The organism is Enterobacter sp. 03-F-07-AD-ECC (genome assembly GCF_047530935.1).
Taxonomy (GTDB): Bacteria; Pseudomonadota; Gammaproteobacteria; order Enterobacterales; family Enterobacteriaceae; genus Enterobacter; species Enterobacter cloacae.
On record NZ_JBLKBZ010000003.1, the window covers coordinates 342,684 to 446,382 of the forward strand.

Below are 103,699 nucleotides of genomic sequence, written 5' to 3' on the forward strand. Positions count from 1 at the left end.
TCATCGTGACCACCGCCCAGACCAGCGCCACGCTGGCGGCCTACGGCGTCGATTTCATCGATGAAGATAATGCACGGTGCTGCCTTTTTAGCCTGCTCGAACATGTCACGCACACGAGATGCACCGACACCCACGAACATTTCTACGAAGTCAGAACCTGAAATAGTAAAGAACGGTACCTTCGCTTCACCCGCGATGGCTTTCGCCAGCAGGGTCTTACCGGTACCCGGAGGGCCGACCATCAGGACGCCTTTCGGGATCTTACCGCCCAGCTTCTGGAAACGGCTCGGCTCGCGCAGGTATTCAACCAGTTCACCCACCTCTTCTTTTGCTTCGTCACAACCGGCGACGTCTGCAAACGTGGTTTTGATCTGATCTTCCGTCAACATACGCGCCTTGCTCTTACCGAACGACATGGCACCTTTGCCACCGCCGCCCTGCATCTGGCGCATAAAGAAGATCCAGACGCCGATAAGAAGCAGCATCGGGAACCAGGAGATGAAGATAGAAGCCAGCAGGCTCGGTTCTTCTGGCGGCTCACCTACCACCTTGACGTTTTTAGTCAGAAGGTTATCAAGCAGCTTAGGATCGTTCACCGGGATGTAAGTCGTGTAACGGTTACTATCTTTCTTGGTAACGTTGATCTCACGTCCGTTGATACGCGCTTCGCGAACCTGGTCCTGATTGACCTCCTGCAGGAAGGTAGAATAATCCACCTTGCGGCCATTCGACTCGCTGGGCCCAAAGCTCTGGAATACTGACATCAGCACAACGGCAATGACCAGCCAGAGTATTAGGTTTTTCGCCATGTCACTCAAGGGATTAACCTCATATTACAACTGTGTTAAAAACAGCGTCAGGATACTCTATATCCAGTGTCATTCAAACTTTCGTCTGAAATCTACCGGTTATCATTTTCGCCCGGTCGCTACAATATACACTTCACGGGAACGGGCCCGGGAAGAGTCCGGCTTACGAACTTTAACCTTCGCAAACAGGGAGCGAATTTCCTTAAGATACTCCTCGAAACCTTCGCCCTGAAACACCTTCACAACAAAACTACCACCAGGCGCTAGTACATCACGACACATTTCTAACGCTAGCTCCACCAGATACATGGCGCGGGGGATATCCACCGCCGGTGTTCCACACATATTTGGTGCCATATCCGACATGACAACCTGGACCTTACTGTCACCAACACGATCAAGTAACGCTTTCAGCACTAATTCATCACGAAAGTCGCCCTGAAGGAAGTCGACACCAACGATGGGATCCATTGGTAAAAGATCGCATGCGATGATGCGGCCCGTGCCGCCAATCTGCGTTACCGCATACTGCGACCATCCGCCAGGTGCCGCACCGAGGTCAACCACCGTCATCCCCGGCTTAAAAAGTTTGTCACTTTGCTGTATTTCATCAAGTTTAAACCAGGCACGGGAACGCAACCCCTTTTTCTGTGCCTGTTGAACATATTTATCGCTAAAGTGTTCCTGAAGCCAGCGGCTGGAGCTGGCAGAACGCTTTTTACCTGTCATTTAACATTTCCGTCCTGGTTCATCGTTGCTTGCCTGTGACGTAAATTTCTACGCAGCTATTTGGCGATATAAGGGAGATGGCGGTAGAATGAACCGTTTTCAATCCCAACGTAAGCAAAAATATACGATGAATCTGAGTACTAAACAAAAACAGCACCTTAAAGGTCTGGCACATCCGCTCAAGCCTGTAGTCATGCTTGGCAACAATGGTTTGACCGAAGGGGTGCTTGCCGAGATTGAACAAGCGCTGGAACACCACGAGCTGATCAAGGTGAAAATTGCCTCTGAAGACAGAGACACGAAGAACTTGATCGTGGAAGCCATCGTGCGCGAAACCGGTGCCTGTAACGTGCAGGTCATCGGTAAAACGCTGGTGCTCTATCGCCCAACTAAAGAGCGTAAAATCTCGCTGCCACGCTAAGGATATCCTGAATTAAACACATTTTCTGTGTAAAACGAGGGATTTCTGTCAGCAGGTGAGCAAAATGCCATGCTCCTTGAGTTGATAAAAGGCCGCTATGCGGCCTTTTTCCTTTCTTTACAATGTATCAACATCTTCGTAGAGAGGCGAATTACAGGTACTCAACCTTAATAATTTCGTATTCCACTTCGCCACCCGGGGTACGGATGGTCACGACATCGTCCTGCTCTTTGCCAATCAGGCCGCGAGCAATCGGTGAGTTCACTGAAATCAGGTTCTGTTTGAAGTCTGCTTCATCGTCACCCACGATGCGGTAAGTCTGCTCTTCGTCAGTGTCCAGGTTCAGCACGCTAACGGTTGAACCAAAGATCACACGCCCATTGTTTGGCATTTTGGTGATATCGATAACCTGCGCATTGGACAGCTTAGCTTCGATATCTTTAATACGCCCTTCACAGAAACCCTGCTGCTCACGCGCCGCGTGGTATTCAGCGTTCTCTTTCAGGTCGCCATGCTCACGCGCTTCCGCGATAGCGGCGATGATTTCAGGGCGACGAACAGATTTCAGGAAATCCAGCTCTTCGCGCAGTTTTTCGGCACCACGTAAGGTCATCGGAATAGCTTGCATTTGTTATACCTCTTAAACATTCCTGTTGGGAGCAGTGTTCCCTGCCCCGGCCCTCATGAGCGGGCCAGAAGCAAAAAGAAAACCGACCCGGGAGCAACGCCCCAGGTCAGCAGCAATTTTCAATTTGATACGTATTTTACCGCGAAGTTCACTATGGGTCATCGTTTACTTTGCAGTGCCATGCACCGTAGTATGACGGTTTGTTTTCGGGTTGTTAGCGCGAGATTATGCGATTTTCCAGATTTATCATCGGATTGACTACCAGTATAACGTTCAGCGTTCAGGCCGCGAATGTTGATGAATACATTAATCAGCTCCCTGCCGGGGCCAACCTTGCTCTGATGGTGCAGAAGGTCGGCGCGCAGGCACCTGAGATTGACTACCACAGTCAACAAATGGCGCTGCCTGCCAGTACTCAGAAGGTGATCACTGCGCTCGCTGCCCTGCTTCAGCTTGGTCCTGACTTCCGTTTTACCACGACTCTTGAGACCAAAGGAGAGGTTAAAGACGGTGAGCTGAAAGGCGATCTTATTGCCCGTTTTGGCGGTGATCCCACCTTCAAACGTCAGGATATCCGCAACATGGTGGCGGTGCTGAAAAAATCTGGCGTGCAGAAGATCGATGGTAACGTGTTGATCGACACCTCCATCTTTGCCAGCCACGATAAAGCGCCGGGCTGGCCGTGGAACGACATGACGCAGTGCTTTAGCGCACCGCCATCGGCAGCGATTGTTGATCGTAACTGCTTCTCGATTTCGCTTTACAGCGCGCCAAAACCGGACGATTTAGCGTTTATTCGCGTGGCGTCTTACTACCCGGTCACCATGTTTAGCCAGGTCCGAACGCTGGCAAAAGGCTCCCCGGATGCGCAATATTGCGAACTCGATGTGGTGCCCGGCGACCTTAACCGCTTCACGCTTACCGGTTGCCTGACGCAACGCGCCGATCCCCTCCCGCTGGCCTTCGCCATCCAGGATGGCGCAAGCTACGCGGGCGCAATTCTCAAGGACGAACTGAAACAGGCTGGGATCACCTATACCGGTACCCTGCTCCGCCAGACGCAGGTTAATCAACCCGGCACGGTTATCGCCAGCAAACAGTCTGCACCGTTGCACGATTTGCTAAGGATCATGCTGAAGAAGTCTGACAATATGATTGCCGACACCGTGTTCCGCATGATTGGTCACGCGCGTTTTGGCGTTCCGGGAACCTGGCGTGCGGGTTCCGACGCTGTGCGTCAGATCCTTCGTCAGCAGGCGGGGATCGATCTGGGCAACACCATCGCTGTCGATGGTTCCGGGTTATCACGTCACAATTTGATCTCCCCGGCAACCATGATGCAAGTGCTTCAGTACATTGCACAACATGACACTGAGCTAAACTTTATTTCGATGCTGCCACTTGCCGGGCATGACGGTTCACTTCAGTACCGGGCCGGTCTTCACGCCGCCGGTGTGGACGGTAAGGTATCAGCCAAAACAGGTTCACTGCAGGGTGTTTATAACCTTGCAGGCTTCATCACCACCGCCAGCGGGCAGCGTCTGGCATTCGTGCAGTATCTTTCCGGCTATGCCGTCGAACCGGCCGACCAGCGCAATCGCCGTATCCCGCTGGTGCGCTTCGAAAGCAGGCTTTATAAGGACATCTACCAGAATAACTAGCGATGAAACTACTTATAGTTGAAGACGATCTGTTATTACAGGAAGGGCTGGCGCTGGCGCTGTCCAATGAAGGCTATGCCCTTGACTGCGCCGCCACGGCGGCAGAGGCGGATGCCCTGATCCAGAGCGGTGAATACAGTCTGGTGATCCTCGATCTGGGCCTCCCGGATAAAGACGGGGCCACGTTGTTAAGCCAGTGGCGGCGTCGCGGTGTTGACAACCCGGTGTTGATCCTGACGGCGCGCGATGCCATCGAAGATCGTATCAACGGCCTGGATTCCGGCGCGGATGATTATCTGGTGAAGCCGTTTGCCCTTGCAGAGCTACAGGCGCGCGTGCGGGCGTTAATTCGCCGCTACCAGGGGCACAGTGATAACTTACTGACCGATGGTGATATTACCCTGAATCTGCAAACTCAGCAGGTGCTGTGCCAGTCTCTGCCTGTTGAGGTCACACCGAAAGAGTTCGCCCTGCTTACGCGTCTGATCATGCGTAGCGGGCAGACGGTACACCGTGAAACCCTCCAGCAGGATATCTACTCCTGGCAGGACGATCCGGGATCAAATACCCTTGAAGTCCACATTCACAATTTGCGACGCAAACTTGGCAAAGACCGGATAAAAACCGTTCGTGGCGTGGGTTATCGTCTGGAGAGACAGAAATGAACAGTATGCGTCGGCGATTAATGGTTTTGCTGGCGGTGATCCTGTTATTTTTCCAGTTGATAAGCGTGATTTGGCTGTGGCATGAAAGCCGCGAACAGATTGGCTTTCTGGTCAATGAAACGCTGTCTGCAAAGGCACGTAACAACCATGTCGAAAAAGAGATACGCGAAGCGATTGCCTCGCTGCTGGTCCCTTCCCTGGTGATGGTCGGTTTTACCCTGCTCTTCTCCTTCTGGGCAGTCACCTGGATAACTCGTCCGCTGAATCAGCTGCGGGCCAGTCTGGCGAATCGTTCGGCGGACAACCTCACTCCGCTGCCCATGTATTCAGACATGGAAGAGATTGGCGCCGTCACAACCTCTCTGAACCAATTGCTCGCCAGGCTTGATCACACCATACAACAGGAAAGGCTCTTTACCGCCGATGCCGCGCATGAACTGCGAACCCCACTCGCCGGGATCAGGTTGCATCTGGAACTGATGGCACAGTCAGGTTCGCCACAGGCTTCAGCATTAATCAGCCGTATCGATCAACTTATGCATACCATTGAACAGCTGCTGATGCTGGCGCGGGCCGGGCAGGCAATGGCGAGCGGCCACTACGAGACGGTAAACTGGACAGACAATATCATCACCCCGCTTGGCCTTGAGCATGAAGCCAAAGAACATACGGTGATATGGCCGGCCAAAAGTCCGCTAACGGTGCAGGGGGACGCGGTGCTTCTGCGACTCATGCTGCGTAACCTGCTGGAGAATGCCGGGCGCTATAGCCCCGCAGGGACCACTATCACAGTGACATTGACCGTACAGGACGGTGGTACGCGGGTCAGTGTTATCGATCAGGGTCCCGGTATTGATGAAGCACACCGGCAGTCAATTACCGAGCCGTTCCGTCGTCTCGATCAGCGCTACGGTGGCAGTGGCCTGGGTCTGAGCATTGTGCAACGCATTGTGCAGCTTCACCACGGAAAGCTGACACTGGAGAATGCCGCAGAAGGCGGTCTCATTGCCAGTTGCTGGCTGCCTTCAACGTTAGAATAAAAAAAGCCCCTGTATCAACAGGGGCCTTATCGGGTCATTAGTGCTTGTAGATGAACTCGACGCCTTCTTCGTCGTCTTCATCCCAGTCGTCGTCCCAGTCGTCTTCCTCTTCCGCTTCCAGCTCTTCAAGCTGTTGACGGTGGTAGTCATCCCACATGAATTCGACTTTTTCAGGCTGCTTCGCTTCTTCCGCCTGAACAACCGGGTTCTCGATGATAAAGGTCATCACATCCCAGCAGAGATCTTTCACGCCAACCTGGCTTGCCGCAGAGATCAGGTAGTATTTCTCTTCCCACCCCATCGCTTCAGCAATGGCTTTCGCTTTTGCTTCCGCTTCGGCTTTATCCATCAGGTCAATCTTGTTAAAGACCAGCCAGCGCGGTTTGTTCGCCAGTTTCTCGCTGTATTTCTCCAGCTCGCCGACGATGATACGGGCATTTTCTACCGGATCGGACCCGTCGATCGGATCGATATCGATGATGTGCAGCAGTACACGGCAGCGCTCAAGGTGTTTCAGGAAGCGGATACCCAGACCGGCACCTTCCGCTGCACCTTCAATCAGACCCGGGATATCGGCAACCACAAAGCTCTTCTCGTTATCCATACGGACAACGCCCAGGCTTGGCACCAGCGTGGTAAACGGATAGTCCGCCACTTTTGGCTTAGCGGCAGAGACGGCGCGAATAAACGTGGATTTACCAGCGTTTGGCATTCCCAGCATCCCTACATCGGCCAGCAGCATCAGCTCCAACTGCAGGTCACGCTTATCGCCCGGCGTACCCATTGTTTTCTGACGCGGCGTACGGTTGACGGAAGATTTGAAACGGCTGTTGCCCAGACCGTGCCAACCCCCTTTTGCAACCATCAGACGCTGACCGTGTTTGGTCATGTCGCCCATGGTCTCACCTGTACCCTGATCGATCACACGCGTACCCACCGGTACTTTGATGGTGACGTCTTTACCACGTTTACCGGTACAGTCACGGCTCTGGCCGTTCTGGCCACGCTCAGCGCGGAAAGATTTTTCGAAACGGTAGTCGATCAGCGTGTTGAGGTTCTCATCCGCCTCCAGCCATACGTCACCGCCGTCGCCGCCGTCGCCACCGTCAGGGCCACCACGAGGAATATATTTTTCACGGCGGAAGCTTACGCAACCGTTGCCGCCATCACCTGCCACGACCAGGATCGTCGCTTCATCAACAAACTTCATTTTACTCTCCGTAAATCATTCGCCTGAGCGGGGACCGCTTCATTTTTGCGCCAACGCCCCCAGAGACGATGACCAATGGCGGAATACATCGCGCCCGCAACCACGACAAACGCACCGAGATAGCCCAACAGGTTGAGCATCGGTCTGACGAAGACATCGGGCCAGGCCATTGATAACAAATCTGAAAATAACAGCGTAAACAGCGGAGTGAGCGTAATCAATGCGCTCACCTGTGCTGCCTGCCAGCGCGCCATTGCTTCGGCCAGCGCGCCATAACCGACCAGCGTATTCAGCCCACAAAATATCAGGCACGCCAGTTGCCAGTCGCTAAGCTGAGTGATCACCCCCGGCTTCGCTAACGGCAATAATGCTATTGTACACAAAGTGTACAGCAAAAAGAGGATCTGCTGTGAGGCAAGACGACGCAATAACACCTTTTGCGCGACGCCATAGCTCACCCAAACCGTTGCTGCCCCCACACCGAAGATTACACCCCAGGTGTAATCGGTCAGGCGGGTAAAAATCTCTATCAGGCTGGTATTGAAGAACATTACCAGGCCACATAGCAGCATGCTCGCCCCGACGATCTGCGTACCGCGCATCTTCTCCTTGAGGATAACGACGCTGGCAACCATCATGCCGACCGGTGAAAGTTGGCCAATCACTTGCGACGCCGTCGGGCTGAGATATTGCAGGGAAGAACTGAACAGAATGAAGTTACCAAACAGTCCCCCCGTCGCGATAGCCAGTAATACCAGCCAGCGCGGTTTACGGAAGAGACGCAGGGGCGGAAGCTTGCCTTTAACAGCAAGGATGGCACCCAGGCCGATACTTGCCATCAGAAAGCGATAAAACACCACCGTAGGCGGTTCCATCACTTCCAGTACCTGCTTCATTGCAATTGGCAGCGCACCCCAGCACATTGCGGTTGTGAGCGCCAAAAGAATTCCAATGCCGGCCTGCTGCTTCATGCCCGTTTTCCCTACAGAAAAAATTACCGGGTTTCCAATGTAAAAAGCCCCGCAACAGGTTGCGGGGCTTTAATCCGTTACCGGACCGAGAAAACCTTACTCAGCAACGATGCTGATGTATTTACGGTTGTTCGGGCCTTTAACTTCAAATTTCACTTTACCGTCTGCTTTAGCAAACAGAGTGTGGTCACGACCGCAACCTACGTTGTTGCCAGCGTGGAATTTGGTACCACGTTGACGAACGATGATGCTACCCGCCAGAACGGATTCGCCACCGAAACGCTTAACGCCCAGGCGTTTAGCTTCTGAATCGCGACCGTTACGTGTGGAGCCGCCAGCCTTTTTATGTGCCATTTAAATCTCTCCTCAGGTCTTAGGCGCTGATGCCAGTAATTTTCACATCAGTGAACCACTGACGGTGGCCCTGCTGCTTACGGTAGTGTTTACGACGACGAAACTTAACGATTTTAACTTTCTCGCCACGACCGTGAGCAACAACTTCAGCTTTGATAACGCCGCCATCAACGAAAGGAACGCCGATTTTGACTTCTTCACCGTTTGCGATCATCAGAACTTCTGCGAACTCAACAGATTCGCCAGTTGCGATGTCCAGCTTTTCCAGGCGAACGGTCTGACCTTCGCTTACTCGGTGTTGTTTACCACCACTTTGGAAAACCGCGTACATATAAACTCCGCTTCCGCGCACATCCTCGTATGAATCAGAGTGCGCTATAAATATTCACAATAGGGCGCGAATATTACGCAAAACGCGAGCCTTTGACAAGTGCTACCATCAATACATGAAGAAAAAAAACACAACACGTACGGTAGCGTTTATCTGAGCCGTTTTTTCAGTACAATCAGCAATACTATTGATAAACCGAAACCCTTCGTTACCCCATCAAAGATGGGATAAACAGGATAAAAAGCCCGGCTTTTGCGATGAATTTAGAAAAAATCAACGAGTTAACCGCGCAAGATATGGCGGGTGTGAATGCAGCAATCCTGGAACAACTCAACTCTGATGTTCAGCTAATCAATCAGTTGGGCTATTACATCGTCAGCGGCGGCGGTAAACGTATTCGCCCGATGATTGCCATACTGGCCGCCAGAGCCGTGGGTTATCAGGGAAAGGCTCATGTCACTATCGCAGCACTGATCGAATTTATTCACACTGCGACGCTTCTGCATGATGATGTTGTGGATGAATCAGACATGCGTCGTGGCAAAGCCACGGCAAACGCCGCCTTCGGCAACGCAGCCAGCGTTCTGGTCGGTGATTTTATCTATACCCGTGCCTTCCAGATGATGACCAGCCTCGGCTCTCTGAAAGTGCTGGAAGTGATGTCTGAAGCCGTTAACGTGATCGCGGAAGGCGAAGTGCTGCAGCTGATGAACGTCAACGATCCTGACATCACCGAAGAAAATTACATGCGCGTAATCTACAGCAAAACCGCGCGCCTGTTTGAAGCTGCGGCGCAATGTTCCGGCATTCTGGCTGGCTGTACCGCTGCGCAGGAAAAAGGGCTGCAGGACTATGGCCGTTATCTGGGGACCGCATTCCAGCTCATTGACGATTTGCTGGACTACAGTGCTGATGGCGAAACGCTCGGCAAAAACGTCGGCGATGACCTCAACGAAGGTAAACCGACCCTGCCGCTGCTCCATGCCATGCACAACGGATCCGCTGACCAGGCGAAAATGATCCGTGAAGCGATTGAGCAGGGAAATGGTCGCCATCTACTGGAACCGGTACTGGAAACAATGGCCATCTGCGGCTCGCTGGAATGGACGCGTCAGCGCGCTGAAGAAGAGGCGGATAAAGCCATCGCGGCACTGCAGGTCATTCCAGACAGCCCATGGCGCGATGCATTAATCGGCCTTGCCCACATCGCCGTACAGCGCGATCGTTAACCTCTCGCTTCTCCCCGCGGCCTTCGCGGGGAGATTTCAATAAGTTCTTATAAATTCCATATTCACGTAAAATCATCGGCTTACAGACCGCATGAATAAAGCCATGTCTTATTCTGAATATTCCTTCAAGTAACGCGAACTTTTTAGAGCCTGTGTTCAAAATGAGTATAGTAACCCCGTCGTTTCGGTAGAAATGACGTGGGTGATTACGAACACAAGGACAGCTTTATGGATATGAAATTTATCGACTGGCACTCAGCAGATATTATTGCTGCGCTGCGCAAAAAAGGAACATCGCTCGCCGCTGAATCACGTCGCAATGGATTGAGCTCATCAACGCTGGCAAATGCCCTGACTCGCCCCTGGCCAAAGGGTGAATTGATTATTGCATCGGCGCTGGAGACGCACCCGTGGGTCATTTGGCCCTCGCGTTACCACGATCCCATTACCCATGAGTTTATTGACAGAACACGCATGATTCGCCAGAAAAAAACCAGGAAAGAGCAACCGGCCTGACGCGCTTTTTTTGACAGGAACAGCACCCCCCCGGCCATCTCTGGCAGGGGGCTGCCGGAACGATTACTCGCCCTTCACACGCTCGATATTGGCACCCAGCGCGCGCAGTTTGTCTTCAATACGCTCGTAACCACGATCGATGTGGTAGATACGATCCACAACCGTCGTTCCTTCCGCGATACAACCCGCTAATACCAGGCTCGCAGACGCACGCAGATCGGTTGCCATAACCTGCGCACCGGAGAGCTTCTCAACACCGTGGCAAATCACCGTGTTACTTTCGATCTCTGCATGTGCGCCCATACGGATCAGCTCCGGTACGTGCATGAAGCGGTTCTCGAAGATAGTCTCGGTGATCACACCCGTACCTTCTGCCACTAGGTTCAGCAGCGTGAACTGAGCCTGCATATCGGTCGGGAATGCCGGATGCGGCGCCGTGCGAACGGTTACCGCTTTTGGACGTTTACCGTGCATATCAAGGCTGATCCAGTCTTCACCGGTTTCGATATCCGCACCCGCTTCACGCAGCTTCGCCAGCACAGCATCCAGGGTGTCAGGCTGCGCATTACGGCAAACAATCTTGCCGCCAGAAATGGCCGCAGCCACCAGGAAAGTCCCGGTTTCAATACGGTCTGGCAGAACGCGATACACACCGCCACCCAGACGCTCAACGCCTTCAATGGTGATGCGATCGGTACCCTGGCCAGAGATTTTTGCACCCAGCGCCACGAGGAAGTTGGCGGTATCCACAATTTCCGGCTCGCGCGCGGCGTTTTCGATAATGGTGGTACCTTCTGCCAGCGTTGCCGCGGACATAATGGTGACGGTTGCGCCAACGCTCACTTTATCCATGACAATGTGTGCGCCTTTCAGGCGGCCATTAACGGACGCTTTAACGTAACCTTCTTCCAGTTTGATCTCCGCGCCCAGCTTCTCCAGACCGAAGATATGCAGGTCAACAGGACGCGCGCCAATGGCGCAACCACCAGGCAGTGACACCTGTCCCTGACCAAAACGCGCTACCAGCGGGCCAAGCGCCCAGATGGATGCACGCATGGTTTTCACCAGGTCGTACGGTGCTGAGAAGTTGTTCACGTTGCTGGCATCGATCCAGACGGAGCCATTACGCTCGACTTTCGTCCCCAACTGGGTGAGCAGCTTCATGGTGGTGTCGATATCTTTCAGCTTCGGTACGTTCTGAATTTCTACCGGCTCTTCCGCGAGCAGCGCAGCAAAGAGGATCGGCAGCGCGGCGTTTTTCGCGCCAGAAATTGTGACTTCGCCCTGGAGGCGCGTCGGCCCCTGTACACGAAATTTATCCATGGTGTGCTCTCTTATAAATTCAACCGTGCTGCGGGCGCATCGCCCTCAGCTCAAAAACCGTTTAGTTTGCGATCGCGTGCCCACTCTTGCGGGGTGAACGCTTTAATCGACAGGGCGTGGATGCGGTTATCCGCAATATATTCCATCAGCGGCGCGTACACAGCCTGCTGTTTCTTCACACGGCTCATACCGTCGAACATCTCACCCACAGCAATAACCTGGAAGTGACTGCCATCGCCTGTGACGTGGGCTTCCTGAAGGGAGAGTGCATTCATCAGCACTGTCTGGATTTCATGATTTTCCATGGGTTCTTAATCATCTGATAGTGAAAACAAGCCCAACATCTTAGAGCAAAGTGGCGTCGTCTTAAACAAGCAAAAAGCCCCGACGATGAAACTGTCAGGGCTTTCAGAAGTAACGCACTGAAAATATTAATGCGGCAGTACGTCCTGAGGAAGATTGTAGAGCTGCGCCAGGGTGACGACATTATCGCTGGCCCCGTGAAGCATTACGGTTGCCCCCTGCTTTTTCCCCACGGCAATGAGGTGGGCAAGCAGCGCCACCCCAGCCGTATCTACCCGCGTGACGCCGCTCAAATCGATCAGCGTAACGCCCTGCATGGCGTCATGGCGTTTATCCCATAACGGGTTGAGCAGATCCTGATCGAGTTCACCGGACAGCTTTAATGTTTCGCCCTCACGCGACCAGCTCAGTTGCTGCGACATTACTTCTTCTCATCCAGGGTGATTTTCTGGCGAGAGATAGACTGCAGCTGGGCGGTCAGGCCATCAATGCCTTTAGTACGCAGCAGGTCGCTCCACTCATTCTGTTTAGTCGTGATCATGCTCACCCCTTCGGCGATCATGTCATACGCCTGCCAGTTGCCGGTCTGGCTGTTTTTACGCCACTGGAAATCCAGGCGAACCGGTGGACGACCGTTAGGATCGATGATCGTGACGCGAATAGGCACTATGGTGGCATCACCCAGCGGCTGTTCCGGTGCAATCTGGTAGGTCTGGCCGTGGTACATCGCCAGCGCCTGGCCGTAAGCCTGTTTCAGGTATTCACGGAAAGCAGCAAAGTAGGCTTCACGCTGCGCAGGGGTAGCGTCTTTGTAATAACGCCCCAGCACCAGCGCACCGGCATATTTGATCTGCACATACGGCAGCAGCTCCTGATCGACCACGTCACGCAGATAATCAGGATTAGAACGAATTTTAGGCTGTTCGTTTTTAAGACGATCGAAGGTTTTCTTCGCGGCTTCGTCCATCAGTTTGTACGGGTTGCTCTGATCCGCGGCGTGTGCAGCCGTGAGAGGGGCAATAACCAGCATGGCAACCATTAACAGTCGTTTAAACATGAATGACTTCTCCTGATATTAATTCGTCGTGCCAGGTGTCGGTGCGACGTTGGTATGATCTTCAGTCTGCGCAGGGGCAGCATCGGACTTTTTATCATCTCCCTTACTGTTGTAAAGGAACTGACCAATCATGTCCTCCAGCACCATCGCGGACTTGGTATCCTGGATGACGCTACCGTCTTTAAGGATAGTCGTTCCAAGCTCAGGATCTTCAAAGCCAACGTTCAATGCCAGATATTGTTCGCCCAGCAGGCCGGAGGTGCGGATAGAAAGCGAGCTGGTATCCGGGATATGGTTGTAACGCTCTTCAATATCCATCGCCACGCGCGGCAGATAGGTTTTTTCATCAAGCGTAATGTCAGCCACACGGCCAATAACCACACCGCCAATACGCACAGGAGAGCGCGCCTTCAGCCCTCCGATATTGTCGAAAGTGGCATAGATGCGATAAGTCGGTTCGGTACGCACTGAGGTGATATCCGCCGCTCTCAGGCAGATAAACAGTGCGGCAAGCAGTGCCAGCAACAGGAACACGCCGACCCAAATTTCATTTTTTCTCGTTTGCATGAACTCAATTCCCAAACATCAGTGCGGTGAGCACAAAATCCAGACCCAGTACGGCCAGCGACGAATGTACGACAGTACGTGTAGTTGCACGGCTAATGCCCGCCGACGTCGGGATGGCATCGTAACCATTAAATAACGCAATCCAGGTGACCGTAATGGCAAATACCACGCTTTTAATCAAACAGTTAACCAGATCCATTCGCAAATCGATGGCGTCCTGCATGGCAGACCAGAAGAAACCGGCATCAATCCCTTTCCAGTGAACGCCCACCAACGAACCGCCCCAGATACCGACGGCCACAAACAGGATAGTCAGCAACGGTAAGGAGATAACCCCTGCCCAGAAACGGGGTGAGATAACACGCCGCAACGGATCGACCGCCATCATTTCCATACTGGAAAGCTGCTCGGTGGCACGCATCAGACCAATCTCTGCGGTGAGCGCCGACCCTGCGCGTCCGGCAAACAGCAGTGCCGCCACCACCGGCCCCAGTTCACGCAGCAGCGAAAGCGCCACCAGCATGCCGAGGCTGGTTTCCGCGCTGTAGGTCGTCAGCACAAGGTAGCCCTGCAGCCCCAGCACCATGCCGATAAACAGACCGGACACAATGATGATCAGCATCGACAGCACGCCGACGTTATAGAGTTGCCGTACCAGTAAAGGCGCGTGCTTGCGGAACTCCGGCTTGCCGACCAGCGCGTTGAACAACATCAATCCGGCGCGCCCGAACGTCCTGATGGTTTTTATGCCACGGTGTCCAAGAGCGGCCAACGCATTTAACAGCATGAGTGGCTTAACTCCCTATTCCCAATAAATCGTCACGATAGTCGCCCGCAGGGTAGCGGAACGGCACAGGCCCATCCGCAATACCGTCGAGGAACTGCCGTACTCGCGGATCGCAGTTTTCCTGCAACGCCTGGGCGCTGCCGTGCGCGACGATCCTTTTGTCTGCCACAATGTAGGCATAGTCGGCAATACTCAACACTTCCGGCACATCGTGAGACACCACAATGCAGGTGACGCCGAGCGCGCTGTTCAATTCAGAGATGAGCTTCACCAGCACGCCCATCGTAATTGGATCCTGTCCGACAAACGGTTCGTCGAACATGATTAAATCGGGTTCCAGCGCAATGGCTCTCGCCAGCGCGGCACGGCGCGCCATGCCACCAGACAGCTCTGACGGCATCAGCTTTGCGGCGCCACGCAGCCCTACCGCCTCCAGCTTCATCATTACCGTGCTTTTCAGCAGCTCTGGCGGAAGCTGCGTATGCTCGCGCAGCGGATAGGCGACATTATCAAAGACGTTCATGTCGGTGAACAAGGCCCCCGACTGAAAGAGCATGCTCATCCGCTTGCGCACAGTATACAGGCGCGACCGCGACATCTCCGGTACGTTTTCGCCGTCGAAGAGGATTTCACCGCTATCGGGTGGGATCTGCCCACCGATAAGTCGCAGCAGGGTCGTTTTACCGATCCCGGACGGTCCCATGATGGCTGTGATTTTGCCATGCGGCACGGTCAACGAAATATCATCAAATATCAATCTGTTGCCGCGAGAAAAGCTCACCCCACGGACATCGACTAAATTCGCCATCGTTTGGCTCATTTACGGTTCCTTTCTTACCCTGCTTCATGCGAAGCGTGAAGCTTAAATCAGCCCTAAACCCCACATTTTTACAGAATATTAGCCGTAGAGGTTAGCGAAAGCTGGCATTTGTTTTACTTTTCCGGCGCATAAAGTCAAAATTAGGAATTCGTTACGTCTTAGGCTGTATGCAGCGCTAACAATTCCCGCGCGGTGGACCGGCGAGTATACCTGAAGAAAGGACTTTTGATGCTTTTAGCAACAGCACTGTTAATAATTGGTTTACTTTTGGTGGTCTACAGTGCTGACCGTTTGGTGTTTGCTGCATCGATCCTGTGCCGCCTCACTGGCGTCCCCCCTGTTGTCATCGGGATGACCGTGGTCAGTGTTGGAACCTCCCTGCCTGAAATCATCGTCTCTGTGACGGCATCGCTGCATGGTCAGATAGACCTTGCTGTTGGCACCGCGATTGGCTCTAACATCGTCAATATTCTGCTTATTCTGGGCCTGGCCGCGCTGCTCCATCCATTTCGCGTGCATTCTGATGTTCTGCGCCGGGAATTGCCGCTAATGTTGATCGTAAGCCTGTTGGCAGGATGCGTATTTTACGATGGCGTTCTGAGCTACAGTGACGGCATTTTCTTGCTGGCGCTGGCGGTCATCTGGCTGCTCTATAGTGTTAACATTGCCCGCCTGGCGGAAAAACAGGGTCAGGACAGCCTGACGCGTGAGCAGGTCGCCGAGCTCCCGCGTGAAGGTACGCTGCCTGTGGCACTGCTCTGGCTGGGTGTCGCGTTGATCATTATGCCCATGGCAACACGGATGGTCGTGGATAACGCGACGGTACTGGCGAATTATTTCGCCATGAGCGAACTGACCATTGGCCTGACCGTGATCGCCATCGGCACCAGCCTGCCGGAGCTGGCCACGGCCATTGCCGGGGCACGTAAAGGTGAAGATGACATCGCCATCGGCAATATTATCGGCTCGAACATCTTCAATATTGCCATCGTCATGGGCCTGCCAGCCCTGATAACGCCCGGGCCGTTTAACCCGCTGGCCTTCACACGTGATTACGGGGTGATGTTGCTGGTGAGCGTTATCTTTGCCCTGCTCTGCTGGCGGCGGCAACGACAGATCGGCAAAGGCGCAGGCGCGCTGCTGACGGGTGGATTTATCGTATGGATGGCGATGCTGTACTGGCTTTCGCCTCTTCTCTCTGGGTAAACGGAAACGCATTATGTCGCAAATAGAATTGCAGCCGGGTTTTGACTTTCAGAAAGCAGGCAAAGACGTTCTGGAGATTGAACGTGAAGGTCTGGCGCAGTTAGATCAGTACATTAATCAGGATTTCAGTCTGGCCTGTGAGAAGATGTTCTACTGTGCCGGTAAAGTCGTGGTAATGGGGATGGGCAAGTCCGGCCACATTGGCCGCAAAATGGCCGCCACTTTCGCCAGCACCGGCACCTCCTCCTTCTTTGTACATCCAGGAGAAGCGGCACACGGCGATCTGGGTATGGTGACGCCGCAGGATGTCGTCATTGCGCTGTCAAACTCCGGGGAGTCCAACGAGATCCTGGCGCTGATACCGGTTCTGAAGCGGCTGCAGGTCCCGCTCATTTGCATGACAAGCCGCCCGGAAAGCAGCATGGCACGTGCGGCGGATATTCACCTGTGCGTGAAAGTGCCGAAAGAGGCCTGCCCACTGGGTCTTGCGCCGACATCCAGCACCACCGCGGCGCTGGTGATGGGAGACGCGCTTGCCGTTGCGCTCCTTGAAGCCCGCGGTTTTACCCCTGAAGATTTCGCGCTTTCCCATCCTGGCGGTGCGCTGGGTCGGAAACTGCTGCTGCGGGTTAACGATATTATGCATACTGGCGATGAGATCCCTCACGTCAGTAAAGAGGCCTCTCTGCGTGATGCGCTGCTGGAAATCACCCGTAAAAACCTGGGCATGACGGTGGTGTGTGACGATCTGATGAAGATCGAAGGGATTTTCACCGACGGTGACCTGCGTCGCGTGTTCGACATGGGCGTGGATGTTCGCACGCTGGGTATTGCCGATGTGATGACGCCCGGCGGGATTCGCGTTCGCCCGGGCACGCTGGCGGTGGATGTACTGAACCTGATGCAGTCCCGACATATCACCTCAGTGATGGTTGCCGATGGCGACCAATTGCTGGGTGTGGTACATATGCATGATCTGCTGCGCGCAGGCGTAGTGTAATGAAGGATAAGACAATGAGTAATGCGGGTGCATCCCTTGCAACCTGTTATGGTCCGGTCAGTGCCCACGTGATGGCAAAGGCAGAAAACATTCGCCTGCTGATTCTGGATGTGGACGGCGTACTGTCCGATGGCCTGATTTACATGGGCAATAATGGTGAAGAGCTGAAAGCGTTCAACGTTCGCGATGGCTACGGTATACGTTGTGCGCTCACATCGGGTATCGAGGTTGCCATCATCACCGGGCGAAAAGCTAAACTGGTAGAAGATCGCTGTGAAACGTTGGGCATTAGCCATCTGTATCAGGGACAGTCCGATAAGATGGCTGCTTTCAATGATTTACTGGGTAAACTGTCTATCGCGCCAGAACATGTGGCCTATGTCGGGGACGACCTTATCGACTGGCCGGTAATGGCTGAGATTGGCCTGAGTGTCGCGGTTGCGGATGCGCATCCGCTGCTGATCCCGCGGGCTGATTATGTTACCCACATCAACGGTGGCCGTGGTGCCGTACGTGAAGTCTGCGATCTGCTTCTGCTGGCGCAGGGCAAGCTTGATGAGGCCAAAGGGCAATCGATATGAGTAAAACCAGACGTTGGGTTATCATTCTGCTTTCGCTTGTCGCACTGATACTGATTGGCGTGAACCTTGCCGATCGTGACGATACGCAAACGGAAGTGATCAACAATAACGATCCAACCTATAAAAGCGATCACAGTGATACCGTAGTCTATAGCCCGGAAGGTGCGCTGAACTATCGCCTGATTGCCCAGCACGTTGAATATTTTTCAGATGACGGTATTTCGTGGTTTACCCAGCCGGTCATGACGACGTTTGATAAGGACAAAGTGCCGACGTGGTCGATTAAGTCTGACCGGGCAAAACTGACGAATGACCGTATGCTTTATCTTTATGGCCATGTTGAAGTCAACGCCCTGACCGCTGACTCACAACTGCGCAAAATTACGACAGATAATGCCCAGATCAACCTGGTTACTCAGGATGTGACGTCGCAGGATCTGGTCACTCTGTACGGCACAACATTTAATTCCAGCGGTTTAAGAATGCGCGGGAACTTACGCAGCAAAAACGCCGAGCTGATTGAAAAGGTTAGAACCTCCTATGAAATTCAAAACAAACAAACTCAGCCTTAAAGTAATTATCGCCAGCGCGATGCTGGCGGCCAGTCTTCCCGCGCTTGCTGTTACTGGCGATACCGAACAGCCGATCCATATCGAGTCCGATACGCAGTCTCTTGATATGCAGGGTAATGTCGTTACCTTTACCGGCAACGTGGTTATGACCCAGGGCACCATCAAGATTAACGCCGATAAGGTGGTCGTTACCCGTCCAGGTGGCGAACAGGGCAAAGAGATCATTGATGGCTACGGCAACCCGGCCACGTTCTACCAGATGCAGGACAACGGCAAGCCAGTAAAGGGCCATGCCAGCCACATGCATTATGAACTGGCGAAAGATCTGGTCATCCTTACCGGTAACGCCTATCTGGAACAGCTCGATAGCAATATCACCGGCGATAAGATCACCTATCTGGTGAAAGAGCAAAAAATGCAGGCCTCCAGCGAGAAAGGCAAACGCGTCACCACCGTGTTAGTGCCGTCTCAGCTGCAGGACAAAGGCAAGGGCCAGGCCCCGGCACAGAAGAAGAGTAACTAATTCGTTATGGCAACATTAACTGCAAAAAATCTCGCGAAGGCCTATAAGGGCCGCCGTGTCGTGGAAGATGTCAGTCTGACCGTCAACTCCGGCGAAATTGTTGGCCTGCTTGGTCCAAACGGTGCAGGTAAAACCACGACCTTCTACATGGTTGTGGGTATTGTCCCGCGCGATGCCGGTAATATCATCATTGATGATGAAGACATCAGCCTTCTGCCGCTGCATGCGCGCGCGCGCCGTGGTATTGGCTACCTGCCGCAGGAAGCCTCCATTTTCCGTCGCCTGAGCGTCTTCGATAACCTGATGGCCGTTCTGCAAATTCGTGACGACCTGACCAGCGAACAGCGTCAGGATCGCGCCAACGAGCTGATGGAAGAGTTTCACATTGAGCACCTGCGCGATAGCCTCGGTCAGGCGCTGTCCGGGGGGGAACGCCGCCGTGTTGAAATTGCACGCGCGTTGGCAGCAAACCCGAAGTTCATCCTGCTGGATGAACCATTTGCAGGCGTTGACCCCATCTCCGTTATCGACATTAAACGTATTATTGAGCATCTGCGCGACAGCGGTCTTGGCGTGTTGATTACTGACCACAACGTCCGTGAAACACTGGCCGTATGTGAACGTGCGTATATCGTGAGCCAGGGCAACCTGATCGCCCACGGCACGCCACAGCAGATCCTCGAAGATGATCATGTTAAGCGCGTCTATCTTGGGGAAGACTTCAGACTCTGATAGGGTAGAGGTAAAGTAACGCCGAACCGGAGAAAAATGCTCTGAACATGAAGCAAGGTTTGCAATTAAGGCTCAGCCAACAACTGGCGATGACGCCGCAGTTACAACAGGCGATTCGCCTGTTGCAACTGTCCACATTAGAACTCCAGCAGGAGCTCCAGCAAGCGCTGGACAGCAATCCGCTGCTGGAGCAAGCCGATCTTCATGACGAGGTAGACACTCAGCAATCACAGGACACGGAAGCCCTCGATACCGCCGATGCACTCGAACAAAAAGAGATGCCGGACGAGCTTCCGCTGGATGCCAGCTGGGATGAAATCTACACCGCCGGAACCCCTTCCGGCACGCGTGCAGACTACCAGGACGATGAGCTACCGGTCTATCAGGGTGAAACCACCCAGTCACTACAGGATTACCTGATGTGGCAGGTGGAGCTGACCCCTTTCTCCGATACCGATCGCGCGATTGCTACATCGATTGTCGATGCCGTTGACGACACCGGCTATCTGACCGTCACGCTGGACGATATTCTGGAAAGCATGGGCGATGACGAGATTGAACTTGAAGAGATAGAAGCCGTTCTGAAGCGCATTCAGCGTTTCGACCCGGTGGGCGTAGCAGCGAAAGACCTGCGCGACTGTCTGCTGATCCAGCTTTCGCAGTTCAGCAAAGAGACGCCCTGGATCGATGAAGCCCGCTTAATCATCAGCGATCATCTGGATCTGCTGGCTAACCATGATTTCCGTACCCTGATGCGCGTTACGCGTCTGAAAGAAGAGGTGTTGAAAGAGGCGGTTAACCTGATCCAGTCGCTCGATCCTCGCCCCGGCCAGTCGATCCAGACCAGTGAGCCTGAATACGTCATACCTGACGTGCTGGTCAGAAAACACAACGGCCGCTGGGTCGTTGAACTCAATTCAGACAGCATTCCTCGCCTGCAAATCAATCAGCAATATGCCTCCATGTGCACCAGCGCGCGTAACGACGCCGACAACCAATATATTCGTAGCAATCTGCAGGAAGCGCGTTGGTTAATCAAAAGCCTGGAGAGCCGCAATGATACGCTGTTGCGGGTGAGCCGCTGTATCGTCGAACAACAGCAGGCTTTCTTTGAGCAGGGCGAAGAGTATATGAAACCGATGGTGCTGGCGGATATCGCCCAGGCCGTCGAGATGCATGAATCAACGATTTCCCGCGTGACCACGCAGAAGTATCTGCACAGTCCTCGCGGTATATTTGAGCTTAAGTATTTCTTCTCCAGCCATGTGAATACCGAAGGCGGTGGCGAAGCCTCGTCAACGGCGATTCGTGCACTGGTGAAGAAGTTGATCGCCGCGGAGAACCCCGCGAAGCCACTGAGCGACAGTAAGTTAACCACCATGCTGTCCGACCAGGGTATTATGGTGGCACGTCGTACTGTTGCGAAGTATCGAGAGTCTTTATCCATTCCGCCGTCTAACCAGCGTAAACAGCTGGTCTGACACAACCGATAAGGAAGACACTATGCAGCTCAACATCACTGGACAAAACGTCGAAATTACTGAAGCCTTACGCGACTTTGTGAACACGAAATTCGCAAAACTCGAGCAGTATTTCGAAAGGATCAATCAGGTCTATATTGTGTTGAAAGTGGAGAAAGTGACTCATATCTCGGATGCAACCCTGCATGTCAATGGGGGCGAACTCCACGCCAGTGCGGAAGGGCAAGACATGTACGCTGCTATCGACGGCTTGATTGATAAGCTTGCAAGACAGCTCAATAAACATAAAGATAAACTGAAACAACACTAATTGTCCGGGCAGTTAACGGGTGCAGGAAGGCCTGTTGTGGAGCACAACAGGCCATTTGTACAGTTAGCGCTTAGGTGAAATTATGATGAACAACGATTCCGCTCTTCAATTGAGCAATGTCCTTAACCAGGAATGTACCCGCAGTGGCGTTCACTGCCAGAGCAAAAAACGTGCGCTGGAGATTATCAGTGAACTGGCCGCAAAACAGCTGGGCCTGCCACCGCAGGTCGTATTCGAAGCCATCCTGACCCGTGAAAAAATGGGCAGTACCGGTATCGGCAACGGCATTGCGATCCCGCATGGCAAACTGGAAGAGGACACCCTGCGTGCCGTCGGTGTGTTTGTGCAACTGGAAACGCCTATTGCCTTTGATGCCATCGATAACCAGCCCGTTGATCTCCTCTTCGCGCTGCTGGTTCCTGCCGATCAGACGAAAACCCATCTGCATACGCTTTCACTGGTCGCTAAACGCCTGGCCGATAAAACCATCTGCCGTCGACTGCGCTCAGCGCAAAGTGATGAAGAGCTTTATGAAATTATCACTGAAGCAGAAGGCAGTCAGGATGAGGCATAACCAGGAGATGGCCTTCACATCTGTTGTCCTGAGGAGAAACGGAACATGGTGCTGATGATTGTCAGTGGCCGTTCAGGGTCGGGGAAATCCGTCGCCCTGCGCGCGCTGGAAGACATGGGTTTTTACTGCGTAGATAACCTGCCGGTGGTACTGCTGCCCGAGCTGGCGCGCACCCTTGCAGACAGACAAATCTCTGCCGCCGTCAGCATCGACGTCCGTAACATGCCTGAATCGCCAGAAATCTTTGAACAGGCGATGAGCAACCTGCCGGACACCTTTTCACCTCAGCTGTTGTTCCTTGATGCGGACCGCAACACGCTGATCCGTCGCTACAGCGATACCCGTCGTTTGCACCCGCTTTCCAGCAAGAACCTCTCTCTGGAGAGCGCAATCGACGAAGAGAGCGACCTGCTGGAGCCCCTGCGCTCACGTGCCGATTTGATTGTCGACACCTCCGAAATGTCCGTTCACGAGCTGGCAGAAATGCTGCGTACCCGTTTACTGGGCAAACGCGAGCGTGAACTGACAATGGTGTTTGAGTCATTCGGCTTTAAGCACGGCATTCCTATCGATGCGGATTATGTTTTCGACGTGCGCTTCCTGCCAAACCCGCACTGGGATCCGAAACTGCGTCCAATGACCGGTCTGGATAAACCCGTCGCGGCGTTCCTCGACAGGCACACAGAAGTTCACAATTTTATCTACCAGACGCGAAGCTACCTTGAGCTATGGTTACCTATGCTGGAGACAAACAATCGTAGCTATCTGACGGTGGCGATTGGCTGTACCGGCGGTAAACATCGTTCGGTCTATATCGCCGAACAGCTGGCCGACTATTTCCGTTCACGCGGAAAGAACGTTCAGTCCCGTCATCGCACGCTGGAAAAACGTAAAACATGACCGTAAAACAAACCGTTGAGATCACCAATAAGCTGGGCATGCACGCCCGCCCGGCAATGAAGCTGTTTGAACTGATGCAGGGTTTCGATGCGGAAGTTCTGCTGCGAAATGATGAAGGGACCGAAGCGGAAGCAAACAGCGTCATTGCGCTGCTGATGCTGGACTCCGCCAAAGGTCGCCAGATTGAAGTCGAAGCCACCGGCCCACAGGAAGAGGAAGCGCTGGCGGCGGTGATTGCGCTGTTTAACGCCGGGTTTGACGAGGATTAATTTCAGCCCCGCTGGCGGGTGGCGCTGCGCTTACCCGCCCTACATCAGCTTATTACGCTGCATAAACCCTTCCCCGCCTAACTGACGCATCTGGCGCATGATCCACGCCTGACGGCTTCGCACGTACCCGGACGGGGCATTAGCCTTAAAGCGGATGGGATTAGGCAAGACGGCAGCCAGGAGCGCCGCTTCGGACATACTCAGTCGGCTGGCCGGTTTATTGAAATAGCGCTGCGCGGCGGCCTCAACACCAAACACGCCATCGCCAAACTCAGCAATATTGAGATAGACGGTCAGAATGCGTTTTTTGCTCCAGACCGTTTCCATCCCCAGCGTCAACCCCGCTTCCAGCCCTTTTCGTACCCAGCTGCGACCGTCCCACAGGAACAGATTCTTTGCGGTTTGCTGCGATAATGTCGATGCACCACGGACGCGGTTTTCGTGGCGTTCATTGTGCGCCAGCGCTTTCTCGATTGCCGCCACGTCAAACCCCCAGTGTTCCGGGAATTTCTGATCCTCTGCCGCAATGACCGCCAGCCCCATAAACGGTGAGATCTCATCCATACTCACCCAGTCCGAGTGGGCCACATAGCTGAAATCACCGCTGAGCCATGCCCCAAGCTGACGCTCGACCATCACGGCCGAAAACGGGACCGGCATAATGCTGAATAAGGCGAGTCCGCCGCCCCAGAATACCGCGAGCACGAGAACGATGCGCAACAGGGCGCGTTTCACCCACGCGCCTGCGCCGAATTTACGACTCATTCAGTCAACACCAGTACTCTGGCCACCAGTTTTTCGATGCCTGCAGCGGCCTCGGCAATATTCTGCGCCAGCATCCAGGCAGGCGTGGTAACGACCTTGTTGTCTTCATCCACCACAATGTCATCCACCGGACAAGGTACGTGCTCGCCGCCCATCTCCTCAATGATTTCTGCGGTATCAATATCGGTGCCAATTGTCAGCCGCAGCGGGAAATCAAAAATTTTAGGCAGCATTGCCGGCGCGATACAGATAAAGCCCTGCGGTTTACCTGCCGCGTGCATCGCCTGCGACAGCGCTTTTAAATGGGGATCGATCTGACACGCCGCCCCTTCTGAAGCAAAGGTACTGAGATTTTTGGCCGCCCCAAACCCGCCCGGCACGATTAACGCATCGAGCTCAGCGGCGTCCGCCTGAATAAGGGGGTGGACATCGCCACGCGCAATACGCGCCGCTTCAATCAGTACGTTACGGGTTTCCGCCATGGCCTCTCCGGTCAGATGATTAATCACATCTGCCTGCTTTTTGTCTGGCGCGAAACAGATCGCTTCCGCCCCCTGTCTTGCCAGGGCCAGCAGCGTGATGACGGCTTCATGAATTTCTGAACCATCGTAAACACCGCATCCGCTCAGTACGACACCAACCTTTTTCATCCTGACGTTCCTTCTTTGCAACTTGCTGAAGCACATAATTAATTTTGATTAAAACGCTATGCTTCACACATTTCACTGATTCATGTAACAAACCATTTAAGATTTGCTATCTTATCTGCGTGCGGCCTAAATTTTCAGGCGGCGCCCATGCGAAAACAACACGAAAAATCAGGCGCAGCCACGATTTCCCTGGTGTTGGCGCAGTATTCGCGCACCCCGGTTAAGCCGGGGTCATTTTTTTCTGGCATCCACCCAGGCTTTGAGCACCGCCACATCGTTCTGCCACTCTTGTTTCATCTCCTCGACCCAATCACCCACGTTATCTTCCCATGCCGGTAAATCAGGTGACTGAATCTGTTGTCCCAACTGCTGTAAGTGGCGTAACCCGACAGAGCCTGCAGCACCTTTGATCTTATGTCCTTCTTCCACAATGCCTTTCTGATCGCGTGCGGTCAGGTTGGACTCCAGCACGCTCAGGTAGCCAGGCATCATTTTTTCGAACACGGCCAGACCATCGGTAATCAGTTTTGGGCCAACCAGGTCGATGTACTGCTCCAGCATCGCAGTATCCAGAATCGTTTGGGCCTTCGCGCTATCAACAGACGTCATGGTGCTCTCCTCTTCATCATGGGTATCCCAGAACTTCTTGATCATGGCGGTCAGAGCAGGCACCGCCAGCGGCTTGCTGAGCACATCATCCATACCGGCATCGAGGTACTCTTTTTTATCTTTCAGGACGTTGGCCGTCAGCGCGACCAGCGGCGGCAGTTCATCGGCGGCATACTGCGTTGTCAGCGCACGGGAGATATCCAGCCCGGTCATGTCCGGCAGTTGAATATCCAGCAGGACGAGGTCATATTCGCCCGGTTTAAACATCTCCAGCGCGGCTTTTCCGGTCATCGCCACGTCCACGCTGTTACCCAGTTTTTCCAGCACCGAGCGCGCCACAATCACGTTCAGCTCGATGTCTTCGACCAGCAGAACATGCAGCGCAGGGAGCGGCATATCGTCTTGTTCAAAGGTATCCTCAACCTCTTCTGCCACCGCCGGGGCATGCACCGTCAGCGTAAAGGTAGAGCCTTTGCCCGCCTGGCTGGCCACGGTGATATCACCGCCCATGCTCTTCGCGAGCCGTTTCGATACCGCAAGGCCAATGCCCGTGCCGGTAGCAGGCTTACCACCGTTGCTGTCCTTCACCTGATAATACATGGCAAAGATTTTGTCCTGCTCTTCCTGCGGAATGCCAATGCCTGAGTCTTCCACCTCAAAGTGCAGCATGTCGCCTTCGTCATAGCGGATACGCACCGCCACCTGCCCCTGCTGGGTAAATTTCACCGCGTTGCTGATCAGGTTCCAGAGGATTTGGCGCAGACGCGTGCCGTCCGTGACCACTTTGTGCGGCAGCGGCAGGGTTGGCTCCATGACAAAGCTCAGCCCCTTTTGCTGCGCCTGCAGGCCGGACAGGTTTTCCAGATCGGCAAGGAAGCTGGTGAAATCAACCGGCTGGTTATCAAGCTGGACTTTACGGCGCTCCATCTTATCCATGTCGATAATATCGTTGAAGATATTCCCCAGCGTGACCGCCGAGACATGGATCGTTTTGAGGTATTTTTCCTGCTCCGCCGTCAGGTCGGTGTCCAGCAGAATACGGCTTAAGCCGACGATGCCGTTCAACGGGGTACGCAGTTCATGGCTAATGGTGGAGATGAAAGTCGTCTTATCGCGGCTGGCGCGCTCAAGGGCATCCTGATAACGCTTACGCTCGGTGATATCGCGGCCAAAGCCCATCAGGCCGTGGCGTTTCCCGACGCGGTCGTAGTACGGCACTTTACGGATCTCAAAGCAGGCTTTACGCCCGTCCGGGTAATCCAGCCACTGTTCATAGGTCAGCGAGACATTGTGGCGGAAGACTTTTTCGTCCGTCTCCATGACCTTGGCAGCCGCCTCTTCTGAGTACACATCCTGGGGTTTCAGGTGGATCAGCTGCTTTTCGCTTTTGCCGGTCAGCAGCTCCATCGCCCGGTTACAGCCGGAGAACTCTTTGTCTTCGTTGCGGTAGAAAACCAGATCCGGAGAAGCATCAAGGAATGAACGCAGGAAAGAGGATTGCTGCTCAAGCTGGATCTGCGTCACCTCACGCTCTTTCATTTCGATTTTCAGCTGCTCAAGCGTCGCCTGACGCTCGGCTTCCGCCTTCTCACGATCTGAAATCTCCTGGTTAAGCTGGGCAATGTTGTCTTTCAACTGGACGTTGAGCTTTAAATCGCGCTCGCGCATCTCTTCCAGCTTATCAACCAGTTTTGACAGGCGCTGACGGGACTCCTCCAGCTGTTCAACGACGACGGAAAGAAAATAGACCGCCCAGGGGGTGATCAGCAAACCGAAGAAGATAGAGCGGATGACGTCGATACTCTCGACCTGACCATGCAACACCATGGTCACGGCCATTTGCACGACAATGGCCAGAACAACCAGCGCCAGCGCCAGCAGCATGGAGAAACGCACCAGCCCGAGCTTCATCATCAGGTCGACGTAGTACTGGGCAAGCATTCGAATTTGCTTCATAGAGGATCCCTTCACGACTTTATCGCTCAATAATACTCAAATTCGCGGCGGGACGTTGAAGGTTGTGAGAAAAAGTGCGGGGTGAAACAGGAGATTAGCCTCGCTTCCTGCTAACCGGAAGCGAGGAGAGGAGAATCAGGAGCGTTTCAGCAGCAGCCAGAGGCTGATCAGCAGGAAGCTGGCGCTCGGCAGCAGCGCACCAATAATTGGCGGAATGCCGTAAACCAGCGTCAGCGGGCCAAAGATCTGATCGAGGACGTAGAATACAAAGCCGAAGCTGATCCCGGTGACCACACGAACACCCATCGGTACGCTACGCAGCGGGCCAAAGATAAACGACAGGGCCATCAGCATCATCACCGCCACGGACATCGGCTGGAAGATTTTGCTCCACATATTGAGTTGATAGCGCCCGGCATCCTGCCCGCTCGACTTCAGGTATTTGACGTAGTTGTGCAACCCGCTGATGGAGAGCGCGTCCGGATCCAGCGCCACCACCCCGAGTTTGTCCGGCGTGAGGTTGGTTTTCCACGTCCCGGACACCGTCTGAGAGCCGGTGATCTGTTTTGGGTTCGTCAGGTCAGACTCGTCAACCTGGGATAACCGCCACTGCTTGTGTTCGGGGTCAAACTTCGCTGACGATGCGTGACGTACAGACTGTAAACGACGCTCATCATTGAAGGCGTAAATACTCACGCCGCCCAGCTCATCATCCCCTTTCACGCGTTCGATATAGACGAAGTTCTGGCCATCTTTCGCCCATAACCCTTGCTGTGTAGAGAGCAGTGAACCGCCGTACATCGCCTGGGCACGATAGTTACGCGCCATCTGTTCGCCCTGCGGTGCCACCCACTCGCCAATCGCCATGGTCAACAGCACCAGTGGGATCGCGGTTTTCATGACCGACAGCGCCACCTGCAAACGGGTAAAGCCCGATGCCTGCATCACAACCAGTTCGCTGCGCTGTGCAAGCATCCCCAGCCCCAGCAGCGCGCCCAGCAGGGCCGCCATCGGGAAGAAGATCTGCACATCTTTTGGCACGCTGAGCAGGGTATACATCCCTGCACCCAGCGCGTCGTAGCTCCCTTGCCCGGCTTTTTTCAGCTGATCGACAAATTTAATAATGCCGGAGAGCGACACCAGCATGAACAACGTCATCATGATGGTGGTGAAAATGGTTTTACCGATATAGCGATCAAGAACGCCAAACGCCTGCATTAGATGGCTCCTTTACGCGAAAATCGGGCACGTATGCGGCGCACTGGCACCGTATCCCACAGGTTTAATCCCAGCGCCAGTAAGATGTACAGGCTGTTGACGAACCACGTCCAGAGCATCGGGTCCAGCTTACCCTTCGCGCCGTTAGAACGAATCGAGGTTTGCAGCAGGAAGTAGATCAGGTACAGCAGCATCGCCGGCAGCATTGAGAGCACGCGCCCCTGACGCGGGTTCACCACGCTCAGCGGCACGACAATCAATGCCATCATAAACACGGTGAAGACGAGCGTAATACGCCAGTGGAACTCCGCACGCGCTCTGTCAGTATCAGTGTTCCACAGCGTACGCATATCCATTTGCTCGGTATCCGTTGGATCGAGCGCCACCGCCTGATGACCAATAATGGCCTGATAGTTCTGGAAATCCGTAATACGGAAGTCACGAAGCATCGCGGTGCCTTCAAAGCGGGTGCCTTTATTCAGCGTCACGACCTGGGAACCATCTTTGCGCTGCGCAAGCTGACCGGAGTCTGCTACCACCACCGATGGACGGGCGTTTCCTTTGGTCCGCAGCTGTGCCAGGAAGACGTCGTTGAATTTACTGCCGTCGACGCTCTCAATAAACAGCACTGAGTTTCCGTCGGTCGCCTGCTGGAACTGCCCCTGCGCTAATGCCGCCATACCGGGGTTCGCTTTTGCTTCAGCCAGCACTTCATCCTGATGACGAGAGGACAGTGGGCCCGCCCACATCACATTCACCGCGGCGACGATACCCGTGAACAGCGCCAGTATCATGGCGGCTTTCACCAGAACAGCTTTGCTCAAGCCACAGGCATGCATCACCGTGATTTCACTCTCGGTATAAAGCTTACCGAGCGTCATGAGCAGACCGAGGAAAAGACTTAGCGGCAGAATAAGCTGCGCCATTTCCGGGATCCCTAAACCAAGCAGGGAAAGCACCAGATTCGTTGGAATTTCGCCGTCAACGGCCGCACCGAGGATCTTGACCAGCTTCTGACAGAAAAAAATCAGCAGCAGGATGAAGAGGATCGCCAGTTGGCTTTTGAGCGTCTCCCGCACCAGATATCTTATGATTATCACTTTAAATACGCCCGTAAAAACCCGTCTCTTTGCTGGAAAATCGCTTGTTTCATGGCTTAAACGTCATTTATTCTCTTGAGTCGTCGAAATCATCGCTAAGATTAAAACACCCGGCGGATTCACGCTTCAGGACTTTTTCTGACGTGTCGAAACCGTAATAACGTAAGATTAACACGAAGTCACCACAACAGCGGACTTGAGTTACGAAAGGTTTCAATTCTATCCGTAGCAGCCGCTGTTGTCTTTAAGATTCAGGAGCGTAGTGCATGGAGTTCAGTGTAAAAAGCGGTAGCCCGGAGAAACAGCGGAGTGCCTGCATCGTTGTGGGCGTCTTTGAACCACGCCGACTCTCCCCGATCGCCGAGCAACTCGATAAAATCAGTGACGGCTACATTAGCGCCCTGCTGCGCCGTGGCGAACTGGAAGGCAAACCTGGGCAGACGCTGTTACTGCACCATGTTCCGAACGTGCTGTCCGAACGTATTCTGCTGATTGGCTGCGGTAAAGAGCGCGAGCTGGATGAACGTCAGTATAAGCAGGTGATTCAGAAAACAATTAATACCCTGAATGACACCGGCTCAATGGAAGCCGTTTGCTTCCTGACCGAACTGCACGTCAAAGGTCGTAACACCTACTGGAAAGTGCGCCAGGCTGTCGAAACCGCAAAAGAGAGCCTGTACAGCTTCGATCAGCTCAAGACCAACAAAAGCGAGCCGCGCCGTCCGCTGCGTAAAATGGTCTTTAACGTGCCAACCCGTCGCGAACTCACCAGCGGCGAGCGCGCCATCCAGCACGGTCTGGCGATTGCCGCCGGGATTAAAGCCGCAAAAGATCTGGGCAACATGCCGCCTAATATCTGTAACGCCGCCTATCTGGCTTCTCAGGCGCGCCAGCTGGCTGACTCCTACAGCAAAAATGTCATCACCCGCGTTATCGGCGAACAGCAGATGAAAGAGCTGGGTATGCACTCTTACCTGGCGGTGGGCAACGGCTCGCAGAACGAATCCCTGATGTCGGTTATCGAATACAAGGGCAATCCGTCAGAAGACGCGCGTCCTGTTGTGCTGGTCGGTAAAGGCCTGACCTTCGACTCCGGTGGTATCTCCATCAAGCCTTCTGAAGGCATGGATGAGATGAAGTACGACATGTGTGGTGCAGCGGCGGTGTATGGCGTGATGCGTATGGTGGCTGAACTTCAGTTACCGATTAATGTTATCGGCGTGCTGGCGGGCTGCGAAAACATGCCGGGTGGACGCGCTTATCGTCCGGGTGATGTCCTGACCACCATGTCCGGCCAGACCGTTGAGGTGCTGAACACCGATGCCGAGGGCCGTCTGGTGCTGTGCGACGTATTAACCTACGTTGAACGCTTCGAACCTGACGTGGTGATCGACGTGGCCACCCTGACCGGTGCCTGCGTGATCGCGCTGGGCCACCACATCACCGGCCTGATGTCGAACCACAATCCGCTGGCGCACGAGCTTATCGGCGCGTCCGAACAAGCCGGTGACCGCGCATGGCGTCTGCCACTGGGTGACGAATACCAGGAACAGCTGGAATCTAACTTTGCGGACATGGCGAACATCGGCGGCCGTCCTGGTGGTGCCATCACCGCGGGCTGCTTCCTGGCACGCTTCACCCGCAAGTACAACTGGGCGCACCTGGATATTGCCGGCACCGCATGGCGCTCCGGAAAAGCCAAAGGCGCGACCGGTCGTCCGGTTGCGTTGCTGTCGCAGTTTCTGCTAAACCGCGCCGGATTTAATGGCGACGAGTAAGTCAAAACGGCAGTAAACCGTAGGCCGGGTAAGGCGAAGCCGCCACCCGGCTTAAGTATTTAAAGTGAGCACAAGAAGCCCCATATATGAAGAATGCAACGTTCTACCTTCTGGACAATGACACCCATCAGGATGGCCTCAGCGCCGTAGAACAGCTGGTGTGTGAAATTGCCGCAGAACGTTGGCGCGCAGGTAAGCGGGTTCTGATTGCCTGTGAAGATGAACAGCAGGCGATTCGTCTTGACGAAGCGCTGTGGGCGCGCCCGCCGGAGAGTTTTGTACCGCATAACCTGTCTGGCGAAGGGCCGCGCGGCGGCGCACCGGTCGAGATAGCCTGGCCGCAAAAGCGCAACAGCAGCGCGCGCGATATTCTGATTAGCCTGCGGATAGATTTTGCAGATTTTGCCACCGCTTTCACAGAAGTGGTAGACTTTGTCCCTTACGAAGAATCCTTGAAACAACTGGCGCGCGAACGCTACAAAGCGTACCGCCTGGCTGGTTTTAACCTGAATACGGCAACCTGGAAATAATGGAAAAGACATATAACCCACGCGATATCGAACAGCCGCTTTACGAGCACTGGGAACAGCAGGGCTATTTCAAGCCTAACGGCGATGAAAGCAAAGAGTCCTTCTGCATCATGATCCCGCCGCCGAACGTCACCGGCAGTTTGCATATGGGTCATGCCTTCCAGCAGACCATCATGGATACCATGATCCGCTACCAGCGCATGCAGGGCAAAAACACCCTGTGGCAGGCGGGGACTGACCACGCGGGTATCGCGACCCAGATGGTGGTTGAGCGTAAGATTGCCGCTGAAGAGGGTAAAACCCGTCACGATTACGGTCGCGACGCCTTTATCGATAAAATCTGGCAGTGGAAAGCAGAATCTGGCGGCACCATTACCCGTCAGATGCGCCGTCTCGGTAACTCCGTAGACTGGGAGCGCGAGCGTTTCACCATGGACGAAGGCCTTTCCAACGCCGTAAAAGAAGTGTTCGTCCGTCTGTACAAAGAAGACCTGATTTACCGTGGCAAACGCCTGGTTAACTGGGACCCGAAACTGCGCACCGCGATCTCTGACCTGGAAGTGGAAAACCGCGAGTCTAAAGGCTCCATGTGGCACATCCGCTATCCGCTGGCAGACGGCGCGAAAACCGCAGACGGTAAAGATTACTTAGTGGTGGCGACCACCCGTCCGGAAACCCTGCTGGGCGATACCGGCGTGGCCGTTAACCCGGAAGATCCGCGTTATAAAGATCTGATTGGCAAATTCGTGGTGCTGCCGCTGGTGAACCGCCGCATTCCAATAGTGGGCGACGAACACGCCGACATGGAAAAAGGCACCGGCTGCGTGAAAATCACCCCGGCGCACGACTTCAACGACTACGAAGTGGGTCGTCGTCACGCCCTGCCGATGATCAACATTCTGACCTTCGACGGTGACATCCGTGAAAGCGCAGAAGTGTATGACACCAAAGGCAACGAATCCGACGTTTACTCAAGCGACATTCCGGCAGAGTTCCAGAAGCTGGAACGCTTTGCCGCGCGTAAAGCGATTGTGGCTGCCGTTGACGCACTCGGCCTGCTGGAAGAGATTAAACCTCACGATCTGACCGTGCCGTACGGCGACCGTGGTGGCGTGGTTATCGAGCCAATGCTGACCGACCAGTGGTATGTGCGTGCCGACGTGCTGGCAAAACCGGCTGTTGAAGCGGTTGAAAACGGCAGCATTCAGTTCGTGCCGAAGCAGTACGAAAACATGTACTTCTCCTGGATGCGCGATATTCAGGACTGGTGTATCTCCCGTCAGCTGTGGTGGGGTCACCGTATCCCGGCATGGTACGACAACGAAGGCAACGTATACGTTGGGCGCAGTGAAGATGAAGTGCGTCAGGAAAACAACCTGAGCGCAGACGTTGCCCTGCGTCAGGACGAAGACGTGCTGGATACCTGGTTCTCCTCCGCGCTGTGGACCTTCTCCACCCTCGGCTGGCCAGAGAACACCGACGCGCTGCGTCAGTTCCACCCAACCAGCGTGATGGTGTCTGGCTTCGATATCATCTTCTTCTGGATTGCCCGCATGATCATGATGACCATGCACTTCATTAAAGATGAAAACGGCAAGCCGCAGGTTCCGTTCCATACCGTCTATATGACCGGTCTTATCCGTGACGATGAAGGCCAGAAGATGTCCAAATCCAAGGGCAACGTCATTGACCCGCTGGATATGGTGGACGGGATCTCCCTGGAAGAGCTGCTGGAAAAACGCACCGGTAACATGATGCAGCCACAGCTGGCAGAGAAGATCCGCAAGCGCACCGAGAAGCAGTTCCCGAACGGGATTGAATCTCACGGTACTGACGCCCTGCGTTTCACTCTGGCGGCGCTGGCCTCTACCGGTCGCGACATCAACTGGGACATGAAGCGTCTGGAAGGTTACCGTAACTTCTGTAACAAACTGTGGAACGCCAGCCGCTTCGTGCTGATGAACACCGAAGATCAGGATTGCGGCTTCAACGGCGGCGAGATGATCCTCTCTCTGGCCGACCGCTGGATCCTGGCGGAATTCAACCAGACGGTGAAAGCATTCCGCGAGGCGCTGGACAGCTACCGCTTCGACATCGCGGCGGGCATTCTGTACGAATTCACCTGGAACCAGTTCTGTGACTGGTACCTGGAGCTGGCGAAGCCGGTCATGAACGGCGGAACGGAGGCAGAGCTGCGCGGCACGCGTAACACGCTGATCACTGTGCTGGAAGGCCTGCTGCGTCTGGCGCACCCGATCATTCCATTTATCACCGAAACCATCTGGCAGCGTGTGAAAGCGATCGCGGGCATCAACGCCGACACCATCATGCTGCAGCCGTTCCCGGAATTCGATGCCGCTAAAGTGGATGAAGCTGCCTCAGCGGATACCGAGTGGCTGAAGCAGGCGATCGTCGCTGTACGTAACATCCGTGCAGAAATGAACATCGCCCCGGGCAAACCGCTGGAACTGCTCCTGCGCGGTTGCAGCGACGCGGCTGTTCGTCGTGTCACCGAGAACAATACCTTCCTGAAAACCATGGCGCGTCTGGAAAGCATCACCGTGCTGCCAGCCGATGACAAAGGTCCGGTCTCCGTGACGAAAATCATCGACGGCGCTGAGCTGCTGATCCCAATGGCGGGTCTCGTCGACAAAGACGCTGAGCTGGCACGTCTGGCGAAAGAAGTGGCGAAAGTCGACGTGGAAATTGGCAAAATCGAAAGCAAACTGGCGAACGAAGGCTTTGTCGCCCGCGCGCCGGAAGCGGTCATCGCCAAAGAGCGTGAACGCCTGGTTGCTTTCGCCGATGCGAAGACCAAGCTGATTGAGCAGCAGGCGGTGATTGCGGCCCTGTAATGCTTTTACCCCTTACGCTTCAGGGCGTAAGGGGTATTCTTCCTGAAAACTCCTCGCTTGCACTCCCCTTTCTGCGGTGCTATTAACAGCAATTGTGTGTCAATTTTTGTAATGAGTAATGCTATGAGCGTGATTACCCCCGTCGCGACGACGATGCGTCGGATCGCTGTGCAGGACAACCCGGCTATCGCCGCCGTTATCCGTACGGTTTCTGCCGAATATGGCCTGACGGCTGATAAAGGCTACACGGTTGCTGATCCAAATCTGGACGAGCTGTTCCAGCTTTACAGCCAGCCGGGCCACGCCTACTGGGTTATTGAGCAGAATGGCCAGGTGGTGGGCGGCGGCGGCGTTGCTCCGCTCAGCTGCAGCGAGCCGGATATCTGCGAGCTGCAGAAAATGTATTTCCTGCCATCTGTTCGCGGACAAGGCCTGGCGAAGAGACTGGCGCTGGTCGCACTCGACTATGCCCGCAATCAGGGATTTACACGCTGTTACCTCGAAACAACCGCCTTCCTCAAAGAGGCCATCGGCCTGTATGAACATCTGGGCTTTGAGCATATTGATGCACCGCTGGGCTGCACCGGCCACGTCGATTGCGAAGTCAGGATGCTGAAAACGTTGTAAATACTTTTGCTGCCCTCTTCTGTTAAGCGGTGGTTAACTGAATGCTCTACACTCTCAGTTCACACCATAACGGGGGAAACACGATGTCGAAGATAAAAAGCTACGCCGCACCGCAGGCGGGTGCAGAACTTGAACTGTACGAGTACGATGCGGGCGAACTAAAAGCGGAAGACGTCGAAGTACAGGTTGATTACTGTGGGATCTGCCACTCGGATCTCTCCATGATCGACAACGAATGGGGCTTTTCAAGCTATCCACTGGTCGCCGGACACGAAGTGATTGGCCGCGTCGTGGCGCTCGGCAGCGCTGCGCAGGACAAAGGCCTGAAAGTGGGCCAGCGCGTGGGTATTGGCTGGACGGCACGCAGCTGCGGTCATTGCGACGCCTGTATCAGCGGCAACCAGATCAACTGCCTTGAAGGCGCCGTTCCAACCATCCTCAACAAGGGCGGTTTTGCCGATAAACTGCGCGCCGACTGGCAGTGGGTCATTCCGCTGCCGGACAGCATTGATATCGAATCCGCAGGCCCGCTGCTGTGCGGCGGCATTACCGTCTTTAAACCGCTGCTGATGCACCATATCACCGCCACCAGCCGTGTGGGTGTGATTGGTATCGGGGGGCTCGGTCATATTGCCATCAAACTGCTGCACGCGATGGGCTGCGAAGTGACGGCATTCAGTTCTAACCCGGCGAAAGAACAAGAAGTGCTGGCGATGGGAGCGGATAAAGTGGTGAACAGCCGCGATCCAGACGCGCTGAAAGCACTGGCGGGTCAATTCGATCTGATCATCAACACCGTTAATGTCGATCTCGACTGGCAGCCGTACTTTGAAGCACTGGCCTACGGCGGTAACTTCCATACGGTAGGTGCCGTGCTGAAGCCGCTGCCGGTTCCGGCGTTTACCCTGATCGGCGGGGATCGCAGCGTGTCCGGCTCTGCAACCGGCACGCCGTTCGAGTTGCGCAAACTGATGAAGTTCGCCGGGCGCACGAAAGTATCGCCAACCACCGAACTCTATCCGATGTCGAAAATCAACGAAGCGATCCAGCACGTGCGTGACGGCAAAGCCCGTTACCGTGTGGTGTTGAAAGCAGATTTTTAATGTGACACACCCCTCTCCCACCGGGAGAGGTCGCAAACACTAAAAACGGTAACGGTTGTTACCGTTTTGCTTCTACCATGGCCTTAAACACCTCTGCCACCGCAACCGCTCCCGGATCCATTACCCCATCCAGATTCTCTTTATTCACATACGACGAACGTCCCGCGCCCGCTTTGCCCATTCTGGCCGTTGCCTCTGCGCCCTGCTGTGCCGCCTGCGCCGCCGCCTGAAGATCGTTTTTCTGTAACGTCTCCAGCGCCGGCTGTAGCGCATCGATCAGCGTGCGATCACCGAGATCGGCCCCGCCATACTGCTTCATCTGTGCCAGCCCGCTCAGCAATGCATCCGCAAGCGATTGTCCGTCATGCAGCTTTTGTCCGGCTGCCGTGAAAAAGATCGACATTAATACGCCGCTCGATCCGCCCATCACCGTTGCCAGACGCTCGCCCACCAGCAGAAGTAATGTCGACACGTCGTTAAGAGGAAGGTTATTCTCCTCCAGACGCTGCGCAATCTCCCGCGCCCCTTGCGCAAAGGTGGATCCGGTATCGCCATCCCCCACTTTCGCATCCAGCGCGTTCAGACGGTTTTCCAGCTGAATCAACGTCTTTGTCACCACAGAGACATATTCGCCCACCTGCGGATTTGCGGACGGGGTAAACTCCACGCGGTCATGGATCGCGCTATGCTCCTGGGTACGCAGCGGGGCAAATGCCACCGGCTTCTGCCAGCCCAGCGTCTCAACCTCTTCATGAAGGGCTTTTTCGAACAGATCGTTTAGCTTCAGCAGCGTCAGCGAAAAGCCTTTCATATCCAGGGCGCTCACCAGCGGTGCCGGGCCAATCAGGTACGCCAGGTTATCTTTCAGTGCCGAGTGGGCCAGCTCTTTGGTGAGCAGAGCCATCTCGAGCGCTGATACGCCCCCCAGGTTATTGATCAACACTGCGAAGCGCCCGTCACCCGCCTTCGCCTTGAGCGGCGTCACCAGCGTGTCGATAATCGCTTTACTGTTCTGCGTATCCACGACGGAAGCCCCCGGCTCACCATGAATGCCCAGACCCAGCTCGACATGACCTTGCTTAATGCGTCCTTCTTCCTCGTCGCTTCCCGGCAGGTTACACGTTTGCATCGCAACGCCCAGGCTCCAGAGGTTATCGCAGGCCTGTTGCGCAATATCACGCACTTCACTCAGCGATTTTCCGTGCTCTGCGGCATAACCCGCGATCTTATGAACCAGCGCCGTACCGGCAATGCCGCGCGGCTGTTTGTTGTCCGGCAGCGCAATATCGTCTGCCACAATGACCATCTCCACCTTCAGGCCGTAGCGTTTCGCCTTTTCTGCCGCCAGACCAAAATTCAGGCGGTCACCGGTGTAGTTTTTAACGATCAGCAGGCAACCACGGTCACCCGTCACCGCCACAATGGCATTCAGCACCGCATCCACGCTCGGCGAGGCGAACAGATCGCCGCACACTGCTGCCGTCAACATACCTTTGCCGACAAACCCGGCGTGTGCAGGCTCGTGGCCGGAACCGCCACCGGAGATCACCGCCACGCGGCTCTTGTCCCAGTCGCTGCGGGCCACAATGCGAATGGCAGGATCAACATCAAGCTTGACGAGGTTACCGTGCGGAGCAGAAATCAGAATGCCTTCAATAGCATCGTTGACCAGTTGTTTGCGATTATTAAAAAAGAATCTGGACATACATTCTCAACTTGTTGTGAACCGTATGCAAAAGCATAGTCCGCGCTGGGTAATACGCCGCAAAGTAAGGAATTTTTAACGCCATTTTGCCGTCAGGTTGCCTATACTCCACCCAGGACTAAGAGAGGATGAGTATCATGAGTACACCATTGTTAATTGCCAGGACGCTGGAGAAAGAGCTGTTTTTACTGCCTGCGATGGCGAACCGTCACGGCCTGATCACCGGCGCCACCGGGACGGGGAAAACCGTTACCCTGCAGAAGCTGGCCGAATCGCTCTCTGAGATTGGCGTGCCGGTCTTTATGGCCGATGTAAAAGGCGATTTAACCGGTGTGGCTCAGGAGGGGGCACCCTCAGAAAAACTCCTTGAGCGTCTGAAAAATATCGGCGTCAATGACTGGACGCCGCACAACAACCCGGTAGTTGTCTGGGATATCTTTGGTGAGAAAGGTCATCCGGTACGTGCCACCGTCTCCGATCTTGGCCCGCTGCTGCTGGCCCGTCTTCTGAATCTCAACGATGTCCAGTCCGGGGTGTTGAACATCATCTTCCGTATTGCCGACGATCAGGGGCTGCTGCTGCTCGATTTCAAAGATCTGCGCGCCATTACCCAATACATCGGCGATAACGCTAAATCCTTCCAGAACCAGTACGGCAACATCAGCAGTGCCTCCGTGGGGGCCATTCAGCGCGGGTTACTGACGCTGGAGCAACAGGGTGCAGAGCATTTCTTCGGCGAGCCGATGCTCGATATCAAAGACTGGATGCGCACTGACAGCAACGGCAAAGGCATCATCAACATTCTGAGCTCAGAGAAGCTCTATCAGATGCCGAAACTCTACGCCGCCAGCCTGCTGTGGATGCTCTCTGAACTTTACGAACAGCTGCCGGAGGCGGGCGACCTTGAGAAGCCGAAGCTGGTGTTCTTCTTCGACGAAGCGCACCTGCTGTTCAACGATGCGCCGCAGGTGCTGCTCGACAAGATCGAGCAGGTTATCCGGCTGATCCGCTCCAAAGGCGTCGGCGTGTGGTTTGTTTCGCAAAACCCGTCGGATATCCCCGATAACGTGCTGGGGCAGCTCGGTAATCGCGTCCAGCACGCCCTGCGCGCCTTTACGCCAAAAGATCAGAAAGCCGTCAAAGCTGCCGCACAAACCATGCGCGCGAACCCGGCCTTTGATACCGAAGCGGCGATTCAGGCGCTGGGTACCGGTGAGGCGCTGATCTCCTTCCTGGATGCCAAAGGCAGCCCGTCCATTGTGGAACGCGCCATGGTGATTGCCCCTTGCTCGCGAATGGGGCCGGTAACGGACGATGAGCGCAACGGACTGATTAACCACTCCCCGGTTTACGGGAAATACGAAGATGAAGTGGATCGCGAATCTGCCTTCGAGATGCTGCAAAAAGGGGTACAGGCCACCACCGACTCGCAGGACGCCCCACCCGCCAAGGGGCAGTCAGTCGCGGTGGATGACGGCATTCTGGGTGGGCTGAAAGACATTTTGTTTGGCAGTACCGGGCCGCGCGGCGGCAAGCGCGATGGCGTTGTACAGACGATGGCGAAAAGCGCCGCGCGGCAGGTCACGAATCAGATAGTGCGCGGCATGCTGGGGAGTCTGTTAGGCGGTCGCCGCCGGTAGCGGAGCGACCCACGGCCGTCCCAGCGCCGAGCCCTGCACACCGTGCTCATGCAGATAGCGGTCAATCTCCACCATCCCCGTCCAGCGGTTCTCACACCATAGCGGTGCCAGAAGCGTTGGACGGCGGGCGCTGGCGGAGATACGGTGATAGACAATCTCGGGCGGCGTATGACGGATCATCTCCCCTGCCGTTACCGTATACTCGTCGAGTGCGATGCCGTTTAACCGCCCGGCTTGCCAGGCTTTGGCCATAATGCTGCCCTGCACAATATGCAGCGGGTGCAGCTTGATCCCGTCCACGCCTGTCTCAACGACTTTTTCCAGCGTCTCCAGGCCATGCTGCTGCCCTTCTCCCGGCAGGCCGACAATCAGATGCGTGCAGACTTTCAGGCCACGTTCGCGGGCCAGGCGGGTGGTGCGCTGATAGCAGGCAAAATCATGGCCGCGATTAATACGGTGCAGGGTTTTGTCATGCGCGCTTTGCAGGCCTAGTTCCAGCCAGATCTCATAGCCCTGCTCTTTATACTCGCTGAGTAAATCCAGCACCGCGTCGGGCACGCAGTCCGGACGCGTACCGACACACAGCCCGACAATGTTCGCCTGAGCGACCGCCTGTTGATACATCGAACGCAGCACCTGCACTTCCGCCCATGTGCTGGTGTAGGCCTGGAAATAGGCCAGATACTGCTTTGCCCGGTTCACAAGACGGGCCTGATGCGCGAGCTGTTCCGCGATAGATTTATGCTGCTGCGCCTCGTCCGCAAAGGAGGCCACGTTACAGAAGGTGCAGCCGCCGCGCCCGAGCGTACCATCGCGATTCGGGCAGCTAAAACCGCCATGCAGCGTCAGCTTGTGAACCTTTTGCCCGTAGCGCTGCAAAAGATCCCCACCAAACATATTGACTAATTTCTGTAACTGCATAATCTGATAGACCGTCCCGAAGAAAGGGGACAAGCCTGCCATTTTTAGCCACCATCGGCGATGACCTGGATCAATCGCCCTGGCTGGCCTTTATCTATTTGAATAACTACTCAAGATTACTGCAATTTCATTCACGCCAAATGTGATTACTTTTCCTTATGTTCTGATTGTTTTTTTTATTTATAACGCCAGCACTGAAAAACAGTGACTTTATGCGGGTTTAAACCGCACAGCAGTTTATTATCCTGTAAAAAAACCGGCATTCAGCACGCTGCATCAATAATACCGCTTTCATATAGTGAGTCAGATCACACTCCGCTGCGACTTCGCAGGGCGCTTAGTGGTTGTAAAAATAGTTAAATATCTTTTAAATACAATGCATTATCTTCTCTATAGCACATTTTTGTATAAATAAGATTGCCATTTGACCTGTGTACCAATTCCCGATAAGTTGGAAATCCGCTGGAAGCTTTCTGGATGAGCGGCCTGCTCATCATATTTATGCAGTAATTGAGATTCCCTCTGAAGCAAGTCCTCAAACTTGTTTACCTGCGCGAAAGGATGAAAAGAGGGCGAATGCGAGGTCCGCGTATGAAACGCAAACCCCGTCGCCATGCTCTTTCTGTGCCTGTGCGCCACGGTTCAGTGGGAAGCCCGACGAGCCTGGGGAGGTTCACTGATATGTTGTACGATAAATCCCTTGAGAAGGATAACTGTGGTTTCGGCCTGATCGCCCACATAGAAGGCGAACCTAGCCACAAGGTAGTGCGTACTGCTATTCACGCACTGGCCCGTATGCAGCACCGTGGTGCCATCCTTGCCGATGGTAAAACCGGCGACGGTTGCGGCCTGCTGCTGCAAAAACCGGATCGTTTCTTCCGTATCGTGGCGGAAGAGCGCGGCTGGCGTTTAGCCAAAAACTACGCTGTCGGTATGCTGTTCCTGAATCAGGATCCTGAAAAAGCTGCCGCCTCACGCCGCATCGTTGAAGAAGAACTTCAGCGTGAAACCCTGTCTATTGTCGGCTGGCGCGATGTGCCAACCAACGAAGGGGTGCTCGGTGAAATCGCCCTCTCCTCGCTGCCTCGTATTGAACAGATTTTTGTTAATGCGCCTGCTGGCTGGCGTCCACGTGATATGGAACGCCGTCTGTTTATCGCCCGCCGCCGCATTGAAAAGCGTCTCCAGGACGACAAAGAGTTCTACGTCTGTAGCCTCTCGAACCTGGTGAACATCTATAAAGGTCTGTGTATGCCGGCTGACCTGCCGCGCTTCTACCTGGACCTGGCGGACCTGCGTCTGGAATCGGCCATTTGCCTGTTCCACCAGCGCTTCTCCACCAACACCGTTCCACGCTGGCCGCTGGCACAGCCGTTCCGCTATCTGGCGCACAACGGCGAGATCAACACCATCACCGGTAACCGCCAGTGGGCGCGCGCCCGTACCTATAAGTTCCAGACCCCGCTGATCCCGGACCTGCATGATGCTGCGCCGTTCGTTAACGAAACCGGTTCTGACTCCAGTTCCATGGATAACATGCTGGAGCTGCTGCTGGCAGGCGGCATGGATATCGTGCGTGCCATGCGTCTGCTCGTGCCACCGGCCTGGCAGAACAATCCGGATATGGATCCGGAGCTGCGTGCATTCTTTGACTTTAACTCCATGCACATGGAGCCATGGGATGGCCCGGCGGGCATCGTCATGTCCGACGGTCGTTTTGCCGCCTGTAACCTGGACCGTAACGGTCTGCGTCCGGCGCGCTACGTCATCACCAAAGACAAGCTCATCACCTGCGCCTCAGAAGTCGGTATCTGGGATTACCAGCCTGACGAAGTGGTTGAGAAAGGCCGTGTTGGGCCGGGCGAGCTGATGGTTATCGATACCCGCGGTGGGCGTATTCTGCACTCCGCTGAAACAGACAACGATCTGAAGAGCCGCCATCCCTATAAAGAGTGGATGGAGAAAAACGTGCGCCGTCTGGTGCCGTTCGAAGATCTGCCGGACGAAGAAGTGGGCAGCCGCGAGCTGGACGACGATACGCTGGCAAGCTTCCAGAAGCAGTTTAACTACAGTGCGGAAGAGCTGGATTCCGTCATCCGCGTGCTTGGTGAAAACGGCCAGGAGGCTGTCGGCTCCATGGGTGACGATACCCCGTTTGCCGTGCTCTCCAGTCAGCCACGTGTAATTTATGACTACTTCCGTCAACAGTTTGCACAGGTGACCAACCCGCCAATCGACCCGCTGCGTGAAGCCCACGTCATGTCATTGGCAACAAGCATTGGTCGCGAGATGAACGTCTTCTGCGAGGCAGAAGGCCAGGCTCACCGCCTGACCTTTAAATCGCCGATCCTGCTTTACTCCGATTTCAAACAGCTCACCACGCTGAAAGAGGATCACTACCGCGCTGACACGCTCGATATCACCTTCGACGTGACCGAAGCGACCCTCGAAGAGACGGTGAACGCGCTGTGTGACAAAGCGGAACAGATGGTGCGTAACGGCACCGTTCTACTGGTGCTGTCTGACCGTAACATTGCGAAGAACCGCCTGCCGGTGCCGGCGCCAATGGCGGTGGGGGCTATCCAGACGCGCCTGGTCGATAAGAGCCTGCGCTGCGACGCCAACATCATTGTTGAAACCGCAAGCGCACGCGATCCACACCACTTTGCCGTGCTGTTAGGCTTTGGTGCGACGGCGATCTATCCATACCTGGCCTACGAAACGCTGGCTCGTCTGGTGGACACCCGCGCGATCGACAAAGATTACCGTACCGTGATGCTGAACTACCGTAACGGCATCAACAAAGGCCTTTACAAGATCATGTCCAAAATGGGCATCTCGACCATCGCCTCTTACCGCTGCTCGAAGCTGTTTGAAGCGGTTGGCCTGCATAACGACGTGGCAAACCTCTGCTTCCAGGGCGTGGTCAGCCGCATCGGTGGAGCCGGTTTTGCCGACTTCCAGCAGGATCTGGTGAACCTGTCTAAGCGCGCCTGGCTGGCACGTAAGCCGCTGGAGCAAGGTGGTCTGCTGAAGTACGTTCACGGTGGCGAATATCACGCCTACAACCCGGACGTGGTGCGCACGCTGCAGCAGGCCGTCCAGAGCGGCGAGTACAGCGATTATCAGCAGTATGCTGAGTTGGTGAACAACCGCCCGGCGGCCACGCTGCGCGATCTGCTGGCGCTGAACCCAGGTGATGAAGCGGTCAGCATCGACGACGTAGAGCCTGCGTCTGAGCTGTTCAAACGCTTCGACACCGCTGCGATGTCCATCGGCGCATTAAGCCCGGAAGCCCACGAGGCGCTGGCCGAAGCGATGAACAGCATCGGCGGTAACTCTAACTCCGGTGAAGGCGGTGAAGATCCTGCCCGCTACGGCACCAATAAAGTGTCCCGTATCAAGCAGGTGGCATCCGGTCGCTTTGGCGTAACGCCAGCGTACCTGGTCAACGCCGACGTCATTCAGATTAAAGTCGCTCAGGGGGCAAAACCGGGCGAAGGCGGTCAGTTACCGGGTGATAAAGTCACCCCGTACATCGCCAAACTGCGTTACTCGGTACCGGGCGTGACGCTGATCTCCCCGCCGCCGCACCACGATATCTACTCTATCGAGGATCTGGCGCAGCTGATTTTCGACCTGAAACAGGTCAACCCGAAAGCGATGATCTCCGTGAAGCTGGTTTCCGAACCGGGCGTCGGCACCATCGCGACCGGTGTGGCGAAAGCCTATGCGGATCTCATCACCATCGCCGGCTACGACGGTGGCACCGGTGCAAGCCCGCTCTCTTCCGTGAAATACGCGGGTTGTCCGTGGGAGCTGGGCCTGGTGGAAACCCAACAGGCGCTGGTGGCAAACGGTCTGCGTCATAAGATCCGTCTGCAGGTGGACGGCGGCCTGAAAACCGGCCTCGACATCATCAAAGCGGCGATTCTGGGTGCGGAAAGCTTCGGCTTTGGTACCGGCCCGATGGTTGCGCTGGGCTGTAAATACCTGCGTATTTGCCACCTGAACAACTGTGCGACCGGCGTTGCAACCCAGGACGAGAAGCTGCGTAAGAACCACTATCACGGCCTGCCGTTCAAAGTGACAAACTACTTTGACTTCATCGCCCGTGAAACCCGCGAGCTGATGGCGCAACTGGGTGTAAAACGTCTGGTGGATCTGATTGGCCGTACCGACCTGCTGAAAGAGCTGGACGGTTTCACTGCCAAACAGCAGAAACTGGATCTGGGCAAGCTGCTGGAAACGGCCGAGCCGCATCCAGGTAAGGCGGTCTACTGCACCGAGAACAACCCGCCGTTCGACAATGGCGTGCTGAACGCGCAGCTGCTGCAGCAGGCGAAGCCATATGTGGATGAGAAGCAGAGTAAAACGTTCTGGTTTGATATCCGCAACACCGACCGCTCTGTGGGTGCGTCGCTCTCTGGTTACATCGCGCAAACGCACGGCGATCAGGGGCTGGCAGCGGATCCGATCACCGCGCACTTCAGCGGTACGGCGGGTCAGAGCTTCGGCGTGTGGAATGCCGGCGGCGTTGAGTTGTACCTGACTGGCGATGCTAACGACTACGTCGGTAAAGGCATGGCGGGTGGTCTGCTGGCGGTGCGTCCTCCGGTGGGCTCTGCCTTCCGCAGTCACGAAGCCAGCATCATCGGTAACACCTGTCTTTACGGCGCGACCGGTGGCCGTCTGTTTGCCGCGGGCCGTGCGGGTGAGCGTTTTGCGGTGCGTAACTCCGGTGCTATCACCGTGGTGGAAGGCATTGGCGATAACGGCTGTGAATACATGACGGGCGGGATTGTTTGCGTGCTGGGGAAAACCGGCGTGAACTTTGGCGCAGGCATGACGGGCGGTTTTGCATACGTCCTGGATGAAGATGGTGAGTTCCGCAAACGCGTGAACCCAGAGCTGGTGGAAGTGCTGGACGTTGATACGCTGGCGATCCACGAAGAACACCTGCGCGGTTTGATTACCGAACACGTGCAGCATACCGGTTCTTCGCGCGGCGAAGAGATCCTGGCGAACTGGCCAGCGTTCTCTGCGAAATTCGCGCTGGTTAAACCGAAGTCCAGCGATGTTAAAGCCCTGTTGGGTCACCGTAGTCGTAGCGCAGCAGAGCTGCGTGTGCAGGCGCAGTAAGGAATTCAGATGAGCCAGAACGTATACCAGTTTATCGACCTGCAGCGTGTTGATCCGCCAAAGAAACCGCTGAAGATCCGTAAAATTGAATTTGTAGAAATCTATGAGCCGTTTTCAGAAGGCCAGGCCAAAGCACAGGCAGACCGCTGCCTGTCCTGCGGTAACCCTTACTGTGAGTGGAAATGTCCGGTCCATAACTACATCCCTAACTGGCTGAAGCTGGCCAACGAAGGGCGTATTTTTGAAGCCGCCGAGCTTTCTCACCAGACCAACACCCTGCCAGAAGTGTGCGGCCGCGTGTGTCCGCAGGACCGTCTGTGTGAAGGCTCCTGTACGCTGAATGACGAGTTTGGCGCGGTGACCATCGGTAACATTGAGCGCTACATCAACGATAAAGCGTTTGAGATGGGCTGGCGTCCGGATATGACTGGCGTGAAGCAAACCGACAAGCGCGTGGCGATCATCGGCGCGGGTCCGGCGGGCCTGGCCTGTGCGGATGTCCTGACCCGTAACGGCGTGAAGGCGGTGGTCTTTGACCGTCATCCGGAGATCGGCGGCCTGCTGACCTTCGGTATCCCGGCCTTCAAGCTGGAGAAAGAGGTTATGACCCGTCGCCGTGAAATCTTCACCGGCATGGGCATTGAGTTCAAACTGAATGTAGAAGTGGGCCGCGACGTGCAGCTCGACGATCTGCTGAAGGATTACGACGCCGTGTTCCTGGGCGTGGGTACCTATCAGTCCATGCGTGGCGGGCTCGAGAACGAAGACGCGCCAGGCGTGTACGACGCGCTGCCGTTCCTGATTGCCAACACCAAACAGATCATGGGGTATGGCGAAACGGCTGACGAGCCTTACGTCAGCATGGAAGGCAAACGCGTGGTGGTGCTGGGCGGTGGTGACACCGCGATGGACTGCGTGCGTACCTCCATTCGTCAGAACGCGGCGCACGTAATCTGTGCTTACCGTCGTGACGAAGAGAACATGCCGGGCTCAAAACGCGAAGTGAAAAACGCGCGTGAAGAGGGCGTGGAGTTCCAGTTCAACATCCAGCCTCTGGGTATTGAAGTGAATGCCAACGGTAAAGTGAGCGGCGTGAAGATGGCGCGCACCGAGATGGGTGCCCCGGATGCCAAAGGCCGCCGTCGCGCGGAGATCGTGGCTGGTTCTGAGCACGTGATCCCGGCTGACGCGGTCGTCATGGCGTTCGGTTTCCGTCCTCACAGCATGGAGTGGCTGGCGAAGCACAGCGTTGAGCTGGATTCGCAGGGTCGTATTATCGCGCCAGAAGGCAGCGACAATGCGTTCCAGACCAGCAACCCGAAAATCTTCGCCGGTGGTGATATCGTTCGTGGTTCTGACCTGGTGGTGACGGCAATTGCCGAAGGCCGTAAGGCGGCAGACGGTATACTGAACTATCTGGAAGTGTAAAAAATGGCCCGGCGATTGCCGGGCCAACTTTTATTTTTTAAGCAGTTGCCAGGTTAAATCGGTCTCCAGCGCGGTTTGATCCGAAATATGGTTAAACGCGCTGTCATTGAGCACCGGGAAAATGGTGACGGTAAAGTTCATCTGCTGGCCGCTGGGTACCCTGCCGTTTTCAACCGCCACGACAGCCTCGTTATTGCGGATATAGAGCGATGACCCATTATCAGTATCCGGCGTAAAATTCACCTGATCCGTTGTTTTCCCTACGTTGTAGCTTTTACCATCCAGCGTCAGGTTGCTGACCTTTATCGCCACACCACCGTTCTGACCAAACTGAAAACGCCCCTTCTGACCAGAAGCCCCCTGTAACAGCGTCGCCATCTGCTGTTTTTCCGGGCAATAGACGCTGACATTTATGTCTTTTTCCGGCATTTTGTTCCAGCTCTGCTGGCTGGTGACAATGCTGTCACGCCGCATCTGGTGATAATCCACAACCGGCTGAGAGAGCGTTAGCTGACAATCGTCAGCATAAGAAAGGCACGGCAAAGCAAGCAGCAATAGCGCAGCCAGACGTTGAATGTTCATCGACATACTCCGTTAACTTCTTCGTAAAACGCGTCTTCGTCGTGCTTTTCAGGAAGCGTAAAATCAAGTTTGCACAGACGGTTATTGTCATCATCAACGGCATAAAGCGCGCTAATCTGATCGGCATCGTTCAGGAAGACATGTCCGTCATCAACCACCGTCACCACGTAGTTATTTTTATCATCCACCACCGACAGACCTTTCGTCAGCGGCTTCCCGTCGGCCTGCTTAATACGTAACATCACGCGGCGGCTGTTCAATACTTTAAAGCTCACTTCGCTTACCGAGCCATGTGCAGCAGCAATATATTTGGTCCCGTTCGCCAGGGTCATGCTCTGCGGTAGCTTGTTCGCATCCACTTCGATACGTGAGTTACGCCATTCAGTCAGGCCGGGAATGACAGCCTGGCCCCAGCGGTCGGTCCAGACGGTGCCCTGCGGCGTGGTGATCTCAACGCCCGCTTTCGGTTCGCTGAGTCTGGCGATGGCAAACGTGTCCTTGATGGAATACGGCGAGAAGGTCACACCGTCTTTGTGCATCGCAATGCCGCCAGACAGGGTCGCATTGTAGTTACGCTGATGATCGCCGCTGGTACCGCCCCCGACGCTAAGCTGGGTGTAGTGAAGATTAGTGTTGATGTTGCCGTTGAAGCTGTTTTCCTGTGATTCGTCATCACGATCGGCAGAAATATAGTAGTTGGTGTTCTCCCCCAGCGACCCGCTGTTCGCCAGACCATAGCTGGTGCTGTCGCCCTGCTTACGCATATACGAACTCAGGCTCTGCGAACCGCCTAACGGAATGCTGAGGTTGATATAGAGCAGATCGTCGTCCTGGTCGTCATCCGTGCTGCCCACTGCGCTTTGCCAGTTCACGTTGATTGAAGCGTATTTGAAGGTTTTCCCCCACGACAGAAGCAAGTAGCGGGAATCTTCGCCGTCTCCTGCGGCCTGGTTGTAGCTCAGGCCCGCACTAAATGCCCCGGCCAATTCTGTGGACCAACGTACGTTGGCCGAATAACTGTTGTCATAGCCCTGATAATCATCATCCATGGCATCTGCGAGTTCGCGATAATCACCGCTGTAATGCGCCACGCTGGCAGACAGGCCGACATTCTCAGTCAACGAGTAATCGCTCTGGAGTTCGTTTTTGATACCGTTATCACTGTCGCCAAATTGCGCGTTGCTGGCGGCCATACTGGTGGAGACGTTCCAGCCATCGGTAACCATAAATTCTGTGCGCGCCCCCGCGGCCTGATAATCTTCGGCCACAACGCCGGAGGCAAGCAGGTTCATCCAGGGGAAAATTCGCCAGCCATCGGATACGTTGAACACCAGCGGATCGCTGTAGTCACTGTCTATACCACGCACCTGGCCCGCCGAAACGGTCAGGCCGTTTGGTTTTGAAAGATTTCGGGCTTTTACGGATGCGGCGGGAACAATGTAGCGGTTGGTCGAACCGTCGGACTCCACAACGGTGACGTCAAGATCGACGTTGTTACGGACCATCGGGACGTCATCCAGCGTGAACGGGCCCGCCGGGACTAACGTGTTAAAAATGAGTCTTCCGTTTTGACGCACTTCAACGCGCGCCTGCGAGGTTCGGGCAATACCGGATACGCTCACCCCCGAACTGTCTTTCTGCAGACCGCTGGTCGGCATTAACTGCACACCGGTAATCGGGACGCCGCTTAACACATCTGACATGGCGTTAATTTCCCCCACCTGCATGGTCAGGCGTTGAGGAACAAACACATGCTCTGCGTAGGTATAAATACTCTCTGCGTTTCGGTTGCCGTTGTCATCCGTCAGGATATAGCGGCTGCGTAGCGACCAGTCCATCGCGTTGAAGCCCGCCTCCAGGCTTGCCTGTGAGTAACGGTTACTGCTGCTGTCACTTCCGCTGTATTCGTTTTTGGTGCTGAAGAGCGAGTAGTTAAGCATGCCTGCCGTGCCGCCATGCTGGAAATTTTTGACATCAGCGCTCAGGCTGTTAAGTGCTTCCGCTGGCAGATAAAGCTCGACCGCTTCCTGGTTTGGCAAGGGATTGATCACCGCCTGAGCGTAATCGCTACGCAGATCATGGCAGGTCTCATTCGCCTTTATGGGCACCGGCATGAGACCTGCAAATTCCAGGAAGTCGTTATCAACGCACATCGTTCCGTCTTCACTGAAGCGTACGGCCGCTGTTCCGCGATCGTTACCGTTCACTTTGACAGAAACGGAATGCGTCCCCGGTAAAAAGCGCGGCGCTTGTGCAAAATAGCGGTTTAGATCGGCCCCAAGACCACGTGATTTCAGGATATCAGTATCAAACGTCACCTCCCTCGCGTGGAGGGAGGGAGCATCAAGCAACATCAGAGGTATTGCGCTATAAATCACAGCGCGCACAAAAAGTGCAAGTTGGCTTTTTTTACGCACCGCCATAATCCTTTATTTTTTATTGAGATCCGAGATAAAGCTGGGCACTTCGACCCCATAGCGGCTGGCCGGGAAAAACTTCACTTTCGTGTTTCCACTGACGGATTTGCCCATAGAAACCGTCATGGTTTCACCGGGTAAAATGTAGGTTTTGACAAGCGATCCGCTGATGCCTGAAGGCTGCAGAACCACGTTCTGTGCCAGACGCACAACATATTTGCTTGGGTTTTTTACCGTGACGGACGTGCCTGACGCGGTCCATTCGAGGAATCTCCACGCATCGGTTACCACGGCCAGCTTCGCAGGGCGAATCAGTACGGGCAGGTCCTGACGAATATTGATGCCAATTTTCACTTTATTGTCATCGCTCTTCGGCGGGATCCCTTCAAAGGTCACACGCTTGTAGTGCTCAACGTCCAGCGGTTTGCTGGTTTGCAGGATGAAGCGCAATTGCTGAGTCTGACCGGGCTCGAGACGTACCACGGGCTGAGTGGTGACAAGTTTCAGGCCTTTATCATCCGGCAGATCCACCACGTCGGTGTACAGTAGCGACGGATGGCTATCGGTATTTTTGACGTTGATGGTGCCACTGTGGGTCGCTTCATCAATCACCAGCAGACTGGTTTCTGGCACCATACCGGCTGCATGTACGCCAAACTGTGCAGAGAATAAAGCTGCGGCAGCGAGTGTTTTAAATAAAACCTTTTTAGAGCATGTCATATGTATATTCCTTGAAAGCACTACTTAACATTCCGTGTTGATGGCGCTTATTTTTGAGAGAAAGCGTATTCCCTCTGCATTAAATTTAACTCACTTTAAATTTGAAAGAATTACAGATACTTTAGGCTGATCGTCAACTGACCATCCAGCCGGGTATCATCGGTAATGGCAAGCGTTGTGGTATTCTGAATAGCCAGAGACGTTACCAGCGGAAATGTTGCAGTCTGGAAAGCAAGCGGGTCAATACTTCCCGCTAATGCGACGGTAATATTACGATTATTTTCACCCTGACTTGAACCATCAGTACTCTTAGCCCAGGTCGTTGAGCCATTCTGCTGATATATTGGATCGACAGATTTTCCGTCTGCAGTAACGCTATTCACCTTCATAAACATGGCATAAGAGCCAATATTTACCGTGCCTGCTTTGCCAGCGCCATAGGTCTGGTTAGTCGCACTCTGTGCCCCACCCGTAAATGTACCGGCAGAAACGGTTAATCCTGCGTTAGAGTCGGCGCGATCGTCTATCATATTCCAGGCCACTTTTGTTGCTGCCGTGCAGGTGATGGTGAGATCGATATTCCGTTGCCCTAACTGGTTCACCGCCGTAGAGGACAATTCACCTAAGCGGATATTTCCATAGTCCACCACGCCGCCATTGCTAAATTCAGGAGTACAGGCCGAGGCTGTCAGCGTCCCTTTAATTTTCAATATCGCGGTTTCAGCGGCAAACGTAGAGTTTACGCAAAGGAATAATGCTGTAGCCAATAGAATTTTTTTCACGAGTTAATCCATAACTTATGATTTAAAGAAAATAAAATTCGACTGAGTTCATCCTTGATAGTCGCTATTACCTCCGTTTGCAAAATGCATGGTGCGATAATATAGAAATCATAAATACATGCAACTTAGGTTTATTAACTTTTCTTTTTAGATTTACTCAAACAATAGGCAGGATTTATAAAACAGAGGTTTCCAGTTCTTTTTAGACCATTTATATTCAGAATAATTATTGATTGCGATGATTTATTTTTTCCGGCTTTGTATTCCAAAATTTCTGTCATATAGAATAAAGCATTGCACTGTCTTAATTTTGTACAAATCTATACATAGAAAAAATATTCGTTCAACAGGCGCTTAATCTTTACATCGGCAAAAAAAATCCAGCCGACTGAGGAGGGCTGGATTTTATAATGGATGACGCTTATTTTACCACTCTGAGAGCCGGACGCCCGCCGCGTGGTGGCGGATCGTCATCAGGATCGTTTTCATCCTGGCGGTCAGGTTTGTCGCCGTCAATAACCGACATCACCGTGTCGCTGTCTCGCTCCCCGGTTGCATCGTCTTCATTCAGGCTGGCAACGTCTTCATCGTAAGCCGCTTCCGGCTCGAACATCGTACCCGCGCCGTTTTCCCGCGCGTAGATAGCCAGCACCGCGGCCAGCGGCACGGAAACCTGACGTGGTACGCCGCCGAAACGCGCGTTAAAACGCACTTCGTCGTTCGCCAGTTCAAGATTACCCACCGCACGGGGGGCAATGTTCAAAACGATCTGTCCGTCACGCGCGTATTCCATCGGAACCAGCACGCCCGGCAACGTCACATCCACAACCAGGTGCGGCGTGAGCTGGTTATCCAGCAGCCATTCATAGAAGGCGCGCAGCAGATACGGACGGCGTGGTGAAAGTTGTGACATTTCCACAGTCATTAGCCTCGGCCGAGACGCATTTCACGTTCCGGTTCAGTTAAGGATGCCAGGAAGGAGTCGCGTTCAAAGACGCGGGTCATATAGCCTTTCAGCTCTTTTGCGCCCGGGCCGCTGAATTCAACGCCAAGTGTCGGCAGGCGCCACAGCAGCGGCGCCAGGTAGCAGTCCACCAGGCTGAACTCATCGCTCAGGAAAAACGGTTTCTGGCCGAACACAGGGGCAATCGCCAGCAGCTCTTCACGCAGTTGTTTACGTGCAGCGTCTGCTTCTGAAGCAGAGCCGTTTTCGATCACGTTCATCAGCGTGTACCAGTCTTTCTCGATACGCTGCATGTACAGGCGGCTTTCGCCACGCGCAACAGGGTAAACAGGCATCAGCGGTGGATGCGGGAAACGCTCATCCAGGTATTCCATAATGATACGGGATTCCCACAGGGTCAGCTCGCGATCCACCAGCGTTGGTACACTTTGGCTCGGGTTGAGATCGATCAGATCCTGAGGTGGGTTATCCTTTTCCACATGCTCGATCTCAAAACTGACACCCTTCTCGGCCAGCACGATACGAACCTGATGGCTATAAATGTCAGTAGGACCAGAAAACAGCGTCATTACCGAACGTTTGTTGGCAGCGACAGCCATGAAAACCTCCAGGTATATTCAGAATTTTTACTGCTACCGGCCCGGTGGGGCCAGCCAGATGATGTAGCGCCCATCCCAGAGAAGACACATTGTTCAAGAATCGAACAAAAATCGAGTATTCACCGATATTTGGGCAGAAAATTGGATGATAGTTTACCAGATTTTGATGGCTTTGTGGTGAGGGGATTCTGGAAATGCGGAAAAAGAGGAGATATATGCATTGATAATGTGGATAACCTGAGCATTACCCATAAAAAAACCCGCCGAAGCGGGTTTTTCGCCAATCGTTCTGCGTGAGCAGAAAATGATTAACGTTTGGAGAACTGTGGACGACGACGTGCTTTACGCAGACCCACTTTCTTACGTTCAACCTGACGAGCGTCACGAGTAACGAAGCCAGCTTTACGCAGTTCAGAACGCAGGGATTCGTCGTACTCCATCAGAGCGCGGGTGATACCGTGACGGATCGCACCTGCCTGACCGGAGATACCACCACCTTTAACGGTGATGTACAGATCCAGTTTTTCTACCATATCAACCAGTTCCAGCGGCTGGCGAACTACCATGCGGGCAGTTTCGCGACCGAAGTACTGTTCCAGAGAACGCTGGTTGATTACGATTTTACCGTTGCCCGGTTTGATGAACACGCGAGCTGCGGAACTTTTGCGGCGACCAGTGCCGTAGTATTGATTTTCAGCCATTGCCTATAATCCCGATTAGATGTCAAGAACTTGCGGTTGCTGTGCCGCGTGGTTGTGCTCGTTACCTGCGTAAACTTTCAGTTTACGGAACATAGCACGACCCAGCGGGCCTTTTGGCAGCATGCCTTTAACCGCGATTTCAATCACACGCTCAGGACGGCGAGCAATCATCTCTTCAAAGGTCGCTTCTTTGATACCACCGATGTGGCCAGTGTGGTGGTAGTACATTTTGTCTTCGCGCTTGTTGCCGGTTACAGCAACTTTTTCTGCGTTCAGAACGATGATGTAGTCACCAGTATCAACGTGCGGAGTGTATTCCGCTTTGTGCTTACCGCGCAGGCGACGAGCCAGTTCAGTAGCCAGACGGCCCAGAGTTTTACCGGTCGCGTCAACAACATACCAGTCGCGTTGTACGGTTTCTGGTTTAGCTGTAAAAGTTTTCATTAAAAGCTTACCCAAATAATAAGTTACACGTTGGTGAACACCCAAACGTTTAGTCAGTTGAGGTTCACACGACAAAGTCCGGCAAACCTACCCCTTCGAATAGCTCATGCCGACACATAGAAAGTTTCGGGAAAAAAACCTTCTCGTAACGTGGGGTCGCAAGATTATAGAGAAGTTGAGGTCAAAGATCGACCCTTAAATGTGATTTGGAATGGGTTTTTCGGGGGGCGAGTTTTTGCGGTCCGGTGCCCTCACCCCCAGCCCCTCTCCCACGGGGAGAGGGTAGCATTTAAGGCATATGCTCCAGCTTCAGATACTCCTCGCTCTGCATCTCCTGCAGGCGCGACAGGCAGCGCTGGAACTCAAACTTCAAACGTTCCCCCTGATATACCTCATATAAAGGCACCTCGGCGCTCACCACCAGCTTGACGTGGCGTTCGTAAAACTCGTCCACCAGCGCAATGAAGCGTCGCGCCTCGCTTTCCATCAGCCGTGTCATGACGGGTACATCCAGCAGCATCACCGTGTGGAACAGGCGCGAAAGGGCGATGTAGTCGTGCTGACTGCGGGCGTCCACGCACAGCGTCGCAAAAGAGACCGCCAGCGTTTGGTTTTCAACACCGAGCGTAGGCAACGGACGATGGTTAATCTCCAGCGTCGGGGCGTTTTCGCGCTTTGCCCCCGCCAGCGCCAGCCACAGTTTATCCATCTGGCGGGTGGTCTCGGCATTCAGCGGTGAGAGCCACAGGTGCGCCTGAGTCAGCGTGCGCAAACGGTAATCCACGCCTGCATCAACATTCATAATGTCACAATGCTCTTTGATGGCATCAATGGCAGGCAGAAAACGCGCCCGCTGGAGGCCGTTACGATACAGCTCATCCGGCGGAATATTCGAGGTGGCGACCAGCGTGATGCCGCGGGCAAACAGCGCTTTCATCAGGCCGCCCAACAGCATGGCATCGGTGATATCCGAAACAAAAAACTCATCGAAACAGAGGACGTCCGTTTCGGCCTTAAACCTGTCAGCCACAATCTCCAGCGGATCGCTTTTGCCCTGCAGCGCCGTTAACTCTTCATGCACCCGCAGCATAAAGCGGTGGAAGTGCAGGCGTTGTTTACGCTCACCCGGCAGGCTCTGATAAAACAGATCCATCAACCAGGTTTTCCCGCGACCGACACCGCCCCACATATATAAACCGCGTGCCGGAGCGTTAGCCTGTGGCTCTTTTTTTCCGAGCAGTCGGCTCAATGCCGCCTTCAGCCCACCGCTCTGCCCTGCTTCCGCAGGTTTTGCCGTAAGCTCATGGAAAAGGGTATCCAGACGGTTAACCGCTTCACGTTGAACGTCATCCGGCTGATGTGAGCCCTCGTCCAGGGCCAGTTGATATCGCGATGCGGGGGACAGGTTTTGCATAATCTTGTTGTTATTCCTTCAATTAAACCTCATCAGCAGGCGTGACTGATGAAAAAAAGGCCGTTCTACACTACGCGATGATACGTCAGGATTCCACTTCTGCAGAAATAGCGGTTATAGTGGCAATATCAGGCACAGGCAGGAGCCGAGCCAACACCCTACGGAACAACAAGACAACGGGAGAAGTTCATGACCTGGGAATATGCGCTAATCGGTTTAGTCGTCGGCATCGTGATTGGTGCTGTGGCCATGCGTTTCGGTAATCGCAAATTGCGTCAGCAGCAGTCACTGCAATACGAACTGGAAAAGAACAAAGCCGAGCTGGAAGAGTACCGCGAAGAGCTGGTCAGCCACTTTGCCCGTAGCGCTGAGCTGCTGGACAATATGGCGACCGACTACCGCCAGCTGTATCAGCACATGGCAAAAAGCTCCAGCAGCCTGCTGCCGGAAATGACCGCGGAAACCAACCCGTTCCGCAACCGTCTGGCAGACTCTGAGGCCGGTAACGATCAGGCCCCTGTTCAGATGCCTCGCGACTATTCTGATGGCGCGTCCGGCCTGCTGCGCGGCGGTGTTAAGCGCGATTAATCACACAACCTGAAATTATTTTACGGGCGCAGCGATTGCGCCCGTCCTTTCTTCCTGACCCCAGCTATTATTTAGGTAAACACCTCATTGTTCAGCGGTTTAAAATTCAATAACATCAACGTGTTTTTGGGCCCGTTTTTTCCTTTACTCCAGGTTACGAGAGTCAGCATCGATGAAGAAAAAGAACCAGCTGTTGAGCGCGTTAGCGTTAAGTGTCGGGTTATCTCTCTCGGCGTCCTTCCCTGCCTTTGCCGCCCTTCCCTCGCAGGTGCCGGGCCAGACGGCGATTCCGAGCCTCGCACCCATGCTGGAAAAAGTGTTGCCTGCGGTAGTCAGCGTGCAGGTAGAAGGCACTGCCGTGCAAAGCCAGCGCGTACCTGAAGAACTGAAAAAATATTTTGGCGATGAGTCACCCGACCAGCAGGCTCAGCCTTTTGAAGGGCTGGGCTCAGGCGTCATCATTGATGCGGCCAAAGGCTATATTCTGACCAACAACCACGTTATCAGCCAGGCCGATAAAATCAGCGTGCAGCTGAATGATGGTCGGGAATTTGATGCCAAACTGATCGGCGGCGATGACCAGAGCGACATCGCGCTGTTGCAGGTGCAAAACCCAAGTAATCTGACCCAGATTGCCATCGCGGACTCCGACAAACTGCGCGTCGGCGACTTTGCTGTTGCCGTGGGCAACCCCTTTGGTTTAGGACAAACGGCGACCTCCGGGATCATTTCCGCGCTGGGGCGCAGCGGCCTGAATCTTGAAGGCCTGGAAAACTTTATCCAGACCGATGCCTCCATTAACCGCGGGAACTCCGGCGGGGCGCTGCTGAACCTTAACGGCGAGCTGATTGGTATTAACACAGCAATCCTCGCGCCAGGTGGCGGCAGCATCGGGATCGGGTTTGCCATTCCCAGCAATATGGCCAAAACGCTGGCACAGCAGCTTATCCAGTTTGGTGAAGTCAAACGCGGCCTGCTGGGAATCAAAGGGATGGAGATGAGCGCCGATATCGCAAAAGCGTTCAACATCAACGTGCAGCGCGGTGCGTTCGTCAGTGAAGTGCTGCCCAATTCCGGCTCGGCAAAAGCGGGCATTAAATCAGGTGATGTGATCGTCAGCCTGAATGATAAGCCGCTGAGCAGCTTTGCAGAACTGCGCTCACGTATCGCCACCACCGAACCGGGCGCCAAAGTGAAGCTGGGCCTGATTCGTGACGGCAAACCGCTGAATGTGGAAGTGACGCTGGACAAGAGCACCTCTTCCTCCGCCAGTGCGGAGCTTATCGCCCCGGCACTGCAGGGAGCGACCCTCAGCGACGGGCAGCTTAAAGACGGCACCAAAGGCATAAGCATCGATACCGTAGAGAAGAGCAGCCCTGCCGCACAGGCGGGATTGCATCAGGATGATGTGATCATCGGCGTGAATCGCACCCGCGTGCAGTCTATCGCTGAGCTGCGCAAGGTGCTGGAAAGTAAACCAACGGTCATTGCCCTGCAAATTATGCGCGGCAACGAATCTATCTATATTCTGTTGCGCTAAGCATTTGCTATCCCGGGTATCACCGCCGCGTGTGATGTCCGGGATAACTCATGTTATGCTGCAAACCGTTCCTTTTTTAACGACACGCGCATCATGCTTTTAAAGCTCTTTCGTTCCATTGCCATCGGTTTGATTGTTGCGGGCCTGCTGTTAGCGGCCATGCCGTCTTTACGCCAGTTCAACAAGCTGTCGGCTCCCCAGTTTGACAGCGCGGATGAAACGCCTGCCACCTATAATCAGGCCGTTCGCCGTGCCGCACCCGCAGTGGTGAACGTCTACAACCGTGGTCTTAACAGTTCAGCCCATAACCAGCTGGAGATCCGTACCCTCGGCTCCGGCGTGATTATGGACGATCGCGGATACATCATTACCAACAAGCACGTGATCAACGATGCTGACCAGATCATCGTCGCACTTCAGGATGGCCGCGTGTTTGAGGCCTTACTTGTCGGCTCTGACAGCCTGACCGATCTGGCCGTGCTGAAAATCAACGCCACCGGCGGGCTGCCGGTGATTCCGATCAACCGTAAACGCACTCCGCACATTGGCGATGTGGTTCTGGCTATCGGTAACCCATATAACCTGGGGCAGACCATCACTCAGGGGATCATCAGCGCCACGGGTCGCATCGGTCTGAACCCATCGGGACGGCAGAACTTCCTGCAAACCGATGCCTCCATCAACCACGGGAACTCCGGCGGCGCGCTGGTCAACTCGCTGGGCGAGCTTATGGGTATCAACACCCTCTCCTTCGATAAAAGCAACGATGGCGAGACGCCGGAAGGGATCGGCTTTGCCATTCCGTTCCAGCTGGCAACCAAAATTATGGACAAGCTGATCCGGGACGGTCGCGTGATCCGCGGTTACATCGGGATTGGTGGTCGCGAAATTGCTCCTATGCATACGCAGGGTGGCGGGATCGATCAGATTCAGGGGATTGTGGTTAACGAAGTGGCGCCTGGTGGACCGGCTGCCAATGCGGGCATTCAGGTTAATGATGTCATTCTGTCGGTCAACGGCACACCGGCGGTCTCTGCGCTTGAGACGATGGACCAGGTGGCAGAAATTCGCCCGGGTTCCATCATCCCGGTTGAAGTCATGCGCAACGATAAGAAACTGACGCTGCATGTGACCATTCAGGAATACCCGGCCACCAACTGACGGGCATAAAAAAACGGAGCGTAGCGCTCCGTTTTTTTTACCGGGACAAGATCACTTGTTAACGAACTCTTCGCCCAGCGTGATATCTTTCTTCAGCGTGTCCAGCATGCCTTCCATCGCGTTTTGTTCAAACGCGCTCAGCGTGCCAATTGGCTTACGCTCTTCGATACCATTTTTACCGAGCAGCAGCGGCTGGGAGAAGAAGCGCGCGTGTTCGCCATCGCCTTCAACATAAGCGCATTCAACCACGCCCTTCTCGCCCTGCAGCGCGCGAACCAGTGACAGACCGAAACGTGCAGCCGCCTGGCCCATAGACAGCGTTGCAGAACCGCCACCCGCCTTCGCTTCCACCACTTCGGTGCCTGCGTTCTGGATACGTTTGGTCAGGTCAGCCACTTCCTGCTCGGTGAAGCTCACGCCAGGGATCTGCGAGAGCAGAGGCAGAATTGTCACACCAGAGTGACCACCGATGACCGGCACTTCAACTTCCGTGGGCTGCTTGCCTTTCAGCTCAGCCACGAAGGTGTTAGAACGGATGATATCCAGCGTGGTCACGCCGAACAGTTTGTTCTTGTCGTAAACGCCTGCTTTCTTCAGCACTTCTGCCGCAATAGCGACCGTGGTGTTCACCGGGTTAGTGATGATACCGATGCACGCTTTCGGACACACTTCAGCGATCTGCTGCACCAGGTTTTTCACGATGCCTGCGTTGACGTTGAACAGGTCGGAACGATCCATACCTGGCTTACGCGCCACACCAGCGGAGATCAGCACAACGTCAGCACCCTGCAGCGCAGGACGCGCGTCTTCGCCGGAGAAGCCTTTGATGTTAACAGCGGTCGGGATGTGGCTCAGGTCAACCGCCACACCTGGGGTTACCGGAGCAATGTCGTACAGGGAGAGTTCTGAGCCTGAAGGCAGTTGGGTTTTCAGTAGTAGGGCAAGCGCCTGGCCGATACCACCAGCAGCGCCGAGGACTGCGACTTTCATCCTAAACTCCTTATTATGGTTAACTTAAGTATCTGTAAATCCGTTGCGGCGACCTTAATTCAGCAGGTAATTAATTACAATTTTCGTAGCTAAAGAATTTGAGGTCACGCGACTTTCTCTCTTCCCAGAAGACTCTCTGACAACAGACGGCAACGAATTAAGAGGTGGTTACAATACACCCTGCCACGCCACCAAAACAACATCATTTTGATAACATTTAATTTACTTTTAAGCTTATTTGCGTGGCGTGACCCAGGCATGTTTTCCGATAACGAAATCTGATAATATCACTCCCTTTCATAACATTATTTCAGGCTACTGCCTGGTAGATAATTTGCATAAAAATTCATCCACATGCATAATAATGTTGTTTCTATCGTCATATTCCGGGTGACTTATGCGAAGCTCGTCTAAGCAAGAAGAATTAGTAAAGGCGTTTAAAGCGCTACTCAAAGAAGAGAAATTCAGTTCTCAGGGAGAAATTGTTCAGGCGCTGCAGGAACAAGGCTTCGACAATATCAACCAGTCGAAAGTCTCCCGTATGTTGACCAAATTTGGCGCGGTGCGTACCCGTAACGCCAAAATGGAGATGGTCTATTGCCTGCCAGCTGAACTTGGCGTGCCGACAACCTCCAGCCCGCTGAAGAACCTGGTTCTGGATATCGACCACAACGATGCCGTTGTGGTGATCCACACAAGCCCTGGCGCCGCACAGCTGATTGCCCGCATGCTGGACTCTCTGGGTAAAACGGAAGGGATTCTCGGTACCATCGCCGGTGATGACACCATCTTTACCACGCCAGCCAACGGCTTTTCGGTGAAAGATCTCCACGAGGCGATCCTGGTTCTGTTCGAACAGGAGCTGTAATCCTCTCTCCCCGTAGCGTCGCTACGGGGTTCATTCTGCCCCCGCTGCGTTTTCCCCTGTTTTCTCCTGTCCTCAATTTAACAAATAGTGCTTTTTACCACTCATTAACATTCAGCCAGTGAATGATAAATCAAAGAATCGCACAAAATATCAAAATCATTTATCCATATGATTTACTTAGATATAACACGCCAATGTGAACAGAAAACAACCAACATTATGCCATTAGGTTATAAAAATTACGCTGTTTAACACGTAATTACCCATGAAACAATTAGTCTGGTATTAATTTTTACCGTTATTAGTGTATACTTGATTTTGTGATGAGGGTCACGAAACAAAGACCCCACTAAAAAATTCGACGAGGTAAAAATCATGAAAATCAAAACAACTGTAGCGGCGCTGAGCGTCCTGTCTGTCCTGTCATTCGGTGCTTTCGCAGCAGACTCCATTAATGCCGATCAGGCGCAATCCCGTGAGGCTATCGGTACGGTTTCTGTCGGCGCAATCGGCACGTCTCCAATGGACATGCATGAGATGCTGAACAAAAAAGCGGAAGAACAAGGTGCATCATCCTATCGCATCATTGAAGCGCGTTCCGGTGACCACTGGCACGCTACCGCTGAGCTGTATAAATAAGTTTTAGTAATAACAGAAGACGACTATCTCCACTCAACGGCACCAGGCATAAAAATAGCAGTTCAACCCTTCTCGCCGTTGAGCAAAAACCTCTTCAGGAGCAAAGACTATGAAAACCAAATTAATCATCGCAACCCTCGGTCTGGCATCGGTTCTCTCTTTCGGCGCAAGCGCAGCCGTCCAGCAGGTGAATACCGAGCAGGCGCAAAATCTGCAGTCTATGGGTAGTGTTTCCGTAACGTCCGTCACCGGCTCTCCGATGGATATCCGTCAGGAGCTGGCCGCAAAAGCTGAAAAAGCAGGCGCCAGCAGCTACCGCGTCACCGAACTGAATCAGGGTGACCACTGGCACGCTACGGCAGAACTGTATAAATAAACCCTCGTCGTATCTCATCATACGACTTGCCCCTGGCCTCGCTGGTCAGGGGCTTTTTTTCGCGTAATCAATGGCGCGCGTTGAAACGCAACTGCCCTTCCAGCTCTTCTTCTGCTTCATCAAACAATAAAATCAGCGCCCCAAATCGTCTGCGCAGCTTATCGGGCAGATGAATAAACTCTATTTCCAGCGGTAACGGCAGCTGACTGCCGGTCACCACATCCCACAGCATATCCAGATTCGTGACGCTTTCCCGTTCCAGATCAAACGCCCGGATAAATTCACGATAGAAGTCTTCCTGACTGTCGATCTCGTCAAAATCAAAGGTATAGGTTTTCATTGCCAGCCACCCAGTCCAGGCGAGCGGCAGATGCCGCCCTGTCTATTATAATCCCCCGATATGCAGGGTTTTGACTTCCAGATACTCTTCCAGCCCCAGCACGGACCCTTCTCGACCCAGGCCAGACTCTTTTACCCCACCAAAAGGTCCAAGCTCCGTGGAAACGGCGCACTCATTAATCCCAATCATCCCGCTTTCGATTGCCTGCGAGACGCGGAAAACGCGCGACAGATTCTGAGTATAAAAGTAAGCCGCCAGACCATAAGGCGTGTTGTTGGCGCGCTGGATGACTTCATCTTCAGAAGTGAAACGGAAGCAGGCGGCAACGGGACCAAACGTCTCTTCCTCCGCCAGTTTCATGCCTTCATGACAGTCGCCCAGCACGGTAGGCATCCAGAAATTGCCACCAAGCGGATGTGGTTTACCGCCCGCCAGGACCGTCGCCCCACGGGCCACAGCGTCTTCCACATGCTCGCGCACTTTGTTCACCGCGGAGGGTTCAATCAGCGGGCCTACGACCACACCGTCTTCCAGACCATTTCCCACCTTCAGCGCGTACACCGCATCGGCCAGTTTGTTCACAAACTTGTCGTAGACGGTTTCCTGAATATAGAAGCGGTTAACGCTGACGCAGACCTGTCCGGCATTACGGAATTTGTTGGCGATTGCCCCTTTGACGGCAGCATCGATGTCCGCATCTTCAAACACGATATACGGGGCATTCCCCCCCAGTTCCATCGAAACTTTTTTCATGGTGTCCGCGGCGTTACGCACCAGCGTTTTGCCGACGGAAGTGGAGCCGGTAAACGAGATTTTCCGCACCTCGTGACTCGCCATAATCGCGTCGCTGATCTCATGCGTATTACCGGCCACGGCGTTGAGGACGCCATCCGGCACACCGGCCTGTTTCGCCAGCGTGAGCAGCGCAAACGCGCTGAGCGGGGTGTTGTTTGCCGGTTTGATGACCCCGGTACACCCCGCGGCCAGCGCCGGGCCGAGCTTACGGGTGAGCATCGCCATCGGGAAGTTCCACGGCGTAATTGCCGCCACCACCCCCACAGGCTCACGGGTAGCCAGAATGCGGGAGCCCGGTTTGATCGGCGGAATAATTTCACCGTTAGCGCGCTTGGCCTCTTCGGCAAACCACTGAATAAAACTGGCGGCGTACTCCACCTCGCCTTCAGCTTCTTTCAGGGGTTTGCCCTGTTCGGTGGTCATTAACCGACCAAGCCAGCTTTTATTCTCAATAATCAGTTCATACCAGCGATAGAGAATGGTCGAGCGCTCTTTCGCGGTTTTGGCCCGCCAGGCCGGGAAGGCTTTCGCGGCGGCGGCAATCGCCTCTTCGGTTTCTGCTTTACCGGCTTTCGCCACTTTGGCGATAACATCACCGGTGGCCGGGTTCAACACATCAAACGTCGTGTCCAGCGGTTTCCATATGCCGTTAACCAGATAGCCGGTCTGAAAAAGAATGTGGTCCTGAAGCGCCTGGGTAGTCATGTGTCCTCCCTTTCTGAATGTAAGAGCCTGCAGAAATAAGTATAGCCACAAAAAAACCGATGCTTTTAGCGTCGGTTTTTTACTTCAGTCAGTTATCCGTCAGGACATTCTGGTAGCGGTGCAGCATAAACACCAGCCGCGCTACCGGCTCTGTCACCTGAGGAGGTGCTTCCCAGACCCTGAGCTTCTCCTGGTAGACATCCAACTCTTCCAGCAACTGCTTAAAGTAACGGCGTCGTTTGTCATCACTGGAGGCGGAAAGCACATGGTCCGCGGTACGGCGCAACTGGCGGTGGAATGCCGACAGATCGTCGTTGATGGGCACCGGTGCGTTACGCAGACGCTGATGCGCAATGATCATGGTTAACGCCAGACGAAAGCGGGCAATGTCGCCAGGGAACTTATTCAACAGTAAAAACAGCTGCTGATAGAGCGCAGGCAGATGGTTCTCTTTACGGCGCGCAGTGTTGGTGGTCATGGAGGAGACCGCCGCCGAAACGAACTGGTTCAACAGCACGCGACCTGTTCGCGCCTGCGAATTGTCGCGCACCAGCAGAATCACCATCATCGCCAGGAAACAGCCCACCAGCTGACCCAGGGCGCTGTCGAGGAACTGGCTGAAATGGAACGTCATGGGGTTATCCAGCACAAGAATGTTAATAGTACTGGCGAGGGCACCGAGCGATCCCAGACGGCGCTTCTGCACTTCTATCCCGATAAAGAATGCCATCACCGCGAGACTGATACAGAGCAGCAACATGCTCTGCTGCGTGGACGGGAGGATCACCAGGAAATAGAGCGCGCCAAGCGGTAACGCGGCAATCGTGCCGTACAGGAAATCGATAGCGACCATACGCGGGTTGGGCAGACGCATTGCCAGCGCCGTGACGACAGCAATCATGACCATCGCGCCGCTGCCGGAGGTCCAGCCAGTCCACAACCAGAACAGCGTGCCGAGCATACAGGCAAGCGTGGTACGCCAGAAGTTGACCATCGCGTGGTGGCGCTCAGCCGATTCCGCCTTGATCACCACTTCACCCTGCAGGACTTCCTCTTCCGCCGCGCTGATTTTCGTATTGCCGATCACGCCCCGTTTCAGCAGCAGGTAGCGCGTCGCGGCGCCAACCCACGTATAAATGGTCACCGGTGTGTCGCGCTCTCCGGTCCAGGCAATGACCCGCCGCATGCGTTTGAGCTGCTTATGTACGTCCTGCACCGTTTCCACCGGCTCGGCAAACAGTTCGCGGAAGGTATCGGTAACCGATTCCGGGCGGGTGTTCTGAATAAGGTAGGTTTCGCACGCCTGGGTAATCAGCGTTAAGGAGACGGTATTGATCGCTTTAAGACGACGGTTGGCACGCGCCCAGCGCGAGGACTCCATGTTAAGGTTACTGCGCATCCCTTCCAGCGCCTGCGTGCGGCGAACCAGTCCACTCCAGGCTTTGTCCACCTCTTCGCTGTCACCGTGCTTGATGCAGAGCTGCATCAGCTGATACTGGGAGACGATCAGCGCATCCAGTTCGCGATCCACCTCCTGTTTGATGGATCGAGGGGAGAAAAGCAGGTCAGCAACGATTGCGCAGACGATACCAATCACGATCTCACTGCAGCGTTCCACGGCAAACTGCGGCGCGAGCAGCGGTTCGGTTTGAATGGTGATGACAATAATCAGTGCGGTATAACCCGCCAGCCCCCAGGCGTAAGAGTTTTCGACCTTCACCAGAGAGGAGAGCCAGGTGCAGAAGCCCGCCCAGATACAGCACACCAATACCATCAACAGTGGCGTGCGGATCATCAAAATGATAATGGTGAGCGCGGCGATACAGCCGATAAACGTCCCGATGATACGCAGCATCCCGCGATAGCGGATCGCCCCGGAGTAAGGCTCCCCACCTGCCGCGAATGCCGGGCCAGCCGCGACAATCGCCGCCGTTAACACCGCCCAGCGGGGGGTTTCCAGCTGGAAGTGAAAGCCGACAAACAGCGCCAGCACAATGGCACTCGCCAGCTTCACGGCGAAGCGAATGTGCTGGCTGGCGATAGTAAAGATCCCCATAGCGATTAACCAAACTCGCGCAGACGATGGGCGATTTTACGGAAAATAGAGTCCTGGCTGGCGTCCCGGTCTTTCTCACCGGTGATCACCACCGTCGCGGTTGTGCCCGCAGGCCACAGGTTGCCCTGCTGTTCGTCCAGATGAATACGTACCGGCACACGCTGGGCCAGGCGCACCCATTCCAGGTTGGAATCAACCGTCGCCATCCCTTTCGCATCATTGGAGCTGCTGGAGTTGGTGACGCCAGCCGCAACGCTATCTACGGTACCTTTAAAGACGCGGTTGCTGCCAAGCGGCGTGATCTCTGCGCGGTAGCCCGGACGAACGCCTTCCAGTTTGGTCTCTTCCATATAGGCAAGCACATAGAATGAGTTTTGTTTCACCAGCGCCACGGCGGTTGAACCGCGGGTGATAAACTCACCGGCATAGACATTCAGGTTGGTGACCCAGCCATCGGCAGGTGCGCGGATCACGGTACGCTCCAGATCGAGCTTCGCCAGGTCGCGCGTCGCCTGCGCCTTTGCCAGCTGATGCAGCACGGTTTGCAGCACGTTGTTAGACTGATCGATCTCTTCCCGGGACATCGCCTGAACCCCCAGCTGGTTACGGCGGCCCGCCTCGCGGCGTTTCTCCGCAGCCAGCGCCTGGTAATAGGCGACATCCGCTTCCGCTTCTTCCAGTGCTTTCTGGTAACGCGGCTGGTCAATGGTGAACAGCACCTGGTCTTTCTTCACCAGCTGGTTATCGTGGACGTTAACCGCCGTGATAAGACCGGCCACGTCGGGGGCGATCGCCACGACATCGGCGCTAAAACGCGCGTCACGCGTCCACGGTGATTCGGTGTAATAGACCCAGGCGCGAAAAATAGCGATGAACGCGAGGATAACCAGCGCCATGGTGATGGCGGTGCGGGAGATTTTTCTTGTTAGCGTTTTCACATCAACCTCAGACAAACATGCGCGATATCAGGTAGAACAGGCAGCAATACAGCGCGGTATTGAACAATGCAGGGTGCCAGACGAAATCGTAGATCCCGGTAGGAACCAGCACCTTGCGCACCAGCCAGAAGATCGCCAGTGATAAAAGAAGCTCGAAAAATATCGGTGGGAACGACAGACCGAACACCACGATAACGGGAAACAGACTCATGTTGACCTTGATAAGAGAGAGTGCAGGCTTCAGAATTTTTAGCGCACGCCACCGCGAGAGAGCAAGAAACGCCGGGCGAGAATGGCGCAGCCGTTATGTAATTAATAATATATTAACGTAACTGTTATGCTGTTATCTATAATATGTGATCTAAATCACTTTTAAGCCAGAGTGAACAATGGAACGTTTAAAACGCATGTCGGTCTTCGCCAAAGTGGTTGAACTTGGCTCATTTACTGCTGCTGCCCGGCAGTTGCAGATGAGCGTCTCCTCCATCAGTCAGACGGTGTCAAAACTGGAAGATGAACTGCAGGTGAAGCTGCTCAACCGCAGCACCCGCAGTATTGGTCTGACGGAGGCGGGTAAAATTTACTATCAGGGCTGTCGCCGCATGATGCATGAAGTGCAGGATGTTCACGAGCAGCTCTATGCCTTTAACAACACGCCCATCGGGACACTGCGGATTGGCTGTTCTTCAACTATGGCACAAAATGTTCTCGCCGCCATGACCGCAGAGATGCTGAAAGAATATCCGGGATTAACCGTGAATCTGGTTACCGGTATTCCCGCCCCGGACCTGATCGCAGACGGGCTGGATGTGGTGATCCGCGTTGGCGCGCTGCAGGACTCCAGCCTCTTCTCCCGTCGACTCGGGAGTATGCCGATGGTGGTCTGTGCCTCGAAGAGCTATCTGGCGCAGTACGGCGTGCCGGAGAAACCAGCCGATCTCGCCAACCACTCCTGGCTGGAGTACAGCGTCCGCCCCGATAATGAATTTGAACTGATTGCCCCAGAAGGCATTTCTACCCGACTGCTGCCGGAAGGACGGTTTGTCACCAACGACCCGATGACCATCTCGCGCTGGCTGGTGGCGGGCGCCGGGATCGCTTACGTCCCGTTAATGTGGGTGATCAATGAGATCAACAGCGGAGTGCTGGAGATCCTGTTCCCTCGCTACCAGTCCGATCCGCGTCCGGTGTATGCCCTGTATACCGAAAAAGACAAACTGCCGCTTAAGGTGCAGGTGTGCATTAACTATCTGACCGAGTATTTTGTGGAGGTTGCGGAACTGTTTCAGGGCATGCGGGGAAGAAGGAAAGAGTAGGTATTTCCCCTCTCCCCGTTGGGGAGAGGGTTAGGGTGAGGGGAGAAAATTACGCCGTGCCGCCCACCGTGAGGTTATCGACCTTCAGTGTCGGCTGGCCCACGCCCACTGGCAGGCTCTGGCCCTCTTTACCGCAGACGCCCACGCCGTTGTCCAGCTTGAGATCGTTACCGACCATGGAGATCTGCTGCATGGCTTCGATACCGGAACCAATCAGCGTCGCGCCTTTCACCGCTTTGGTCACTTTGCCTTTTTCGATCAGATACGCTTCTGACGTAGAGAAGACGAATTTACCGGAGGTGATATCCACCTGACCACCGCCAAAGTTTGGGGCGAAGATCCCGTAATCAACAGACTCAATGATCTCCTGCGGTGTGGACTGGCCTGGCAGCATGTAGGTGTTAGTCATACGCGGCATCGGCAGATGCGCATAAGATTCACGACGGCCGTTACCCGTTGGCGCCACGCCCATCAGGCGCGCGTTCAGTTTGTCCTGCATATAGCCTTTCAGCACACCGTTTTCGATCAGCACGTTGTACTGACCCGGCGTACCTTCATCATCGATGGAGATAGAGCCACGGCGATCAACCATGGTACCGTCATCCACCACTGTGCACAGTTCAGAGGAGACAAGCTGCCCTATCTGACCGCTAAATACGGAGGTGCCGCGGCGGTTAAAGTCCCCTTCCAGACCATGCCCCACGGCTTCATGCAGCAGCACGCCCGGCCAGCCAGCGCCCAGTACCACCGGGAATGTCCCCGCAGGTGCCGCCACGGCAGAAAGATTGACCATCGCCATACGCACGGCTTCTTTTGCCCACGCGTCGGCACGGGCTTCACCGTCGACGTCACCCAGGAACCAGTCATAACCAAAACGACCACCGCCGCCGCTTGAGCCACGCTCGCGCTTGCCGTCCTCTTCCACCTGCACGCTGATGGAGAGACGCACCAGCGGACGGACATCCGCCGCCAGGGTGCCGTCCGTCGCCGCGACCAGAATCAGTTCATAGACACCGCTCAGGCTGGCAGACACTTCCTGTACGCGTTTATCAGCAGCACGCGCCACTTTGTCCACGCGGCGCAGGATATCCAGCTTCTCTTCACGGCTCATGCTCTGCAGCGGGTCGATGCTGGTGTAGAGCGCAGAATGCTGCACCTCACCCAGCGTTTTAACACGGCCATCGCCTGCGTCACGCACGATGGTACGTGCCGCCTGCGCGCTCTGCTCCAGCGCAGCCAGGCTTATCTGGTCCGCATAGGCAAAACCGGTTTTCTCGCCGCTGATGGCGCGCACGCCAACGCCCTGGTCAATGTTGTAAGAACCATCTTTGATGATGCTGTCTTCTAAAACCCAGGATTCGTGATAGCTCGACTGGAAATAGAGATCGCCGTAGTCGAGACGGCGTTCGGTCAGTTGACCAAGAATGGAGAACAGGTCCTGATGGCTCAGGCCGTTCGCTGCGAGCAAATGTTCACTTACCAGGTTCAGACTCATCGTATTGCTACTCGTTCGTTGCCGCCTGTGGCGGTATAAAGATCGTATTTATTGAGAGTGAGGCAATTACCTGCCCACGTCAAATCATTGCTGTGCATCTTTGCGCGGCTGGCGCAGCACTTCATTAATCTGCGGTTTATCCACCGGACCGGTGATGCGGTAGCGCAGAATAGAGACTTTGCTCCACAGCGGCCCCAGCACTTTACTGGCAGCAAACACCGCAGCACCAACAATCGGGTTCACCACAAAGGCGGCTGCCACCCCCACGCTCGCGGAGATTTCCGGCGCCACCACGGCTTCCATATCCAGCTCGCGACGTACAAGGTTAACCGAGCCCTTCATGGCGATATCCGCTTCCAGACCGTCCACCAGCGTGTCGTCCGTATGCATAACGCCGTCCTTGATCCACGCCGTACTGCGGATGGAATCGTAGTAGAACCCTTCGCTGAAGGTATCGCTGAAATCAAAACGCAGCTTACGCAGCAGCGCATCAAAGCTCAGAAGACGCAGGATCTGCCCGGCGCGTCCCGTGCTCACATCGGCAATTTCACCTTTTCCGAAGCGGGTTTTCAGTATGCCGTTAAGCGAGGCCTCATCCGGCTTCCACGGCGCGTCACGCCAGTGAAGATCGTAATCGACGTCAAATGACGAGCCGCGCAGCGGCGTGCTGATACCAAAGAAATTGGCTGCTGCATCCAGTTTGTTACCCTTAATGTCGCCTTTCAGCGAGGTGCGCTGTTCGCCTGGGTTATTCACCCACTCGCCCGCGGCCGTCAGACGACCAAAGCCGGTATCCACCAGCCCACCCGTGAGGCTCAGCGTGTTGCCCTGAATCGCGAAGTCACCGTCAATTCGGCCATATTTTTGTCCCCACAGCCAGCACTCAGCACAGCGCAGTTGCAGATCCGGCCAGCCGCTGAAGTCCACGCGGGAAGTGTTACTCAACGGCGATGCCGGAGTCGATTGATCTTTCCCGCCCGCCGTTGCCGGGTTGTAGTAGAGATAGCGGATTGCCGCCTGCCATGGGGCGTTATCGCGCATGGTCAGGGTGGCGTTGATCTCCCTGCCCTGAGCCTCTACTTTCGAGCCGTTAGCCGTGGGCTGAGAGACTATACTCAGGTTGTTCCACTGTTGCCCACCCAGCGTGAGCGACGGTGTGCGCACGGTGACGGTTTGCGGGAACTGCGCCGCCTCATCCACGTTTTGCCCGACACCTTTCTGGAACAGCGCCAGCCACTGCGCGCCATCCATCGGCGGGAGATTCAGCTCAATACCCTGATGATCCGGAAGCGGAGGCGTGGTTCGGCTGTCCGTCGTCCAGATGGCTTTGTCCAGCGTCAGCTTACGGTTGAGCAGCCAGCGGCTGTTGAAATGATTCGTGCCACCCGCGCTGCCGGTTAACTCGAAGCTGTTCAGGTTGCCCACGACGTTAAGCGTCACGGGCAGCGCCTGTCCGGCCTGTTTATCCAGCGGTGCAGGCAACTGGCTGCTGAGATTTTTCAGATCGCCAGTAAGGTCGACCTTATACTTCGTACCGGCGTGGTAGGGCAGTTCAATATCCACCTTCCCCTTCCAGGCGGCTGCACCATCAACCGACTCCTGAATGGGTTTCGGCAGTACATCCATCCGCGAGGGTTGCCAGTTACCGTCCAGATTGACAGCCACCTGGTAGGCCTTCTCCCCCTCGGTGGTCGAGAAGTCGATGTTGACGGGCTGATTGAACCAGTTGGCTGTGAGCGGCTCACTCTTCAGGTTGCCGTTCACAAAGCTGAACTGCCCGCTGAGGTTCTTCAGCGTACTTTCCAGCGGTTTGATATACAGGCTGTTGTTGTTCAGGCGGACATCACCTTTGGCGGTAGTCATTTCGCCGTCCAGCGGGATATCCAGATGTAAGCGAGCATTCACATCGCCATCAAGCTGGAGTTGCTCAAGCGTGGCAGCCAGCGAAGCTTTCAGCGGCGTCTCTTCAAAATAGGGACCGACCGCCTTGCCCGGCCCGTTGATATCGGCATCAATCAGCAGTTTCTCTTTTGAGTAATCGGGGATATTTGCCGTCAGGTTGGTGGCCGTCACGCCGCCCAGCGCGACGCTGTCTGACTTCATCCACAACCCGTCATTGAGAAAATTAAGCTCGATATCGAGGTTTTTCAGTGCAGGCCAGCCCGGCTGGAACGCAAAGGTAGCGTTGTGCAACGGCACCAGCACCTGGAACTGACCTTCGTTATGTTTGTATGGGAAAAGATGCGGATTACCGCCATAGGCCAGGGTGGCGTTATCCGCCTGACCGCCCTGGATCGCCCCGCTCAGGTAGTCCACGAGCGCTTTACCCATCAGGTTTTCCGGGAAGTAACGCCAGGCCTGAGAACCGTCGCTGGTGCTGATCCCCGCCAGAATACCCAGCCACGGCTCTTCACCTTCAGGCTTTAAATAGCGGAAATCCCCGCGGGCATGAACCGCTTTGGCTTTCACATCGATATGGCGGCCATCAAGCTGGAAGCCTTTATCATTGCGCAGCCAGTTAAGCACCGCGTTGCCTTTTTCAATTTCCAGCGGTGCCCTGAAGACCGTTTCATAAGGCATTTTGGCGTCATGCATCTCAACGGTCAGCCTGCCGTTCTCAACGCTGCCCTCCAGCTTGCCACTGAAGTTCTCAGCCCCCGGCAGCAGTTTCCACTGTTTCCAGGCCAGATCTTTCCACGTCGCCTGGAAGCGGGTTTTCTCGGTTGCCTGCAGCGGGATATCCAGCGCGAGGGCATCAATTTCCCCACTTGGCTGCGTCGCCAGCCAAACGTCACCCAAATCCGGAGAGAGCTTCGCTGCCATGGAGCGCAGCCCTTCAATAGCCGCCAAATCGAGATGCGTGGCGCGGATACGCAGCTCATCGCTACGCTTATTATTCGTGCCGCCGACATCCTGCTCAGGCATCCATGCCAGCGTCAGCGCGCCGCGCGGCCAGGGTTTGCCGTCCATGGTGATGCGCGTATCCGGGATGGCAAACTGCCAGCCCCCTTTCTCTTTCGTCACATGTGCGGTGAGGTTATCTACAGAGAGTTGATGCTGCTTGCTTTCGCCTTGCCAGCTTGCACCGCCCTGCTTCAGCCAGATATCGCCGCTGGCGAACACGCCTTTCGTCAGGGTCATCCAGCCTTCCAGGCTAAAACGGGCCGTTTCCAGCTGCATATTTTGCTGCAGCCAGTCGCCGAGCCACGGCTTCACATCCACGTCGTCAGCCTGCAGCCACACCTTGCCGTTGTTGAGCAAGCCGTCGTCGTCACGCAGATCCATACGGACCTGCATGACCCCATGCTGGCCGTTCAGGCTGGAGAGGTTCACCTGCCCCTCGGCACGGTGACGCTCTTTGCCGTTAAGCCAGGTCAGTTGGGGGATCTTCAGTTCGGCGCGCTGGCCGGAAAGGGTAATAAAGCTCACTTCGCTGTCGCGCAGATCGAAATGATCGAACTGACGCAGGAAGAGATCGCTCAGGCGGTTGGCTTCAAGGCTCTGCGTGTTATCCCCGCCAGAGATCGGCGTGTTGGTCAAAAACTGAAGCTGATAAAAGGTGAGATCGCGGAACTGCCAGCGCATGTGCAGCAGGCTTTGCCAGACATCCAGTGCCAGGGTCACGCGTTTGATTTTCAGATAGCCGCCATCTTTCAGGCTGGCACTGATGTCCCGGGCATCCAGCGTCGGGCCAAAGTTTTGCCAACTGGCGCTGACCTGGCTTACGTCAACCGGCACACCGGTGGCGGATTCGATCTTCGCCAGCACCTGCGGACGCCAGCTGTCCAGATGCGGTAAAACGAGGCGCAGCCCACTCACGAGCAGCGCGACAATCACGACAAGCGTTGCCCCTGTAAGCAGTAAAATCCCCGGCAATCGCCTCACGCATCTCTCCTTGTCAGCTTTTTCACGCAGCGAACTGCGTCTTACATCATGACGACGTCAAATTGCTCCTGGTTATAGAGCGGCTCAATTTGTACTTTTACCTGTTTGCCGACAAAGATTTCCACTTCCGCCAGCGCGTGCGACTCTTCACCTTTCAGCGCTTCAGCCACCGCAGGGGAAGCATAGACCAGAAAACGATCGGAGTCGTAGGCATGATGAACGCGGACAATTTCACGCATGATCTCATAGCAGACGGTCTCCACCGTCTTTACGGTGCCGCGTCCGTGGCAGGTTGGACACTCGTTACACAGCACATGTTCCACACTTTCACGGGTCCGTTTACGCGTCATTTCCACCAGCCCCAGCTGTGAGAAGCCGTTAATGCTGGTTTTCACGCGATCTTTACTCAGCGCCTGCTCAAGCGAGTGCAGCACACGACGGCGATGGTCTTCATTGTTCATATCGATAAAGTCGATGATGATAATGCCACCCAGGTTGCGCAGACGAAGCTGGCGCGCAATGGCCTGTGTCGCTTCAATGTTGGTATTGAAGATAGTGTCATCCAGGTTGCGATGACCGACAAACGCACCGGTGTTGATGTCCACGGTGGTCATTGCTTCGGTCTGATCGATGATCAGATAACCGCCGGACTTCAGTTCAACCTTGCGCTCCAGCGCACGCTGGATCTCATTTTCGACATCATAGAGATCGAAGATTGGCTGACGCCCGGTGTAATGTTCCAGCAGGCCAGGCATTTCCGGGATGTACTCAGCGGTAAATTCGAGCAGCGCTTCGTAGGTGAGGCGCGAGTCCACGCGGATTCGGTCGAGCTGAGCATCAGCAAAATCACGCAGCACGCGCTGGGCAAGCGCCAGCTCACCGTACAGCTGATAGCGGGTCTGGTTGCGTTTCTTACGCTCCATCACCTTGGTCCAGACGCGCTTCAGGTAAGCCGCATCGGATGCCAGATCCTCTTCGCTAACCCCTTCGGCGGCGGTACGGATGATAAACCCGCCCTGTTCGTCGCAGTAGGCGCTGACCACTTTCTTAAGGCGCTCGCGCTCGCTTTCACTTTCAATACGCTGGGAAACCCCCACGTGCGACGCGCCGGGCATAAAGACCAAATAACGGGAAGGTAACGTGATGTCGGTTGTCAGACGGGCGCCTTTGGTGCCAAGGGGGTCTTTCACCACCTGCACCATCAGATCCTGCCCCTGACGCACCAGCTCTGAAATGTCGCGTACGGCAAACTGCTTTTGCTCTTCGCCTGCGACACACTCGGTATGCGGCATGATGTCGGAGGCATGTAAAAATGCCGCCTTATCCAGTCCAATATCTACAAAAGCCGCCTGCATACCCGGCAGTACGCGGCTGACACGACCTTTGTAGATATTGCCTACTATTCCGCGTCGCGCTTCACGCTCAATATGAATTTCCTGAAGAATGCCACCATCAATGTAGGCCACACGGGTTTCCGATGGCGTTACGTTTACCAACAATTCAGCCGTCATAATTATCCCTTCCCTCACGCAGTGAGTTAAAATTGCTCAGCAACTCATACGTTTCCACCAGCGGTAAGCCGACTACGGCGTGATAGCTGCCATTTATCTTCCTGACAAAACAGCCACCCAGCCCTTGAATACCGTATGCACCTGCTTTATCCATCGGTTCACCGCTGGCAATATACGCGGCGATCTCGTCGTTGGTCAGTACTCTGAAGGTCACGTCCGTCACCACCAGACAATCCAGCACGTGCTTGCTGTCCGCCAGCGCCACCGCGGTCATCACCTGATGCGTTTGCCCGGACATTTTGTGCAGCATATGTGCTGCATGCTCAGCGTCTCGCGGTTTCTCAAGCACTTCACCGTTAAGGATAACGATGGTATCCGCCCCCAGCACCGGCAGGTCGCGTGGCACGCACGCAACGCCAGCCTGCGCTTTCTCACGCGCCAGGCGAGAAACATACTGCTGAGCACTTTCGCCCTCAGCACGTTTTTCTTCGATGCCGGTAACGATACGTTCAAAAGCGATGCCCAACTGCGTGAGCAACTCCTGACGACGTGGAGAACCGGAGGCAAGATAGATAGACGTCATAGAAACCTTTTACTGCACAGCAAACTGCTGGCGAACCTTACGCATCAGCAGGAACAGCCACGGCCAGAGCACACCGTTGACTACACTACTCCAGAATACTTCGGGTCGGAAAGAGACGTTGATCACTAAAAACTCTGCCCAGAAAACAACGATATCCGCGGCAAGCGACAACAACATCACGACCAGCGCCTGTTGCCAGAGCGCGAGGTTACGAAAGAGCTGGAATTTGAGTGCAACGAGATATGCAATGATGCTCATGGATAACGCACGAACACCCAGCGTTGAGCCACTAATGAGATCCAGTATGGCACCCATTACAAAGCCTGTGCCAACATTTACGCGGTGCGGCAGGGCAAGGATCCAGTAGAGCAAAATGAGCAATACCCAGTTTGGCCGGTAAACAAGAATGTCGTCCGGCCAGGGCATTATCTGCAGCAACAGCGCGATGAGAAACGAGAGCCAGATAACCCAGCGTCCCTGGCTACGATAACTGGCCACTACTGCCCTCCGGATGAGAGTTTAGGCGGTGGCGGCGCATCCGTTATCCCGGTGGCCGGCGCGGGTACTGGCGCAGGTGGTCCCATCGCATCCGGAGCAGGAAGAACCTGCGGCATCATCTGCATCAGGCGCTCATTGGCAACGCGATGCACCTCTTCAGGCGTCATTGGGTTGGCACCGTTACGATCGGCTCCCCACAGCAGCAGCAGGTAGCGAAGACGCTGTAAACCCGCCGTTGGACGCGCCTGAATCACGGTGTAGGCACGCTGCGTATCAAGCTTCACAGAAGAGACAACCGCAACCGGATACCCTTCAGGGAAACGTCCACCCAGACCGGAGGTGACCAGCACGTCGCCCACACGGATATCCGTGTTGGCTGGCAGGTGCTCCAACTGCAGATCGTCCGTGCAGCCGTTACCCGCCGCAATGACGCGAATATCGTTACGCAGAACCTGAATAGGCAGCGCATGGGTGGCATCGCAGATCAGCAGTACACGGCTGGTCAGTTTGGCGACGGCGACCACCTGGCCCACCACACCTTTATCACTGATAACAGGCTGACCTTCATACACACCATTCACGCTACCTTTGTCGATCACCACCTGATCGCTGTAAGGATCGTTTACGGTGGAGATCACCTGCGTCACCATCTTCTGCTCATCCTGACGCAGCGGCGATCCAAGCAGCTCACGCAGACGCGCATTTTCCTGCTTGTATTGCCCTAACATCAGCAGTTCGCTGTTTTTCAACAGCAGTTCCTGGCGCAATGCCCGGTTTTCAAGTTCGAGTTGGTCACGTGAGGACAGCGTTTGAGAAACGGAGTCAAGCAGTTCACGGGGACCATTGGATATAAAGTAGAAAGGACTGACGGCGGTATCCATGTACGTTCTGATCTGGCTGAACGTACCGAGGCGGCTATCGGCAATAATGACACCAAGCGCAACCAGAACCGCCAGGATCAGGCGAAACTGTAGCGAGGGGCCACGGCTAAAAATTGGCTTCATAGGCTATGCGTATTCTCGTGTCAGAGAGAAAGGGTAGCGATTCGCTACCCTTTCACCATGACTACTCTTCGCTGAACAAGTCGCCGCCGTGCATGTCGATCATTTCCAGCGCCTTGCCACCACCACGGGCGACGCAAGTCAGTGGATCTTCTGCAACTACGACAGGAATACCTGTCTCTTCCATTAACAGGCGGTCGAGGTTACGCAGCAGCGCACCACCACCGGTCAGAACCATACCGCGCTCAGAGATATCGGACGCCAGTTCAGGCGGGCACTGTTCCAGCGCAACCATCACCGCGCTCACGATACCGGTCAGCGGCTCTTGCAGCGCTTCCAGAATTTCGTTGGAGTTCAGGGTAAAGCCGCGTGGCACACCTTCCGCCAGGTTACGGCCGCGCACTTCGATTTCGCGAACTTCATCACCCGGATAAGCAGAACCGATCTCGTGCTTGATGCGCTCAGCAGTCGCTTCACCGATCAGGGAGCCGTAGTTACGGCGCACGTAGTTAATGATCGCTTCGTCGAAACGGTCACCACCGATACGCACGGAAGAGGAGTAAACCACGCCGTTCAGGGAAATAACGGCCACTTCAGTGGTACCACCACCGATATCAACCACCATCGAACCGGTGGCTTCAGAAACAGGCAGGCCTGCACCGATAGCCGCAGCCATTGGCTCTTCAATCAGGAACACTTCACGCGCGCCTGCACCCTGAGCAGATTCGCGAATTGCGCGACGTTCCACCTGGGTCGCACCGACCGGCACACAAACCAGCACACGTGGGCTTGGACGCATGAAGCTGTTGCTGTGAACCTGCTTGATGAAGTGCTGAAGCATTTTTTCAGTCACGAAGAAGTCAGCGATAACGCCGTCTTTCATTGGGCGGATCGCGGCGATGTTACCTGGGGTACGACCCAGCATCTGCTTCGCGTCATGACCCACTGCGGCTACGCTTTTCGGCGAGCCGGCACGATCCTGACGAATGGCCACAACAGAAGGCTCATTCAATACGATGCCTTGTCCTTTTACATAAATAAGGGTATTCGCGGTACCCAGGTCAATGGACAGGTCATTGGAAAACATGCCACGAAATTTTTTCAACATACTAAGGGATAATCCTGAAAGCTGGGGCGGAAAACAAAATCCGCTTACTTTACCAACCACACGCAGCAGCGACAAGGCGCAAAAATCACCTGCTGCGGTGAAAATTTGTGCAGTACGTTTCCTTCTGTTACAAATTCATCCCCTGACTCCCTCAGGGCTGAGTACACAGTAGCGTTCCTCACTTTCATTTGTAACCCGCTAAAGGTCGTTCACTGGCTTTTTGCTCGTCATACTCAAAGCTACAGGCGCGATATTCTACGTGAAAACAGCGTAAACGGCAGGTCAAACAGAGTATCTTTGCAAATATTTTTTCACATTGGTGTCAAGCGGCTGAGAGGCGGCAAAAAAATCCCCCTGACCACCCATCACACCACGCTCTGTCAACATCTGCCATTCGCCTCTGGAGCGCACGCCCGTGGCAAATACTTGTGTTCGCGTTCCCTTACACGCTTCCACCAGACTCTGCACCAGCAGCTGGTTTTCCGTGCGCTTTTCAATATTCCTGACCAGCCCCGGATGTAGCTTTAATAATTCCACATCCAGCTCCTTGATCCAGCTGGTACTGACCAGCGTCAGGCCCGCCTGTGTCACCGCCACACGCGCACCCAGCGCATTGATCAAACGTACCACCGGACGTAACCGGCTGATGTGTTGACCAACATCCGCCTCTGCAAGTTCAAAAATAATGTGTTTGCGTTGCGATTTTTCGCATTGCATTAATGTATCGCGCAGCCAGCGTTGAAAACGCGGGCGAATTAACGACTCGACGGTCACCTGTAATGCCAGACTTTCTTCAGGCCAAAAAGATAAAAACGGAATCAGTCGGCTAATTTGCTGACGGTCATACTCTTCGGAGAGTCCAAATTGCAGGACCATCGGCAGATATTCCGCCGAAATAACCTCTTCCGTGCCGTCGAAAATGCGACACATTAATTCACGGTGGTGAACATGGCCGTTTTTCATCACCGCTGGTTTTTGATAAAGGCGGGGGCCACCGCGGCTCAACATTTGTTCAATCAGGGTACGCCAGCGCACATTGCCACGCCCTTTCTCAGGCAGGGAATCGTCATATACCGCCCAACCGTTCGCCCCTTGCAGCACTGCGTTACGGGTTGCCGCTTCCGCATGCTCCATCACCTGTTCAGTTGACTGCCCGCCGCGCCAGGCGCAGATCCCCATATGCACCATATCATCCCGGTCAAGCATTTTGCTCTGCGGCAGCGCATCCACCGCCTTCAGCAACTGGCTGGCGATGCTCTCCGACTCCTTAAGTGTGCGATGGGGTAACAACACCGCAAAGTCGCTGCGGTGATAGCGCGCCAGCAGCGCGCCGGGATAGCGCATAATAAAAGTCGACAGCAAGTTGATGAGCGTAAAGAGGTTCTCTTCCGCCACGCGGCGTCCCCAGGTATCGCGCAGGAGATCGAAATCCGGCAGACGAACCATCATGACGACCCCGTGCGTTCCCACTTTTTCCGGGTCGTCCAGCAGCGTGGCCAGTTGATTATCAAAGAACAGGCGGTTATTCAGACCGGTTTTGTTATCCTGCGCGGCATAGGAACGGATCAGCGTATCCATGCGGCTGCGCTGATCGCTGGCGAACTGAATTTCTGAAAGCAGCGTGTCCAGCGCGCTGCTGGTGCTGGACGGCCACTCATAGACCGACCCCCGCACCTGTGGGCCGCGCTCCCCGTTGAGTATTCGCACGGAGCGGTTTTCCAGCAGCTCCTGACCGGAGAGCTGACGGCGTAGCCAGCGCACCGCAAGAAAAATCAGCAGGACAATAAAGGCGACGGCAACGGTGAGTGGCGCGGTGGTCATCATCGAGCGGAAATAGCTGGCCATGGGATCGAGGTAGACCAGGCGTATCGTCATCCCCGGATTTTTAAGGGAATGGACATTCACTTCCCGATACTGGCTCACGACGCCCGCAGGCCGATAGCTGCCCTGACGCTGATGGCTTAGCACCGGATGCTTTCCCTGGGTGATGTCGACCTGCACAATATCAACCGGTACCATCAATTCATCCAGCTCGCGGGAGAGTTCCGATAGCGGAGTGGTAATCAGACGCGTATCAATAACTGACGCAACAGACTCAACCCGGTTGACCAGCTTATCCTGAATGGCGTTATAAAAGCTCAGGGAGCAGCCAAGGAGCGTGACAAAAATGGTTAACCCCGTCAGCAACGTGATAAAAGCTGAGAACTTCGTCGTTAATCGCATCCTTGAGATTACTCCGTGGGTTGATGGGTAGCGAGTAAGCGCTAACTTGCATTTCAAATGCGCCATACTACCAAACCTGGTGTATCTGGCAATTTATTGCGTTAAATCGGCATAGCGTTTCATTGAGCGAGTATAGTCTTCAGAACGCATTTTCCAATCATCAGAATAGTGAGGATCCTGTATGCAGGCTTTGATCTTAGAACAGCAGGACGGCAATACCGTTGCCTCGGTGCAAGCCCTTGATGAGAGCCGTCTGCCCGAAGGCGACGTCACCGTCGACATCGACTGGTCCAGTCTGAATTACAAGGATGCCCTGGCCATCACCGGCAAAGGTAAAATCATCCGAAATTTCCCGATGGTGCCGGGGATTGATTTTGCAGGCCACGTTCATTCCAGCGAAGATCCGCGGTTTCATGCCGGCCAGCAGGTGCTGCTCACCGGTTGGGGCGTCGGCGAAAATCACTGGGGCGGGCTGGCAACGCAGGCGCGGGTGAAAGGCGAGTGGCTGGTGCCCATGCCTGCTGGGCTGGATGGCCGCAAAGCGATGATTATCGGTACCGCAGGCTTTACCGCCATGCTGTGCGTCATGGCCCTTGAAGATGCCGGTATCCGCCCTGAGTCAGGCGAGATAGTCGTGACCGGGGCCAGCGGTGGCGTTGGCAGCACGGCGGTGGCTTTACTGCACAAACTGGGGTATCAGGTCGCCGCGGTCTCAGGCCGTGAAAGCACCCATGACTACCTGCGTCAGCTTGGTGCCAGCCGCATTCTTGGCCGCGACGAATTTGCCGAAACCCGTCCGCTGGAAAAACAGATCTGGGCCGGGGCAGTGGATACCGTCGGAAATAACGTGCTGGCAAAAGTGCTGGCGCAGATGAACTACGGTGGCTGCGTGGCGGCCTGCGGTCTGGCGGGCGGTTTTGCGCTGCCAACCACCGTTATGCCCTTTATCCTGCGTAACGTGCGCCTGCAGGGTGTGGATTCCGTCATGACTCCGGCGGCCCGTCGTGCAGAAGCCTGGGAGCGTCTGGTACGCGACCTGCCTGAGTCCTTCTTCACGCAGAGTGCAACCGAAATCGCCCTCAGCCAGGCGCCGGAATATGCCGGTAAGATCATGGATAATCAGTTCCATGGCCGCGCGCTGGTGAAAATTGCCTAATCTTCAAATTTTCGTGACATATTCGCGCTAATCCTTCTCCTCCGTCATGCTTAGAAAAACGCATGACGGAGGATGCCATGAAAACCCGAAAACTGACGGAAGCCGACGTAACGTCCGAATCTGTCTTTATGTTACAGCGCCGCCAGATCCTGAAAATGCTTGGCATCAGTGCCACCGCGTTGTCGCTCACACCTGCGGCTCACGCTGATTTGCTCGACTGGTTTAAAGGCAACGATCGGCCAAAAGCCCCTTCCGGTGCCCCGCTCACCTTTACGAAACCTGCCGAGTGGCAAAACAAACTGACGCTCACGCCAGAAGATAAAGTCACCGGTTATAACAACTTCTACGAATTCGGGCTTGATAAAGCCGATCCTGCGGCCAATGCAGGCAGCATGAAAACCGATCCGTGGACGTTGAAAATTGACGGCGAAGTGGCAAAACCCTTAACGCTGGATCATCACGATCTCACCACCCGTTTCCCGTTAGAGGAACGCATCTATCGTATGCGCTGCGTGGAAGCCTGGTCGATGGTGGTACCGTGGGTAGGTTTTCCGCTGCATAAGCTGCTGGCAATGGTTGAACCAACCAGCAATGCGAAATATGTCGCATTCCAGACGCGTTACGCCCCGGACGAGATGCCAGGCCAGAAGGACCGGTTCATCGGCGGTGGGCTTGCATATCCTTATGTAGAAGGATTACGCCTTGACGAAGCCATGCATCCTCTTACCCTTCTGACCGTCGGCGTTTACGGTAAAGCGCTCCCGCCGCAGAACGGCGCCCCCATCCGGCTAACGGTACCGTGGAAATATGGCTTCAAGGGCATTAAATCGATCGTCAGTATTAAGCTCACCCGTGAGCGTCCGCCCACAACATGGAATCTCGCCGCGCCGGACGAATACGGTTTCTTCGCCAACGTGAACCCACATGTCGATCACCCACGCTGGTCGCAGGCGACGGAACGGTTTATCGGTTCTGGCGGTGCGCTGGATGTGAAGCGTCAGCCCACGCTGCTTTTTAACGGCTATGCGGATGAAGTGGCGTCGCTCTACCGTGGCCTCAATTTACGGGAGAACTTCTGAGTGCGTTTAACGGCAAAACAGGTAACCTGGCTGAAAGTGCTGCTGCATTTAGCCGGGTTGCTCCCTTTTATCTGGTTGTTCTGGGCCGCCAGCCAGGGGCTCTTTAGTGCCGATCCGGCCAAAGATATCCAGCACTTTACCGGTCGGATGGCTCTGAAATTTTTACTGGCGACCTTGCTGGTTTCGCCGCTGGCGCGCTACGCTAAACAGCCATTATTGATACGCACACGTCGGCTTTTAGGGCTATGGTGTTTTGCCTGGGCCACGTTGCACCTGACCAGCTACGCGCTGCTGGAACTGGGGATTAACAACCTGGCACTGCTGGGCCGCGAACTGGTCACGCGTCCTTATCTGACGCTGGGCATTGTCAGTTGGCTGGTGTTACTGGCATTAGCGCTGACCTCCACGCAATATGCGCAGCGAAAACTGGGTAAGCGCTGGCAGTTGCTGCACAACTTCGTCTATCTTGTCGCGATCCTCGCACCCATCCATTATTTGTGGTCCGTGAAGATCCTCTCGCCTCAGCCCATCCTCTACGCGCTGCTGGCTTTGGCGCTTTTAGCATGGCGTTACAAGAAGTTCCGCCAGTGGTTGCGATAGTTCGCGAAACTGTGCGTTTTCCCGCAGATTACTTATCAACCGCCATTCTTTTTCGGATAGCGGTTGATAATCTTCCCTGATAAGACCAGTATTTAGCTGCCAAATGCTACGAAATCGTTATAATGTGCGACTTTGGTTTTCCTGAATGCATTTTAGGAAAGTCATCAGGTGACTTTCGCGTTTCAAAGGTATATTTTGGTTTTTACCCGAGATTCGCAGGAGATAGCGACACAATGGCAGAAAAATTCCGAATCTTAGTTTTAAACGGACCGAACCTGAACATGCTCGGCACCCGTGAGCCAGAGAAGTATGGCACGCTGACATTGAGTGAAATTGTTAACCGTTTGGGCACGGAAGCAGCGTCACTGAATGTGGATTTGGATCATTTTCAGTCAAACGCGGAGTACGCACTCATCGACCGTATTCATCAGGCTAAAGACACTGTGGACTATATCCTGATCAATCCGGCCGCGTTTACGCACACCAGTGTTGCTATCCGCGACGCACTGCTGGCGGTGAGTATCCCGTTTATCGAGATCCACCTCAGCAACGTGCACGCCCGAGAGCCGTTCCGCCACCATTCGTATCTGTCGGATATCGCCGCTGGCGTTATCTGCGGACTGGGCGCAGACGGTTATTCATACGCTTTACAGACAGCGGTAAAACGCCTGTCACAATCACACTAAACAAGAGTACGGAACCCACTCATGGATATTCGTAAGATTAAAAAACTGATCGAGCTGGTTGAAGAATCAGGCATCTCCGAACTGGAAATTTCTGAAGGCGAAGAGTCTGTACGTATCAGCCGTGCAGCCCCAGCCGCTAGCTTCCCGGTAATGCAGCAAGCTTATGCTGCGCCAGTGCAGCAGCCTGCGCTCTCTGCAGCCGTTGCACCAGCCGCAACTGAAGCCGCACCTGCCGCTGCAGCAGAAATCAGTGGTCACATCGTACGTTCCCCAATGGTTGGTACTTTCTACCGCACCCCGAGCCCGGACGCGAAGGCGTTCATCGAAGTGGGTCAGAAAGTCAACGTAGGCGATACCCTGTGTATCGTTGAAGCCATGAAAATGATGAACCAGATCGAAGCAGACAAATCAGGTACTGTGAAGGCGATTCTGGTCGAAAGTGGTCAGCCGGTAGAATTTGACGAGCCGCTGGTCGTCATCGAGTAACGAGGCGAACATGCTGGATAAAATTGTTATCGCCAACCGCGGCGAGATCGCACTGCGTATTCTTCGTGCCTGTAAAGAACTGGGCATCAAGACTGTCGCTGTGCACTCAAGCGCGGACCGCGATTTAAAACACGTATTGCTGGCGGATGAGACGGTCTGTATCGGCCCGGCTCCGTCCGTAAAAAGCTATCTGAACATCCCGGCAATCATCAGCGCCGCTGAAATCACTGGCGCGGTGGCAATTCACCCGGGTTATGGCTTCCTCTCCGAGAACGCCAACTTTGCTGAGCAGGTTGAACGCTCTGGCTTTATCTTCATCGGCCCGAAAGCTGACACCATCCGCCTGATGGGTGACAAAGTGTCTGCAATCACCGCGATGAAAAAAGCCGGTGTTCCAACCGTTCCAGGTTCTGACGGCCCGCTGACTGACGACATGGATGCAAACCGTGCTCATGCTAAACGCATTGGCTACCCGGTGATCATCAAGGCGTCCGGCGGCGGCGGCGGTCGCGGTATGCGCGTAGTGCGCAGCGACGCTGAACTGGCACAATCCATCTCCATGACCAAAGCGGAAGCGAAAGCAGCTTTCAGCAATGATATGGTGTACATGGAAAAATACCTGGAAAACCCACGCCACATCGAAATTCAGGTGCTGGCAGACGGTCAGGGTAACGCTATCTATCTGGCAGAACGTGACTGCTCCATGCAGCGTCGTCACCAGAAAGTGGTCGAAGAAGCACCAGCACCGGGCATTACCCCGGAACTGCGTCGCTACATCGGCGAGCGTTGTGCCAAAGCGTGTGTCGACATCGGCTATCGCGGGGCGGGTACCTTCGAATTCTTGTTCGAAAACGGTGAGTTCTACTTCATTGAGATGAACACCCGTATTCAGGTTGAACACCCGGTTACCGAAATGATCACCGGCGTTGACCTGATCAAAGAGCAGCTGCGTATCGCTGCCGGCCAGCCTCTGTCCATCAAACAGGAAGAAGTAGTGGTCAAAGGCCATGCGGTCGAGTGCCGTATCAACGCCGAAGACCCGAATACCTTCCTGCCAAGCCCGGGTAAAATCACGCGTTTCCACGCGCCGGGTGGCTTTGGCGTGCGTTGGGAGTCTCATATTTACGCCGGTTACACCGTACCGCCGTACTATGACTCAATGATCGGTAAGCTTATCTGCTACGGCGAAAACCGTGACGTGGCGATTGCCCGCATGAAGAACGCCCTGCAGGAGCTAATCATCGACGGTATCAAAACCAACGTTGATCTGCAGATGCGCATCATGAGCGACGAGCACTTCCAGAATGGTGGGACGAACATCCACTATCTGGAGAAAAAACTCGGTCTCAACGAGAAGTAAGAAAGCATCTATGCTAAAAGGCCGGTTTAACCGGCCTTTTTTATTTCTGGGGATCGTCAAGGCCCATCATGTACAATCCCCGCTTTCTTCATCCACAAGGGACAAAAAATGGACAAACGTTTTGTTCAGGCCCATAAAGAAGCGCGCTGGGCGCTGTGGCTGACCCTTCTCTATCTTGCCGCATGGTTGGTAACCGCTTACTTACCTGATTCTGCAATTGGCATCACCGGCCTGCCTCACTGGTTTGAAATGGCCTGTCTGCTGGTACCGCTGATTTTTGTCCTGCTGTGCTGGGCAATGGTGAAATTCATTTATCGCGATATCCCGCTGGAGGACGACGATGCAGCTTGAAGTCATTCTGCCGCTTATCGCGTATTTGTTGGTCGTGTTTGGCGTGTCCGTGTATGCCATGCGCAAAAGGGCAACCGGCACCTTCCTGAACGAATATTTCCTCGGCAGCCGTTCAATGGGCGGCATTGTGTTAGCGATGACGCTCACCGCCACCTATATCAGCGCCAGCTCATTTATTGGCGGTCCCGGGGCAGCCTATAAATATGGGTTAGGCTGGGTGCTGCTGGCGATGATACAGCTCCCGGCTATCTGGCTTTCGCTGGGTATACTCGGCAAGAAGTTCGCTATTCTGGCGCGTCGCTATAATGCCGTGACGCTGAACGACATGCTGTTTGCCCGCTACCGCAGCCGTTTACTGGTATGGCTGGCAAGTCTAAGCCTGCTGGTCGCCTTTGTGGGTGCGATGACGGTGCAGTTTATTGGCGGTGCACGTCTGCTTGAAACCGCAGCAGGGATCCCTTACGAGACTGGCCTGCTTATCTTTGGGATCAGTATCGCGCTTTATACGGCGTTTGGTGGATTCCGCGCCAGCGTACTGAACGACACCCTGCAGGGCATGGTGATGCTCATCGGAACCATTGTGCTGCTGGTGGGGATTGTCCATGCGGCAGGCGGCCTGAGCCATGCTGTTGAAACCCTGGAAGCGATTGACCCGAAACTGGTCACTCCAGAGGGCGCAGATGACATTCTTTCACCCACCTTTATGACCTCCTTCTGGGTGCTGGTCTGCTTCGGCGTCATTGGACTGCCGCATACCGCTGTACGGTGTATCTCCTATAAGGACAGTAAAGCGGTCCATCGCGGCATTATTATCGGGACCATTGTGGTGGCGATACTGATGCTGGGAATGCATCTGGCGGGTGCATTAGGTCGTGCGGTGATCCCAGATCTTACCGTGCCCGACCTGGTGATCCCTACCCTGATGGTTAAAGTCCTGCCACCCTTTGCTGCCGGGATTTTCCTTGCCGCACCGATGGCCGCCATTATGTCGACGATCAACGCTCAGTTGCTGCAAAGTTCCGCTACGATTATCAAAGATCTCTATCTGAATTTGCGTCCCGAGCAGTTGAAAAACGAACGACGCTTAAAGCGGATGTCTGCGGTGATCACGTTGTTATTAGGGGCGCTGCTGCTGCTGGCCGCCTGGCGTCCACCGGAGATGATCATCTGGCTGAACCTGCTTGCGTTTGGCGGCCTTGAAGCTGTTTTCCTGTGGCCTCTGGTGCTTGGCCTGTACTGGGAACGCGCGAATGCTGCGGGCGCGCTAAGCGGCATGATTGTTGGCGGTGTCGTGTACGCCGTGCTCGCCACCTTTAAGATCCAGTACCTGGGCTTCCATCCAATTGTGCCTTCGTTACTGTTAAGTTTACTGGCGTTTGTGGTGGGGAACCGTTTCGGTCAACCCGTCCCACAACCCGCTATGATGTCTACTGATAAATAAAGAGTTTTGCCATGCCGTGGATCCAACTAAAACTGAACACAACCGGCGCTAACGCCGAAGAGCTGAGCGATGCGCTGATGGAGGCCGGCTCGGTCTCTATCACCTTCCAGGACACGCATGACACGCCGGTCTTTGAGCCGCTGCCGGGCGAAACGCGCCTGTGGGGCGATACCGACGTGATTGGCCTGTTTGATGCCGAAACAGACATGAAAGAAGTGGTCGCGATTCTGGAACATCATCCTCTGCTGGGCGTGGGTTTTGCGCACAAAATCGAACAACTGGAAGACAAAGACTGGGAACGCGAGTGGATGGATAACTTCCACCCCATGCAGTTTGGCAAGCGTCTGTGGATCTGCCCAAGCTGGCGCGAAGTTCCCGATGAAAACGCGGTCAACGTGATGCTCGACCCGGGTCTGGCATTCGGTACCGGCACCCACCCAACCACCTCACTGTGCCTGCAGTGGCTGGATGGCCTGGATCTGGAAGGGAAAACCGTGATCGACTTCGGCTGTGGATCCGGGATCCTCGCCATTGCCGCACTGAAGCTGGGTGCCGCAAAAGCCATCGGGATCGATATCGATCCGCAGGCTATTCAGGCCAGTCGTGATAACGCCGAGCGTAACGGCGTTTCCGATCGCCTTGAGCTGTATCTGCCGGACGCGCAGCCAGAGGCCATGAAAGCCGATGTGGTGGTCGCTAACATCCTGGCAGGCCCATTACGCGAGCTTGCACCGTTAATCAGCGTGCTGCCCGTTGAGGGCGGTCTGCTGGGGCTTTCCGGGATCCTGGCAAGCCAGGCTGACAGCGTTTGCGAAGCCTACGCCGATCTCTTCAACCTCGATCCGGTGGTGGAAAAAGAAGAGTGGTGCCGCATCACGGGCCGTAAAAAATAAGAACATTTTTCGTACTGAGATGATGTTCTAAAATGCGACGCAGATCGCATAGAAGCGGGAGAATCTGCTGCTAAAAACAGCAGAATATCCCGCTCAACGGATTCATTTTTTGAGAAATGATGAGAAGTTACGGGAAATTGTAAGCGGTCATAAAATCGCCGTTAATACATAACATAATGATTTAAATAAAAAATAATTTTCATCATTGTGACTGGGTGGCGATTCCATGATCTACAACAGTGGATTGTTCAAAGTTTGGCCTTTCATCTCGTGCAAAAAATGCGTAATATACGCCGCCTTGCAGTCACAGTATGGTCATTTCTTAACTCATGCGCATCGGACACCACCAGCTCAGAAATCGCCTGATCGCAGCCCCAATGGCAGGTATTACCGACCGGCCGTTCAGGACGCTGTGTTATGAGATGGGAGCCGGTTTAACCGTTTCCGAGATGATGTCGTCTAACCCGCAGGTCTGGGAAAGCGATAAATCCCGCCTTCGGATGGTGCACATTGATGAACCAGGTATTCGCACCGTGCAAATCGCCGGAAGTGTGCCTGAAGAGATGGCAGATGCCGCGCGGATTAACGTGGAAAGTGGCGCCCAGATTATTGATATCAACATGGGTTGCCCGGCCAAAAAAGTGAATCGCAAGCTTGCAGGTTCAGCCCTTCTGCAATACCCCGACCAGGTGAAGTCAATCCTGACGGCGGTTGTCAGCGCAGTGGACGTTCCTGTTACGTTGAAGATTCGCACGGGTTGGTCGCCGGAACACCGTAACTGTGTAGAGATTGCCCAACTGGCCGAAGACTGTGGCATTCAGGCCCTGACCATTCATGGACGCACTCGCGCCTGTTTGTTCAACGGTGAAGCTGAATACGACAGCATTCGGGCAGTTAAGCAGAAAGTTTCCATTCCGATTATCGCGAATGGCGACATTACTGACCCGCTTAAAGCCAGAGCTGTGCTCGACTATACGGGAGCTGATGCTCTGATGATAGGACGTGCAGCTCAGGGAAGACCCTGGATCTTTCGGGAAATCCAGCATTATCTGGACACTGGGGAGCTGCTTGCCCCGCTGCCTCTGGCAGAGGTTAAGCGCTTGCTTTGTTCGCATGTTCGGGAACTGCATGACCACTACGGCCAGGCAAAAGGGTACCGAATTGCGCGTAAACACGTCTCCTGGTATCTCCAGGAGCACGCTCCAAATGACCAGTTTCGGCGCACATTCAACGCCATAGAGGATGCCAGCGAACAGCTGGAGGCGTTGGAGGCATACTTCGAAAATCTTGCGTAATGAAATAAAGAGCTGACAGAACTATGTTCGAACAACGCGTAAATTCTGACGTACTGACCGTTTCTACCGTTAACTCTCAGGATCAGGTAACTCAAAAACCCCTGCGTGACTCGGTTAAACAGGCACTGAAGAACTATTTTGCTCAACTGAATGGTCAGGATGTTAATGACCTGTATGAGCTGGTACTGGCTGAAGTTGAACAGCCACTGTTGGACATGGTGATGCAATACACCCGCGGTAACCAAACCCGCGCTGCGCTGATGATGGGTATCAACCGTGGTACTCTGCGTAAGAAACTGAAAAAATACGGCATGAACTAATTTCGGTTAGCGAAATGCTTGTTTAAAAAGGCGCTACCTGGCATGGGGATGCGCCTTTTTTATTGCTCCACATTTGCCACCGTCAACGCTTTGTAAACCTTCGCTTTCCCCACTTTTCAACCGCCGCTTTTCGTGTATATTTCCACCACCTTACTGGCTCTCTTCTTCCGGAATGTCATAATGATTCGTAAATACTGGTGGCTGGTTGTCTTTGCTGTCTCCGTTTTTCTCTTTGATGCGCTGCTGATGCAGTGGATTGAACTGATGAGCACCGAAACCGATAAGTGTCGCAATATGGATTCCGTGAACCCGCTTAAACTCGTCAATTGTTCAGAGCTGGACTGAGCCGCCAACGTCGTCAAAAACCCCGAAATCACTTAATTAAAACGGGGATTTAAATCCCTTTGAGTCATTACCTTACGATGATAATGTCTCGCCCTTCACCACCGCCCTTGCGTAACCTCACACTCGAGTTGAACCGATCATGCTGGTTAGCCAATACAACCATATCCTTGTCGTCCTCTCCTTTGTTGTCGCTATCCTTGCTGCCTATACCGCGCTGAATATGGCCGCGCGTGTGGCGGGAAGTCAGGGCGTGGCAGCGCGCATCTGGCTGGCCGGTGGCGGTGTTGCAATGGGTATTGGCGTATGGGCGATGCATTTTATCGGCATGCTGGCGATGGATCTCTCCATGAGCATGAGCTACAACGCCACCCTGACGGGGTTATCGATGGTTATCGCCGTGGGTTCATCCTTGTTTGCGCTGTGGCTTGTCAGCTGCGAGCAGCTGCGTTTGCGCCGTCTGCTGCCCGGTGCACTAGTCATGGGAACCGGTATTGTGGCCATGCATTACACCGGCATGGCGGCCCTGGAGGTTACGCCCGGTATTATCTGGGATAAAACATGGGTGGCGATATCAGTCGCTATTGCGCTTGCTGCGTCGCTCGCCGCACTGTGGCTGACGTTCCGCCTGCGTCATGAGGCCGCTCAGGTCGCGCTGATGCGCATGGGTGCTGCAATCACGATGGGAATTGCGATTGCCGGAATGCATTATGCGGGGATGAAAGCCGCACAGTTTCCAGTGTCGACCATGGCTCACCATGAGGGGATTAACGGCAGCTGGCTGGCCGTGCTGGTGAGCGTTGTCGCACTCGCCATCCTTGGTATCACCCTGCTGGTGTCGATGCTGGATGCGCGCCTGCAGGCACGCACCTCTCTCCTCGCCTCGTCTCTGGCGGAAGCAAACCGGGAGCTGGCCCAGCTGGCGCTACAGGATACGCTGACGCGCCTGCCCAATCGTATCCTGCTGGAAGATCGACTCGATCAGGCCATCAACAAAGCAGATCGTGAAGGCACGCATTTCGCATTGATGTTTATGGATCTCGACGGCTTTAAAACCGTCAATGACGCCTACGGGCATGATATCGGCGATAAACTGCTGGTTGCCGTTACGCAACGCCTGCTGCTCCCTCTGAAAGGCCAGTTCACCCTTGCACGTATTGGCGGTGATGAATTTGTTCTGCTGGCAGAGGTTGGGGGGCCGGACGATGCAGCCTCCCTTGCCAATGCCCTGGTGCGCACTATCGATAGTCCATTCAATGTGGATCCGTATGAACTGGTGGTGACCCTCAGTATTGGCATTGCGCTTTATCCTCACGATGGCAAAACCGATCGCGAGCTGATGTTTAACGCCGATGCGGCGATGTACCACACCAAGCATATGGGCCGTAACGGTTATCACTTTTTCCAGCCCTCCATGAACACGCTGGCGCAAACCCATCTGCAGCTGATGAACGATCTGTGGCTGGCCATCGATCGTAATGAGCTACAGCTGCATTATCAGCCCAAATTCCACGCGCCGGCAGGCCCCGTACTCGGGTTTGAGGCACTCCTGCGCTGGCAACACCCTAAGCTGGGATTGCTTACGCCAGACCTGTTCCTGCCGCTGGCGGAAAAAACGGGACAGATCATTCCCATTGGCAACTGGGTTATCAACGAAGCCTGCCGCCAGTTGCGGGAATGGCACCTTAAAGGGCATCAAAACTGGTCAATGGCGGTGAACCTGTCGACACTTCAGTTTGAACAACCTTCTCTGGTGAGTACGGTGCTTGATTGTCTGACACGTCACCAGGTGCCGCCGGAAATGCTGATCCTTGAAGTGACGGAAACCACTGCGATGAGTAACCCGGATGAGAGCGTGCGGGTGCTGACAGAGCTGACGAATGCGGGTGTGAAAGCCTCTATTGATGACTTTGGTACCGGCTACTCGAGCCTGCTGTATCTTAAACGCTTACCCGCCTGTGAATTGAAAATCGACAGGGCGTTTGTAAAAGAGCTCAGTGGAGAAAGCGAAGATGCGACCATTGTCTCCGCGATTGTCGCCCTGGCGAAAACGCTGAATCTGAAAGTAGTGGCTGAAGGGGTGGAAACCGAAGCACAGCAAGCCTTTTTGACGGAACTGGGCTGTAATACCCTTCAGGGCTATTTGTTAGGGAAACCTGTCAGCGCGCAGACCATTGAAGCGCTTTGCGAGCAGGGAGAGATCTTGCCCGACACCGAGTCGTAAGCCTCTTCATGTGGCGACACGCGCACCACCGGGAGTGTCGCCAGAATGTTATCGACCAGAGCAGGTGCCTGTTGATAGAGGTTGAAGCTGTCGTTATTCATTAACCAGTTTTTAATTATTCCGCTAAAAAATCCGTGAAACACTATCAACGTTAAATCCACATTCACCTGCGAAGAAATGATGTTTCGTGAAATACAGCGCTCCAGTGTCGCACGTAGAAAATCATTGTTGAAACCAATACGTTTCCTGATTTCATACTCGGAAACCATATCACTGGTAAATTCACACTTATGATACAAAATCTGTAACAGCGCGCACTGGCGAGGCTCATGCGCAATATATTGTAACGCAGTGATAAATTGCTCACGAAGCATTAACAAGGGATCATCTTTTTCGGAAAGAGAAAGTCTGTCATGAATGAGATCGCGAAGCGGCAATTGCTGTTCCCAGATAGCATTAAATATCTCTGTTTTACTGGTGAAATGCCAATAGACGGCCCCACGCGTCACCTTTGCCGCATCGGCGATATCCGTCAGCGTTGTGTTGGTTACGCCACGTGTCGCAAACTGCCCGATAGCCGCTTCAATCAACTGTTGACGGGTTTGTTGAGCCTCTGCTTTCTTTTTACGCGCCATGGACGACTACTCGTTACTCACAAGAATTAAGCTGTTTAGTAGGGTTTTGTAATCGGAAGTATTCATGAAAGACAAGGTGAATTCTGCACAAAAAAAGTCAATTCGCTTTATTTATAACTGAGGTAAATGCATACCAATAATTAAATTCACAAAACAGATGAATGCCCTCTATGAAACATCACTCTCCTGATTACTTTTGTTAAAGTATATTGCTGTAAACGCAAAGCCTTCTTCTAATTTTCTTTCCTGCCGCATTTATCCGCACTTATAAATTAAAAAACATTAAATACCCTCATTATTATACGCAGCTACATTTTTTGTTTTTGTCCCCTGCCCTGTCACCGATCCACGGAAATATCGGTTAATGGGTATTTAAAGGAACAGTAATGACGAATCATTTCAGACGCTTGCCCTTAACCGGTTTTATTGTCTGCGCCGCACTGCTTGCCGGATGCGATGGACAGGAAAATCAGCAACATCAACCGCAGCCGCCTCAGGTGAGTGTACACATTGTCAAAAGTGCCCCCCTCACTGTGACAACAGAGCTGCCGGGCAGAACAGATGCGTTTCGCGTTGCGGAAGTGCGTCCTCAGGTTAGCGGCATTATCCTGCGTCGCAATTTCACCGAAGGCAGCGATGTCAAAGCTGGTCAGTCACTTTATCAGATCGATCCCGCCAGCTATCAGGCGGCGTATGACAGCGCAAAAGGAGAGCTGGCGAAAGCCCAGGCGGCAGCCAATATTGCGCACCTGACGGTGAAACGTTATCTCCCGCTGGTGGGCACACAGTATGTCAGTAAGCAGGAGTACGACCAGGCCGTTGCAACGGCTCAGCAGGCGGATGCCAGCGTCGTTGCTGCAAAAGCAGGAGTTGAAAGCGCACGCATCAACCTTGCCTATACCAAAGTCACCTCTCCCGTCGATGGTCGCATTGGTAAATCCAGCGTGACCGAGGGAGCTCTCGTCACCAACGGCCAGGCAAACGCCCTGGCAACGGTACAGCAACTGGATCCGATGTATGTCGATGTCACCCAGTCCAGCAATGATTTTATGCGTCTGAAGCAGACAAGCCTGCAAAAAGGGGAGACCACCAGCACCGTCGAGCTGTTGATGGAGAATGGTCAGCCCTATCCGCTAAAAGGCACGCTGCAGTTTTCTGATGTGACGGTTGATGAGAGCACTGGCTCCATCACTCTGCGGGCGATTTTCCCAAATCCGCAACACCTGCTGTTACCGGGAATGTTTGTACGCGCCCGCATTAATGAGGGTACGCAGCCGAATGCGATTCTGATCCCACAGCAAGGCGTCACCCGCACGCCGCGTGGGGATGCAACTGTCCTGATTGTTAACGACAAAAACCAGGTTGAGTCACGCACCGTCGTTGCCTCTCAGGCCATTGGCGATCGCTGGCTGGTCACAGAGGGGCTGAAAAACGGTGACCGCGTGATTGTCAGTGGGTTACAAAAAGCCAAACCTGGGGCTACCGTCGTCGCCACACCCGATACCTCTACGACTCCAGCCGGTTAAGGAACGACGTCATGGCTAATTTCTTTATCCAGAGGCCGGTTTTCGCCTGGGTACTCGCCATCATTTTGATGATTGCAGGTGGGCTGGCAATCCTCAAACTGCCTGTAGCGCAGTATCCGACTATCGCCCCACCCGCGGTTGCCATAACTGCAACCTACCCTGGCGCAGATGCGCAGACGGTGCAGGATACCGTGACGCAGGTTATCGAACAGAATATGAACGGCATCGATAACCTGATGTATATGTCATCCACCAGCGATTCTGCAGGTAATGTCACCATCACCCTGACCTTTGAGTCTGGTACAGACCCGGATATCGCCCAGGTTCAGGTTCAGAATAAACTTCAGCTCGCCATGCCGCTGCTGCCGCAGGAAGTGCAGCAACAAGGGATCGGCGTTGAGAAGTCCAGCAGCAGCTTCCTGCTGGTGGCTGGCTTTGTTTCAGACAATAAAAGCCTCTCGCAGGATGACATTTCCGACTACGTCGCCTCGAATGTGAAAGATGCCATTAGTCGAACCACAGGGGTGGGTGATGTTCAGCTGTTTGGTGCCCAGTATGCAATGCGCATCTGGCTCGACAGTAACGCGATGAATAAATACCAGCTGACGCCGCTGGACATTATTAATCAACTGAAAACCCAGAATGACCAGATAGCGGCAGGCCAGCTAGGCGGAACGCCGTCCGTGCCGGGCCAACAATTGAACGCCTCGATCATTGCGCAAACCCGCCTGAAATCACCGGAAGAGTTTGGCCGCGTGACGCTGAAGGTGAACCAGGACGGCTCGATGGTGCACCTGAAGGATGTCGCACGCATTGAACTGGGCGGCGAAAACTACAATATGGTGACCAAAATCAACGGCCAGGCCGCAACCGGCCTCGGGATTAAGCTGGCGACCGGTGCAAATGCGCTGGATACGGCGGCGGCCATCAAGAGCAAGCTGGCGCAACTGCAGCAATTCTTCCCACAGGGTCTGAAGGTGGTTTATCCGTACGACACCACGCCGTTTGTGAAGATCTCTATTCACGAAGTGGTGAAAACCCTGTTTGAAGCGATCATTCTCGTCTTCCTGGTGATGTATCTGTTCCTGCAAAACCTGCGCGCGACGCTTATCCCCACTATCGCGGTGCCGGTTGTTTTACTGGGTACCTTCGCGGTGCTGGCGGCGTTCGGGTTCTCCATCAATACCCTGACGATGTTCGGGATGGTGCTGGCAATAGGCTTGCTGGTTGATGATGCCATCGTGGTCGTTGAGAACGTCGAACGCGTGATGGTAGAAGACAAACTGCCGCCGAAAGAGGCGACGCAGAAGTCGATGGAACAGATTCAGGGCGCACTGGTGGGTATAGCCATGGTGCTGTCGGCGGTCTTTATCCCGATGGCATTTTTCGGTGGCTCGACCGGGGCCATCTATCGCCAGTTTTCACTGACCATCGTTTCGGCAATGGCGCTCTCCGTGTTGGTCGCCCTGATCCTGACCCCCGCGCTGTGCGCAACCCTGCTTAAACCGGTCTCCGGCGATCACCACGAAAAGAAAGGCGGTTTCTTTGGCTGGTTTAATGCGCTTTTTGACCGCAGCGTGGAGCACTACAGCAACAGCGTGAGCGGCATTTTACGCAAGACCGGACGCTACCTGGTGGTGTACATCATCATTGTGGGTGGTATGGCGGTGCTGTTCCTGCGCTTGCCCACCTCCTTCCTGCCCGAAGAGGACCAGGGGGTATTTATGACGATGGTGCAACTTCCGGCCGGTGCGACCCAGACGCGTACGCAGCAGGTCCTCGATCAGGTCCAGAACTATTATCTGAAAAACGAGAAGGCCAATGTTGAATCTGTCTTTACCGTTAATGGCTTTAGTTTTAGCGGCCAGGGCCAGAACGCCGGTATTGCCTTCATTAGCCTGAAGCCCTGGGAAGCACGACCGGGGGCGGAAAATAGCGTTGAGGCGATTGTTGGCCGCGCGACAAAAGCCTTCAGTCAGATAAAAGATGGGCTCGTATTTCCATTTAACCTGCCTGCGATTATCGAACTGGGAACCGCAACGGGCTTCGACTTCGAACTGATTGATCAGGCAAACCTGGGGCATACCTCGCTGACGCAGGCGCGGAATGAGCTGCTCGGAATGGTGAAAGCGCACCCTGACATGCTGGTGCGCGTGCGGCCAAATGGTCTGGAAGATACCCCGCAGTTTAAACTGGATGTCGACCAGGAGAAGGCTCAGGCGCTGGGCATCAGTCTTTCTGATGTCAACCAGACCATCTCAACGGCCCTGGGTGGAACTTATGTAAATGACTTTATCGATCATGGCCGCGTGAAAAAGGTCTATGTCCAGGCCGATGCGCGCTTCCGTATGCTGCCTGGTGACATCAGCAACCTGTATGTACGCAGCGCAAATGGTGAGATGGTTCCTTTCTCCGCCTTTAGCACCTCGCACTGGGTGTACGGTTCACCTCGCCTGGAGCGCTATAACGGGATGCCATCCATTGAGATCATCGGTGAGTCCGCACCCGGGAAAAGTACCGGTGAGGCCATGGCGCTGATGGAAAGTCTTGCTGCAAAACTGCCTTCCGGCATCGGGTATGACTGGACAGGAATGTCTTATCAGGAGCGACTTTCCGGAAATCAGGCGCCTGCGTTGTACGCTATTTCACTGATTGTGGTGTTCCTTTGTCTGGCTGCTCTTTACGAAAGCTGGTCCATTCCCTTCTCAGTGATGCTGGTGGTTCCGCTGGGAGTCATTGGGGCGCTGGTTGCAGCAGCGTTACGTGGCTTAAACAATGACGTCTATTTCCAGGTGGGTTTGCTGACAACGATTGGTTTGTCGGCTAAAAACGCCATTCTGATCGTTGAGTTTGCCAAAGATCTGATGGAAAAAGAGGGTAAAGGCATCATTGAAGCCACGCTGGAAGCATCGAGAATGCGCCTTCGACCGATCCTGATGACCTCGCTCGCCTTTATTCTTGGCGTCATGCCGCTGGTAATCAGCCATGGCGCCGGGAGCGGTGCGCAAAACGCGGTCGGGACAGGGGTCATGGGGGGCATGCTTTCCGCAACGCTTCTGGCTATCTTCTTCGTGCCCGTTTTCTTTGTGGTCGTCCGGCGACGCTTTACGCGCCATAAAGAGTAATGAATACCTGAAAGGCACCTCTGGTGCCTTTTTATTTTAAGATAAACAGTGTATTAAGATCGCATTGTTAAAAAGAGTCAGTTTGCATTAAGTAAGAACGCCACGTTGTTACTCCATAATTTCTCCATTAATTCGTTCTGACGAATCGCTTTTCTCCACGATGTTTACAAACAACATAATTTGAGATTATTCCTCGTGTAACGTGGGCTTATCCCGGTGGTAAAATAACCTCCAGTTCGTTAATAGCCCTCCTGGCTTTATAGCGGACGCGAAATAATACTGAGGTAACATCATGAAAAGATTCATTTCCGTTGCACTACTCGCTGCGCTACTGGCTGGATGCGCGCACGACTCTCCATGTGTACCGGTATACGACGATCAGGGCCGACTGGTTCATACCAATACCTGTATGAAAGGTACCACTCAGGATAACTGGGAAACAGCAGGTGCTATCGCTGGTGGTGCTGCCGCGGTGGCGGGGTTGACGCTGGGTATTGTTGCCCTGACCCGATAACATCTGTTCAGAAAGCGCGGCTCTGGCCGCGCTTTTGCTTTGAATGAGTGCAGTAATATCAAATCAGTAAAAATCCCGTATTTATTCACGCCATTAATTTTAGCCAGAAGCCTGTCACCTCTTTTTCACTTCCCCTTTTAAATTTTGTATTCAGTTTTAATGATTTTCACCCATTCATATTATTGAATACCCGGCCAATATTCACTCTGGAAACTATCTCTTCTTTTTCTCTGACCCTCCTTAAAAGTTTTGCTCCGATTTGTGGCACAGGTTGTAATTTCGCACCGTTTCGGGGCGCTCCTTTTATTTAAGCCTGTCTACACTCAGCATTAAGCGTTCACTTATCGCTTATTTCATCGAGCGCGAAACCTGGCATTACGTTTGCTATATAAACGTCGGCCAACGCCACAGATGGGTAAAAGTGTTTAAAACACCTAAATAACGATAAATTTAGCCACACAGGATGCATTATGAAAAAGACGATGATAGCCAGCCTGGCCGCTGCGGGTATGTTGTTTGCTGTTGCGGGTCAGGCCCATGCGGGCACAACGCTGGATGCCGTGAAAAAGAAAGGTTTTGTTCAGTGCGGTATCAGCGACGGTTTGCCTGGCTTCTCTTATGCCGATGCTAACGGCAAATTTACCGGTATCGATGTTGACGTCTGCCGGGGCGTCGCCGCTGCCGTTTTCGGTGATGACAGCAAAGTAAAATATACCCCACTGACGGCCAAAGAACGTTTCACCGCGCTGCAGTCCGGCGAAGTGGACATGCTCTCCCGTAATACCACCTGGACCTCCTCCCGCGATGCAGGCATGGGGATGTCATTCACCGGTGTCACCTATTATGACGGCATCGGTTTCCTGACCCACAATAAAGCGGGTCTGAAAAGCTCCAAAGAGCTGGACGGTGCGACCGTGTGTATTCAGGCCGGTACCGATACCGAGCTTAACGTCGCCGATTATTTCAAAGCGAATAATATGAAGTACACCCCGGTGACATTCGATCGCTCTGATGAATCAGCCAAAGCGCTGGAATCTGGCCGTTGCGATACGCTGGCGTCTGACCAGTCACAGCTCTACGCGCTGCGTATTAAGCTGAGTAACCCGGCAGAGTGGATCGTCCTGCCTGAAGTCATCTCTAAAGAGCCCCTTGGTCCCGTCGTTCGCCGTGGCGACGAAGACTGGTTCTCTATCGTTCGCTGGACCCTGTTCGCCATGTTAAATGCAGAAGAGATGGGCATCAGCTCGAAAAACGTCGATGAGAAAGCTGCCAAACCCTCAACCCCGGATATGGCACACCTGCTGGGCACAGAAGGCGATTTTGGCAAGGATCTGAAGCTGGATAACAAGTGGGCGTACCACATCATTAAACAGGTGGGCAACTACGCTGAGATCTTTGAGCGCAACGTGGGATCGGAAAGCCCGCTGAAGATCAAACGCGGCCAGAACAATCTCTGGAATAACGGCGGTATTCAGTACGCACCGCCAGTACGTTAAGTCTTTGCTGTAACGGGCACTGTGAACGCAGTGCCCACTCCAGAGTCATGGTTACCGAGGTTTCTTTATGTTCCATCGCCGCTCCCCCGTAAAAGGATCGCTATCCTTTTCTCATCCCGCGGTCCGCGCCTGGCTATTCCAGATTATTGCCATTCTTGCGGTTGTTCTTATCGCCATTTATTTAATTCATAACACGGTTACCAACCTGAATAATCGCGGTATTACCTCCGGCTTTGCTTTTCTGGATCGCAGTGCGGGTTTTGGCATTGTTCAGCATCTTATTGACTATCAGGAAGGCGATACCTACGGCCGCGTGTTCCTCGTCGGTTTACTCAATACACTGCTGGTCTCCGCGCTGTGTATTGTTTTCGCCTCCATACTGGGCTTTTTTATTGGCCTCGCTCGCCTGTCAGATAACTGGCTGCTGCGAAAGCTGTCCACCATTTACATTGAGACGTTCCGTAATATCCCGCCGCTGCTGCAGATTTTTTTCTGGTATTTTGCCGTACTGCGTAACCTTCCTGGGCCACGTCAGGCTGTCGATGCCTTCGATCTGTTTTTCCTGAGCAACCGTGGGCTCTATATTCCTTCTCCTGAACTCGCAGAAGGGATGTATGCTTTTATCGCCGCGATTATCATCGCGCTCGCCCTCTCTGCCGGGCTATTTCGCTATAACCGCAAACATCAGATCAAAACCGGGCAGCTTCGCAAGACATGGCCAATTGCGGCGCTTTTGATTATCGGTCTGCCGCTCCTGACACACTGGCTTTTTGGTGCCGCGTTACACTGGGATGTCCCACATTTGCGGGGCTTTAACTTCCAGGGCGGGGTGGTGTTAATTCCTGAACTGGCGGCCCTGACGCTGGCCCTTTCCATTTATACGTCTGCGTTTATCGCCGAAATCATTCGGGCAGGGATCCAGGCAGTCCCGCATGGACAGCACGAGGCAGCACGCTCTCTGGGGTTACCTCATACGGTAACGCTTCGACAGGTCATTATTCCACAGGCGTTACGGGTCATCATTCCGCCCCTGACCAGCCAGTACCTTAATATTGTCAAAAACTCGTCGCTGGCCGCCGCAATTGGCTACCCGGATATGGTGTCACTGTTCGCCGGCACCGTTCTTAACCAGACAGGACAGGCCATTGAAACTATTGCCATCACTATGTCCGTCTATCTCATTATCAGCCTGGCGATCTCGTTGCTGATGAACCTGTATAACCGCCGTATCGCACTGGTCGAGCGCTAAGGAACTATGATGACAAAAGCGATACTGTCGCACTCTTCGCGTCCTGCCAACCCGACAGGTGGACGTTTTATTCTCTGGGCGCGTAAGAATCTGTTCTCCAGCTGGGGTAACAGTCTGCTGACAATAATTTGTCTGTGGCTGATGTGGGAGTTGATCCCGCCACTCATTAACTGGGCTTTCTTGCAGGCTAACTGGGTCGGTTCAACCCGGGCAGATTGTACAAAAGCTGGCGCTTGCTGGGTGTTTATCCACGAGCGTTTTGGTCAGTTCATGTATGGATTGTATCCGCACGAACAACGCTGGCGGATCAATCTGGCGCTGGTTATTGGGCTGCTCTCCATCGCCGTGATGTTCTGGAAAAGACTGCCGCAACGCGGACGGTACATCGCCTGCTGGGCGGTGGTGTATCCGATTGTTGTGTGGGTGCTGTTGTACGGTGGTTTCCTGGGGCTGGAACGCGTGGAAACCCGACAGTGGGGCGGCTTAACGCTGACGCTGATTATTGCTTCTGTTGGGATCGCTGGCGCACTGCCGTGGGGCATTTTACTGGCGCTTGGCCGTCGCTCAAAAATGCCCGTTGTCCGTGTGCTCTCGGTTATTTTCATTGAGTTCTGGCGCGGTGTACCGCTTATTACCGTCCTCTTTATGTCTTCGGTCATGCTGCCATTGTTTATGGCAGAAGGCACGACGATAGACAAACTGATCCGTGCCCTGGTGGGAGTCATTCTGTTCCAGTCAGCCTACGTTGCGGAGGTGGTGCGTGGCGGCCTGCAGGCATTGCCTAAAGGGCAGTATGAGGCTGCGGAATCACTGGCGCTCGGTTACTGGAAAACACAGGGGTTGGTGATACTTCCGCAGGCACTCAAGCTGGTTATCCCCGGGCTGGTGAACACGATCATCGCCCTCTTCAAAGATACCAGCCTCGTGATCATTATCGGATTGTTCGATCTCTTTAGCAGTGTGCAACAGGCAACGGTTGACCCTGTCTGGCTTGGCATGTCCACCGAAGGATATGTCTTTGCTGCTCTGATCTACTGGATCTTTTGTTTTAGCATGTCGCGCTATAGCCAGCATCTGGAAAAGCGCTTTAACACCGGGCGTACACCGCACTGAGGAAATTATGAGCCAAATAACTATGACACCCGCCGACGTGATGATTACGCTGGAAAACGTGAATAAATGGTACGGGCAATTTCACGTCCTGAAAGATATCAACCTTAAGGTCAAGCAGGGCGAACGCATTGTCCTTTGCGGCCCTTCCGGGTCCGGGAAATCGACAACCATTCGCTGCATCAATCACCTTGAGGAGCATCAGCAGGGGCGTATTGTTGTGGATGGTATCGAACTGAATGAAGATATTCGCAACATCGAACGCGTGCGTCAGGAAGTCGGGATGGTGTTTCAGCACTTTAACCTGTTCCCCCATCTGACGGTGCTGCAGAACTGTACGCTTGCGCCGATTTGGGTGCGCAAAATGCCAAAAAAGGAAGCTGAAGCGTTAGCGATGCACTATCTGGAACGTGTACGTATTGCTGAACACGCCAATAAATTTCCAGGCCAGATATCGGGTGGCCAGCAGCAGCGTGTGGCTATCGCCCGTTCACTGTGCATGAAGCCCAAAATTATGCTGTTTGATGAACCAACTTCAGCGCTGGATCCTGAAATGGTGAAAGAAGTCCTGGATACCATGATTGGGCTGGCACAATCCGGAATGACTATGCTGTGCGTGACTCATGAAATGGGGTTCGCCAGGACCGTGGCTGACCGGGTGATCTTTATGGATCGCGGAGAGATTGTTGAACAGGCGCCACCGGATGAGTTCTTTGCGCATCCGAAGTCAGAACGCACGCAAGCATTCCTGTCACAGGTGATTCACTAGTCGTTTGTTATGCCGGGTGGCGGCTTCGCCGTACCCGGCCTACGCTGTGTGCCGTGTAGAAATGCAAAAAGGCCATCCTTTCGGATGGCCTTTTCACTTGTTTGATGTCTGGCAGTTCCCTACTCTCACATGGGGAGACCCCACACTACCATCGGCGCTACGGCGTTTCACTTCTGAGTTCGGCATGGGGTCAGGTGGGACCACCGC

The 103,699-nt window shown here is 54.3% G+C and carries 97 protein-coding genes and 1 rRNA gene (1 of these 98 running past the window's edge); 52 read left to right on the forward strand and 46 right to left on the reverse strand.

All coding sequences use genetic code 11. The annotated features are described in order from the left end of the window. On the reverse strand, positions 1-809 hold the beginning of the coding sequence (gene ftsH, locus ACMWKA_RS06780) for an ATP-dependent zinc metalloprotease FtsH (protein WP_013098921.1). It extends 1,126 nt beyond the left edge of the window; 809 of the gene's 1,935 nt are visible here — the first part of the coding sequence; its start codon is at positions 807-809; the stop codon falls past the left edge of the window. 102 nt (positions 810-911) lie between these two features. Then, a complete protein-coding gene (gene rlmE, locus ACMWKA_RS06785) occupies positions 912-1,538 on the reverse strand; it encodes a 23S rRNA (uridine(2552)-2'-O)-methyltransferase RlmE (protein ID WP_003861812.1) in 627 nt (208 codons plus the stop codon). Between the two features lie 127 nt (positions 1,539-1,665). Between rlmE and yhbY the strand changes: the two genes are divergently transcribed. Continuing rightward, positions 1,666-1,959, forward strand: a complete 294-nt coding sequence (gene yhbY / locus ACMWKA_RS06790) for a ribosome assembly RNA-binding protein YhbY (RefSeq protein ID WP_014833438.1) — start codon at positions 1,666-1,668, stop codon at positions 1,957-1,959. 151 nt (positions 1,960-2,110) lie between these two features. Here the strand turns inward: yhbY and greA are convergent, their stop codons facing one another. After that, positions 2,111-2,587 carry a transcription elongation factor GreA gene (gene greA / locus ACMWKA_RS06795; RefSeq protein WP_013098923.1) on the reverse strand — a complete coding sequence of 159 codons (477 nt, stop codon included), beginning with the start codon at positions 2,585-2,587 and terminating at the stop codon, positions 2,111-2,113. 227 nt (positions 2,588-2,814) lie between these two features. On the opposite strand from greA, the gene dacB reads away from it, so the two are divergent. Genes dacB through pmrB form a run of 3 tightly spaced genes read left to right on the forward strand, consistent with a single transcriptional unit; the run spans position 2,815 to position 5,953 of the window. Then, positions 2,815-4,248: a serine-type D-Ala-D-Ala carboxypeptidase gene (gene dacB, locus ACMWKA_RS06800; RefSeq protein WP_047351805.1), complete on the forward strand. Its 1,434-nt coding sequence runs from the start codon at positions 2,815-2,817 to the stop codon at positions 4,246-4,248. 2 nt (positions 4,249-4,250) lie between these two features. Then, positions 4,251-4,913 carry a two-component system response regulator PmrA gene (gene pmrA / locus ACMWKA_RS06805; RefSeq protein WP_013098925.1) on the forward strand — a complete coding sequence of 221 codons (663 nt, stop codon included), beginning with the start codon at positions 4,251-4,253 and terminating at the stop codon, positions 4,911-4,913. Then, on the forward strand, positions 4,910-5,953 hold the full coding sequence (pmrB, locus tag ACMWKA_RS06810) for a two-component system sensor histidine kinase PmrB (protein WP_414760088.1): 1,044 nt from the start codon (positions 4,910-4,912) through the stop codon (positions 5,951-5,953). Before pmrA ends, pmrB begins: the two co-directional genes overlap by 4 nt. A 37-nt stretch (positions 5,954-5,990) precedes the next feature. Here pmrB and cgtA read toward each other — a convergent pair whose 3' ends face one another. The 4 genes from cgtA to rplU all read right to left on the reverse strand — a co-directional run bounded on the left by cgtA (position 5,991) and on the right by rplU (position 8,819). Further along, positions 5,991-7,163, reverse strand: a complete 1,173-nt coding sequence (gene cgtA / locus ACMWKA_RS06815) for an Obg family GTPase CgtA (protein WP_029883389.1) — start codon at positions 7,161-7,163, stop codon at positions 5,991-5,993. Next, positions 7,160-8,134: a DMT family transporter gene (locus tag ACMWKA_RS06820; RefSeq protein ID WP_013098928.1), complete on the reverse strand. Its 975-nt coding sequence runs from the start codon at positions 8,132-8,134 to the stop codon at positions 7,160-7,162. The genes cgtA and ACMWKA_RS06820 overlap by 4 nt, the downstream gene beginning before the upstream one ends. Before the next feature lie 96 nt (positions 8,135-8,230). Further along, on the reverse strand, positions 8,231-8,488 hold the full coding sequence (rpmA, locus tag ACMWKA_RS06825) for a 50S ribosomal protein L27 (protein WP_004385076.1): 258 nt from the start codon (positions 8,486-8,488) through the stop codon (positions 8,231-8,233). A gap of 19 nt (positions 8,489-8,507) precedes the next feature. Then, positions 8,508-8,819, reverse strand: a complete 312-nt coding sequence (gene rplU / locus ACMWKA_RS06830) for a 50S ribosomal protein L21 (RefSeq protein WP_003025032.1) — start codon at positions 8,817-8,819, stop codon at positions 8,508-8,510. A 257-nt stretch (positions 8,820-9,076) separates the two neighbouring features. Here rplU and ispB point away from each other — a divergent pair, with 257 nt between their 5' ends. Further along, positions 9,077-10,048, forward strand: a complete 972-nt coding sequence (ispB, locus tag ACMWKA_RS06835) for an octaprenyl diphosphate synthase (protein WP_013098929.1) — start codon at positions 9,077-9,079, stop codon at positions 10,046-10,048. Between the two features lie 228 nt (positions 10,049-10,276). Beyond that, a complete protein-coding gene (gene sfsB / locus ACMWKA_RS06840; protein ID WP_013098930.1) occupies positions 10,277-10,564 on the forward strand; it encodes a DNA-binding transcriptional regulator SfsB in 288 nt (95 codons plus the stop codon). A 63-nt stretch (positions 10,565-10,627) separates the two neighbouring features. Here the strand turns inward: sfsB and murA are convergent, their stop codons facing one another. From murA to mlaF, 7 genes are all read right to left on the reverse strand, one after another. Then, the gene (gene murA, locus ACMWKA_RS06845) at positions 10,628-11,887 is read right to left on the reverse strand and encodes a UDP-N-acetylglucosamine 1-carboxyvinyltransferase (protein ID WP_013098931.1); all 1,260 of its coding nucleotides are present in this window, start codon (positions 11,885-11,887) and stop codon (positions 10,628-10,630) included. A 50-nt stretch (positions 11,888-11,937) separates the two neighbouring features. Next, complete coding sequence (gene ibaG, locus ACMWKA_RS06850; RefSeq protein WP_008501458.1) at positions 11,938-12,192, reverse strand: BolA family iron metabolism protein IbaG; 255 nt, start codon at positions 12,190-12,192, stop codon at positions 11,938-11,940. 126 nt (positions 12,193-12,318) lie between these two features. Beyond that, a complete protein-coding gene (gene mlaB, locus ACMWKA_RS06855) occupies positions 12,319-12,612 on the reverse strand; it encodes a lipid asymmetry maintenance protein MlaB (protein WP_023622313.1) in 294 nt (97 codons plus the stop codon). Then, a complete protein-coding gene (gene mlaC, locus ACMWKA_RS06860) occupies positions 12,612-13,247 on the reverse strand; it encodes a phospholipid-binding protein MlaC (protein ID WP_013098933.1) in 636 nt (211 codons plus the stop codon). Before mlaC ends, mlaB begins: the two co-directional genes overlap by 1 nt. A gap of 18 nt (positions 13,248-13,265) precedes the next feature. Then, complete coding sequence (gene mlaD, locus ACMWKA_RS06865; protein WP_013098934.1) at positions 13,266-13,814, reverse strand: outer membrane lipid asymmetry maintenance protein MlaD; 549 nt, start codon at positions 13,812-13,814, stop codon at positions 13,266-13,268. 4 nt (positions 13,815-13,818) lie between these two features. Then, complete coding sequence (mlaE, locus tag ACMWKA_RS06870) at positions 13,819-14,601, reverse strand: lipid asymmetry maintenance ABC transporter permease subunit MlaE (RefSeq protein ID WP_010436044.1); 783 nt, start codon at positions 14,599-14,601, stop codon at positions 13,819-13,821. Between the two features lie 7 nt (positions 14,602-14,608). Then, positions 14,609-15,421: a phospholipid ABC transporter ATP-binding protein MlaF gene (gene mlaF, locus ACMWKA_RS06875; RefSeq protein ID WP_013098935.1), complete on the reverse strand. Its 813-nt coding sequence runs from the start codon at positions 15,419-15,421 to the stop codon at positions 14,609-14,611. A 228-nt stretch (positions 15,422-15,649) separates the two neighbouring features. On the opposite strand from mlaF, the gene ACMWKA_RS06880 reads away from it, so the two are divergent. From ACMWKA_RS06880 to npr, 11 genes are all read left to right on the forward strand, one after another. After that, positions 15,650-16,627, forward strand: coding sequence for a calcium/sodium antiporter (locus ACMWKA_RS06880; RefSeq protein ID WP_100168366.1), 978 nt, complete (start codon positions 15,650-15,652; stop codon positions 16,625-16,627). A gap of 13 nt (positions 16,628-16,640) precedes the next feature. Continuing rightward, positions 16,641-17,627 carry an arabinose-5-phosphate isomerase KdsD gene (gene kdsD, locus ACMWKA_RS06885; protein WP_014833452.1) on the forward strand — a complete coding sequence of 329 codons (987 nt, stop codon included), beginning with the start codon at positions 16,641-16,643 and terminating at the stop codon, positions 17,625-17,627. A 14-nt stretch (positions 17,628-17,641) separates the two neighbouring features. Beyond that, positions 17,642-18,208, forward strand: a complete 567-nt coding sequence (gene kdsC / locus ACMWKA_RS06890) for a 3-deoxy-manno-octulosonate-8-phosphatase KdsC (RefSeq protein WP_023622319.1) — start codon at positions 17,642-17,644, stop codon at positions 18,206-18,208. Next, positions 18,205-18,780, forward strand: coding sequence for an LPS export ABC transporter periplasmic protein LptC (gene lptC / locus ACMWKA_RS06895; RefSeq protein ID WP_013098939.1), 576 nt, complete (start codon positions 18,205-18,207; stop codon positions 18,778-18,780). Before kdsC ends, lptC begins: the two co-directional genes overlap by 4 nt. Next, a complete protein-coding gene (gene lptA, locus ACMWKA_RS06900; protein WP_013098940.1) occupies positions 18,749-19,303 on the forward strand; it encodes a lipopolysaccharide ABC transporter substrate-binding protein LptA in 555 nt (184 codons plus the stop codon). Before lptC ends, lptA begins: the two co-directional genes overlap by 32 nt. A gap of 6 nt (positions 19,304-19,309) precedes the next feature. After that, entirely contained in the window at positions 19,310-20,035 is a 726-nt protein-coding gene (gene lptB / locus ACMWKA_RS06905; RefSeq protein ID WP_013098941.1) for an LPS export ABC transporter ATP-binding protein, read from the forward strand. 47 nt (positions 20,036-20,082) lie between these two features. Beyond that, on the forward strand, positions 20,083-21,516 hold the full coding sequence (gene rpoN / locus ACMWKA_RS06910; RefSeq protein WP_013098942.1) for an RNA polymerase factor sigma-54: 1,434 nt from the start codon (positions 20,083-20,085) through the stop codon (positions 21,514-21,516). Positions 21,517-21,538: 22 nt separating this feature from the next. Then, on the forward strand, positions 21,539-21,826 hold the full coding sequence (gene hpf, locus ACMWKA_RS06915; protein WP_013098943.1) for a ribosome hibernation promoting factor: 288 nt from the start codon (positions 21,539-21,541) through the stop codon (positions 21,824-21,826). An 82-nt stretch (positions 21,827-21,908) separates the two neighbouring features. Continuing rightward, positions 21,909-22,400, forward strand: a complete 492-nt coding sequence (gene ptsN, locus ACMWKA_RS06920; RefSeq protein WP_013098944.1) for a PTS IIA-like nitrogen regulatory protein PtsN — start codon at positions 21,909-21,911, stop codon at positions 22,398-22,400. Positions 22,401-22,445: 45 nt separating this feature from the next. Continuing rightward, positions 22,446-23,300 (forward strand): RNase adapter RapZ, encoded by an 855-nt coding sequence (gene rapZ, locus ACMWKA_RS06925; protein WP_013098945.1) that lies wholly within the window; start codon positions 22,446-22,448, stop codon positions 23,298-23,300. After that, entirely contained in the window at positions 23,297-23,569 is a 273-nt protein-coding gene (npr, locus tag ACMWKA_RS06930; protein WP_003861872.1) for a PTS phosphocarrier protein NPr, read from the forward strand. The genes rapZ and npr overlap by 4 nt, the downstream gene beginning before the upstream one ends. Positions 23,570-23,608: 39 nt before the next feature. On the opposite strand, the gene mtgA is transcribed toward npr, so the two are convergent. The 5 genes from mtgA to lptF all read right to left on the reverse strand — a co-directional run bounded on the left by mtgA (position 23,609) and on the right by lptF (position 29,867). Next, entirely contained in the window at positions 23,609-24,334 is a 726-nt protein-coding gene (gene mtgA, locus ACMWKA_RS06935) for a monofunctional biosynthetic peptidoglycan transglycosylase (RefSeq protein WP_013098946.1), read from the reverse strand. Beyond that, entirely contained in the window at positions 24,331-24,984 is a 654-nt protein-coding gene (gene elbB, locus ACMWKA_RS06940) for an isoprenoid biosynthesis glyoxalase ElbB (protein ID WP_023619937.1), read from the reverse strand. Before elbB ends, mtgA begins: the two co-directional genes overlap by 4 nt. A gap of 231 nt (positions 24,985-25,215) precedes the next feature. Then, a complete protein-coding gene (gene arcB, locus ACMWKA_RS06945; RefSeq protein WP_013098948.1) occupies positions 25,216-27,549 on the reverse strand; it encodes an aerobic respiration two-component sensor histidine kinase ArcB in 2,334 nt (777 codons plus the stop codon). 135 nt (positions 27,550-27,684) lie between these two features. Then, positions 27,685-28,767, reverse strand: coding sequence for an LPS export ABC transporter permease LptG (gene lptG, locus ACMWKA_RS06950; protein ID WP_013098949.1), 1,083 nt, complete (start codon positions 28,765-28,767; stop codon positions 27,685-27,687). Further along, positions 28,767-29,867 (reverse strand): LPS export ABC transporter permease LptF, encoded by a 1,101-nt coding sequence (lptF, locus tag ACMWKA_RS06955; protein WP_100168369.1) that lies wholly within the window; start codon positions 29,865-29,867, stop codon positions 28,767-28,769. Before lptF ends, lptG begins: the two co-directional genes overlap by 1 nt. Before the next feature lie 266 nt (positions 29,868-30,133). On the opposite strand from lptF, the gene pepA reads away from it, so the two are divergent. The 5 genes from pepA to ahr all read left to right on the forward strand — a co-directional run bounded on the left by pepA (position 30,134) and on the right by ahr (position 36,760). Then, a complete protein-coding gene (pepA, locus tag ACMWKA_RS06960; protein WP_013098951.1) occupies positions 30,134-31,645 on the forward strand; it encodes a leucyl aminopeptidase in 1,512 nt (503 codons plus the stop codon). Between the two features lie 86 nt (positions 31,646-31,731). Beyond that, positions 31,732-32,175: a DNA polymerase III subunit chi gene (gene holC / locus ACMWKA_RS06965; protein WP_008502815.1), complete on the forward strand. Its 444-nt coding sequence runs from the start codon at positions 31,732-31,734 to the stop codon at positions 32,173-32,175. After that, positions 32,175-35,030, forward strand: coding sequence for a valine--tRNA ligase (locus ACMWKA_RS06970; RefSeq protein ID WP_013098952.1), 2,856 nt, complete (start codon positions 32,175-32,177; stop codon positions 35,028-35,030). Before holC ends, ACMWKA_RS06970 begins: the two co-directional genes overlap by 1 nt. A 123-nt stretch (positions 35,031-35,153) precedes the next feature. Continuing rightward, on the forward strand, positions 35,154-35,657 hold the full coding sequence (locus ACMWKA_RS06975; protein ID WP_013098953.1) for a GNAT family N-acetyltransferase: 504 nt from the start codon (positions 35,154-35,156) through the stop codon (positions 35,655-35,657). A gap of 83 nt (positions 35,658-35,740) precedes the next feature. After that, positions 35,741-36,760 carry an NADPH-dependent aldehyde reductase Ahr gene (ahr, locus tag ACMWKA_RS06980; protein WP_013098954.1) on the forward strand — a complete coding sequence of 340 codons (1,020 nt, stop codon included), beginning with the start codon at positions 35,741-35,743 and terminating at the stop codon, positions 36,758-36,760. Positions 36,761-36,818: 58 nt separating this feature from the next. On the opposite strand, the gene ACMWKA_RS06985 is transcribed toward ahr, so the two are convergent. Continuing rightward, on the reverse strand, positions 36,819-38,465 hold the full coding sequence (locus ACMWKA_RS06985; RefSeq protein ID WP_038420702.1) for a dihydroxyacetone kinase subunit DhaK: 1,647 nt from the start codon (positions 38,463-38,465) through the stop codon (positions 36,819-36,821). A 137-nt stretch (positions 38,466-38,602) separates the two neighbouring features. Here ACMWKA_RS06985 and ACMWKA_RS06990 point away from each other — a divergent pair, with 137 nt between their 5' ends. After that, positions 38,603-40,105, forward strand: a complete 1,503-nt coding sequence (locus ACMWKA_RS06990; RefSeq protein ID WP_038420703.1) for a helicase HerA-like C-terminal domain-containing protein — start codon at positions 38,603-38,605, stop codon at positions 40,103-40,105. Here ACMWKA_RS06990 and ACMWKA_RS06995 read toward each other — a convergent pair. Next, positions 40,085-41,026 carry a TIGR01212 family radical SAM protein gene (locus ACMWKA_RS06995; RefSeq protein WP_095908469.1) on the reverse strand — a complete coding sequence of 314 codons (942 nt, stop codon included), beginning with the start codon at positions 41,024-41,026 and terminating at the stop codon, positions 40,085-40,087. The two genes, ACMWKA_RS06990 and ACMWKA_RS06995, sit on opposite strands and share 21 nt — an antisense overlap. A gap of 681 nt (positions 41,027-41,707) precedes the next feature. On the opposite strand from ACMWKA_RS06995, the gene gltB reads away from it, so the two are divergent. Together gltB and gltD are read left to right on the forward strand one after the other, a co-directional pair. Further along, on the forward strand, positions 41,708-46,168 hold the full coding sequence (gltB, locus tag ACMWKA_RS07000) for a glutamate synthase large subunit (protein ID WP_013098958.1): 4,461 nt from the start codon (positions 41,708-41,710) through the stop codon (positions 46,166-46,168). Between the two features lie 9 nt (positions 46,169-46,177). Then, the gene (gltD, locus tag ACMWKA_RS07005) at positions 46,178-47,596 is read left to right on the forward strand and encodes a glutamate synthase subunit GltD (RefSeq protein WP_013098959.1); all 1,419 of its coding nucleotides are present in this window, start codon (positions 46,178-46,180) and stop codon (positions 47,594-47,596) included. Between the two features lie 30 nt (positions 47,597-47,626). Here the strand turns inward: gltD and ACMWKA_RS07010 are convergent, their stop codons facing one another. The 9 genes from ACMWKA_RS07010 to zapE all read right to left on the reverse strand — a co-directional run bounded on the left by ACMWKA_RS07010 (position 47,627) and on the right by zapE (position 56,219). Further along, positions 47,627-48,178 carry a membrane protein gene (locus ACMWKA_RS07010; RefSeq protein WP_013098960.1) on the reverse strand — a complete coding sequence of 184 codons (552 nt, stop codon included), beginning with the start codon at positions 48,176-48,178 and terminating at the stop codon, positions 47,627-47,629. Then, entirely contained in the window at positions 48,175-50,601 is a 2,427-nt protein-coding gene (locus ACMWKA_RS07015; RefSeq protein ID WP_013098961.1) for a fimbrial biogenesis outer membrane usher protein, read from the reverse strand. The genes ACMWKA_RS07010 and ACMWKA_RS07015 overlap by 4 nt, the downstream gene beginning before the upstream one ends. A 6-nt stretch (positions 50,602-50,607) precedes the next feature. Continuing rightward, positions 50,608-51,315, reverse strand: a complete 708-nt coding sequence (locus ACMWKA_RS07020; RefSeq protein WP_414760089.1) for a fimbria/pilus chaperone family protein — start codon at positions 51,313-51,315, stop codon at positions 50,608-50,610. Between the two features lie 110 nt (positions 51,316-51,425). Continuing rightward, positions 51,426-52,097 (reverse strand): DUF1120 domain-containing protein, encoded by a 672-nt coding sequence (locus ACMWKA_RS07025; protein WP_414760090.1) that lies wholly within the window; start codon positions 52,095-52,097, stop codon positions 51,426-51,428. Between the two features lie 421 nt (positions 52,098-52,518). Next, on the reverse strand, positions 52,519-53,016 hold the full coding sequence (sspB, locus tag ACMWKA_RS07030; RefSeq protein WP_013098964.1) for a ClpXP protease specificity-enhancing factor: 498 nt from the start codon (positions 53,014-53,016) through the stop codon (positions 52,519-52,521). A gap of 5 nt (positions 53,017-53,021) precedes the next feature. Beyond that, positions 53,022-53,660 (reverse strand): stringent starvation protein SspA, encoded by a 639-nt coding sequence (gene sspA, locus ACMWKA_RS07035; RefSeq protein ID WP_013098965.1) that lies wholly within the window; start codon positions 53,658-53,660, stop codon positions 53,022-53,024. Between the two features lie 308 nt (positions 53,661-53,968). Further along, positions 53,969-54,361 carry a 30S ribosomal protein S9 gene (rpsI, locus tag ACMWKA_RS07040; protein ID WP_000829818.1) on the reverse strand — a complete coding sequence of 131 codons (393 nt, stop codon included), beginning with the start codon at positions 54,359-54,361 and terminating at the stop codon, positions 53,969-53,971. Positions 54,362-54,376: 15 nt separating this feature from the next. Then, positions 54,377-54,805, reverse strand: a complete 429-nt coding sequence (gene rplM, locus ACMWKA_RS07045; RefSeq protein WP_013098967.1) for a 50S ribosomal protein L13 — start codon at positions 54,803-54,805, stop codon at positions 54,377-54,379. Positions 54,806-55,094: 289 nt separating this feature from the next. Then, positions 55,095-56,219: a cell division protein ZapE gene (gene zapE / locus ACMWKA_RS07050; protein ID WP_047351794.1), complete on the reverse strand. Its 1,125-nt coding sequence runs from the start codon at positions 56,217-56,219 to the stop codon at positions 55,095-55,097. A 189-nt stretch (positions 56,220-56,408) separates the two neighbouring features. Here zapE and zapG point away from each other — a divergent pair, with 189 nt between their 5' ends. The 3 genes from zapG to degS all read left to right on the forward strand — a co-directional run bounded on the left by zapG (position 56,409) and on the right by degS (position 59,508). Next, a complete protein-coding gene (zapG, locus tag ACMWKA_RS07055; RefSeq protein WP_008502832.1) occupies positions 56,409-56,807 on the forward strand; it encodes a Z-ring associated protein ZapG in 399 nt (132 codons plus the stop codon). Between the two features lie 172 nt (positions 56,808-56,979). Then, a complete protein-coding gene (gene degQ / locus ACMWKA_RS07060) occupies positions 56,980-58,347 on the forward strand; it encodes a serine endoprotease DegQ (protein ID WP_013098969.1) in 1,368 nt (455 codons plus the stop codon). A gap of 93 nt (positions 58,348-58,440) precedes the next feature. After that, complete coding sequence (gene degS, locus ACMWKA_RS07065; protein ID WP_013098970.1) at positions 58,441-59,508, forward strand: outer membrane-stress sensor serine endopeptidase DegS; 1,068 nt, start codon at positions 58,441-58,443, stop codon at positions 59,506-59,508. Between the two features lie 51 nt (positions 59,509-59,559). Here degS and mdh read toward each other — a convergent pair whose 3' ends face one another. Further along, positions 59,560-60,498 carry a malate dehydrogenase gene (gene mdh / locus ACMWKA_RS07070; protein WP_020687375.1) on the reverse strand — a complete coding sequence of 313 codons (939 nt, stop codon included), beginning with the start codon at positions 60,496-60,498 and terminating at the stop codon, positions 59,560-59,562. Positions 60,499-60,895: 397 nt separating this feature from the next. Here mdh and argR point away from each other — a divergent pair, with 397 nt between their 5' ends. The 3 genes from argR to yhcN (ACMWKA_RS07085) all read left to right on the forward strand — a co-directional run bounded on the left by argR (position 60,896) and on the right by yhcN (ACMWKA_RS07085) (position 62,381). After that, positions 60,896-61,366 (forward strand): transcriptional regulator ArgR, encoded by a 471-nt coding sequence (argR, locus tag ACMWKA_RS07075; protein WP_013098972.1) that lies wholly within the window; start codon positions 60,896-60,898, stop codon positions 61,364-61,366. A gap of 375 nt (positions 61,367-61,741) precedes the next feature. After that, on the forward strand, positions 61,742-62,005 hold the full coding sequence (yhcN, locus tag ACMWKA_RS07080) for a peroxide/acid stress response protein YhcN (protein WP_013098973.1): 264 nt from the start codon (positions 61,742-61,744) through the stop codon (positions 62,003-62,005). A gap of 109 nt (positions 62,006-62,114) precedes the next feature. Continuing rightward, positions 62,115-62,381, forward strand: coding sequence for a peroxide/acid stress response protein YhcN (gene yhcN / locus ACMWKA_RS07085; RefSeq protein WP_013098974.1), 267 nt, complete (start codon positions 62,115-62,117; stop codon positions 62,379-62,381). Positions 62,382-62,448: 67 nt separating this feature from the next. On the opposite strand, the gene ACMWKA_RS07090 is transcribed toward yhcN (ACMWKA_RS07085), so the two are convergent. The 5 genes from ACMWKA_RS07090 to aaeX all read right to left on the reverse strand — a co-directional run bounded on the left by ACMWKA_RS07090 (position 62,449) and on the right by aaeX (position 67,426). Next, entirely contained in the window at positions 62,449-62,721 is a 273-nt protein-coding gene (locus ACMWKA_RS07090; protein WP_013098975.1) for a barstar family protein, read from the reverse strand. Between the two features lie 45 nt (positions 62,722-62,766). Further along, complete coding sequence (locus ACMWKA_RS07095; protein ID WP_414760091.1) at positions 62,767-64,221, reverse strand: NAD-dependent succinate-semialdehyde dehydrogenase; 1,455 nt, start codon at positions 64,219-64,221, stop codon at positions 62,767-62,769. 88 nt (positions 64,222-64,309) lie between these two features. Continuing rightward, positions 64,310-66,277 carry a p-hydroxybenzoic acid efflux pump subunit AaeB gene (gene aaeB / locus ACMWKA_RS07100; protein ID WP_013098977.1) on the reverse strand — a complete coding sequence of 656 codons (1,968 nt, stop codon included), beginning with the start codon at positions 66,275-66,277 and terminating at the stop codon, positions 64,310-64,312. A gap of 5 nt (positions 66,278-66,282) precedes the next feature. Next, positions 66,283-67,215, reverse strand: a complete 933-nt coding sequence (gene aaeA, locus ACMWKA_RS07105; RefSeq protein ID WP_013098978.1) for a p-hydroxybenzoic acid efflux pump subunit AaeA — start codon at positions 67,213-67,215, stop codon at positions 66,283-66,285. A 7-nt stretch (positions 67,216-67,222) separates the two neighbouring features. Then, complete coding sequence (aaeX, locus tag ACMWKA_RS07110) at positions 67,223-67,426, reverse strand: p-hydroxybenzoic acid efflux pump operon protein AaeX (RefSeq protein ID WP_003860416.1); 204 nt, start codon at positions 67,424-67,426, stop codon at positions 67,223-67,225. 178 nt (positions 67,427-67,604) lie between these two features. On the opposite strand from aaeX, the gene aaeR reads away from it, so the two are divergent. Then, the gene (aaeR, locus tag ACMWKA_RS07115) at positions 67,605-68,531 is read left to right on the forward strand and encodes an HTH-type transcriptional activator AaeR (protein WP_013098979.1); all 927 of its coding nucleotides are present in this window, start codon (positions 67,605-67,607) and stop codon (positions 68,529-68,531) included. Between the two features lie 49 nt (positions 68,532-68,580). Here the strand turns inward: aaeR and tldD are convergent, their stop codons facing one another. The 8 genes from tldD to csrD all read right to left on the reverse strand — a co-directional run bounded on the left by tldD (position 68,581) and on the right by csrD (position 80,835). Then, positions 68,581-70,026, reverse strand: coding sequence for a metalloprotease TldD (gene tldD, locus ACMWKA_RS07120; protein WP_020687383.1), 1,446 nt, complete (start codon positions 70,024-70,026; stop codon positions 68,581-68,583). A gap of 84 nt (positions 70,027-70,110) precedes the next feature. After that, positions 70,111-73,911 (reverse strand): AsmA2 domain-containing protein YhdP, encoded by a 3,801-nt coding sequence (yhdP, locus tag ACMWKA_RS07125; protein ID WP_038983756.1) that lies wholly within the window; start codon positions 73,909-73,911, stop codon positions 70,111-70,113. A gap of 41 nt (positions 73,912-73,952) precedes the next feature. Continuing rightward, positions 73,953-75,422 (reverse strand): ribonuclease G, encoded by a 1,470-nt coding sequence (gene rng, locus ACMWKA_RS07130; RefSeq protein WP_014833490.1) that lies wholly within the window; start codon positions 75,420-75,422, stop codon positions 73,953-73,955. After that, on the reverse strand, positions 75,412-76,005 hold the full coding sequence (locus ACMWKA_RS07135) for a Maf family protein (RefSeq protein ID WP_038420713.1): 594 nt from the start codon (positions 76,003-76,005) through the stop codon (positions 75,412-75,414). Before ACMWKA_RS07135 ends, rng begins: the two co-directional genes overlap by 11 nt. 9 nt (positions 76,006-76,014) lie before the next feature. Beyond that, complete coding sequence (mreD, locus tag ACMWKA_RS07140) at positions 76,015-76,503, reverse strand: rod shape-determining protein MreD (RefSeq protein ID WP_013098985.1); 489 nt, start codon at positions 76,501-76,503, stop codon at positions 76,015-76,017. Continuing rightward, positions 76,503-77,507 (reverse strand): rod shape-determining protein MreC, encoded by a 1,005-nt coding sequence (mreC, locus tag ACMWKA_RS07145; RefSeq protein ID WP_013098986.1) that lies wholly within the window; start codon positions 77,505-77,507, stop codon positions 76,503-76,505. Before mreC ends, mreD begins: the two co-directional genes overlap by 1 nt. 61 nt (positions 77,508-77,568) lie before the next feature. After that, entirely contained in the window at positions 77,569-78,612 is a 1,044-nt protein-coding gene (gene mreB, locus ACMWKA_RS07150; RefSeq protein ID WP_000913396.1) for a rod shape-determining protein MreB, read from the reverse strand. A gap of 282 nt (positions 78,613-78,894) precedes the next feature. Next, a complete protein-coding gene (csrD, locus tag ACMWKA_RS07155; RefSeq protein WP_023620882.1) occupies positions 78,895-80,835 on the reverse strand; it encodes an RNase E specificity factor CsrD in 1,941 nt (646 codons plus the stop codon). A 181-nt stretch (positions 80,836-81,016) separates the two neighbouring features. Here csrD and ACMWKA_RS07160 point away from each other — a divergent pair, with 181 nt between their 5' ends. The 13 genes from ACMWKA_RS07160 to ACMWKA_RS07220 all read left to right on the forward strand — a co-directional run bounded on the left by ACMWKA_RS07160 (position 81,017) and on the right by ACMWKA_RS07220 (position 93,068). Then, the gene (locus ACMWKA_RS07160) at positions 81,017-81,991 is read left to right on the forward strand and encodes an MDR family oxidoreductase (RefSeq protein WP_308926082.1); all 975 of its coding nucleotides are present in this window, start codon (positions 81,017-81,019) and stop codon (positions 81,989-81,991) included. 77 nt (positions 81,992-82,068) lie between these two features. Next, positions 82,069-83,070 (forward strand): protein-methionine-sulfoxide reductase catalytic subunit MsrP, encoded by a 1,002-nt coding sequence (gene msrP / locus ACMWKA_RS07165; protein WP_013098989.1) that lies wholly within the window; start codon positions 82,069-82,071, stop codon positions 83,068-83,070. Continuing rightward, positions 83,071-83,670: a protein-methionine-sulfoxide reductase heme-binding subunit MsrQ gene (gene msrQ / locus ACMWKA_RS07170; RefSeq protein ID WP_013098990.1), complete on the forward strand. Its 600-nt coding sequence runs from the start codon at positions 83,071-83,073 to the stop codon at positions 83,668-83,670. A 233-nt stretch (positions 83,671-83,903) separates the two neighbouring features. Next, positions 83,904-84,356, forward strand: a complete 453-nt coding sequence (gene aroQ, locus ACMWKA_RS07175) for a type II 3-dehydroquinate dehydratase (protein WP_013098991.1) — start codon at positions 83,904-83,906, stop codon at positions 84,354-84,356. 21 nt (positions 84,357-84,377) lie between these two features. After that, positions 84,378-84,842, forward strand: coding sequence for an acetyl-CoA carboxylase biotin carboxyl carrier protein (accB, locus tag ACMWKA_RS07180; protein WP_013098992.1), 465 nt, complete (start codon positions 84,378-84,380; stop codon positions 84,840-84,842). 10 nt (positions 84,843-84,852) lie between these two features. Beyond that, positions 84,853-86,202 carry an acetyl-CoA carboxylase biotin carboxylase subunit gene (gene accC / locus ACMWKA_RS07185; protein WP_003860388.1) on the forward strand — a complete coding sequence of 450 codons (1,350 nt, stop codon included), beginning with the start codon at positions 84,853-84,855 and terminating at the stop codon, positions 86,200-86,202. 108 nt (positions 86,203-86,310) lie between these two features. Further along, positions 86,311-86,553 carry a YhdT family protein gene (locus ACMWKA_RS07190; protein WP_047351792.1) on the forward strand — a complete coding sequence of 81 codons (243 nt, stop codon included), beginning with the start codon at positions 86,311-86,313 and terminating at the stop codon, positions 86,551-86,553. After that, a complete protein-coding gene (panF, locus tag ACMWKA_RS07195) occupies positions 86,543-87,994 on the forward strand; it encodes a sodium/pantothenate symporter (protein WP_020687390.1) in 1,452 nt (483 codons plus the stop codon). The genes ACMWKA_RS07190 and panF overlap by 11 nt, the downstream gene beginning before the upstream one ends. An 11-nt stretch (positions 87,995-88,005) precedes the next feature. Beyond that, positions 88,006-88,887 (forward strand): 50S ribosomal protein L11 methyltransferase, encoded by an 882-nt coding sequence (prmA, locus tag ACMWKA_RS07200; protein WP_149896918.1) that lies wholly within the window; start codon positions 88,006-88,008, stop codon positions 88,885-88,887. A 329-nt stretch (positions 88,888-89,216) separates the two neighbouring features. After that, positions 89,217-90,182 (forward strand): tRNA dihydrouridine synthase DusB, encoded by a 966-nt coding sequence (gene dusB, locus ACMWKA_RS07205; RefSeq protein WP_013098996.1) that lies wholly within the window; start codon positions 89,217-89,219, stop codon positions 90,180-90,182. A 23-nt stretch (positions 90,183-90,205) separates the two neighbouring features. After that, a complete protein-coding gene (gene fis, locus ACMWKA_RS07210; protein WP_000462905.1) occupies positions 90,206-90,502 on the forward strand; it encodes a DNA-binding transcriptional regulator Fis in 297 nt (98 codons plus the stop codon). A gap of 180 nt (positions 90,503-90,682) precedes the next feature. Beyond that, the gene (locus ACMWKA_RS07215; RefSeq protein ID WP_013098997.1) at positions 90,683-90,847 is read left to right on the forward strand and encodes a DUF2556 family protein; all 165 of its coding nucleotides are present in this window, start codon (positions 90,683-90,685) and stop codon (positions 90,845-90,847) included. 139 nt (positions 90,848-90,986) lie between these two features. Continuing rightward, positions 90,987-93,068 carry a putative bifunctional diguanylate cyclase/phosphodiesterase gene (locus ACMWKA_RS07220; protein ID WP_336242472.1) on the forward strand — a complete coding sequence of 694 codons (2,082 nt, stop codon included), beginning with the start codon at positions 90,987-90,989 and terminating at the stop codon, positions 93,066-93,068. Here the strand turns inward: ACMWKA_RS07220 and envR are convergent. Then, a complete protein-coding gene (envR, locus tag ACMWKA_RS07225; RefSeq protein ID WP_414760092.1) occupies positions 92,984-93,703 on the reverse strand; it encodes an acrEF/envCD operon transcriptional regulator in 720 nt (239 codons plus the stop codon). The genes ACMWKA_RS07220 and envR overlap by 85 nt on opposite strands. 386 nt (positions 93,704-94,089) lie before the next feature. Here envR and ACMWKA_RS07230 point away from each other — a divergent pair, with 386 nt between their 5' ends. The 7 genes from ACMWKA_RS07230 (at position 94,090) to ACMWKA_RS07260 (ending at position 103,492) form a co-directional block, all read left to right on the forward strand. Beyond that, complete coding sequence (locus ACMWKA_RS07230) at positions 94,090-95,229, forward strand: efflux RND transporter periplasmic adaptor subunit (protein ID WP_013098999.1); 1,140 nt, start codon at positions 94,090-94,092, stop codon at positions 95,227-95,229. A gap of 11 nt (positions 95,230-95,240) precedes the next feature. Next, complete coding sequence (locus ACMWKA_RS07235; protein WP_414760093.1) at positions 95,241-98,354, forward strand: efflux RND transporter permease subunit; 3,114 nt, start codon at positions 95,241-95,243, stop codon at positions 98,352-98,354. A gap of 292 nt (positions 98,355-98,646) precedes the next feature. Then, positions 98,647-98,868: a lipoprotein gene (locus tag ACMWKA_RS07240; RefSeq protein ID WP_013099001.1), complete on the forward strand. Its 222-nt coding sequence runs from the start codon at positions 98,647-98,649 to the stop codon at positions 98,866-98,868. 470 nt (positions 98,869-99,338) lie between these two features. Then, complete coding sequence (locus tag ACMWKA_RS07245; protein WP_335276870.1) at positions 99,339-100,364, forward strand: amino acid ABC transporter substrate-binding protein; 1,026 nt, start codon at positions 99,339-99,341, stop codon at positions 100,362-100,364. 67 nt (positions 100,365-100,431) lie between these two features. After that, positions 100,432-101,613, forward strand: coding sequence for an amino acid ABC transporter permease (locus ACMWKA_RS07250; protein WP_414760094.1), 1,182 nt, complete (start codon positions 100,432-100,434; stop codon positions 101,611-101,613). A gap of 9 nt (positions 101,614-101,622) precedes the next feature. Further along, positions 101,623-102,726 carry an amino acid ABC transporter permease gene (locus ACMWKA_RS07255; protein ID WP_020687396.1) on the forward strand — a complete coding sequence of 368 codons (1,104 nt, stop codon included), beginning with the start codon at positions 101,623-101,625 and terminating at the stop codon, positions 102,724-102,726. A 7-nt stretch (positions 102,727-102,733) separates the two neighbouring features. After that, positions 102,734-103,492 (forward strand): amino acid ABC transporter ATP-binding protein, encoded by a 759-nt coding sequence (locus ACMWKA_RS07260; protein ID WP_414760095.1) that lies wholly within the window; start codon positions 102,734-102,736, stop codon positions 103,490-103,492. Between the two features lie 106 nt (positions 103,493-103,598). Here the strand turns inward: ACMWKA_RS07260 and rrf are convergent. Next, a 5S ribosomal RNA gene (rrf, locus tag ACMWKA_RS07265) occupies positions 103,599-103,699 on the reverse strand; the annotation flags it as partial.

What these genes read in the sequence shown, in the direction of transcription:
- rlmE (WP_003861812.1), bottom strand. Translation starts at nt 1,538, where the DNA reads ATGACAGGTAAAAAGCGTTCTGCCAGCTCCAGCCGCTGGCTTCAGGAA.
- yhbY (WP_014833438.1), top strand. Translation starts at nt 1,666, where the DNA reads ATGAATCTGAGTACTAAACAAAAACAGCACCTTAAAGGTCTGGCACAT.
- greA (WP_013098923.1), bottom strand. Translation starts at nt 2,587, where the DNA reads ATGCAAGCTATTCCGATGACCTTACGTGGTGCCGAAAAACTGCGCGAA.
- dacB (WP_047351805.1), top strand. Translation starts at nt 2,815, where the DNA reads ATGCGATTTTCCAGATTTATCATCGGATTGACTACCAGTATAACGTTC.
- pmrA (WP_013098925.1), top strand. Translation starts at nt 4,251, where the DNA reads ATGAAACTACTTATAGTTGAAGACGATCTGTTATTACAGGAAGGGCTG.
- pmrB (WP_414760088.1), top strand. Translation starts at nt 4,910, where the DNA reads ATGAACAGTATGCGTCGGCGATTAATGGTTTTGCTGGCGGTGATCCTG.
- cgtA (WP_029883389.1), bottom strand. Translation starts at nt 7,163, where the DNA reads ATGAAGTTTGTTGATGAAGCGACGATCCTGGTCGTGGCAGGTGATGGC.
- ACMWKA_RS06820 (WP_013098928.1), bottom strand. Translation starts at nt 8,134, where the DNA reads ATGAAGCAGCAGGCCGGCATTGGAATTCTTTTGGCGCTCACAACCGCA.
- rpmA (WP_004385076.1), bottom strand. Translation starts at nt 8,488, where the DNA reads ATGGCACATAAAAAGGCTGGCGGCTCCACACGTAACGGTCGCGATTCA.
- rplU (WP_003025032.1), bottom strand. Translation starts at nt 8,819, where the DNA reads ATGTACGCGGTTTTCCAAAGTGGTGGTAAACAACACCGAGTAAGCGAA.
- ispB (WP_013098929.1), top strand. Translation starts at nt 9,077, where the DNA reads ATGAATTTAGAAAAAATCAACGAGTTAACCGCGCAAGATATGGCGGGT.
- sfsB (WP_013098930.1), top strand. Translation starts at nt 10,277, where the DNA reads ATGGATATGAAATTTATCGACTGGCACTCAGCAGATATTATTGCTGCG.
- murA (WP_013098931.1), bottom strand. Translation starts at nt 11,887, where the DNA reads ATGGATAAATTTCGTGTACAGGGGCCGACGCGCCTCCAGGGCGAAGTC.
- ibaG (WP_008501458.1), bottom strand. Translation starts at nt 12,192, where the DNA reads ATGGAAAATCATGAAATCCAGACAGTGCTGATGAATGCACTCTCCCTT.
- mlaB (WP_023622313.1), bottom strand. Translation starts at nt 12,612, where the DNA reads ATGTCGCAGCAACTGAGCTGGTCGCGTGAGGGCGAAACATTAAAGCTG.
- mlaC (WP_013098933.1), bottom strand. Translation starts at nt 13,247, where the DNA reads ATGTTTAAACGACTGTTAATGGTTGCCATGCTGGTTATTGCCCCTCTC.
- mlaD (WP_013098934.1), bottom strand. Translation starts at nt 13,814, where the DNA reads ATGCAAACGAGAAAAAATGAAATTTGGGTCGGCGTGTTCCTGTTGCTG.
- mlaE (WP_010436044.1), bottom strand. Translation starts at nt 14,601, where the DNA reads ATGCTGTTAAATGCGTTGGCCGCTCTTGGACACCGTGGCATAAAAACC.
- mlaF (WP_013098935.1), bottom strand. Translation starts at nt 15,421, where the DNA reads ATGAGCCAAACGATGGCGAATTTAGTCGATGTCCGTGGGGTGAGCTTT.
- ACMWKA_RS06880 (WP_100168366.1), top strand. Translation starts at nt 15,650, where the DNA reads ATGCTTTTAGCAACAGCACTGTTAATAATTGGTTTACTTTTGGTGGTC.
- kdsD (WP_014833452.1), top strand. Translation starts at nt 16,641, where the DNA reads ATGTCGCAAATAGAATTGCAGCCGGGTTTTGACTTTCAGAAAGCAGGC.
- kdsC (WP_023622319.1), top strand. Translation starts at nt 17,642, where the DNA reads ATGAGTAATGCGGGTGCATCCCTTGCAACCTGTTATGGTCCGGTCAGT.
- lptC (WP_013098939.1), top strand. Translation starts at nt 18,205, where the DNA reads ATGAGTAAAACCAGACGTTGGGTTATCATTCTGCTTTCGCTTGTCGCA.
- lptA (WP_013098940.1), top strand. Translation starts at nt 18,749, where the DNA reads ATGAAATTCAAAACAAACAAACTCAGCCTTAAAGTAATTATCGCCAGC.
- lptB (WP_013098941.1), top strand. Translation starts at nt 19,310, where the DNA reads ATGGCAACATTAACTGCAAAAAATCTCGCGAAGGCCTATAAGGGCCGC.
- rpoN (WP_013098942.1), top strand. Translation starts at nt 20,083, where the DNA reads ATGAAGCAAGGTTTGCAATTAAGGCTCAGCCAACAACTGGCGATGACG.
- hpf (WP_013098943.1), top strand. Translation starts at nt 21,539, where the DNA reads ATGCAGCTCAACATCACTGGACAAAACGTCGAAATTACTGAAGCCTTA.
- ptsN (WP_013098944.1), top strand. Translation starts at nt 21,909, where the DNA reads ATGATGAACAACGATTCCGCTCTTCAATTGAGCAATGTCCTTAACCAG.
- rapZ (WP_013098945.1), top strand. Translation starts at nt 22,446, where the DNA reads ATGGTGCTGATGATTGTCAGTGGCCGTTCAGGGTCGGGGAAATCCGTC.
- npr (WP_003861872.1), top strand. Translation starts at nt 23,297, where the DNA reads ATGACCGTAAAACAAACCGTTGAGATCACCAATAAGCTGGGCATGCAC.
- mtgA (WP_013098946.1), bottom strand. Translation starts at nt 24,334, where the DNA reads ATGAGTCGTAAATTCGGCGCAGGCGCGTGGGTGAAACGCGCCCTGTTG.
- elbB (WP_023619937.1), bottom strand. Translation starts at nt 24,984, where the DNA reads ATGAAAAAGGTTGGTGTCGTACTGAGCGGATGCGGTGTTTACGATGGT.
- arcB (WP_013098948.1), bottom strand. Translation starts at nt 27,549, where the DNA reads ATGAAGCAAATTCGAATGCTTGCCCAGTACTACGTCGACCTGATGATG.
- lptG (WP_013098949.1), bottom strand. Translation starts at nt 28,767, where the DNA reads ATGCAGGCGTTTGGCGTTCTTGATCGCTATATCGGTAAAACCATTTTC.
- pepA (WP_013098951.1), top strand. Translation starts at nt 30,134, where the DNA reads ATGGAGTTCAGTGTAAAAAGCGGTAGCCCGGAGAAACAGCGGAGTGCC.
- holC (WP_008502815.1), top strand. Translation starts at nt 31,732, where the DNA reads ATGAAGAATGCAACGTTCTACCTTCTGGACAATGACACCCATCAGGAT.
- ACMWKA_RS06970 (WP_013098952.1), top strand. Translation starts at nt 32,175, where the DNA reads ATGGAAAAGACATATAACCCACGCGATATCGAACAGCCGCTTTACGAG.
- ACMWKA_RS06975 (WP_013098953.1), top strand. Translation starts at nt 35,154, where the DNA reads ATGAGCGTGATTACCCCCGTCGCGACGACGATGCGTCGGATCGCTGTG.
- ahr (WP_013098954.1), top strand. Translation starts at nt 35,741, where the DNA reads ATGTCGAAGATAAAAAGCTACGCCGCACCGCAGGCGGGTGCAGAACTT.
- ACMWKA_RS06985 (WP_038420702.1), bottom strand. Translation starts at nt 38,465, where the DNA reads ATGTCCAGATTCTTTTTTAATAATCGCAAACAACTGGTCAACGATGCT.
- ACMWKA_RS06990 (WP_038420703.1), top strand. Translation starts at nt 38,603, where the DNA reads ATGAGTACACCATTGTTAATTGCCAGGACGCTGGAGAAAGAGCTGTTT.
- ACMWKA_RS06995 (WP_095908469.1), bottom strand. Translation starts at nt 41,026, where the DNA reads ATGCAGTTACAGAAATTAGTCAATATGTTTGGTGGGGATCTTTTGCAG.
- gltB (WP_013098958.1), top strand. Translation starts at nt 41,708, where the DNA reads ATGTTGTACGATAAATCCCTTGAGAAGGATAACTGTGGTTTCGGCCTG.
- gltD (WP_013098959.1), top strand. Translation starts at nt 46,178, where the DNA reads ATGAGCCAGAACGTATACCAGTTTATCGACCTGCAGCGTGTTGATCCG.
- ACMWKA_RS07010 (WP_013098960.1), bottom strand. Translation starts at nt 48,178, where the DNA reads ATGAACATTCAACGTCTGGCTGCGCTATTGCTGCTTGCTTTGCCGTGC.
- ACMWKA_RS07015 (WP_013098961.1), bottom strand. Translation starts at nt 50,601, where the DNA reads ATGGCGGTGCGTAAAAAAAGCCAACTTGCACTTTTTGTGCGCGCTGTG.
- ACMWKA_RS07020 (WP_414760089.1), bottom strand. Translation starts at nt 51,315, where the DNA reads ATGACATGCTCTAAAAAGGTTTTATTTAAAACACTCGCTGCCGCAGCT.
- sspA (WP_013098965.1), bottom strand. Translation starts at nt 53,660, where the DNA reads ATGGCTGTCGCTGCCAACAAACGTTCGGTAATGACGCTGTTTTCTGGT.
- rpsI (WP_000829818.1), bottom strand. Translation starts at nt 54,361, where the DNA reads ATGGCTGAAAATCAATACTACGGCACTGGTCGCCGCAAAAGTTCCGCA.
- rplM (WP_013098967.1), bottom strand. Translation starts at nt 54,805, where the DNA reads ATGAAAACTTTTACAGCTAAACCAGAAACCGTACAACGCGACTGGTAT.
- zapE (WP_047351794.1), bottom strand. Translation starts at nt 56,219, where the DNA reads ATGCAAAACCTGTCCCCCGCATCGCGATATCAACTGGCCCTGGACGAG.
- zapG (WP_008502832.1), top strand. Translation starts at nt 56,409, where the DNA reads ATGACCTGGGAATATGCGCTAATCGGTTTAGTCGTCGGCATCGTGATT.
- degQ (WP_013098969.1), top strand. Translation starts at nt 56,980, where the DNA reads ATGAAGAAAAAGAACCAGCTGTTGAGCGCGTTAGCGTTAAGTGTCGGG.
- degS (WP_013098970.1), top strand. Translation starts at nt 58,441, where the DNA reads ATGCTTTTAAAGCTCTTTCGTTCCATTGCCATCGGTTTGATTGTTGCG.
- mdh (WP_020687375.1), bottom strand. Translation starts at nt 60,498, where the DNA reads ATGAAAGTCGCAGTCCTCGGCGCTGCTGGTGGTATCGGCCAGGCGCTT.
- argR (WP_013098972.1), top strand. Translation starts at nt 60,896, where the DNA reads ATGCGAAGCTCGTCTAAGCAAGAAGAATTAGTAAAGGCGTTTAAAGCG.
- yhcN (WP_013098973.1), top strand. Translation starts at nt 61,742, where the DNA reads ATGAAAATCAAAACAACTGTAGCGGCGCTGAGCGTCCTGTCTGTCCTG.
- yhcN (WP_013098974.1), top strand. Translation starts at nt 62,115, where the DNA reads ATGAAAACCAAATTAATCATCGCAACCCTCGGTCTGGCATCGGTTCTC.
- ACMWKA_RS07090 (WP_013098975.1), bottom strand. Translation starts at nt 62,721, where the DNA reads ATGAAAACCTATACCTTTGATTTTGACGAGATCGACAGTCAGGAAGAC.
- ACMWKA_RS07095 (WP_414760091.1), bottom strand. Translation starts at nt 64,221, where the DNA reads ATGACTACCCAGGCGCTTCAGGACCACATTCTTTTTCAGACCGGCTAT.
- aaeB (WP_013098977.1), bottom strand. Translation starts at nt 66,277, where the DNA reads ATGGGGATCTTTACTATCGCCAGCCAGCACATTCGCTTCGCCGTGAAG.
- aaeX (WP_003860416.1), bottom strand. Translation starts at nt 67,426, where the DNA reads ATGAGTCTGTTTCCCGTTATCGTGGTGTTCGGTCTGTCGTTCCCACCG.
- aaeR (WP_013098979.1), top strand. Translation starts at nt 67,605, where the DNA reads ATGGAACGTTTAAAACGCATGTCGGTCTTCGCCAAAGTGGTTGAACTT.
- tldD (WP_020687383.1), bottom strand. Translation starts at nt 70,026, where the DNA reads ATGAGTCTGAACCTGGTAAGTGAACATTTGCTCGCAGCGAACGGCCTG.
- rng (WP_014833490.1), bottom strand. Translation starts at nt 75,422, where the DNA reads ATGACGGCTGAATTGTTGGTAAACGTAACGCCATCGGAAACCCGTGTG.
- ACMWKA_RS07135 (WP_038420713.1), bottom strand. Translation starts at nt 76,005, where the DNA reads ATGACGTCTATCTATCTTGCCTCCGGTTCTCCACGTCGTCAGGAGTTG.
- mreC (WP_013098986.1), bottom strand. Translation starts at nt 77,507, where the DNA reads ATGAAGCCAATTTTTAGCCGTGGCCCCTCGCTACAGTTTCGCCTGATC.
- mreB (WP_000913396.1), bottom strand. Translation starts at nt 78,612, where the DNA reads ATGTTGAAAAAATTTCGTGGCATGTTTTCCAATGACCTGTCCATTGAC.
- csrD (WP_023620882.1), bottom strand. Translation starts at nt 80,835, where the DNA reads ATGCGATTAACGACGAAGTTCTCAGCTTTTATCACGTTGCTGACGGGG.
- ACMWKA_RS07160 (WP_308926082.1), top strand. Translation starts at nt 81,017, where the DNA reads ATGCAGGCTTTGATCTTAGAACAGCAGGACGGCAATACCGTTGCCTCG.
- msrP (WP_013098989.1), top strand. Translation starts at nt 82,069, where the DNA reads ATGAAAACCCGAAAACTGACGGAAGCCGACGTAACGTCCGAATCTGTC.
- aroQ (WP_013098991.1), top strand. Translation starts at nt 83,904, where the DNA reads ATGGCAGAAAAATTCCGAATCTTAGTTTTAAACGGACCGAACCTGAAC.
- accB (WP_013098992.1), top strand. Translation starts at nt 84,378, where the DNA reads ATGGATATTCGTAAGATTAAAAAACTGATCGAGCTGGTTGAAGAATCA.
- accC (WP_003860388.1), top strand. Translation starts at nt 84,853, where the DNA reads ATGCTGGATAAAATTGTTATCGCCAACCGCGGCGAGATCGCACTGCGT.
- ACMWKA_RS07190 (WP_047351792.1), top strand. Translation starts at nt 86,311, where the DNA reads ATGGACAAACGTTTTGTTCAGGCCCATAAAGAAGCGCGCTGGGCGCTG.
- panF (WP_020687390.1), top strand. Translation starts at nt 86,543, where the DNA reads ATGCAGCTTGAAGTCATTCTGCCGCTTATCGCGTATTTGTTGGTCGTG.
- prmA (WP_149896918.1), top strand. Translation starts at nt 88,006, where the DNA reads ATGCCGTGGATCCAACTAAAACTGAACACAACCGGCGCTAACGCCGAA.
- dusB (WP_013098996.1), top strand. Translation starts at nt 89,217, where the DNA reads ATGCGCATCGGACACCACCAGCTCAGAAATCGCCTGATCGCAGCCCCA.
- fis (WP_000462905.1), top strand. Translation starts at nt 90,206, where the DNA reads ATGTTCGAACAACGCGTAAATTCTGACGTACTGACCGTTTCTACCGTT.
- ACMWKA_RS07215 (WP_013098997.1), top strand. Translation starts at nt 90,683, where the DNA reads ATGATTCGTAAATACTGGTGGCTGGTTGTCTTTGCTGTCTCCGTTTTT.
- ACMWKA_RS07220 (WP_336242472.1), top strand. Translation starts at nt 90,987, where the DNA reads ATGCTGGTTAGCCAATACAACCATATCCTTGTCGTCCTCTCCTTTGTT.
- envR (WP_414760092.1), bottom strand. Translation starts at nt 93,703, where the DNA reads ATGGCGCGTAAAAAGAAAGCAGAGGCTCAACAAACCCGTCAACAGTTG.
- ACMWKA_RS07230 (WP_013098999.1), top strand. Translation starts at nt 94,090, where the DNA reads ATGACGAATCATTTCAGACGCTTGCCCTTAACCGGTTTTATTGTCTGC.
- ACMWKA_RS07235 (WP_414760093.1), top strand. Translation starts at nt 95,241, where the DNA reads ATGGCTAATTTCTTTATCCAGAGGCCGGTTTTCGCCTGGGTACTCGCC.
- ACMWKA_RS07240 (WP_013099001.1), top strand. Translation starts at nt 98,647, where the DNA reads ATGAAAAGATTCATTTCCGTTGCACTACTCGCTGCGCTACTGGCTGGA.
- ACMWKA_RS07245 (WP_335276870.1), top strand. Translation starts at nt 99,339, where the DNA reads ATGAAAAAGACGATGATAGCCAGCCTGGCCGCTGCGGGTATGTTGTTT.
- ACMWKA_RS07250 (WP_414760094.1), top strand. Translation starts at nt 100,432, where the DNA reads ATGTTCCATCGCCGCTCCCCCGTAAAAGGATCGCTATCCTTTTCTCAT.
- ACMWKA_RS07255 (WP_020687396.1), top strand. Translation starts at nt 101,623, where the DNA reads ATGACAAAAGCGATACTGTCGCACTCTTCGCGTCCTGCCAACCCGACA.
- ACMWKA_RS07260 (WP_414760095.1), top strand. Translation starts at nt 102,734, where the DNA reads ATGAGCCAAATAACTATGACACCCGCCGACGTGATGATTACGCTGGAA.